The organism is Dolichospermum compactum NIES-806, assembly GCF_002368115.1.
In the GTDB taxonomy this organism is placed as follows: domain Bacteria; phylum Cyanobacteriota; class Cyanobacteriia; order Cyanobacteriales; family Nostocaceae; genus Dolichospermum; species Dolichospermum compactum.
The window spans coordinates 4,750,631-4,865,973 of sequence record NZ_AP018316.1 but is presented as its reverse complement, the minus strand read 5'-3'; the positions used below and the strand labels follow the sequence as shown (position 1 = coordinate 4,865,973).

The following is a 115,343-nucleotide window of genomic DNA, read 5'->3' as shown; positions in this document are numbered from 1 at the left end:
GGGGGGCGATTTCTAGTAATGCTTTTAGTGTTGCGGCGCGGTTGGGGTTAACGTGACCCAGAATCACATAATCGAGTTTTTTGACATCAAACCGCTGTTGTAAAGCTTGGAGATAAATTTCGGTAAAAGTTTCGCCAGGGGGGTCAAGCAGGGCATTTTTATCGCCTTGGATGAGATAAGAATTAGCCGTTGTTCCCTTAGCTAAAGCATATTCAATTTCAAATCTTAATCTTGCCCAACTGCGCGATCGCAATACTATGGTATCTGTACCAATGGGCAATATTTGCACGTCACGGGGTTTAGTTTCTGACATGATACTTTATCTCCTTGATTTCTGAACATAACTCCACTTCTCTCCTGTCCCCCTCCTCGCTTGCGGGGAGGGGCTAGGGGTGGGGTTTTATTACCCGCCCAATCTCCTCCAAAACCCCCTCTATCCTGAACAAAACATCCTCATTTTTAAATCTCACCACCCGCAAACCCAAAGACTCTAAAAACTCTTGTCGAATAGCATCTTCTACTTGCGTGTAATTGTGAATTTCTCCATCTACTTCAATTACTAATTTGACTTCGTGGCAATAAAAGTCAACTATAAATCTATCAATAACCTGCTGACGACGAAACTTCAAACCCAGCATTTGCTTATTTTTTAATCTTTGCCAAAGTTGCTTTTCTGCTAATGTGGCTTCTGTCCGCATTTGTCGGGCTAAAGGTTTAAGTTTTGACCAGATTTCCGGTGGACTTTGCCAAGAAACCCCACCCCCTAACCCCCTCCCCGCAAGCGAGGAGGGGGGACAAGAATTAAGGGAGGAGGGGGGACAAGAATTAAGCGGGGAAAGCGAGGAGGGGGGACAAGAATTAGGATTGGGTATGTGATAATTTTTCATCTTTTGGTATTACTATTTGACTGGTTTACAAGTACTATATGAGTAAGTACCGATTCGGTACATCTGAGGAAATTAAAAACGCAAGAAACAAAGTTTTGACCAGATTTCCGGTGGACTTTGCCAAGAAACCCCACCCCCTAACCCCCTCCCCGCAAGCGAGGAGGGGGGACAAGAATTAAGGGAGGAGGGGGGACAAGAATTAGGATTGGGTATGTGATAATTTTTCATCTTTTGGTATTACTATTTGACTGGTTTACAAGTACTATATGAGTAAGTACCGATTCGGTACATCTGAGGAAATTAAAAACATAAGAAACAAGGGACATCATGATCAGCACTAATGTTCAAAAAATGGGGGGGTAGTTGCTTCCCTGGTAAGCATTCTAGCCCTTTCTAGTGCGGCAGAGGCGATTACTTTCACCAGTCCAACTGGTTCTTACAATATTCCAGATAACAATGCAACTGGGGTAACAGCATCAATCAATATCTCTGGTCAACCCAATATCAGTAGCTTTAACTCCGTAACCATTTCTGGGCTTACCCATATTTGGTATGGCGATTTGAGAGCTTTTCTTTCTAATGGCACAACCACAGTGCAACTGTTGCGTACACGGTTGTCTCCCGATTACGCAGGATTTCCCAATGGCAGTGGTGCTGATTTGAATGGCAACTACACTTTCGCCACTACTGGGGCTAATTGGTACACTCAGGCTGCTGCTCTAGTGCCATCTAACACCACCTATGCTAGTTTTCAGCCATTGAGTGCTTTCAATGGCAGTCCACTCAATGGCACTTGGACATTAAATGTCCAAGACAGACTACAAAATGACACAGGCTCGTTTAGCAGTTTTTCAATTGATGCTACTCCTGTTCCCTTTGAGTCTAATGCCGCGCCAGCAGGTATGGCGATTGTCTTTGGTGCTTTGATGTTGCGGAGAAGGTTACAGCTGCACTCGGCTCGGAAGATGTTAGCAGAATCGGTTGATTCTGGATTGATTTGAGCCAACAGTTCAGTAAAATCAAAGATATCTGAACATAAATCTGTTTCTTTCTTGTCCCCCTCCTCGCTTGCGGGGAGGGGCTAGGGGTGAAGATGTTAGCAGAGTCGGTTGATTCTGGATTGATTCATGAGGCAACAGTTCAGTAAAATCAAAGATATCTGAACATAAATCTGTTTCTTTCTTGTCCCCCTCCTCGCTTGCGGGGAGGGGCTAGGGGTGAAGATGTTAGCAGAGTCGGTTGATTCTTGATTGATTTGAGCCAACAGTTCAGTAAAATCAAAGATATGTGAATAGAAATCTGTTTCTTTCTTGTCCCCCTCCTCGCTTGCGGGGAGGGGCTAGGGGTGAAGATGTTAGCAGAGTCGGTTGATTCTTGATTGATTTGAGCCAACAGTTCAGTAAAATCAAAGATATCTGAACATAAATCTGTTTCTTTCTTGTCCCCCTCCTCGCTTGCGGGGAGGGGCTAGGGGTGGGGTTTTAATAATGATTCCCGACTTTCCGGTGGTGTACTGCTGTCATGGCATCGGGATTTGATACTCTACCGGCGTAGGCTGTGCTGTATACTGCCCAATGATCACCACAATCCATGCGGCTGACTACTTCACATTCTACGTAAGCTAGGGCATCTGTAAGTATAGGTGCGCCATTTTCCGCAGGTTGGGTTTTCACTCCTTGAAAACGATCTGCACCGGGAGCAAATCTTTTTAAGAAATGTTTCATTAAGGGTTGATAGTTGCCTTCTTCGAGTATATTAAGGACGAAGCGATCGCCTACTTGCATGAGTGATTCTATCGCCCGATCTTTAGCAACGGCGATGGAAAAGCCCAAGGGTTTAAAGCTGGCTTGACTTACCCAGGAAGCTAACATGGCGCTGGATACGTCGTCTTTTTTGGCTGTGATAATATATAAACCGCCGCTAATTCGGCCTAAAGCTTTGTCTAAGTCAGCACCAAGGGATTTCATGGTTTTGATGCTTTTATCTCTTGTCACCCATTGTCCCAAGTCTGTCCCCGCTTCTTCACACTTTTTATAGGTGTTGGCTGTGGGTGTTTCCCGAATTTCAATGACGGGGAAAGCGATATTTAAGCCTAAAGCCCGGAATTTATTTAATATGGGATAGGTAGGTTCATCATCTCCTCCACCGGTTTCAAAAATGCCAATGGCTTGTTTTTCTTTGGCGGAACCTAAAACGGTGCTGAGGGCGGCTTGAATGTTAGAATTACCTGATGCTGGGGGCATTCCCACCACTAAACCTGTACAACGTCCTACCAGTTCCCGCAGTTCTTGTAATTCGTTAACGCTGGCTAAATCTACTATTTCGACAGCGACACCGGTTTTTGTAATCCCGTTAGCGATAGATTGGGCTATTTGCGTGCCAAAACCGTACTCGGAGACGTAAAATATCCCTACAGGGGTTTCTGCTTTGGTTTGTCCTTGACTCCAATGCCGATAGCGTCCTGTTAATTCTTCAACATTATGGTATAATAGGGGTCCATGACCAGTGGCAATCATGCGAATTGTTTTCAATTCTCCCATGCGCTTGATTGCGGACAGGACGGAACGGGCATTCGGACCCATTAAACAATCGTAGTAATATTGAAAATCGGCTTCTATTGCTGCTAAATCGTCATCAAAGGTACTTTCTGAGCAGTAATGTAACCCAAAAGCGTCGCAGGTGTAGAGAATTTGGGTTTTGTGGTCAAAGCTGAAAATGGTATCCGGCCAGTGTAAATTAGGAGCTATGACAAATTCAAATTCGTGTCCATTTCCTAAATCTAGGCGATCGCCATTTTTGACAATTTTCCGGTTAAATGGTTGATGTACCATATCTTCCAAAAACTGAATTGCCACTTTTGACGCAACTACGGTTATATGAGGCGCGAGTTGTAACAAGTCTTTCACTAAACCGCTGTGATCTGGTTCAGTGTGACTCACAATTAAATAATCAATATCTTGGGGATTAATTAAACCCGTGAGAGTATCAAAATAAAGTTGGCGAAACTTTTCATGGGAGGTATCAACCAGGGCGATTTTCTCACCACGAATCAGAAAAGAGTTGTATGTCGTGCCATTTTGTAAACCAAACTCAATATCAAAGCGATCGCGGTCCCAATCTAAAGACCGAATTGCGGTAGTATCTTCACTAATCTCTACAGTATTTATAGTCAGACGCTTTTCTAGTTTCTCGGTAAGCAATACCATAACGCCCCTCTTTAATAAATTGAGTATTTATGCCTTTCTCTTATTGTGGCACAGGTTGAATATTAATTTTTATTAAAAAACCTATAGCTAAGTTAAGAAAATTAAATTGGTAATTCCCAGCGCCAATGGGCATGATTCATAGATGAAACCCTATACTTAATGAATGGTAAAACTTATTTACGTATATTAGAGGAAATCACTGGGGGATTTTACAACAGATTGCATATTCAGGTACAGAATCTAAATTTAAAACCAGACACCAAGTTAATTTTCCTCGTGACTCCTGCTATCTATACTCAAAATGGCTAAGAATTGGACTTTTTTCTAATACAAATAACAAGTTCAAAGCCTCTCCCCGTTGCGGGGAGAGGTTTGGAGAGGGGTTTCATATTTGTTTAAACTATGAACCGTTTGCAGTATATATATTAAATCATTGGACAGCGATCGCCAAAATTCCCAAAATCTTACTGACATCATTTAAAAAATACTCAGCCAAATCAACCTGAACCCGTTCACCCGACAACTTTAAAAACTTCCAAATTTCCCCGGTAGTTACCACCCCATAAATTTCTGTAATTTCATTTCCTTCCCGTTGATTAAATAAAGTAGCTGCATACATTTCGGCTATACATTGTCCTAAACCTCCTTTAATATTTTCCTTTTTTGCTTCTACAATCACAATTACAGGTGTATTAATCAATAAAAATTCAGGAGAACGACTAATGAGAAAATCACAATTCCCCGTTAACCCCTGGCTAGGTTCAATATTAAATTCTACTCCAGAAAACAAACTAATTTGATGAGGAAACTTTTTAGTTAATTCTAATAAAATTGGTGCAATAATCATCTCCGAACGAGATTTTTCTGTATTACTAGCTAAAGCAAAAGGCACATTATAAACTAAAGTTTCCTGCAAATATTCAGTAACTGGTAATGGTGTAACTTCGGGAAAGATATTTTCTCTAGTAGAGATATTGAGATTCAATGTTTTTTTGACAGTTTCTAAAGTAAAATCACTGTAAGACATATTTTTATTCAAAAACCTATAATTAAGTTAAAAAATTAAACCTGTGAACAATCATCCCTCTATAGTCCTAATCATCGGTAATTCCCGCCTCCATTGGGCATTATTCATAGATAAAACCTTATACTCAACTGGAGACACATTTCATCTACCTGAATCTATTATCCAACAATTAGCTCAAAACCCAACTTTAGATAATTGGTTGACAGCTATTTCTTTACCTACCAATCTTTCCATTATCCCAGATTACCCCATTCCCCTGATTCTTGCTTCTGTCGTTCCCAGTCAAACCGCACTGTGGCAAATTTACCCCCATCTTCACATTATTACCTTAGAAGATGTACCATTACAGGGAATGTATCCCACGCTAGGAATTGATAGGGCTTTAGCGGTATGGGGTGCGGGAAAACTATTGGGATTTCCCACCTTAGTAATTGATGCTGGTACAGCATTGACTTTTACCGGTGCAGATGATAATCAATGCTTAGTTGGTGGGGCAATTTTGCCAGGATTAGGTTTACAACTTGCCAGTTTGGGACAAAAAACCGGACAATTACCATTATTAGAAACCAGTTTAATGACATCTTTACCACCACGTTTTGCCATGAATACATCAGAGGCAATTCAAAGTGGAGTAATTTACACTTTATTAAGTGGGATAAAAGATTTTATTGAAGCTTGGTGGCAATTATTTCCTAATAGTCAGATTGTGATGACTGGTGGTGATAGTAATTTATTGAAAAGCTATCTTCAACAACAATTTCCAGATATAGCAGAACGATTAATTGTAGATAATCATTTGATATTTCAGGGAGTTGGAAATATAGTGATTAGTTAATAAATCCCTAAAACTCTTATTGCTTGCGATTCATATTACTTGTAAATTCGGTAAATCATTGTACTGAAATTTAAACTCACAAGCACATAAATAATATTATTTGTATATTTGTAGGGGCAATTCATGAATTACCCCGACGGATGTTTTCACGGAACTTTGAGATTAAATCTTTTGGTTTTTCACCAGACAAAAGCAAACTTGCCAACAGAGTTAAATCTAAATCGGGTAAAAATTCACTTTTAGATATTTTCTCATACTTATCACCCCGCAGAAAATATAACGAAAATTGATGATTCTGCCAAAACCAAACTTCCGGTACACCCAAACCTTGATAAATTAATAAATCATCAATTCCCCCACTAGTAACAACCACCTCAATAGCCAAATCAGGAACAGATTTTTCAGAATCAAAACAATAACATTCATCTGGTTCAATACCTCTAGCGGACGCTTCCTTTCTAAAAGTAGTTGAACCTAAAGGATAAAAATCAATATCCTTTTCAATAAAATAAGTTTCTAATAATAAAGCAATTAGCTTTTTATCGAACTCATGACGACGACTAGGAGACATTATTTCTAAAGTACCTTCTAAATATTTAAACCGATAATGAGACGTATTTTCAAACCTCTGTAACAGTATCTCATATATATTCCAGTTAATCCCATTCATTAGTAAAATTTGGTCAGAATCAACATTATCTAATGCTGATTGACTTGTTAATTCTTCCCAGCAACTCAACTTTTCTAGTAAACCTAACATTGTCACTGCTCCAAAATTGCTTTAATCTCAGACATAATTTCAGCAACTCGCCGATCTTTCTCTAGGATATCAGTTACCAGTTGCTTTGTGGGTAAATGTTCAAAATCCGTCTGATTATTGGGATTTTTGCAGTAAAGATTATAAATTGCCCAGTAAATAGCATCACCTTAATAGTAAATTAATATTCGTAGTGTTCAGCAATTGTTATTCTATGCCCTGATTCAAGCAATTTATCTATTAGTTCGTGCAATTCACTTAGATTTTTTACACCCCTAGAACCTATTAATCCACTTTTAACTAATTCAATAAATAAAGTATTATTTAATCTATAAGGTATATCTTCTCTAATTAATTTCCCTCTATATTTTCCTAAACATTCATTCATACATATTTGTGCATATAAATATGGTAAATATAATCCTCCTATCATTTGCTGATTATAACTAATATTTTCAGGGTAGCAGATTTTAAAATAAAATGGATTTGGATCTATTCTATAAGAATTCACAGTATTTTTCATAAAAATATGTTGTCTGAAAAGAATTTTGTCGGCTGCTTTCATACTAATTATCTGTTTTTCATACCCATCATTATATCTATATATATATGTCCCAGATTCTTGTTTCCAAGTTTTATATTGAACCATAACAAATGACTCAAATCTCTGATTATAATAAATTAAATCTACTCCAAGAGTTGTTTCAGCGGTTTTGCGGTTAACGTTGGTTATTTTTAATCTATTTTTTCCTCTTTGAAAAGTTCTTTGTACTACATAAATTATGCTGAATAAAGTAAACTTTGCAATTGATTAACTGCTTCCCTCAATTCCTGAACACCCCCAAATCGTTCAGCAATTTCCACCACATTACCATAATTATTAAACTCCCGATTGGACAAGTCGTGGGAATGTTAAACTCCTCAACCCCGTTTTCAGCATACTTATCCAAAAGCATTTCTAAAATAGCCCTTGCTTCCTCCTGATATTGTTCAAAAAAGTCAGAGTTAGCACGACACAACCTTTCAGACCGTTGCTTGTCTTGTTATATTACTTAAAGCCGATGATGAGATTTGAACTCACGACCTACTGATTACGAATCAGTTGCTCTACCCCTGAGCCACATCGGCGTACACAGTCACACATTATAACATAATTTATTGATGATGGAACAAAATTCTCCAAAAAATCTCAACCCCCAACAATATGAACGCCTCAAAGCCGAAGTAGCCGCACCCTATCGGGGGTTAAGGCAATTTATCTATATTGGTGTCGGTGCTTCCGGTTTTATTGGTGCATTCGTCTTCTTCTTTCAACTCCTAGCAGGACGCGATATTGAACAAGCAGCGCCCAATTTCGCAATCCAGCTAGGAGTAATTGGGTTAATGGTACTCCTCTGGAAATGGGAAAACAGGAAGAATAGGCAAGAGGGAAAAGGCAAAAGGCAAGAGTAAATATTCCCCTGCCCCCTGCCCCCTACCTACTTACCAGTTACCAAATATGGAGAATTAATGGGTTGAACACGACCTGCATTAACCAGGGCTTGATACACAAAAGCCGCAATATCGGCTCTAGTTGCTTGACGTTTAGGTGCAAGCTCTTTAACAGTGGGATAATTAATTACTAATTGCCGTGAAGTTGCGGCTGCTACTGGACCAACTGCATAACTGGGAATTTGACTAGCATCAGTATAAAAGTTGATCACAGTCTGAGTATTCGCAGTTAAACCCAACCCATTAGCTAAAGCCACTATTGCTTGCACTCTAGGAATTTGTTGTTCCGGTTTAAAAGTTAAGTCAGGATAGCCAGACAGGAACGGACTGCTAGAAGCTGTTTGAATGGCGCTAAAAGCCCAATAATTGCTTTTTACGTCTTTAAAAGTGATTGCTGGGCGAGTTGATGAAGGTTTAAAAGCTTTGTTGATAATCGCTGCAAATTGAGCGCGAGTTACAGGTTCATTAGGTTTAAAACTCCCGTCTGGAAAACCAGCAATAATATTTTGAGAAGCTAAAGCTTCAATGTAAGCTTTTGCCCAGTAACCTGTTTGTACATCTTTAAAAGCAGTATTTCCAGTATTTCCAGTATTGTTATCGGGAGGTGTAGTCACCGTAGCCGCGACAAAATCCACAGCACCAAAAATCCGCTTCTCGTTGATATCGTTACCAATGGCGACAATTTTGCCAGTTTTAGTAGCATTGTTCACGTCATAACGGGCATTATCACGGATGAGATTACCACCAGGATTTTCACTCGTACCCAAGTTAGGAACAGCACCAATAGTAGCGACAATACCATCTCGTTTATTACCGCGAATGGCATTTTTACGGAGTATGGGTTTTGCAGTTTCCGAGATAAAAAGACCGTCTGTATTTTGGGTGATGTTGTTACTTTCTAATAAAGGTGTGGAACTACCACCAATCGCTACACCAAAACCAGTATCTTGAAATAAGTTGCCACGAATCACACCTTGAGCCGATTTGGCTACGGAAATTCCATTGCCCTTATTTTTCAAGAAGATGTTATTTTCAATTTGGGGATTTCCCGTACCTGTCACAAAAATCCCTTCTCTGACGCTGTTAATAAAGGTACTATTTTTGATGACAGGGTTACTGGATTCTACCCATACAGCCGTTCCCCGTGAATTCGGGTTGGTAAAAGTTAAACCTGTAATGATAGTGCCATTATTCGCTAACAGGGTAATATCCTGTCTAGCAAAAGTGCGACTGGTATAATAGCCACCACCGATAATGACGATTCCTTCACCTTTGTTGGATTCATTACCTTGAAGCGTCACTCCAGAATTGAGAACAAGGGGGAATGTTTCACCACTATCTTTACTATAGTTTCCAGGAGCAACCTGAACAACTGTCCCGGCTGTAGCTTTAGAAAGGGCAAAAGTGATAGTTTTATAGGGGGCTTCTGTAGTTCCATTACCGGCAGTATCTTTTCCAGTGGCAGAGTTAACGTAAATGATAGTCCCACTAGTTGGTACTTGGGCTGTTAAGGTTGGGGCAGCACCAGCTTGAAGTTGACTAGGTAGGAGGGTAGAAATACCAGCACTGAATAACAAAGCGGTGAGGCTGGTTTGTAAAGATAAACGAGAAATGTGAAAACCCTGATTTTTCATTTTTTTACTGAAGTATGTGCTTTTAATTATGGTACTTTCACAAGAGTGTAAGGTAACAGATATTCATCTGCAAAACTTATCACAAACTATACCTGATGATTAGCACTTATGCAGCTAAAATTATGATTAAAAAAATCAGGTAACTCAACATTTCAGTAGTTTTTACCCCCTATATAAAAATTGAGGATAAGATTTCTTATCCCCAACGTCCCAATACTGCTCGGTTAAGCCTGAAAAGTCACTATATGGTAGGTTGGGTTGTGGAACGTAAACGTTCGCCAAGCAGTCAGAATGAAACCCAACATTATCAAGGATTTTGTTGAGTTTCCTTATCGCTCAACCCAACCTACATTTCCTTAACCGACAAGTATTGCCCAATGTCCTTGTTCAAAGCAAGTGGTAAATATTTGTTTGTCAAAGGGTTAATAAGCTAAAGTTTCTAAAGTCTCTCTTAAATACATTTGTACTTGCTGATCTAGACGTAAACTTTGTAATTTAGCGTTACATTCTAATTGCCATCTTTGAAAACCGGAACTAGCAGAAATCACGTATTTCAGGTTATGCCAAAATTGAGTATTAGCAGACAGTTGATGATTCACAAGCTCAGCGCTGACATAGCCTTTGCTATCGGTACTATGAGCGTAGTTGCTAGAAGTTGGAAATTGAGCCATAATTCCTCATTCCTTGTTGTTCACTTCCAGGGTTAGACAATTTGGGATTTTAGATTTCAGATTGATAATTTATTTGACATTTCGGGGAAAGACGTAAATCCAGTCACCCAAGCCTAAAATTGAAAATTGTTGTTTAATCTGTTTTCAAGATAATGGTTTTATACCTGAAAATTCTGTCGCATTCATCACTAAATGCAGAATTTTCTGCGAGAAATTTCTAAAACAACTTGTTTCTAGTTAAACAGAGAATTTTTTTAAAATTTATAGCAACCCAGAAGGTTAAGACATGAATTGATAATAAAACTCCGACTAGCACAGGGTTTTACTTCTTCCTTCTTCCTTCTTCCTTCGTTTCTTCGTGGTTCATTCACTCTTGACTCCTGACTCCTAATTCCGTGACTCCTCTCGGACGGAGTGCTGAGTTTATATTATTTGAGTGTTGAACTCGAAACAGTCTCAATTCAACACTCATCAACTCAGCACTCAACGCTGGATGCACGTCACTACTTAGTCATAGTTAAAGTCCGACGTTTAGTTACCAATTGGTAGGATTCAATGATGTCATTTTCCACCCAGTCATGGAACTTATCAATGCCGATACCACATTCATAACCTGCGTTGACTTCACGGGCATCTTCTTTCATCCGTTTGAGGGAATCGAGGACACCTTCATAAACTACCTTATTGTGACGACGGACGCGCACTTTACAGTTGCGAACGAGTTTACCAGATTGCACGTAACAACCGGCAACTGCACCACGACCAACTGGGAAGACAGCACGAACTTCTGTTTGTCCTAAAGGTTCTTCCACCAATTCTGGTTCGAGTAGACCTTCTAAAGCTCCTTGGATATCTTCCAAGAGTTTGTAGATGATGTTATATTCTCGAACATCTACACCTGCTTCATCCGCAGCCTGTCTAGCTCCACTGGCGTAGGTGGTGTTGAAACCAATGATGACAGCGTTACTGGCAGCAGCTAAGTCTATGTCTGTTTCGGTGATTTCGCCAGCTGTAGCTAGGAGCATCCGAATTTGGACTTCGTTTTGGGGAATTTGCCGCAGAGAGCCGATAATGGCTTCTACAGAACCTTGTACGTCGCCTTTGAGGATGAGGTTGAGTTCTTTTAATTCGCCTTCTTGTGCTTGTGCTGACAGGGTGGTGAGGGTGACACGACCTTGTAACAATCGAGACTGACGTTGCTTGTCGGCGCGATCGCTGGCTATAGAACGAGCTTCTTTTTCGTTTTCATAAACCTCGAAATCATCACCAGCAGCAGGGACATCACTTAAACCCAATACTTCCACAGCAAAGGATGGACTAGCGATATCTACACGCTTACCGCGATCATTTACCATCGCTCGGACTTTACCGAAGGCTGAACCAGCGACCAGCATATCTCCAACGTGGAGAGTACCGTTTTGAATCAGCAAGGTAGCAACTGCACCTTTCGCCTTATCCAAATGAGCCTCAATGACTGTTCCTTTTGCGACCCGATCTGGATTAGCGGATAGTTCGGCTACTTCCGACACCAACATAATCATTTCTAGGAGGGTATCGAGATTTTCGCCCTTAATGGCACTAACGGGAACCATAATGGTTTCACCACCCCAATCTTCAGCGGTGAGACCGTAATTGGTGAGTTCCTGTTTAACCCGCTCTGGCTGTGCGCCTTCTTTATCAATCTTGTTGATAGCAACAACAATGGGAACATCAGCAGCTTTAGCGTGGCTAATAGCTTCGATGGTTTGGGGACGAACACCGTCATCAGCAGCTACGACTAAAACGGCAATATCTGTTACCCTAGCTCCTCTGGCACGCATCGCGGTGAAGGCTTCGTGACCAGGAGTATCGAGGAAAACAATCTGCTGTGGTTTACCTTCATGGACGATATCAACATGATATGCGCCGATATGTTGGGTAATACCGCCTGCTTCCCCAGAAGCAACTTTGGTTTTGCGAATTGAGTCGAGGAGAGTGGTTTTACCGTGGTCTACGTGACCCATGATGGTGACAACTGGAGGACGACGAATGAGATGATCCAAGTCAGCCACGTCAATCATTTCTGTGACTTTCCGGGCTTCAGCTTCTCGTTCGACGATTTCGACTTCTACTTCTAGTTCTTTGGCGACTAGGGTAATGGTCGGAATATCCAAATTTTGGGTGATACTGACAGCCATGCCTTTCATAAACAGGATTTTGACAATCTCTGTATCGGCAATTACTAAGGCATCAGCCAACTCTTGGACTGTTAATGGACCAGTGACAGCTAGTGTCGCTGGACGATCTGGTTTTTGCTCGACATTTTCTTGACGACGATTGTGGTCGCGGGAAGAACTAGATTTCTTACCTCTGGTGGTAGGAGCAGCTACAACAGCTACAGTTGGCGCACCAGCACGAGTCCCTTTAGGTTTGGGTGGACGGGCAATAGAGAGACTAGCTTGGACGGTTGTGGAAATTTCTAGACCGTTTTCATCTAAATCATCCTCATCGAGTAAATCATCTTCTAAGATTGGTTTGACCCGTTTGCCCTTAGGTCCCAACTTAGCCTTTTCTTTGATTTCGTCAATGATTTCTTCTTCTTGCCATTTCTTCCCACCTTTGTTTAAACGCGGGGGTGTAGGGCGTTTTAAATCAAGGAGATCGGGAACAATTGGTGTTTCATCCAATGATTCTTTTTTTGCGCTGCCGGCATTATGCCTGGGTGGAGTTGCCGTGGGAATGGCTGCTGGTTCACCGGGACGTGCGGGTCTAGGACGTTGAATATCACCGCCAACGGATGGCCTGCCACTGCGCTGTTCTGGTCTTGTCGGGGCTGCTGAATTAGCCCGACTAGGTTTAGGTGGTGCAGATGGTGAACTTTGGTCAGATGAGGGCTTATTAACCTTACTTCTAACTGGTTGCCTGTCTTCCTCGACCCGCTGGGTGCGATCGCGTTTGAGCAGAGGTTTTTCCGATGTTCCGACTACTGGTGTATCTGGCGATTTTGTGCCATCTACTCTGGCAGGGGGAGAAACCAATTGGGGTTTTTGCGGTTTCTCTGGTTTAGGTCTAGGAGTAGATATCTTCTCTGATTTTTCCCCTACTACCTTTTCCGCCACCGGTTGAGGATTAGATGCCTGTTCCGGTTGGGTAGGATTGGGTTTGAGCGGAGTCTCGGATTGATTCCGGGGAACTGGTCGAGTTGGTGCCGTCGGCTTCATAGATGAGACAGGTGTAGCGAAAGGCCGTGGAGGTGAAGGACTATTAGCCTCAGTAGCGTCAGTAGCAACTGAAGTATCTGGTGAGTTGGTGGTAGTGTTTCTCAATATTTTCGGTTTGCGAATTTCTAGAATTTGCTGTTTGTGATTGGCTCTGGGACGGTTTGGGGATGAATTTGGTTTATGGCCGTTTGTACCCTGTTCCTTTTTGGAGACTAAATTCGCGGCAGCCACTTTTTCGGCGGCGCTACGAATTTGTTCAGCTTCCGATTCGGAAATCGTACTGCTATGGCTTTTGACCGCAATATCGAGCTGATCGCAAATTGCTAGTAGCTCTTTATTGTCCAAATTCAATTCCTTTGATAGGTCATAGATTCTAACTTTTCCGTTGTTCATCCACTCTTTCCTCTTTAATTTACAGTTTTAATGGATGGTTGCCTGGTTTGTGACATCTCCACCCTTTGATCACTGTTTTTTCGGTTGCCCTTGGTGATATTGCCGGCGCCTCCAGTTAGGAAAGAGAGATGTTTCGGGTTAATACTGACATCTCCACCAAGAATGATGGTTGATGCAGAACTGCGATTTGACGCTACCAGGTTGCCATTTTTGGTTCTTTTGTTTTGCTGATTTGTGAGTCTTCCACAATACAATCAAAAAAAACTTTTTGGGAGTAATGCCTTGCGTCTTGTCCAAAAAAAGGAGATCGAGAAAGCTAGTTACATCCATTTACTATTTTGGCACTAACTTGAGCGATACTAAAGGTTATGATCAGAGCGCGAATAGTTCGGCTTTTGTCATAATATCTTTAGAGGTTATCGCAATTTTAGTTGTTACCATTAAATCTGATTTTGGCGATCGCCGTGATTTAGACGTTGCCACAATGCTTGATACACTGTGTCTGGCACTGTCCCATGCAGCGATCTTCCTAGTCTATTTTTTTTCTGAGCTACTTGCAGGCAACTCTCTTGCGGACAGATATAGGCAGAACGCCCCATGCCCTGATCTAATTGTACCTTTCCAGATGGAAAGACGCGGACAATCCGCCAAAACTCTTGTTTCAAGTTCACTTGACGACAACTAATACAACGCCGATAGTTCGGTTTCATCAGTCTTTTGCCAGATTCAGCTAGATATCTTCTGGATACTAAACAATGTATTTTTTAATGCCTGTTGGTCATTGGTCATTGGTCATTGGTGATTGGTCATTGGTTCAGATGCCCCCATTGCCTCTTCTGTTCTTAAATTAGTGCCGACAACTCTGGGAATTAATCTTCCTCGCTATTGTCGAATCTATCCTCATCCAATTCTAATTCTTCTGCCATTTGATCTTCTCGGTCAGACCTATCATCCTCATAATTTTGTGGTTGATTTTGCGCTCTCACCGCTGCAAATTTAATATCTTCGGCTTCCTGGTCATATTTAGCCTGATCTTTAATATCAATTTTCCAACCAGTGAGACGAGCTGCTAACCGCACATTTTGCCCTTCTTTACCAATAGCCAAACTCAGTTGATCTTCCGCCACCAAAACATGAGTTTGGCGACTTTCTGGGTCCATTAGTCTAACTTCATCTACCCGTGCTGGACTCAAAGCATTAGCAATATAGGTAGCTGGATCTGGAGACCAGCGAATCACATCTATTTTTTCACCACGTAATTCATTAACTACCACCTGGATTCGTGATCCCCTCGCCCCAATACAAGCGCCAACGGGGTCTACATCCCGATCTAAGGTATCAACAGCAATTTTTGTCCGGGGTCCCACATAACGAGAAGGAGGATTAGCTTCTCTGGCTACAGCCACAATTCGCACTACCTCATCTTCAATTTCTGGGACTTCATTGGCGAATAGATAAACTACTAAACCTGCATCAGCACGCGATACCATCAACTGTGGACCCCGTTGCTGTCCTTGGGAAACTTTTTTCAGATATACCTTAAAAGTTGCATTGGCACGATAGTTATCATTGGGTAACTGTTCTCGCTTGGGTAACTCCGCATCTACCTCCGATTGCCCAAATCCACTACTCACAGCCAAAACCACAGACTGACGTTCAAATCGCAACACTCTAGCTTGTAAAACCGTGCCTTCTAAGTCTTGAAACTCTTCTTGCACCATTTGACGTTGTTGATCTCGCAACTTTTGCGCCAATACTTGCTTAGTTTGCATAGCTGCCATGCGCCCAAATTCCCCCTGATCTGGGGTTACATCCAATACCACAGAATCTCCTAATTGAGCTTCAGGGGCTACTTGCTGTACCTCCTCTAAGGAAATTTGATGATCAGTATTACTAACTGCTTCAACAATAGTTTTGGTGGAAAGAACCCGAAATCCCTCACCCTCTATATCCAATTCCACTTCAAAATTATTAAAATACTCTTCATCAAATTGTCTGCGTTCTAAATTTTGGGCGCGACGATAACGTTCGTAACCCTTAATTAAGGCTTCTCTAATAGCCGCCTGTACAGCCAAACGCGGCAAATTTCGTTCTTTGCTAATACTTTCAATTAGCTCTTTTAATCCAGATAAAGTCACCATTGACATACGCAGTCTCCTAAAATTTTATGTAAGCGGTCAGCAAAATGAGATAAATAGTGAGAAGTAATTGCTTTTCTGTTCCCCAATTACTCCTTACCAATTACCAGTTACTAGTACAGCACGGCGTAAATAAAACAACCATTCTCAATCACCAAAAAGCTTACGCCATATTATTTTTGACTTTTGACTTTTGACTTTTGACGAACGCCTTGCGGTACTAGCACAGGTCGGCGGAAATAAACAGACTATTCCAAACTACTGGAAAGCTCATTGTATATTCGTTTTGATTTTTGACTTTTGACTTTTGACGAACGCCTTGCGGTACTAGTCCCTAATCCAAAGTCTAAAATCTAAAATTGATTAGCTACGCTCATCTATTTGTACTTTGGTAATGAGGTCACGCGGGATTTTGATTACACGACCTTTTTGATTAAGGTAAACTGTGGTTTCATCCCGACGCATCAATAGACCTATCCACTCTTGCTGTTGTTCGTAGGGTGGGGAAGTGGAAATAACTACAGGAAATCCTTTGAAGGAAATAAACTCCCTGTCTGTTACCAGTTGCCGCGAAATACCAGGACTGGATACTTCCAATACATAAGCGTCTGGAATGATCTCTCCCGCATCTAATGAGGCTTCTAAGGCACGGCTCATCCTTTCACAATCATCCAGGCCAATGTCCTGTAGAGGATTAAAGATATCTACTCGCAAGACTGGGGGGCTTTGGTTCGTATGGAAAACTATACTAACAACTTCCAATCCTAGTTCTGCGGCTACTGGTGTCGCCAAATCAATAATTTGTGGTATTAAAGGATGAGTCATGGGAGAATTCAATAAAAAAAGTGGGCTTCAACCCACTTCCTGCGATAGGGATATCTTCCAAGAAGTATTGTGACGAACTGCATTAGTTCGCCCCTAAAATGAGTGTAGCTTATTTCTTCAGTTAGTCATGACAGACTTGAAAAAATGGTCATTGGTCATTGGTCATTGGGAAAATCTTTTTCTTTCTGTATTTTGCTTTTTGCCTCCAAATGTCAGGCAAATATCGTAAAGCTCCCCAGTTTCATCAACCAGGGAGCTAAAATTTTTAGTTCACCACAACGCCGTTTTACCTAAGTTTATGACCTGGTTAAACCAGGTGGGAACTGAGGGTTCTCATTTAAAGTTTCCGGGTACAAGCCCGGTATACTGCCACGAGAATTGTTTAGCTCCCTTGTTGTTAAAGACATAGATCAAAAAACTTGATGGCAGTCACCAATCGTCGTAGTGCAACTAACTCATTATAGCTTTGAAAAATAGTTTGTGTATTTATTTAGGGAAAATTTTGGCAAGTTTTCGCTGGGGGATACCAGATAGATTCAATTTTGTGTACAATGTCTCTTGTTTGATTGAGAGGATCTTGGTCTAGTAGAACGGTGATATGCCCTAGTTTACGTCCTGGACGAGCTTCTGTTTTGCCGTACCAGTGGACAGTAGCTTGAGGAATAGATGCCAGTTGTTGCCGTTGTTTCTGGTAGTTGCAATGGCTGCTTTCATATCCTAGCAGGTTAACCATCATAGCACTAGCACAACGTAATCCAGTATTGGTTAATGGTAAACCACACACGGCTCTCAGATGTAGTTCAAATTGGGAAGTTTCACAAGCATCCAGGGAAAAATGTCCAGAGTTATGGGTGCGTGGTGCTATTTCATTAATTAGGATTTTACCTTCGGCGGTGAGAAATAGTTCAATGCCACAGACTCCTACATATTGGAGGCTAGTTAATAGTTTATGGGCGATCGCTTCAATTTCTAAATTTTGCTCTTGGGTGATTTCAGCTGGCGCAATTACCCACCGACAAACCTGTTCTTCTTGGTGAGTTTCTACCGCTGGATAGATGACAATGTCCCCATTTACAGAACAGGCTGCAATTATCGCCAGTTCTTTGGTAAAAGGCACAAATTCTTCGACTAAAAACTGGGTACGACTTTGATTAACTATTTTTGATAAGGTCGCGAAATCGTGAATGATAAAAGTTCCTTGACCATCATATCCATGTCTTCGCGCTTTGAGAACCACCGGAAATTCCAATTTTTCAATCTGAGATTCTAGCGCTTTTTCCCCTGATAATGCCAAAAAATGGGGAACTGGTAAACCTAAATCTCGTAAATAGCACCGTTGTTCATATTTGTCTAACAGAGGTGCTAAAGCTGCTAAGGTCGGACGAAAACAAACACCCTGTTTTTCTAGCAGTGATAAAGCAGCAATATCTACAAACTCGTTTTCAAAGGTAACGATATCACACTTTGTTGCTAAAATTTCTGTGGCTGCGGCATCATCAACTGCGGCAAAAATGCTATGTTGGGCAATAGACACGGCTGGATCATTTGCACTAGGAGTTTGGACTATTAATTCTACTCCCAGCTTGTTTGCTGCATCTTTCATCATCCAGGCCAGTTGTCCACCACCGATTATACCAAGTTTTATTGACATCCTAACGACTCACGAGTTTTTACACCAGTCTGAGAATTTACACCGCTGGCTTTTTGACATAGCTCTTTAATTTGCGCTTTATCTAAAATTGCGTCTGTAAAATCTGCACCTGTGATATTAACATCTGTAAAGACAGTGCGGAGTAAAAGAGCTTCGATTAAAACGGCATTACTTAAATCAGCACCCGTTAATTTTACCTCATTCATCATCGCATTGGTTAAATCTGCTCCATGTAAATTTGCCTTTGTCATGACTGAAGCACTGAAAACTGTTCCTCGCAAATCCGCACCTGTAAAGTTAGTCATTTCCAAGTTAGCGTTAGAAAATTCCGCAGCTTGTAAACTTTGTCCCGAAAAGTCTTGTCTTGACAATTCTGCGTTACTATATGATAAAGGATGAGTCCAATCTGCCAATGCTGTTTGTGGAATACACCAAAGCATAATTCCCAAAATCCATCCTAAGCCTTTTTGCCAAAACATAGTTGATGATTCCCAATTAGTGATTAATAGTTGACAGTTGATAATTAGGGCGTTGCATGAGCGTTAATATTTTGTAATCAAGTTTTTGGCAATTACTCCTTTTTCTCAAGTTTAACTGTTGCTGATTCTGGAAAAAGATGGCATTATCACCCAGGAAGGATTTTACTATTTACAATAATTCATTAAATTTGATGACAAGTAAAGTTTTTTATCTTTTAAGGTCTAGTAGTGAAAAAAACTGATAATGTATTACTCATAGGGATAGCCGTGGGGGCAGGGTTTTTGATACCTAAAAATACTTGATAAACATTTAAATGGTTGACATGAAATTGAATATCATCAGCAATGGTTATAGCGAGTATGTACTTAAAATAAGGTAGAAAGTTTATGTGGAAAATTATCCAGTAAAAGATTTTTACTATTGGCTGCTACTATATCTGACTAAGAATTTTGAAGTTATTAAAATTGACAGACAGCATACATCAATAATACAAAATTGGTATTTATATGATAAATCATTACTCTATTCAATGGATTGAAGCATGGTGCTTAGAAAACGGCTGGACAGATTTATTTGTTGAAAGACGTGGTAACTACTGGGCGTTTCCTCCGGGGGGAGTGATGCCAGAACCAATCCCAATGAATGTGTTAAGAGTAATTAAAGAAGAAAACGGCTTAACCAATCAGGAAATTTACTGGGCTTGTGCTGCCATATCTACCACTATTTTAGCAGTGATTTATACTTTTTTGTGGAAATGTCCGGTTCCTTTAGTGTTATCTTTTGCGTTTAATGCTGTTACAGTGGCACAATTTGAACCAGAGGATGTTTAGAGTTTTGCAGATGAAAATTAGGATATTAAGATTAATCCATTGACCTTAATGCTATTTTTATTTTGTAAGTTATATGATTAAAATACCATTAACAATGAAAATGAAATTCGCTGAATATGGATAACTTTTCTTTGTATAATCAAGACTTCTATGCTTGGACACAACAACAAGCAAAAGCTTTAGAACAAAAGCTAGTTGTAGAATTAGACTGGCAACATTTGCAAGATGAAATTCAATCTTTGGGAAGACATGAATATCGAGAATTGATAAGTCGTTTGGGTGTGTTAATTGGTCGTTTATTGAAATGGGAATATCAACCTGAACAACGTTCTCGTAGTTGGTTTCTCACAATTAGAGAACAACGTCGTGCTATTCAAAGACATCTCAGACAAAACCCTAGTTTAAAATCTCGGATAACAGAAGCTATGTTAGATGCTTTTGAAGCAGGAGTTGATTTAGCTTTACGAGAAACTAATTTACCATTAAGAACTTTTCCTGAAAATTGTCCCTATTTATTTGATGATATCATTGCTGATAATTTTATGTGTGATACTCTTCAAGATTGGGAAGGATAATTTTCGTACAGGTCAGAAGTTATCAGATTTGAGATTGTGAGTTTTTAATTGATTTTGTTTGATTCATATTATTAAAGTCCTTCACGCAAACCCATTGCTATTTTACTGTGTTTTTCGATTTGTCCCATCACCTGTTTTGCTCTTTGAATTACTACTGGGGGTAAACCTGCTAGTCTTCCGGCTTCTATTCCATAGGATTTATCAGCGCCACCGGGTTGAACTTGATGTAAAAAGATAATTTGGTCTGGTAATTCTTTAACTGTAACTTGATAGTTTGCCACATTAGAAATGATTGTAGCTAATTCATTTAATTCATGATAATGGGTGGCAAAAATTGTCCGAGATTTAATCTCAACAGCTAAATATTCCGCCACAGCCCAAGCAATTGATAACCCGTCAAATGTTGCTGTTCCCCGACCAATTTCATCTAATAAAACTAAAGATTTCGCAGTTGCGTGATTGAGAATATTTGCAGTTTCATTCATTTCTACCATAAAAGTAGATTGACCTGTGGCTAAATCATCTACAGCCCCAACACGAGTAAAAATGCGATCGCACACTCCCAATTTAGCAGACCGCGCCGGGACAAAACTCCCCACCTGCGCCATTAACTGAATCAAACCAACTTGACGCAAATAACAACTCTTGCCACTCGCATTCGGACCAGTCAAAATCACCAAATCAGGGGAAGATAAATTCTTCTTTTCCTCTTCCTTCGCTTCCTTCGCTCCTTCGTGGTTCATTTCCTTCCCCCCTAAGCAAGTCGAATTAGGGACAAAAAAACCAGCAGGTAAAGACTGTTCTACCACTGGGTGACGACCATCAATTACGTCAATTTCCCGACCTGTAACCATCTCAGGACGACAGTAACCTTGATGGACAGCTAATTCTGCCAAACCACATAATACATCCGACGCGGCTACTGCACGGGCAATATTCCGAATGATTTCATCTTGAGAACCCACTTCATTGCGTAATGCTTCAAAAATCTGATATTCCAACTGATTTAAATCATCTCGCGCTGTGAGGATGCGTGCTTCTCGTTCTTTTAAATCAGGAGTGATGTAACGTTCCTCATTTGTTAAAGTTTGTCTACGAATGTAATTATCGGGAACTTGGTCGGATTTACTGCGGGAAATACTGATATAATAGCCAAAGGTTTTATTAAATCCTACCTTCAAAGTGGGGATTCCTGTTCTGGCTCTTTCATCAACTTCTAAGTTGGCAATCCATTGTTGATCACTTTCCACAGTGGCTTTTCTTTCATCCAACAACGGATTGATACCCGCCCGAATTAAACCACCTTCTTTTAGATGAGTCGGTGGTGATTCTACGATGTGAGCGTGTAATTTTTCTGCTAGTTCTTCGAGGATGGGTGGGACTTTTTGCAAAGCTTTTAAGAACGGGGAACGGGCATCCGCAACTAAGCGAGATAATTCGGGTAAACGGGAGAAAGAATCAGCTAAGGCGACTAAATCCCTGGCATTTGCTCTACCAGAGGCGGCTCTGACTGTTAACCGTTCTAAATCATAAATTTGTCTTAATAACTGCCGCAGGTCTTGACGTAAGGGCGTATTTTCTACTAATTCTTGGATGGTATCTTGGCGGGATTTAATCCCTTTAATCTCCAGTAGCGGTTGTAACAACCATCTTCTTAAAGCTCGGCTACCCATTGCGGTGCTAGTTCTATCTAAAGCCCATAATAGAGAACCGTGAAATGTACCATCGCGGACGGTTTGGGTAATTTCTAGGTTACGACGGGTTTGATGATCGACGATTAAATAATCAGTTAAGGTATAGGTGCGTAATAATTGCAGGGAGACAGGATGGGCTTTCTGTGTGTCTTCGATGTATTCTAAAAGACCTCCTGCGGCGCGAACTGCGAGTGGTAAATGTTCACAACCCAAACCTTCGAGCGATCGCACGTTGAATTTCTGCAATAATTTACTTCTAGCTTCGGCTTGGGAAAAGGGGGCTTGCGATCGCAAACTATAGCAAAATGATAGTGGTAAACATTGGGGAAGAGAGGGGGAAGTTTCCCCAGGACGGAGTAAACTACCTAAATCGGGGGCGTTGGTGGGAAACAGGACTTCTGAAGGTTGCAACCGCATTAACTCTTGAGTCAGGTGTTCTAAATCACTACCTTGCGATGTAAGAAATTCCCCTGTTGATATATCTGCGTAGGCTAAACCCCAATGATTGACAGCAATTACCACAGCCGCTATGTAGTTATTCCGACTGGCTTTGAGCATCCCCTCTTCTAATAATGTCCCTGGAGTGAGAATGCGCGTTACTTCTCGCTTAACCAAACCAATCGCGTCCGCAGAGTCTTCTACTTGGTCGCAAATTACCACTGCATAGCCCTTTTCCACTAGTTGAGTTGTGTAGCGTTCCCAAGCATGATGAGGTACACCTGTCATGGCAACGCGACCGACTTCACCACCATGTTTACTGGTTAAAACTAATTCTAATTCCCTGGAGACGGTTACAGCGTCTTGAAAAAAAGTTTCAAAAAAATCACCAACTCTGTACAGCAGCAACGCATGAGGATATTTATCTTTCACTTCTACATAATGCTGATACATCTTACTCAGCTTACTGCGGTCTTCTACCAGATTTGTATCAGTAAGTGATGTGTTGGGTTGATTGGGTTCTGGTGTGGAAGTCGTCATGGTAGATGCTGAGAATTTATTGGCAACAGATTTTTGGCACTCTATTCGATCATAGCTTGATGTGGGGGATAGGGTGCGATCGCTTAAGGTTTATTTATTTTTAGTTAGGGTTACTGTTGATCCAGCCATTTTTGCCGTTATTGTGGTAAAAATGCGGTTCTTCCTTGCTTGTTATGCTAAACTGGTAAGTTGAGAAAAGGGAACAGGGGAAAATTTCAATTTTCTAGTTTTTAATAAGTAATTGGACAAAAATATTTACAGTCATTGCGAGCGAAGGGAAGCAATCACAACCCTGGCGATTGCTTCATTTCACTTCGTTCCATATGGCTAACGCCACGCTACGCTTACGCAATGACATTGTGTAATTAATTCTGTCTCACTACTTAAGACTAATAATCATTCTGCTTTCCTCTTTTAATAAACAATACTATTGCCAATTTTCCAAAATATGTCTGAAACCCAATAAAATCGTGACGATATCAATAGTGTTTCAGGGCTTTGGCAATAGTATTGATAAATTAAGAATCATTTCTATATCTTTTTCTGAGCATAATTCTACTCATTATTCCTTCGGAACGCTACTGCGAATGCGATCGCACACAATAATCAGGTTATCGAAATGCGATCGCACACAATAAAGGTCGGATCTTTTTGATAAGTAAATTTATGTAAACTTTTTAAATAAAAAAAGACTATACTCTGCAATGTATGCTGTAATAGGCTGCAATTTTTCTTTCTTAATTGTAGGATTTTTGAAGATAATGTTGTTTAATTCAAAGTATTTCAATAGTTCAATGAAATTTTCTATGTTATTCATGGTTTTATGTTTACCGTCAATGATGACTATAAGTTCATCTTTGGTATCAGTCCAAGCAATACCAAAAAATAGTTTATCAATTGCACAATTTCAATGTATCCAAGATTTTGACATGAATGTCGGAAGTCGTGGTTGGTTGTTTTCTGCAACCATTCCTTCTCAATGCTTAGATAGTATGTTACATACAAAAGAAATTTTAGCTAAAAATCAAGGACGACAAAAAGATACAGAGTTCAACAAGGTAGATATCAGTAATTTAAGAGGAAATTTTATAAATGGAGGATATAGAATAGAGGGTAATTGGAAAGTTTATCACCGAGAGTTAATTGCTAAAACTTTTGGGAAAAAACATTATACACCTTGGTCAGAAGATGATGGTAGTTTTTATCAAGATATTTTGTTAGGTATTGATAGTGGTAACTTAATTGTCAATCCTGGTAAAAATAATATAAGGCGTAATAGTCAGGGATTAATCAGAGATGCAATCGGAGATTTTATTATCTATGGAGAAGGCAATTTCAGAGACAAATTTGTTGATGAGATAAAAAACGAAATACAAAAATTAAATGGACAGAGTATAGCACAGATGTTAATTAACAAAAATGCACATCAATATATTTCTGAGCGAACAAAAATTAGTGAAAAATCTGCGATTGCTTTGATAAACAATGCCTCTGGGAGAATTAATGGTCAAATTAGTAATCAGGGACTACGAATTTCTCTACGTTTGAGATAAATATTTATTTTAAAAGAGCGATCGCTATTGCTATTCATAGAGATCGCTACTCCAGCGTTAGGTTGAGTTGTAGATTAACTAACCTGTTTTCAACCCCACTTATTTATATATTGCATCTCCTCTGGCACTAGATCGAATACCATTCCATAAGTCAGGACGACCACTATTCATAATTAACCACTCACAATGTTCGCCTACTCGCTTGTAGTAATAGTCACTACCTGTATTTCCCCCCGCATCACCCAGGGCTGATGCCTGTATTCCATTCCACCATTCTTTATGCTGATTATCTCCAGTACCATTGTTTAATAGCCATTCACAATGTTCAGCAATTCTTTTTCTGTAATATTGCTGATTTTGCTCTGGAATAGCTGTATTACTAAGCGCATTATTTACAATTTGCGACCAGAACTGTTTTTCTCCTTTTAAATTCCATTCGCAGTGGTTAAATACTCCTTGAAAATAACCTTCACTGTTGTCATTTCCAGCACCACCTGCTGCCGATCTGTAAATACCAAGCCACAATGATCTGCGTCCTGCTTCCAGAAGAGCATTTTGACAATACCTAGCCACATTCCGATTAAACTGATTTTTAGCTTGTTGGTCAGCTTGAGCTTTAAGATTATAAGAAAAACCAAAAAAAGCGATCGCCGTATAAAGTGCTATTCCAGCAGCAGATAAGCTTGCTGCAAAGGTTTTGTTACGCATGAAGAATCCTCCCTAAAAGTAATCAAAAATCAAATTTCCACAAAAACCGCAATCATCGCTAAAAATCAGGCTTGAATCCCTGAAAGCGATACCCCATATTTGGCATTTCCCGTTAATCCACTAAGTCCTAAAATCCTAATAATTGCTTATAAAGAGGATGATATAGCTTTGTATAAAAATTAAAGGTCGGAAAAGGTCAGATAAAAGGTCATATCTTTTTAATAAGTAAATTTACGTAAACTTTTTAGATACAAAAGCTTATATTCAGGTAAGCCATCCTAAATTAGTTATTAACAACAAGATCCCCGACTTCTCTAAGAAGTCGGGGATCTGACTCTTGCAAATTATACTCAAAACGCCTTAATCATTTACAACTGCAATACTTGATTCCATAAACAAAAGTTTTGTGATGGTTATAAACTATGGTTTTTCTGATAATTTCCTTAACCCTGTAAAAATTCATCAACCATACAAGAGAATGAGAATAAAATATTAACTTATCCCTATTAGTTATTTTTGGCAGATGTAATAAACTATTAAAAGTCAAAAAATCTAAATCCTGCATCATTTTAATCACAATTTCATTAATACTCATCGTATATATATTTTTTCCCCTAATTATCCCATCCTGACATGATTCATAAAATAACATTTTTCCCAAACCCATACCCCTATACTCTTCCATCACAAATAATGCAGCTATCTTATACCAATTTGCATCAAAATCATAATTTAAACAAGCTCCTACCATCTTACCATTTTCATCTTCCGCAACTATAATATATTCGGCTGACATCCATTCCGTTAATGAATAACCCATAATATTAGGTGTTAGTTTTATCTGTCTAATAAGTAACTCTGCTTCTGCTTTGGTAACTTTTCTTTTGGAGATTTTGAACATAAATCAAGGAGGTAGTGAAAAATTGGTATTGCTGAATTGAGAGGTTGTTTGAAAACTTTTTCGTGTGGGATCTGACACCCGCAGATCCCCCTAAATCCCCCTTGAAAAGGGGGACTTTGAGGAATTTAGGGGGGATCTCGATTAATTCTGATACTTTTCAAATATCCTCTGAGGTATGAAAATCAAAAATTCCCTTCCTGAAACTGTTAATCTTTGCGCCTTTGCGTGAGACTAATTCATAGTTTCATTCACCAACGCCGAAAAATTTCCTATTAGAACCACAAAATTCTATAGCAGTATCCACATGAGATATATTATAGCCCCCTCCTCGCTTGCGGGGAGGGGGTTGGGGGGTGGGGTTCTTGTATTTCACTCAACTAAGAGGGTGTTTGAAAAGTTATGGTTGATGTATCAAATATTTTTTACCCCTCCCTAACCCTCTCCTTATAAAGGGGAGGGAACTGGATTTTTATTGTTTCCCCCCTTTACAAGGGGAAAGGGGGGTAGCAATGTGATGAAAATTACGGAATACCACTTTTAAAACATCCTCTAAAAACCGCTGTATATATCAAATAGACCATTTAAAATAAGACGTAAGTAAATATAAAATAAACAATTTTCCAAATATATATTACGCAAATTATCCAAAAGAAAAAATTTGATACAAGAATTTTCTTTAATAAATTTAAAGGATTATACTTCTTTTCAATTTCACTGAAATCACAGTTTAAATTAAATAAAACTTCGTTAGTTTGATCTAATATTTTATTGTATCCTAATAATCCCCATAGAATTAGTGTACTTATAGGGGGAACTAAGCTAAATGTAAAAAATAATTGTGTCCATGTATAGGCACTTTTTGAAAAATTACTTGTATTCAATGTAGAAATAGCAATTTGAATCCCTAAAAATAGATTAAGATGCGGTTGAGTTTTTTGAATAAACTCTAAATATATTTGCTTTAATTGCTGAATAATTCTCTGATTAATCACAACAATATCCTCAGCAGTATATTTTCCTGAATCCTTACTAATTTCTCGCAGATAGGTTTTATATTCTTGCATTTTTAGACCAATCCACTTACAATCTTCTATCACAATATTTATACTCAAATTAGCTAAAACAGCACCTATACAAATAAAGTTAATTAAAGAATATGGCAAATAACATATATAGGGTAGTAGATAATGATAAAAATATTCATTGTTGCTAACTTGATTATTTCCCAATAATTCATGGGGACCGTACCACAAGTGGTGAAATAGCACAATGGTAAAAAATACCAAGGATATACAAAACATTACTTTGCGTCTGGAAACAAATTTTTGATCCAAAATCAAATGAATGGCATCTTGCTTAAATTCATAACCTACTAAATACACTTCTAACATTAATAAAAAACAGGTACGAATAAATTCATATATTACTCCCGTCCCATCTTTATTAAATGCAAGCTGCCAAGGTTTACTGTCAATTATAATATATGAAAAAGCTAGTGATGTTACACTAATTACGGATAAAATAATTGCTATAGTTGCTAATACACCATAACTTAAAAATTTGTTTAAAAATCTGATATTTTTTGAATTAGCATTTATCTCTGATGATGTGGATGTTGACCTGAAAAATAATTGTTTATCAATCCAATCTTCATTAAAAACTTTCTCATATATGGGGTTATAAATACTAATTTTCCCTTGCTGTTTCACTACCAATCCTGACAATCTTAATGCCATCTTTTCAGGGGTATCATCAGTATCTATACTGTGATTGCTCAATATTTGCCTATAAATTTCCAACCTTTTATAAATAAGTTCTTTCTCAGCAATCAGCCGATTTCTAATGGTTCTTAAATGTTCCGGTTCATCTTGATATTCCCAATTTTCAATAATATAATTTTGCACTAAATTATTAATATTAGGTTTTCGGGTTTCAGCTTTTTCAATAATTAACTTGCATAATTTTTGAGTCAGAAATGGTTGTCCCCCAGTCCAATATAATATCTGTTCTAAAACAATTTCAGGATCATCTACCTTCTCAAGCAATCCTTGAGATAAAGATGGGATCACTTCTTGTATTTTGAAACCAGTTAATTCAATTGTTCTACCAATATTAAATGGTGTACCTATTTTATCTTTTAAATCTGATGGTGTTACCACTCCCAGTAAACAAAAAGTAACGCGCTTGTATTCTAATTTTTCTGCCCGTTGATTATAGCAAGCACGAATAAATTCTAAAAATTCATCTTTAGTTTCTCTGTTAATTAGGTTATCAATTTCATCAATAAAAATAACAATATCTTGAGGTAATTTGGTTAATAAAACTTTGTCAATAAACTGACTTAATCGCTGCACTGGTGACAAAAATATATGGTTTTCCCACCATTGAGAAAAAGTAGATGAATCATCAAAAAAACCATTCCACAATTCAAAGGTTATACCCGCATAGAAATTTTCAGCAGTGGATTCACAACTACCTATACTTGTCATATCAATAGAAGTACATTTTATTCCTGTACATTCAAGTTTTTTTCTAGTTTGTACCCGCAAGCTAGATTTTCCCATTTGTCGGGAATTGAACACACAACAAAAATCTCCATTTTTTAAACCTTGATAAAGTTCTTCGTCTGCTTGTCGTTTTACATAGCTGGGAATGTCAGATGGTAAACTACCCCCAACTTTGTAATAATTAAAAGCTGACATAATTGATATGCCAGAGTTCATTTGTGTGGATAATAAAAATTAATTGTTACAACTTAGATGGGATTACTATATCATATTGAGGTAAGAATTCAGGTGGAGTGATAAGATCCCCGACTTCTTTTATTTAGAGAACTCCGCAAAAAGAAATGCCCAATGTCATTCTGTTCGCGCAGCGTGCCAGAGGCATTACGAAATGAAGTGTATACTCAAAACGGCTTAATTGTTTGATTCTAAAGGTAGGGGTAAAGCAAAAGCTTAATGGTGTCAACTTAAGCCCTGGCGAATGGAATTCACGGCTACACAAACAAAGTCGGCCTGCGCGGACTAAGGGAACACCAGAAAATAAATTACCCAATTTTGTGGGATGGGCATCCTGCCCGTCCTTGATGATTAGCGGGCAAGATGCCCGCACCACAAGAAATTTTTGGGTATTTTTTTAATTGGAAGTCCCTAAAGAAAAATCAAGGATTGAAACCCACGCAGGTGGGTTTTGCTTGTGTAGACGCGAAAATAAATTACCCAATTTTGTGGGATGGGCATCCTGCCCGTCCTTGATGATTAGCGGGCAAGATGCCCGCACCACGAGAAATTTTTGGGTATTTTTTTAATTGAAAGTCCCTTAAGTGGTGAGACAGAATTAATTACACAATGTCATTGCATAGGCGTTGCGTGGCGTTAGCCATATGGAACGAAATGAAATGAAGCAATCGCAAGGGTTGTGATTGCTTCCCTTCGCTCGCAATGACTGTAAATATTTTTGTCCAATTACTTATTGTGTCCACAAATTATAAATTGATGTCAGAAGTCGGGGATCTGGGTATAAACGAGTGCTATAGCTGAATACTTACACATTGAGACTGTCAATTTTCCAACCGTTCTCGAAAATACTGACGGTACAACTCACAGCGGGGTATAACTTGATTATTCTGCCATTTAATTAGTCCTATGCTGTACAATTGATATCCAAGTATGGAATCTAATTGTGCGGGTTCAGTAGCGCTAATCACCTTTGTGAATGCTGCTGCTAGTTTTGTATTTTCCCTGAGCATTCCCAAGAGTCGGCGTAAATGCTGAGTATAAATACCCGCATCTGTAGGAGCATCTCGCAATAACTGTTTGATATCTCCCCACTTTCCGGGAGCAGGTTGAGCGAGGTGATAAAATGCTACCCGAACTAAATATGGATGACCTCCTATCATAGCCATCAATTTTTGCACTAAACTATGATTCCAATTAAGTTGATGACGCTGTGCTAAATCTTGGACTTGTTCTGCGGTAAACTCCGTTAATTCTACTGGTTCTCCCACATTAAAAGGTGAATGGTTGATATCTAATAATCCATAATTTTCGGTGGAATGCACTACAACTAATCGCAGTTGTTTCCAAATATCTCGATTGTTAGCTTCTTCATGACAACTTCGCAATAGTCCAAAAAAGTCTTGAGAAATTTGAGGGTAGTTAAAAACTCGATCTACTTCATCACAAGCTAACACTAAAGGACTATTAATTTCTTTAAGAATGTAGTTTTGAAGATAGGTTTTACAACTAATTTTACTACCAATGGGCTGCTTCCAAAAATCATCAACACGATCTGTAATCCCTAATTCTAGGCTAATGTACGTACACAACCAACGTAAAAAATTATCTAGGTTGCTAAAGTTTGATTCATCTACATCTTGTAGATTTATGCGTACTGTTAGATAATCATATTTACGTGATTGAGCTAAAATTCTGTCAAGTAGTGAGGTTTTTCCCATCTGTCTTGGTGCTTTAATGCGGATAAGTGCAGCAGGTTGAGCGATCGCTTGATAACATAAAGACTCAATTGTATAATTTTGAGACTCAATGGAGTATCGCTCTATATAAAAAGGAGAATTTAGGGATACTGGGTTATGAGGAAGTTCCAGTCTGTTCATAGATAAAATTATTTGTGGTGTTTTTCGTTTTTCTCTTTCCCGATCAAGTGCTTGACGAAAATTATTTTTACTCACTGGTTCCCCTATAATATCTGTGAGTTTTTTCCATAATTTAGCACCAACATCATTTTGAATATATCCATGACTAAACTTTGTTTCTCTAGCAATATCTTCATACATTTTCCCTTCCCAACTTCCTTTGAGTATCTGTACTTCCACGTCCGTTAGATGTTTTTGAGTAAATTTCCAGACAATTTCATCAACAAATTCAAGAATTTGTTCCCAAGACATCTCTGCTTTGAGTGACATAATATACATAAAATCAATGTTTATTATTTTACCGTAATTTGATTATTGGATCAAGCAATTATCCTAATTTATGGGTCAGATCCCCGACTTCTTAAAGAAGTCGGGGATCTTGGGGATCTTGTTGTTCCACCTTACTTTTCCCTACTTTTTAACTAATAAATATAACTTCCACTTATTTTTTACTACTTATTTGAGTTTAAATTGCTGCTAAACCTAGATAAATATTCCCTATTTTTTAGTGTTTGAATTTTATCTAAATCCACGCATAATAAAAACATCAAATCAAAAGATATGAAACAAGAAACTTAAACAGCGAAATGGGTACCCTCGCTTCTTCTTGATTTATTCATCAATTAATCTCAATGGAGAAACGAGCCATGATATTTACATTATCAATGATAGGAAACATTATTAATGGTGATGATGAGGATGATGATCCAATCGTTCCTCCCAATTGATATTATATTCTTTCGTGACTTGTGCGTAAGTCATATTTATATCGCTGTTTCCATAATATTTCTCATAGCATCAAGTTTCCAAATTTCTAGTTCTGGTAAATGCCATTGAACACTTTTTAATTCTTGCTCTTGGGAATAAGATTCCAGGAATTTTCTCCAGAATACTAGAGAATTTTCTTTATCTCCTACTGCTGCTTGGACTTGTGCTAATAAGCAATAGGCTGGAGCATAATCATTTTCCAATTCTAAAGATATGAATAAATGCTGTTTTGCTTGTTCATAAGAATTTTGCTGAAAATAAGCCCAACCAAGGTTTTTATGTAATGCAGCTTTAACTGTATGATCTTTAACCTTTGATAAAATTGGCAAAATCATTTCTACAGCAGCAGCACTATTTCCTTGTAAAATTTCCAATCGAGCTAGATTATTAATTGCAGCTTCTCCAGCCCGATTTTGATATTGCATAGCAATTTTATAATGTTCACAAGCTTGAGTCCAATGATCTATTTTTTCGTAGGTTGCTCCTAAATTATAATGAGCCGCTGGTAAATCAGGTTTAAATTCAATTGCTAATTTTAAATAGGATAAAGCTGTGTTAAAATCACTATTCAAATAGTGTTGATATCCGGTTTTATTCAGAGATTTAGCAATTTGTTTCTTCTCCTGCTCATTGCAATTAAAACGCAGTATAAATTTCTTAAATTCTTCATTTATGGGTTGGTTGACTGATAGTAATTGTAATATAAATTCGCAGATATTATTGTCATCTTTATCTGTTATTTCTGCTACTTTATCTGTAAATTTAAGCTGATATTCAGTTAGTAAGTTAGGCTTATACTTAGCAACCAGTGTCACTAACTCTGAGCGTTTGTAGCGACGACTATCAGTATGTTCACTCCTCAGTCTAAATTTTTCACATATTCTTTCAATATGTTTTCTGACTGTAGGCTCTCCAATTTCCATAGCTGCTGCTATATCTGCATCTGTTTCACCTGCTAATATCCTTTGCAAGACTTCCTTTGGTCTGGTTGTCAGGTTTTCAAATATAAGTTCAAACTGTTGTTGGTTCATCTTTTGATTATACCAGGATTTTATTCACAGACGTGACTATTTTTATTAAAATTATTCCTAACTTCTATATAGGGTTTGCTGATAGCGTAGCGTAAGCCATAAAAGTTGTCTGTGAGGGCATTTTTTTTCTAAGAATGTTGACCTTTTTGCTGAAATATCCTCCACTGCTTAGAGAAGTCGGGGATCTGAAACTCTGGACCTATGGCTACACCACGCAAGCTATCAAAAATCAAATAGGATTCCTATATTTAAAATTTACTTTTATGCGTTGACAACGACAAAGTTTTTGTGTCACTATTGTGACTAGATATAATATGTCACAAAAACCAAATCATAATTACAAATGAACTAAATCACGCACTCCGTGTAATACAACAATCAACTCACCCTTGTAATACTAACTTTGCCAAAAGAGTAAATGACCCTTGAAGAAGTGATAATTACGGATAGAGAAGCTATTGTACTAGCCGAACAGTTATTAAAGCGGGGACGCTTAACAACAGTTCAAGAGATTGTATTCCGGCAATCTTGGAATGGACAGACGTACTTAGACATGGCTATAGACTTCGATTATGATCTTGGTTACATGAAAGACGTTGGCTCAGAACTATGGCGATCGCTCTCCCAAGCTTTAGGAGAAAAAGTCACCAAAAGCAACCTGCACAAAGTCTTGAAGCGAACTCTACAGGAACAAGAAATCAGCAATAGTAAACAACAATTTAATAGAGATATTAGCATTCTTAAGCCAATGGCTTTTAGTCCTGACGCTCAACTCCTTGCAAGTGGTAGCAATGACCATATAGTTAAAGTATGGCATCTAGCCACAGGAAAATGTGTGCAAACTCTAGAAGGACATAATGCTTGTGTATGGAGTGTTGCTTTTCATCCCACAGAGCAAATCTTAGCCACAGCAAGTGAAGATAACACAATCAAGTTGTGGAATCTGGAAACTGGATGCTGTGTACAAACTTTGAAAGTTTAAAGTTTGGCAAGTTTATCCCATCTCATTAAACGTATCTTTAAGCACAGAACGCGCTGCTAAATGATTGCGAGTAGAAGTCAAAATTTCCGCCTCTCGTTCTAAACGAGCAACTGTATCCTGGATTTCTAATAATGCTTGCTGTTCGGGAGCGACACCATAGAGATTACTCGCTATCCAATAAGATAGTTCTGTGGGTAAATCTGGTAAATCGTTTGGTAATTCAATTTCTTGTTCTGTTAACTTAGCGGAAAGACGAACCACATCGCGCAACAGTTGTTCTACCTCTGAAGCTAAAGGACGTAAATCCTTAGCCGGTGGTTGGTCTTCAATCCATTCTACCAAACCGACGCGATAGGGCTTTTCGCGGACATATTCTAACACCCGAAATCTTTGTTGTCCTAAAGCTAATAGCTTGATTCTGTCATCGGGTAGCCGCTGATAATGAAGAATTTCCGCACAACAACCAACATTAGCAATTGTCCCCTTGGTGGGATCAATCATCAATACCCCGAATCGGCGATCGCTCTCCAAAATCGTATTCATCATGATTCTGTAGCGAAATTCAAAGATATGTAGAGGTAATGGTCTAGTGGGAAATAGAACCACTTCGGGTAATGGGAATAGAGGTAGTTCACGCACTGCAATTTTAGAGGAAGATGTCATGGTTATTTGAGTATAAATTGTATTCTTAAAATATTATATTTTTCTCTAATTTACCCGCACTTTGTTTATATTTTATCATTAAGAAAACAAGAGATCCCCGAATTTTCTAAAAATTCGGGGATCTTATTTATTGACTAATGACCGAAAAATTTTAGATTTTGGATTTTAGATTTTGGATTGGGAATTTTCGGTACAAGTCCCGCCCCTTCAGGGCGGAATTAATCAAAAATACTCGCTGCGTACGCAACGCTTTCGCCAATCTAAAATCCTCAAGCTCCACACTTGTTTGTTGGAGTCAATCCAAAATCGTAAATCCAAAATTTGTTGACAAACTTACAATTTGACTTCAATATCTACACCAGAAGGTAAATCTAGCTTCATGAGTGCATCAATAGTTTTAGAAGAAGGCTGGTAAATGTCAATAATCCGGCGATGGGTGCGGGTTTCAAAGTGTTCGCGGGAGTCTTTATCTACGTGAGGCGATCGCAGTACGCAATATATCTTGCGTTTTGTGGGCAAAGGAATCGGTCCAATAGCTGTAGCGTTAGTCCGGTTAGCGGTGTCTACAATCTTCTCGCAAGATGTATCTAATAAACGTCGGTCAAATGCCTTCAAGCGAATTCTAATCTTCTGCTGCTGTAGAGTTGCCATGTTTAGTTTTCCAGGTTCGGTAAATTTTAGACTTTAGATTTTAGATTTTTAGATGTTAAATTTCATCCCCAATCCAAAATTTAAAATTGTTTATGGGAATACAAAGGAGCAGAGATTGTAGGATTTATCTCTACTCCTTTTAAATGAGAGCAAAAACGTGAGTGTTATTTCAAGATTTTAGCGACAACGCCAGCACCGATAGTCCGTCCACCTTCACGAATAGCGAAACGCATACCTTCTTCAATAGCGACTGGGTTGATCAATTCTACTGTCACCTTGATGCGATCGCCAGGCATAACCATTTCCACATCTTTACCCTCATCAGAGGTAAAGGCTTTGATTGTACCTGTTACATCAGTTGTCCGCACATAGAACTGAGGACGATAACCCGCGAAAAATGGTGTTTTCCGACCACCTTCTTTCTCAGTTAAAACGTAAACCTCGCCTTCAAACTGAGTGTGAGGTGTAATTGAGCCTGGTTTAGCAATTACCATACCGCGCTCAATGTCTTCTTTTTTCATACCGCGTAGTAGTACACCAGCGTTATCCCCAGCCATACCTTGATCAAGGCTCTTCTTGAACATTTCGATCCCAGTGACTGCGGTAGCCTTGGTATCTCTGATGCCAATTAGCTCAACTGGATCACCAACCTTAACGACACCGCGTTCAATCCGTCCAGTAGCCACAGTCCCACGACCTGTGATCGTGAACACATCTTCTACAGCCATCAAGAATGGTTTGTCTATAGCCCGCTCAGGAGTAGGGATATAAGCATCTACAGCATCCATCAACTCATAGATTTTATCTACCCACTTATTCTCACCGCGCTGAGTTTTGGGATTAGCGGTCATTGCTTGGAGAGCTTGTAGACCTGAACCTTTGATAATGGGAATATTGTCACCATCAAAATCATAGCTGGTCAGTAGTTCCCGCAATTCTAGTTCTACCAATTCCATCAATTCCTCGTCATCCATCATATCTTCTTTATTCAAGAAGACGACCAGACTAGGAACACCCACTTGTTTTGCCAAGAGGATGTGTTCACGGGTTTGGGGCATAGGACCATCTGTGGCTGCAACTACGAGGATGCCTCCATCCATTTGCGCCGCACCAGTGATCATGTTTTTCACATAGTCAGCGTGTCCAGGACAGTCTACGTGAGCATAGTGACGTTTTTCAGTTTCATACTCAACGTGGGCGGTGTTGATTGTAATACCCCGTGCCTTTTCTTCAGGTGCATTATCAATTTGGTCATAACCCTTAGCTACAGCTTGACCCATAGCGGCCAAGGTCATTGTAATAGCTGCTGTTAAAGTAGTTTTGCCGTGGTCAACGTGGCCAACAGTACCGATATTAACGTGAGGTTTCGTTCTTTCAAACTTTGCGCGTGCCATGAATAATCGTTTCCTTTTTTAATTAAGCGTTCCCTTTACTTTTTGAAATGATGCCCTCAGCCACGCTGCGAGGCACCTCTTCGTAGGTACTAAACTCCATTGTAAAGATACCTCTGCCTTGGGTTTTCGACCGAATATCAGTGGCATAACCAAACATAGTTGCCAATGGAACTTTCGATACCACCTTTGCCAGTCCCTGTTCAGTGCTTTGGCTTTCAATCTGTCCCCGACGGGAGATTAAATCACCAATCACGTTACCGATATAGTCTTCAGGTACTTCTACTTCAACTTTCATGATCGGCTCTAAGATCACAGGAGAGGCTTTTGAAGCTGCTTCCTTAATTGCCATAGAACCGGCAATTTTGAAAGCCATTTCTGAAGAGTCTACATCATGGTAAGAACCATGTATTAATGTGGCTTTGACATCAATGAGTGGATATCCAGCTAAAATACCAGATTCACAACATTCTTTCATTCCCTGTTCAGCCGGTCCTATGTACTCTTTCGGTACAATCCCACCGACAATTTTAGAAACAAAGACAAAACCTGTCCCTGGCTCACCTGGTTCTAAATTGATCACCACGTGACCGTACTGACCCTTACCACCACTCTGGCGGATAAATTTACCATCAATTTTCTCGACGGCTTTGCGAATGGTTTCGCGGTAAGCAACTTGGGGCGCACCAACGTTTGCTTCTACTTTAAATTCCCGTAACATCCGATCTACGAGAATTTCTAGGTGCAATTCTCCCATGCCCGCAATTACGGTTTGGTTGGTTTCTGGATCAACACGCACACGGAAGGTGGGGTCTTCTTCACTCAAAGATTGCAGAGCTTTGGAAAGCTTGTCCATGTCGTTCTTGGTTTTGGGTTCAACCGCTACCGAGATTACAGGCTCAGGAATAAATAGGGATTCCAAAATTACTGGTGAACCTTCATCACAAAGTGTATCACCTGTCAAGGTATCTTTTAATCCTAAAGCAGCACCCAAATCACCTGCCCGTAGTTCATCTACGTCTTGTCGGTCATCTGCTTTCATTAGCACTAACCGAGAAATTCGTTCTTTTTTATTCTTGCTGACGTTAAGAACGTAACTACCTTTCTTCAGCACACCAGAATAAACCCGAACGAAGGTAAGGCGACCATAAGGATCAGCCATAATCTTAAATGCCAAAGCTGATAATGGTTCTTCATCATCAGCATGACGTTCTACTGGATCACCGTTGAGTAATGTGCCTTGAATTGGTGGCACTTCCAGTGGTGATGGTAGGTAATCTATTACCGCATCCAACATCAATTGCACGCCTTTGTTCTTAAAGGCTGAACCACAAAGCACTGGTACGATTGTCCCAGCAATTGTTCCTTTGCGGAGCGCAGCACAGATTTCTGCTTCTGTCAGTTCTTCGCCCTCGAAGTACTTATTCATCAGCGTGTCATCAGTTTCTGAGACTGCTTCTACCAATTTGATACGGTATTGGGCTGCTTTTTCGGCTAGTTCTGCGGGAATTTCTGTGGTTTGGATATCAGTTCCTTGATCGTTTGTGTACATATATGCACACATTTTCACCAAGTCTATAATCCCTTTAAATTCAGTTTCACTACCGATAGGCAGTTGAATAGCAATGGCGTTAGCCCGCAAGCGATCAACCATCTGGTCATGCACTCTATAGAAGTTCGCACCAGTGCGATCCATCTTGTTAATAAAGGCAATGCGAGGTACTTTGTAGCGGTCTGCTTGTCGCCATACTGTTTCTGATTGTGGTTGGACACCACCTACGGAACAAAATACAGCGATTACACCATCTAATACTCGCATGGAACGTTCAACTTCAATTGTGAAGTCCACGTGACCGGGAGTATCAATAATGTTAATTTGATGATCATTCCAACTGGTACTAATCGCAGCAGCAGTGATGGTAATTCCCCGCTCCCGTTCTTGTTCCATCCAGTCTGTAACAGCAGTTCCTTCGTGAACTTCGCCAATTTTATGAATGATCCCAGAGTAAAATAATATTCTCTCTGTTGTCGTTGTTTTGCCCGCATCTATATGCGCCGCAATACCGATATTGCGTACTTTCTCTAGCGGGTTCGTGCGTGCCACAGTTACCTCCTAAGGTTGTCGCCTCATGATATCTCGTATATTACTCTTTGTTAAGATTCTATACTTTTACGGAAAACCGTCTTTTTTGTTAGCCTAGTACCGCAGAGCGGAAGTCAAAAGTCAAAAATCAAAAGTCAAAATTAAGACTGTATAGGCTTTTTGGCTTTTGGAAATGGCTGGTTTATTGACGCTGTGCTATATGTACTAGTCAGATACTTGCCAATCTTTTGGCATTAGCTATAAATTCTACGATATACCGCACATGAGAAGACGATATATCGTTTTTCTAGTTAGTAACGATAATGTGCAAATGCTTTGTTTGCTTCCGCCATCCGATGTGTTTCTTCGCGCTTACGAATAGCACTACCAGTTTCATTCGCAGCATCCATTAATTCATTAGCTAGTCTCCCAGCCATAGTTCTTCCTGGACGTTGGCGAGAATACTGCACCAACCACCGCAACGCTAAGGTAGTACCGCGATCTGTACGTACTTCCATTGGTACTTGGTAAGTTGCTCCACCAACTCGGCGAGCTTTAACCTCTACCAATGGTGTGGCATTACGCACTGCTTTTTCAAAAGTTTCTAATGGACTTCCACCAGTACGTTCTTCAATAGTTTTCAAAGCGTCATAAACTATTCTTGCGGCAATTGATTTTTTGCCATGACGCATTATTCGTCGCATCATCATGCTGATCAGGCGACTATTATACACTGAGTCAGGCGGAACTGCGCGCCTTTGACTAACACCACGACGAGACATACTTCATCCTTGAATACGGAATTTGGCCACGAAATTATATGCTATCAGAACACAGGAAACTAAAAGCGGTTTAATTCAGCCGCTAATTTTTCCTGAGTTTTTTATGGCTTGCGCTATACGCTAGCTATCAATTGCAAGGAGGCTGAATTAATTCACTTATTATCTGCTACCAGACACAGAAAACGACAACGCGATTAACTTTTAAATTTAGATTAAAGTGCTGTTATCGTTTACAAGATTCTCCTTTCCAAACTCATGCAACTTTTTTTTATACCAGATACAGTTTGATTTTCTTAAAAAAATTCGTTACTGCTGGTTTTTATGCAGTTTGCAGGTAGGACGATTAACCGTATTTGAAGCGATTAACCGCCGCTTACCTATTTTTTACCTGCTTTTGGGAGCTTTGTTCCATATTTGGAACGCCCTTGTTTCCGGTCTTTAACTCCGGCTGTATCTAATGTGCCACGAATAATGTGGTATCTAACTCCGGGCAAGTCTTTGACCCGACCACCACGAATCATAACTACGGAGTGTTCTTGTAAGTTATGACCGATACCTGGGATGTAAGCTGTTACTTCAAATCCAGAGGTAAGTCTTACCCTGGCTACCTTACGGAGTGCTGAGTTAGGCTTTTTAGGTGTAGTTGTGTATACTCTGGTGCAAACGCCTCGACGTTGCGGGCATTGCTTCAGAGCAGGGGACTTGGTTTTCTGACGCGCTAGTTCGCGTTCACTACGTATTAGCTGCTGTATTGTTGGCATGAGTTACAGCGCGTGAAGCTGCTTTATGATCTAAGTTTTAACAAATCCTGATTATATCTTTTTTTCTGATTTTCTGTCAATCATTTTTAGGAGGGAACAGGGAACAGGGTAAGTAGTACCGCAGGGCGTTCGTCAAAAGTCAAAAGTCAAAAGTCAAAAGGAATACAGTATAGGCTTTTTAACGATTTAGAATGGTTGGTTTATTTATGCCGTGTTGTACTAGGGTAAGTACGGGAAGTAGGGGAAGTAGGGGAAGTAGGGGGGGGAGAAAGAATTTTCCCAATGACCAATGACTACTGACTAATAGAGAAAGAATTGCCACAGCTACAGGTGGATATTGCTTGGGGATTATCAAAGCGAAAACTCCCACCCATCAAGTCTTCTGAGTAATCTATTAATAACCCATTGATGTAATTTAGGCTTTCTGGGTCTATAATTACGCGAAGATCATGCAACTCTAAAACCTGATCTTGAGATTGTACTGTTGCATCAAAAGCAAGATCATAAAACCAATCGGCACAGCCACCAGACTTCACTCGCAAGCGAAATAAGGTATCTGATGGTTGTTTAGATTTTAAACGCCCGATTTCACTAATGGCTGTTGGACTTAAATGAATCATGGAATTTTTTTATTAGTCAGTTGTCAATTGTCCGTTGTAAAAGAATATTTCTCTCCTCCTACTCCCCTGCTATTCTGTCTATTTTTCAGAACGGGCATAATCATCTTGATAGCGAATAATATCATCTTCTCCGAGATATTCGCCATTTTGGACTTCAATTAAAACCAAGGGAATCACACCGGGATTTTCTAACCGATGGGTTGTACATTGGGGGACATAGGTTGATTGATTATTGCTTAATAAGATTTCTTTGTCGCCACAAACTACTTTAGCTGTACCGGAAACAACAATCCAGTGTTCACTGCGGTGGTGGTGCATTTGTAAGCTTAGGCGATGTCCAGGTTTGACTTCAATTCGCTTAATTTTATATCCGCGTCCTTCTTCCAAGACTGTGAAAGAACCCCAAGGACGTAATTCACCAGCAGCAATACTTCTAGAATTAATTATTGGTTGCAGAGTGAGAGTATTTGGGGCTGTTTCTGATAATTTAGCCATAGTTACCTCAGATGAAGACATAACAAACTTGTTTGTAGTGGGAACAGTTGATGGAAAAGGCACAAGATTTAGCCACTCTGATAAAGATAGCAAAACTCACCATTAACTGGTAAGGTCTATTGCTTAAACCAATGTGTCTACACAAAGTCTTCATCAAAAAAATAATGGAGTCAGGAGTATGGCTAACGCCACGCTGCGCTATCAGGAGTTCAGGAGTTCAGGAGGAAGAAGAAAGAAGATAGGACTTACGCACGCTCACTAATTTACCATGATATGAATGAACGAAATTGCGTTGTTTTCGGCTTTGGGAATAACTTATTGATTAGGGTGCGTCAGATAGAGGGAATCTGTTTTTTTTGTCAAAATATCGTGTCTGACGCACCCTACAAGGGATAAAATTTACGTCACATATTTGGGGAATCTTGTCAATGCGTAAATCCTAGAAGAATAGTTTTCATCAGTTACCAATTACCAATTACCAATTACCTGTTCCCTTGCTATGACGACAATTTTCAACGCCAACCTACTTAGAAGTTTTTGGTGATATAAAAATCCCAATCCCGTTGTGAACACGGGCTGCTGTATTAGGGGAACGGTCAAGTAACTGACCGCCTAAATAGAGACTAGTAGAACTACCACCGTCTAAATTTAAAGCATTTATACAACCCATTGTTTGCATTAATTTTGCTTGTTCGGCTAAAGTTGGTCCACCACCACCAGCCCGATTATGTACAGCAGCAATCATAATATTACCTGTAGATTTGGTACAAATACTACTGCGAACTGCTTGACCTTTCATAAAAGCGGGGCTGAATGTTTCTGCTGGTCCATCCAGGACTATTTGCCGATTTACTACTAATAAAGGACCTGCACCAATAATGTGAGGGTAGCGACTAAATTCAGGTGTGGTAGTGGTGCTGGTAAGAGAAACTTTTGTCCCAATGGGTAATTGTGGTGTCTGATTGCGGAAGATGAGGAGATAACCATTTTCGGGAATGGGAATGGTAGTTATACCACTTTTACCTCCTGCTAACTGATTAGTTACTTGATTGTTTTCAACAACTACAATAGTTTCATTATCAGCTAAAGGTGTATAAGTATTTCCCCAGGCTGGAGTATAACGAGCAATACCGCGTTGGACATAACCAGTATTAAGTAAGGAAATGGGTAAACGTTGATTATTGTTGGTAATTAGGATTTCTGTGAGGGTGAGGCGACCAAAGTAAAATTGTCCGTTATTATTCCAAGCGATCGCTCCTCGGTTGAGAATTGGGCCGGATATCCATTGATTATCGCGCCGAATTGCCCCTAAAGGTAATTTATTGTTACGGTTAAAATAACCACCATTAATTGCGGCTATTGCTAAGTAATTTTGGGCAGTTTGGATTAAAGGGGCTGTACCAGTTAATGTTTGCGGATTAGTAATTATAGGCTTAATGCTTAATCCCACAGAACGTGGGTTAATATCTAACCAAACCACAGGAAAGCGGTCTGTTCCTAAAGTTACCAACTGCTGTCGCCATTGTAATCCTCGCGCCCAAGCGATAGTTTTTTCCACCATTGCATCAGGTTGAATATCAATAACTAAGCGATTTGGTTGGGGAATAGTGCTAACTTGTACAGACTGACCAAAGGGAACACTCAACCGGACAATTGTTTGATTATTCACTACTTCCACTTTTTGAATTATTAATGCGGGGGTTGGTGGTGTAGTCATTTGAAAGTTGTAGCGTTGTATTAAAGCCGGATCAGCAATACCATCGAGGGTGAGAGTCCATTCTCGATTGGGTGGTGTGGTAGATTTAGGGATAATCTCATCAGGATCTACTACTTTTTTGACTGGTAACTCCTGTCGAATTTGCCAAGGAGTAGCCATATCTAAATCTAGGACAACTCTATCTCCTTTTGGTTGTTTGCCCAGACGAATGTTTTTGAGTTGGGAAGGGGGAGTAGAAATTACCAAGGTGTTACTATTGGCTTGAATTTTCCATCTCTGTTTAAGTGCTAACTGAGTAACATCTAAATAGCGATATCCCCCGCTGAGATTGGTATTGAGAACGAAGGGATTTGTCAAGTTAGAAAACCACTGTACTGGTTGTTTGCCAGGATTACTGCTATTGAGTAAATTTATCCCCAGCAGTTGCTTGAGTGCGCCATCACTTAGATAAGTTTGTCCTTTGGCGGTTGCTGTTGGCTGTAACCATGCGCCTGGTAAGGTGCGGCCATTGAGAATAATTTGATTACCAGCGCTAACGGCAGTGGAAACGGGAGTTGGTAAAGTAGGAGTATCTTGAGCAAATGCCCCATAAGTAGCAGTCAAACACAGTGCTGTTGACAGTAGCGGTAATACATAATTTAGGATTTTCAAGATCATTGACTCAGTATTTTTGAAAGTTATCAATCAAAACCCAGCCTAACGAAAATTTATAGGGAAATTGAAAAAATAATTACCTTTTTTAGAAATAATCGTGATAGTATATATATTGGGTTTTTATCTCTTCTTAAGACTAGCGAACAATTATTATGCTAAAAATACTAGCCGTAATTGTTTTAAATCGTACAAACTGCTTGTAGACTTGAATGATAGTCTTAGGGATTAAAGCCAAAATTCGCAGAATCAACTTCTAGAATTTTAGATTTTAGATTAGGACTTGCATCTAAAATCTAGGGTTCGTTGGGTGGCTAATGAATAAGCAGCCACAATATAGGCAAAAACAGATATATTTTAGGAATTGTCAAATGGGCATATAGGGCAAATACGCTGATTTTGTAGCTGCATCAGGAAAATTGTGGCTTTTAGCACAGCGAAGTGTAAAGTTAAGATCGTGTTTCAGGTAAACCGAAAATGGGTAATGCCTAAAGCCATTGATCTATTATGCAATCAATAAAAGAATGCAGTAAACAAATAAACAATAGATAGGCATTGGTAACATAGCTTTGGCTGAATGTCAAGAAGACAGCTAAAATTGTTATCCATAAATTTTGGTAATTATGTATTTTTATCCAGTGCCAGTATGGCGTTAGCCATTATTGAGAAAATTTCCCTCTAGCAGTAATAACAACATCTGTAACTCAACATTTCAGGAATAGAGTATGAATCATCAACCATCAAATCAGGGTCAGCAAATTACAGTGTCAGATACTAATTTTTCAGATACATATCCAGGGCAAAAGTGGTTAGTAGAAGAAAGAGATGCTTGTGGAGTCGGGTTTATCACCCATCGTCAAAATATTGCCAGTCATGAAATTTTGGATAAAGCTTTAACTGCTTTAACTTGCTTAGAACATAGAGGGGGTTGTAGTGCTGACCAAGATTCTGGAGATGGTGCGGGGATATTAACAGCAATTCCTTGGGAATTATTGGCACAAGATAACAATAATGGCATTGATTTTTCTAGTCTAAGTAATATGGCTGTGGGGATGATATTTTTTCCCCAAGACGAAACAGCCGCCAAAGCTGCTAAAGCTGCATTTGAGCAAATAGCAGCAGAAGAAAAATTGACTGTACTGGGCTGGCGAGTAGTTCCAGTGCGTCCTGAAGTATTAGGGTTGCAAGCAAAAGAAAATCAACCCCAAATAGAACAGGTGGTAATTTCCTGTGCTGATAAGAGCGGTGATGAGCTAGAAAGAGAATTGTATATTGCCCGTCGTCGTATTATGCAAGCGGGCAGAAAAATTTCCGAAGATTTCTATGTTTGTTCCTTGTCTAGCCGCACAATTGTTTATAAAGGCATGGTGCGTTCTGCGGTCTTAGGGGATTTTTACGAAGATCTAAAAAATCCGGCTTTTAAAGTAGCATTTGCGGTATATCATCGCCGCTTTAGTACCAATACTATGCCCAAATGGCCTTTAGCCCAACCAATGCGGCTATTGGGTCACAATGGAGAAATTAACACCCTATTGGGGAATATTAATTGGATGATGGCACGGGAAGCTACCCTCAATCATCCAAGTTGGGAAGATCGTTTTGATGAACTTAAGCCTCTGGTAAAGATTGATAATAGCGATTCCGCTACTTTAGATAATGTACTAGAGTTGTTGGTGCGATCGGGACGCAGCCCTTTAGAAGGGTTAATGATGATGGTTCCTGAAGCCTACAAAAACCAACCTTCCTTAGCTGAATATCCCGAAATCGTGGATTTTTATGAATATTACAGCGGTTTGCAAGAATCATGGGATGGACCTGCACTGTTAGTATTTAGCGATGGTAAAAAAGTTGGAGCGACATTAGATCGTAATGGTTTAAGACCTGCTCGTTATGTCATTACCAAAGATGATTATATCGTTGTTGCCTCCGAAGCTGGAGTTGTGGATTTCCCAGAAGAGAATATTCTGGAAAAAGGTAGACTAGGACCTGGACAAATGATTGCGGTGGATTTAAACACCCAGGAAATTCTCAAAAACTGGGAGATTAAACAACGCATTGCTAAACAACATCCCTATGGGGAATGGTTGCAACAGCATCGCCAAGAATTGAGTGAGTTAGTTAAGGGTAAGTCTGTAGTTAATGGCAATGGTAACGGTAATGGGCATTTGTCAACGAACAACGGACAACTGACCACTGACAAAATTGATTCACAAGTCTTATTACAACAGCAGATTGCTTTTGGCTACACCATAGAAGATGTGGAAATGGTGATTCACCCTATGGCTAGTACGGGTGCAGAAGCGACTTTCTGTATGGGGGATGATATTCCTTTAGCGGTATTGTCAGAAAAATCCCATTTGCTGTATGACTATTTTAAACAGCGGTTTGCTCAAGTTACTAATCCAGCAATTGACCCTTTACGGGAAAAGTTGGTGATGTCTCTGACGGTGGAATTGGGTGAAAAGGGGAATTTATTAGAACCTAAACCGGAATACGCCCGCAGACTCAAGTTGGAGTCTCCTGTACTGACTCAGACAGAGTTAGAAACTATTAAGTTGTCAGGTTTTGCAACGGCTGAATTGTCAACTTTATTTCCCATAGCCACAGGACCAAATGGTTTAAAAACCGCTGTGGAATCTTTGCAGAAACAATCTGCTGAATCGGTGCGGGCTGGTGCGAAGATTCTCATATTAAGTGACAGAACAGGTACAGGAATTGCAGCAGAATATACGTATATTCCCCCTTTATTAGCCATTGGTGCGGTTCATCATCACTTAATCCGTGAAGGGTTACGGATGAAAACATCCTTAATTGTGGATACAGCCCAATGTTGGAGTACCCATCATTTCGCTTGTCTCTTAGGTTATGGTGCGGGGGCGGTTTGTGCCTATATGGCTTTAGATACTGTAACTGCTTGGTGGCATGAACCCAAAACTAAGCAGTTTATGACTAGGGGCAAAATTGCCACTTTGACTTTAGAACAAGCCATTGAAAATTATCGCAAAGCTGTAGAATCGGGTTTGCTGAAAATCCTCTCGAAGATGGGTATTTCTCTACTTTCCAGCTATCAAGCAGCCCAAATATTTGAAGCTATTGGGATTGGTCGTGATTTATTGGCTTTAGGTTTCCGGGGGACAACTTCCCGCATTGGTGGTCTCAGTGTGAGCGAATTAGCGCAAGAGGTGTTGTCTTTCCACAGTAAGGCTTTCCCTGAATTGACGGCGAAGAAGTTGGAAAACTTGGGTTTTGTTCAATACCGTCCTGGTGGTGAATACCACATGAATAGCCCAGAATTGGCTAAGTCGCTGCATAAGGCTGTCAATGGCAAGCAATATGACCATTATGAAGTTTATAAACAACATCTGCAAAATCGTCCGGTGACGGCGCTGCGTGATTTGCTAGATTTCCAAAGCGAGCGCTCACCGATTCCTTTAGAACAGGTAGAGTCAGTTAATGATATTGTTAAACGTTTCTGTACTGGTGGGATGTCTTTAGGGGCGTTATCACGAGAAGCACATGAAACTTTAGCGATCGCAATGAATCGCATTGGTGGTAGATCTAATTCTGGTGAAGGTGGCGAAGATCCGGTTCGTTACAATGTTTTGAGAGATGTAGATGCTAATGGTAAATCTCCTACTCTTCCTCATCTCAATGGGTTAAGAAATGGTGATACGGCTGCAAGTTCAATTAGACAAATTGCATCAGGACGGTTCGGTGTTACTCCCCAATACTTAGCCACAGCCCAACAACTAGAAATCAAAATTGCCCAAGGTGCAAAACCAGGAGAAGGTGGACAGCTACCAGGACCCAAAGTAAGCCCTTATATTGCCATGTTGCGGCGTTCTAAGCCGGGTGTAACTTTGATTTCCCCACCACCCCACCATGATATTTATTCGATTGAAGATTTAGCCCAGTTGATTTTTGACTTGCACCAAATTAACCCCACAGCCCAAGTTTCTGTGAAATTAGTCGCAGAAATTGGAATTGGGACAATTGCAGCAGGTGTGGCTAAAGCTAACGCTGATATTATCCAAATTTCGGGACATGATGGCGGTACAGGTGCATCACCCCTTTCTTCCATTAAACACGCTGGTAGTCCTTGGGAATTGGGTTTAACAGAAGTACATCGAGTATTGATGGAAAACAGTTTGCGCGATCGCGTCATCTTGCGTGTAGATGGTGGTCTCAAAAGCGGCTGGGATGTCCTAATTGGGGCATTAATGGGGGCGGAAGAGTTCGGCTTCGGTTCGATAGCGATGATTGCGGAAGGCTGCATTATGGCGCGGATTTGCCACACTAATAACTGTCCTGTGGGCATAGCTTCTCAGAAGGAAGAAATGCGGAAACGGTTTACAGGCATTCCCGAACACGTTGTCAATTTCTTCTACTTCATTGCGGAAGAGGTGCGGAGTCTGTTGGCTAAATTGGGATATCGTTCTTTATCAGAAGTAATTGGTCGCGCTGATTTATTGACGGTGCGTTCTGAAGTCAAACTGAATAAAACCCAAGCTTTGAATTTGGATTGTTTAACTAAGCTACCAGATACAAAAGTTAATCGCAGTTGGTTGGTGCATGAAAAAGTTCACAGCAATGGAGCAGTTTTAGATGATCAGTTACTAGCTGATGCAGATATTCAAGCCGCGATTCAGGATCAGGGTGAAGTTAGTAAAACCGTTACCGTCGTCAATACCGATAGAACAGTCGGAGCTAGGTTAACTGGGGCGATCGCTCATAAATACGGTGACAACGGCTTTACAGGGCAAATAAACCTGAATTTCCAAGGAAGTGTGGGGCAAAGCTTCGGCGCATTTAACCTGGATGGTGTGATTCTCAACTTAGTAGGGGAAGCAAACGACTATGTCGGTAAGGGCATGAACGGTGGGGAAATTATTATTAAGCCCCCAGCCAATGCCACCTATAACCCAGCAGAAAACGTGATTGTAGGGAATACCTGCCTTTATGGGGCGACTGGTGGGGTGTTATTTGCCAATGGTTTAGCTGGAGAACGGTTTGCGGTGCGGAACTCTAAAGGTACAGCCGTAATTGAAGGGGCTGGTGATCACTGCTGCGAGTATATGACTGGTGGGGTGATTGTTGTTCTGGGTAAAGCTGGCCGCAACGTGGGTGCAGGTATGACAGGCGGATTGGCTTATTTCCTTGATGAATCTGGTAATTTCCCAGACTTAGTTAATCACGCTATTGTCAATGTGCAACGGGTTGTGAGTGAAGCAGGTGCAAAACAATTATATGAGTTAATTCAAACTCATGCCCGGAAAACTGGTTCACCCAAGGCAGAGGAAATTATTGCTAATTGGGAAGCATACTTACCTAAATTCTGGCAGTTAGTTCCACCTTCTGAATCTGATAGTCCAGAAGCCAAAGTAGCAGAAAAACAATTGAGTTCTGTGTAATTTGTCTGAATCAGGATGTACAGGATTTGAGGATTTACAGGATTTAATTAAATACTTTATCCTGTTCATCCTTTAATCCTTTTTTGTCTGAATCAGGATGTCCAGGATTTGAGGATTTCCAGGATTTATTCACCTGTGCCTACTCCAGTAGGAGTTTGACTGATTTATTTCTCGCGTCAGGTTTGTGAGTGTTGGTGATAAGGAGGTTATTGGTTGAGGGAATTTTGGGGAGAATGGACTCCAACTGCAATAAAATTTCTTTTGAACAAACTCCCAGTAATGTGCTGTTGGTGTACTAATCTTCCTCCACTCCCAACTGGTGGTGTCATGATATGGGATAATGCTTGAGGAATGGTTTCTTTAGATTCTGGGGGGTATTCTGTATGGTTGAAGTTTGCCCATTGTTGATCTAGAGTGTGGGTTTTTAGTTGTTTGATGGTGCGAGTTAGAAAGAATTCGTTTTCACCAAAGTATAAGTATGTTGGCATGGTAGTACGGCAATTGTATTATCGTACATGAGCGTTAGCTCTAAATCTAATATAATTTTGTCTGCATCGAAAAGCAGTCATTCAACGAAATGGCATTTTTGTCTAAATTGTAAAAAGTAAGATAATTTACCCTAATTTTCGGGAATACTCAAAACGGAATAACAGAATATAGTATTATTAAGCAAGAATATCGTAATCTTTTATCAGACTGGGATTAATTGTAGATTATTAAAATCTAATACGCAAGAACAAAAGAAAAATGATGCTAGGTAAAATTGTTTGGTTTGGTGGGTTTAATAATCAAAAAAATAAAGTCAATAATTTTGGTTTTATTGCTCCTTTGGGGGAAGAAAATACAGGAGATATTCGTGTTGATCGAGATGATGTTCCATTAGATATACAAGAAATTATAGAGGGTGATAAAGGAAGGGGCGTATACGTTCAATTTGATATTGATGCAAGGCGTAATCGAGTAATCAACCTGAAAGTACCAACCTTTATTGGTGTTGTTAAGAAGTCTGAATTTTGGGGTAAATGGCAGATTACTTATAACGATAATTGTAAAATTTATTTCAGAAGAAGGACTCAGTACGAAAGCGAAAGCCTTGTTGCTTTCAGTATTAAGGAAACTAAGGATAGGGAAGCTATGGAAATGGCTGAAATATTCGGAGAGGACGAAGAAATAAAATATAAACTAGCACCATTCTTATTAAGGACAATTAATGATGTACGAGAAGTTGATAATGATGAAAGAATAGTTGAGAAGTATGCTAATAGTAATATATTTCCACTGTTTAAAAAATTTATTCTTGAATATTTATTATCTTTGCCATTGGAGATAGCCGAAACTTTCGTTATTAATAAGCTCAAAGATTTAGATGAAAATCAACAAGATTTTATCATTAAGGAAATCGCCGAAAAACTGCCAAATCTTCTAATTATTTCTGCGACATTGCGTTCGTACTTAAAATTTGATTCTTCTAGTCCAAATAGTTATATTGAATTCATAAATAGACATATTAATCTAGTAGAAGAACATTTAAGAAAAGAATTGATAGATGAACTAATTAAGAAAGTAGAGCAAGCGGAAGAAAATGCACTTAATATATATTGGCAAGAGGTTCAATATCTACAAGATAACTTAGCTTATAAAAATTTCCTCTGGCATATTGCACCAGCAGAAAGAAAAATTCCAATAATTGCTGAATACACACCATCTATAGCAAAAGATGTTGCTGAGAAAGTGGTTCTTGAACATCTTAACCAGTTTAATCAACAAGAACAAGATAAGTTGATTAATGAACTCATCAGAAATGCACCAAAAGTTATTTTGGCTTCTTCTAAGTTACGTTCTTATTTAAAATTTACAGTACAATTGACAGAATACTATTTCAAATTCCAAAGAACAGACAATAATTACGACATTTTTATTAACAAGTACCAGAAGTGTTGAATGTTAGGAAAAGATTAAAAAAAAGTACCATAATTTGATACAATCTAAAAAAATATAGATAAAGAATTATCAAATTATGCGCTTAAAGAATTTCCCAGAAGTGGTCAAAACAATATTGAAACCATTGCCCAAAAAAGATTATCCAGTTCTGGACACATTTTCATTTGTATCAGTGTGGTTACAGTATGTCATGGATAAAAGTATAGTGAGTATGAGAGATTTATTTCAAAGACTAAATAATCAAGGGATAGATTTAAAAATATCAAATTTTTCCAAGGCAAGTAAAAAGAGAGATACTCAAGTATTTTTGGAGATAATAACTGAATTAAACAATCAACTGAGAAAGAAAAAAGGAAAGGAAGAAACCCAAGCATTATTTCCTATAGATTCAACAATTATTACATTAACAAGTAAATTATTATGGAGTCAAGGATATCATCAAGTAAAACTATTTTGTGGGTTAGATAGTTTGACATCAGAAGTTGGTGGAATGGTGATTCATTTTGGGCAAGGACATGACCATAAATATGGACAAGAAACAGTAGAAGCAATTCCGTCAAAAGGAGTAGGGATAATGGATAGAGGATTTGCATCCTCCGAAAGAATATCTGAATTAAAACAACAAAAAAATAAAGCTTTTGTCTTAAGAATTAAAAATAATGTCACTTTAGAAATGCTAGAAAATGGTAATTGTAAAGTTGGCAAAGATGAAAGAGAAGTGGAAATTAGAGTAGTAGCATTTTGTGATATAGAAACTAAGAGTGAATTTCGTTTAGCAACAAACTTATTAAATGAAGGAGAAGAGCAAGTTAGTAATCAAGAGATTATGGAAATTTACATACAAAGATGGCAAATTGAATTGTTATGGAAATTCTTAAAAATGCACCTCAAGTTAGACAGACTTATGACAAAGAATGAGAATGGAATTAGAATTCAGATAATGTGCTGTTTAATCGCTTATTTGATATTGCAACTAATAGAAATACCGCAAGAATTTGGCAAAACTTTATTAGATAAACTCCGTTATCTTCAGTCCTATATGTGTCAGGAAATAAGTTATGTTCATTGGTTTAGAAAACTTATTTGGATAAGATGAAAAATAGCACTTATAGGCTAAGTTTATTTCAATATGTAAAGTTTTATTACGCTATTCAACATTTCTGGTACTTAGTATAGAATTTTTAGATTATTTTGATTTTGATAATATATATAAATATTTTGGAGAAGCTGATTACGAAACTGCATCTCAACAAGAATTTATAGTCAAGAATGGGCTTTATTTCTCTAAGGGAATAGATTTCCAAATTATATGTAGAAATACTCAAGATAGAGAAGCTTTAATTAACATGATAGGATCGGGTTCAGAGTATGTAAATAAAATAGTTATAGATAATTCATTTTATAACTGTGTCAATCCATTTGTACAAGTAAAAAAAACAGATACCTTTAAGTATTAAACAGTTAGAAAATAAAGTGATAACAGGGAAAATTCGTTTATTTTCATCTCAAGGATATCTATACTTAAAATCTATTTCCTCTACTACTCAAGATTTTATAGATATAAACCTAGATAAAAAATTAATTGTAGAGGTAAAAACTAATATTCGCTTAGAATTTGACCAGATTGAACCTTTTTATGTATATTTTGTGGAAGATGGAAAAGATTGGTTAATTTATCAATATGGTTCTTGAAATAATTAAGTTAACATTTTCAAATCTTAGTTTTCAATTCTAGCAAATACTATTAACTTTACTGGAGTGATGTTTGCTGGTCTTACCTTCATTCAAATAGCGACATAGTTATTTTGTAGACAATAGTTTAAAATCTAGAGAATAGGTTTGTTTGTACCTGAAACCTCCAAGAGTATAATTTAAAAGCACTAGATGTCTACACCGATTTATCACATCACCCACATTGATAACTTAACCTCCATAATCACCAGTGGGGGATTGATAGCAAACAGTAGACTTAAGATACAACAAACCAATTATCTTGACATCGCACACGGACACATTCAAGATAGACGTGCCACCACAAAAGTCCCATGTAGTGCTGGGGGATATTTACATGATTATGTCCCCTTTTATTTTGCTCCGCGTTCACCCATGCTCTATGCCATTCATAAACAAAACGTAGATAGTTATAGCGGTGGACAACAGCCAATTATCCATCTAGTTTCAGAAGCTTATACCATCAATTCTTTAAAACTAAAATTTGCTTTTACTGATGGACACGCTATCATGGCATATAGCGAATTTTATGATGATATGTCTGATTTACAATCAGTCATAGATTGGGAATTAATGAAATCAAAATATTGGGCTAATACTCCAGATGACCCCAACCGCAAGTGGAGAAGACAAGCAGAATTTTTAGTTTATGAAAATTGTCCTTGGAGTTTAATACAAGAAATAGGTGTAATCAATAAAACTATTGCTGAACAAGTACAACTAATACTTACCGCCTTTAATATCCAAATTCCAGTAAATATTTATCAAAATTGGTATTATTAAAATCATCAATCAATTAGCTAAATAATATTTCAAATCATTATTAATATTATTCAAAAATTCCATTAAGTAGTAAAATAATATTTAAAATCAGTTTCTAGTTTATCCAGTGATAGATAACACTAATTGATAATAATTGATTATCAATCAGCAACTACCACAGAGAATATAACAGTATAAACAGCGATTAAAATTATTTAATCCCTTAAAAACAATGATTGAAATTAAGCAAGGCAACTTATTAACAGAACCAGCACAAGCCCTAGTAAACACAGTGAATTGTGTCGGTGTCATGGGCAAAGGCATTGCTTTGCAATTTAAACAAGCCTATCCAGAAAATTTCCGCCAATACGAAAAAGCCTGTCGTGCTGGACAGGTGCAACCGGGGCAGGTGTTTACCGTCGCTACAGGTAACTTATTTAATCCCCTGTACATTATTAACTTCCCCACCAAACGCCACTGGAAGGGCAAATCTAAATTAGAAGATATCAAAACTGGACTGGTAGCATTAGTCGCCCAAGTACAGCAATTAAACATTACTTCCATTGCTATACCTCCATTGGGGTGCGGTAACGGTGGCTTAGACTGGAGTGAGGTTAAACCCTTAATAGAATCAGCTTTTGCTGCACTTCCAGATGTCCAAGTCATTATTTTTGAACCCAGTGGCGCACCTGCTGTGGAAACAATGCCCGTAGCCAGCAAAAAGCCAAATATGACTCGCGCCCGTGCCTTGTTTATTCGCTTACTGGAATTGTACGGTATTCCTGGTTATGAATTAACCAAACTAGAAATTCAAAAACTCGCCTATTTTTTACAAGTAGCAGGTGAACCCCTACGCCTTGAGTATGTAAAACACAAATATGGACCTTATGCCCATAATCTAAATCATGTTTTAAAACACATAGAAGGGCATTACATTCGCGGTTATGGGGATGGAACAGCCAAGGCAGAAAGCGCGGAAATTTACGTTTTACCCGCAGGTAGAGAAGCTGCACAGTCCTTTTTAGCCAATGACCCATCAGCACAGGAACGGTTAGAACGAGTTAGCAACCTCATAAATGGCTTTGAAACCCCTTATGGCATGGAATTATTGGCTACAGTTCATTGGGTAGGGACTCAAGAAACCAACCCAGTCCAAGATAGTGAACAGACCATAGAGTTAGTTTATTCCTGGAGCGATGGGCTGCGCCCCATCGTAGATGAACGCAAACGCACCATCTTTAAACCACAACATATACGTAAAGCTTGGCAGCGATTAGGACAGCAGAATTGGTTGGCTGCAAAATAAAAATATAAGGCGATCGCCCCTTCCATTACCATAGATGATCGCCCTCATCACCAGTATAATTCCCCACTCATTGCGTATTTGGAGATGTCTACTTTATCTGTATTTATCATGTTTATCCTTTCATCTTTTTTGTCTGAATCAGGATATCCAGGATTTAAGGATTTACAGGATTTAATTACGATTATGTGCATCTTTATCCAGAATTAGTATAAGCTGAGAAACATTTAATTTGCATAATTAAAACAGGCAGGATGCCTGTTCCACAAGAGTTTTAGTTGTGAGCAATATACAATCTAAATGTTCAACAGCTTATTCATCCTGTTAATCCTTTAATCCTGGTTATCCTGATAGCGCAGCGTGGCGTTAGCCATTTCAGACATTATTTATTTAAGGTTTCTTGGGTTTTTGAGGTTTTTGAGATTTTGTTTTATTCTGGGCAACTAACTGTGGATATTGATCTTGCATTTCTAAAAGTTCGGGAATAGTCACAAATTCATAACCCTGTTTACGGAACTTGCTAATGATTTCTGGTAAGGCTTTGACAGTGTGAGAGCGATCGCCACCACCGTCGTGCATTAACACAATACCACCTGGTTTAGCTTCCCTAAAGATGTTATTAATTAGTCTTGGCACACCCGGACGTGAATAGTCCATAGAATCAGACGACCACATAATAACAGCATACTTGTTACTTTTGGCGTAAGCTGCGACTCCATTCCTCATGTTTCCCCCCGGTGGACGAAACAGACTGGTTTTCACCCCTGTAGTTTGATAAATTATGTCTGTTGTATTAGCAACTTCATAAGCTGCCACCTGGGGATTCATCTGATGATACCAGTGATGCCAGGTATGATTAGCAATAGTATGACCATCTGTAACTACCCGTTTTGTTAAGTCGGGATAATTCTTGACATTTTGCCCAACTACAAAGAATGTACCTTTAATATTATTTTTCTTAAGAATATCTAATACTTTCGCGGTACTATTAGGCCAAGGTCCATCATCAAACGTTAAGGCAATAACTTTTTTTTCTGGAGGAAGTTTAGCTTCACTAATGACAATCCCTTGAAAGTTAGATGGTACATCAGTAGAAAACCCTTTGGCTTGTGCTTCTTGTTGCCAACTGGTCAGCATTTCTGTTTTAAATTCCTCTAACCGCTGCTGAGTTTTAACATTAGCAGCAATATCTTTATTTTTAACAATTACACCCTGACTTTGAGCATCAGAGGTTCTAGCTTTGAATAGAATCATCAAAGCAATACTTAAAGTGCCAGTTAGTCCAATTAATGCAATTAATATTCCCTGCGTTCCAAAAAAAGACTTATTATTTTCCACAGTGTAACTCCTTCAAGGGATGAGCAACCATTGATGACAGCGATCGCTCTGACGGTAGGTTATAACACATTTTCCTAAAAATTGAGATAGTTTGTCATACTGTAAAATATGAGTAGCTTGAACATTTATGTATATTTTACTGCTGAAGATCATGGGTTACTTTTGAAAAAATGATTTTTTCTGCAATGCCATTAGTAGTAGATGATAATTAACTGAAGATAGTTTCTCATTTATGAATGATATTTAGTAGTTACGTTGGCTACTTTTTTAATCTTGAGTAGACATATTTTTATCACGGATTGATAACTCTTCCATAATAGTGGATTTAACTGTTCTGTTAAGTTGATTTTTTCCAAATCACTAATATCACCCCAGAGACAATCAAACCTAGTCCAAAAACACGGGTTAGAGAAATAGGTTCTTTTAAAACAAAATAACCTAGTAATACAGAAAATATATAACCAATAGATACAGCAGGGGCAGCAACGCTGAGATTTACTTTGGTTAGGAGTAAGATATAGGCTACTGCACCAATACCATAACAGATTAATCCTAATAAAAGTTCTGGTATCGTGATCATGTTGAGAATCAGATTAATCATGTTTTCTCCATGAACTTTACCTAATTTAATTGCTCCCATTTTCAAAAAAAACTGTCCGGCTACACTAATAAGAACTGATATTAGTAGTAAACTAAATTCTGGTATTGACACTGACGTTACCTTGATTTTATTGATGACGGTGATTGGGGGGATGAAATACAATTGAGGGCGCAGAGCCTGCGCCCCTAAGTTTTTGAGATTTGAAAGTAGTAAATAGTTTAGTTTTTTGTAAAGCCTCCAGTTTCTTTTAATGTATAAAGAGGACGACCTTTTACTTCTTCATATATTCTGCCAATATATTCACCTAAAATACCAATACAAATTAATTGGACTGAACCCAAGAAAAACATAGAAATTGTAATTAATGTGTAACCAATTAAGTGAGAGACTGGGGCAAATATCCGCCAATAAAGCACTAATACTATCATAATCATCGCGATCGCCGCCGAGATAGTCCCTAAGTAGGTTGCCAGTCGTAAGGGAACTGTAGAAAAAGAGATAATACCATCAATTGCCAGGGATAAAGATTTACCAAAAGTATATTTTACATCTCCTGCAAACCGAGGGTTTCTTTCAAAAAGTACAGAAGTTTGTCGAAAACCTACCCAAGCACGTAAACCGCGAATATAACGGTTGCGTTCTGGCATAGAATTTAAGATATCTACTACTTGTCTATCCATTAAGCAAAAATCGCCTGTATCCACAGGAATATCAACTTTAGCCAAGCGTCGCAGAATGCGATAAAAAAGGTATGCTGTTAAGCGTTTTAGCCACCCTTCCTTTTGACGGGATATGCGTTGAGCGTATACTACTTGGTATTGCTGATGCCACTTTTCGATCATTGTTAAAATTAATTCTGGTGGATCTTGGAGATCGGCATCCATAACAATGATACATTGACCTTGGACAAAGTTCAAACCAGCAGTAACAGCGACTTGATGCCCAAAATTCCGGGCTAGACTGAGGTAATGGACTCGATTATCACGATGATGTAATTCGCGCATCATACTTAAAGAGCGATCGCGGCTACCATCATCTATTAAAATTAATTCCACATCACCGTCTAACTGTTCCATGACATCATGTAAACGGCGATACATCTCCATGATGTTTTCTTCTTCGTTATAAATGGGGATAACTAGGGAGTAGATGGGCTGATTCACGGTTATGATTGATTTGCTGTAAAGTTTATAATTAAGGTTTATTGAGTTGAAAAGTTAGGAATAATGATAGTTTACAGAAAATAAAGAAAATTAATTTAAAGTATCGTAAAATTAGAGTACAAGCTAAGGAATTGACATTGATTTTACCACTAATTAATGATAACAATGTATAATGCAGAACTTCCAGACAACTTAGGTGATTTTGGAGAATTACTCCGTCGAGTTTTGTCAGGAGAAGAAGTTATTCTTTCTCAAGCTGGTAATCCTGTTGCTCGTATCGTACCTTTTTCCCACCAGCCATTACCGCGAATACCGGGTTTAGATCGTGGTAAGGTGATCATTAGTCCTGACTTTAACTCACCTTTACCAGAAGATATTTTAAAAGATTTTCTTAATCCCCTAGACATTCAGAATGAAAGTATTACTTGATACCCACGCATTTATTTGGTGGGTTACAGATGATTCGCAACTTTCATCTATCGCTGACAAAATCATTACTGACCCTAGTAATGAGTTATTCTTAAGTTCTGCAAGTGCGTGGGAAATTGTGATTAAGGTACGTTTAGGAAAACTAAGTTTACCTGAACCTCCAGAAACATATATTCCCAGTCGATTAAAAATAAATCGTTTCCAGAGTTTACCAATTCAAATGGTTCATGCTTTACAAGTAGCAAATTTACCTGATTTACACCGTGATCCATTTGATAGTATTATTATTGCCCAGAGTCAGGTGGAAGAAATGGCAATTTTAACTGTAGATAGTCAAATTATTCAATATCCTGTTGATGTAATTTGGTAGTTATTGCATATTTGATCATTGAATTTAACCTAACCATTTATCCTGTCCATAATTAATCCATTGCTGTACTAACATCAACGCAGAAATAAAAGTCATAAATAATAAAGTTTGATATTTGATTTTACCAGGAATACAGCGATATAAATATCCTAAAGACACAAAAAAAAAAGAATGGAGTCGCAAATATATATCTACCCAAGCTAAGTAAACGATCATAGCTAAAAAACTGAATTAATGAATGAGAAGTCTCCACCTTTAGATTTAGTTTCCCAAATGTCACAATTAGCAGTAGACTTAAAACAGGGAAAATTAGATAATATCTTTGTGCAAATAGATAATTTTAATCAATATGATCCTACTCAATATTATTTAAAGCAAATTGAATTTGCCGCTAATTATTACCTAGAAAATGAACCAAATAATCTGAATTGGCGTTATACTTTGGTTTTATCACAACTTTTACAGCGCAAAGCACCGGAATTAATCCATAATTTAACAGAATTGACTAAATATGATCGTCAAAATCCCTATACTTGGCTTTATTTAGCATTTGTTTATTTGTACGACTTTCAACCCAAACAAGCCCAAAAGCAGTTGATAATAGCAGAAAAATTAAACCCAAACATACCAGAATTAAAGACTTTAAAAACAGTTACAAATATCATGAAATTTCTTCCATTAATTCATTTATAAAATATGAGTCATAAACAATGGTTTTTAGGTTTATTGGTAGCATCTTTGATTTTATGGTTGATAGGTTTGGGTAATTTACCTTTACGAGATTGGGATGAAGGTACTTATGCTATAGTCGCTAGAGAAATTTATCGTACTGGTAACTGGATTTATCCAACTATCCAAGGAGATCCTTTTTTATTAAAACCACCTTTGATGCAATGGTTAATTGCTGTTTGCTATCATATCTTCGGAGTGCAAGAATTTACTACCAGATTTCCGGGAGCATTTTTAACAGCTTTAGGAGTACCTTTACTTTATTTAATTGGACGTTTAGCTTTTAAAGAAAATTTACCAGCTTTATTTTCAGCTTTAGTTTATTTAACATTGTTGCCGGTAGTCCGTCATGGTAGATTGGCAATGTTAGATGGGATGACTATTTCCTTTTTTCTATTGTTGCTATTTTGTGTTCTTAAAGCCAGAGATAATAAAAAATATGCTTTGGGTATCGGTGTTTGTTTGGGTTTAATTACTTTAAGTAAGGGAATGTTAGTGGTAGTTTTAGGGGGAATAGTTTGTTTATTTATTATTGTTAATCAACAATTAGCTTTATTAAAAAATCCATTTCTCTGGATAGGAATGGTGTTAGGTAATTTCCCTGCTGTTGCTTGGTATTTTGCCCAATGGCAACATTATGGCAATATTTTCTTAGCAGTGCATTTTCAATCCCAAGCTTTTGATAGATTGGGAAAAGCTGTGGAAGGTAATACGGGTCCTGTTTGGTATTATTTACTGGAGATTCTCAAATATGGTTTTCCCTGGTTGTTGTTTTTGCCAGGTGGTTTATATTTAAGTTGGAAAAATCGTCATACTGATTGGGGTTGTTTAACTCTCATTGGTACAATTATTTATTTTGCAATAGTTTCTTTAATGAGTACCAAATTACCCTGGTATATTATGCCCATATATCCATTTTTAGCGTTAGCAATTGGGGCTAATTTAAGTGATATTTGGCAAAGTGGGAAGTTTAAAAGTAAATTCTTGACAGGATTTTTTGCATTTTTAGTAATTGTTGGTTTGGCAGGTTGTGTTTATTTCAGTATGTTTGATCAACAGCCATTGTTAATTGTGATGAGTGTGATTTTAGCCATAACTATGGGGATGACATCATGGTTAGTTAATCAGCATAATCGTCAATTTATTCCGGTTTTATTTACAGGAATGTATCTGGTTTTAGCCATGTTGATGAGTTCTCAATCATGGATTTGGGAGTTAAATGAAAAATACCCTGTTCTCCCAGTGGCAGCTTTAATTAAAGATAATGTGCCACCGGGAACACAAATATATACTTCTTTTCCTGATAGTCGTCCTAGTTTAGATTTTTATAGTGATTGTAAAGTTATTCCTAAATCTATGGCAGATTTACAAGATAAGTTTGCTGATAAATCTTATTTATTATTGGGTAAGGAGACTTTGCAGAAAATTAATTTAAATCAAAGTCAAGTTATGGGGGAGGCTAATGGTTTTAAACTGGTTGCCACAAATTAATGCTAATTGATATATAATATGGGCAACCACGGGGGGATTGCCCCTAGGAATTGATACCGGAAAATTTGATTCTGGAAAATGTAGTCTTCTAGAGGCTAAAATTGTTACGATAACTTCAGATTTGTTGTTGAAACCTTGATCCAATCTGAAACCTTAGAATTACTAGAGTGGCCCCGTCTGTGCCAGCACCTTTCCACCTTTGCGGCAACTAAGTTAGGGGCGATAGTTGCGCGTAACCTGCCGATTCCTGAAACTCAGGTAGAAAGTGAACAGTTATTAGCGCAAACCAAAGAAGTTTACGAACTGGAAAGTCGTTTACATCCAGGGTTGTCCTTTGAGGGAATACAGGATATTGGTGATTCTCTGGAACGGGCAATACTCCAAAGTATTTTACCTGGTGAGGAACTGTTAGCGATCGCTACTACCTTAGCAGGAACAAGAAATTTACGTCGTGTCATTGATAATCAAGAAAATGTCCCGGTTTTATCCGATTTAGTTTCCCAATTGCGGACTTACCCCGAATTAGAACAGGAAATCCACCGTTGTATTGATGAACGGGGACAAGTAACTGATCGTGCTAGTCAGAAAATGGGAGAAATTCGCATAGAATTACGGAAAATTCGCGGACAAATCACCCAAAAACTCCAAAATATTATTCAAGCTAAATCGGGGGCTGTTCAAGAACAGTTAATTACCCAAAGAAGCGATCGCTTTGTTATCCCCGTTAAAGCCCCCCAAAAGGACGCAATTCCCGGCATTGTACACGATACCTCTACCAGTGGCGCAACCCTCTATATAGAGCCTAATAGTGTCGTACCATTGGGTAATCAACTCCGGCAAGTGATCAGAAAAGAACAAACTGAAGCTGAAGTAATTCGCCGCACTTTAACGGAGAAAGTCGCCGCAGTTAGCCCAGACTTAGAAAGATTACTAGCTATTGTCACCACCTTAGATTTAGCAGTTGCCAAATCCCGTTACAGTCTGTGGATAGGTTCTAATCCCCCACATTTTGTGAATCGAGAAGACAATGAAATTATCACCTTGCGAAATCTGCGCCACCCCTTGTTAGTCTGGCAACAGCAGCATGAACAAGGAAATCCAGTCGTACCTGTAGATTTGTTGATTAGTCCCCAAATTCGCGTAGTTACAATTACCGGACCCAATACAGGGGGAAAAACTGTCACCTTAAAAACCTTGGGATTAGCCGCTATCATGTCCAAGGTGGGTTTATTTGTTCCCGCCCGTGAACCCGTAGAAATGCCTTGGTTTTCCCAAGTTTTAGCTGATATTGGTGATGAACAATCTTTACAACAGAGTTTATCCACATTTTCAGGGCATATTCGCCGCATTAGTCGAATATTAGAAGCATTAGAAGAAGGAGTCAGGAGTCAGGAGTCAGGAGTCAGGAGAAAGGAAGAAGAAGGAGAAGGAGAAGGAGAAGGAGAAGGAGGTAGGGGCGGGGTTTCCCCGCCCAAAATTCAGGAGAAAGACGAAGAAGAAGGAATAAAACTCCCAATCCCCAATCCCCAGTCCCCAGTCCCCAGTCCCCAGTCCCTCGTATTACTTGATGAAGTTGGTGCAGGTACAGATCCCGTTGAAGGAAGTGCATTAGCGATCGCTTTACTGAAATATCTCGCCAATCATACCCAGCTAACAATGGCTAGTACCCACTTTGGTGAACTCAAAGCCTTAAAATATGAAGATCCTCGGTTTGAAAATGCTTCCGTAGAATTTAACGAAACCACACTGTCACCCACTTACCGGCTATTGTGGGGGATTCCTGGACGTTCTAACGCCTTGAGTATCGCCTTGCGTTTAGGTTTAAAACCAGAGGTAGTCGCAGAAGCGAAAACTCAAGTAGGAGAAGCCACAGACGAAGTAAACCAAGTCATCGCCGGTTTAGAAGCCCAACGTCGCAACCAGGAAACCAAAGCCGCCGAAGCCCAAAAATTATTACGTCAAGCCGAACGATTATATAAAGAAGTTTCTGACAAAGCCGCGTCCTTAGAAGCCAGAGAAAAAGATTTGCGGGCTTCCCAAGAAATCGCCGTTCAACAAGCAATTACCCAAGCCAAAGGCGAAATTGCCCAAGTCATCCGCCGCTTGCAAAAAGGCACACCTAACGCCCAAGATGCCCAACAAGCCACCACCAACCTCAATCAAATTGCCCAAAAATACGAACCTGCACCCCCACCTAAACCTAAGCCTGGGTTTATGCCAAAAGTGGGCGATCGCGTACGAATTCCCAAATTAGGGCAAACTGCCGAAGTTTTAACAATTCCTGATGCTGACGGCAACTTTAACGTCCGGTTTGGCATCATGAAAATGACAGTCCAACTCCAAGATATAGAATCCTTAGATGGACAAAAACCCGAACCCATAGTTAAACCAAAACCAGCCCCAGCAGTAGTTACACCACCACCAGCCCCAGCCATTCGTACCTCCAAAAATACTGTGGATTTGCGCGGAAAACGAGTGGCCGATGCCGAATACATCTTAGACAAAGCTATTTCCGAAGCCGCTGGCCCCCTATGGATTATTCATGGACACGGTACTGGTAAACTTAAGCAAGGAGTCCACGCTTTCTTACAACAACACCCCAGAGTTACCCACTACGAACCAGCAGAACAAGCCGATGGTGGTACTGGTGTTACTATTGCCCATATCATATAGCAGGAGAGGCAGGGGAGGCAGGGGAGGTAGGGGAGGTAGGGGAAGTAGGGGAGGTAGGGGAGTTAGGGAGAAGATCAACAACTGACCAATGACCAATGACCAATGACTAACTCGTTTCCAAATAGGTAACAGTCACAGATTCTTTAAGCCTGATCATTTATGCTAAAAGTTATGCACTCAACCGCTAATCCGACTATACCAAAATCACCTTGGGAGGATTTAAATCAAATCCCAGTCCCAAACACAACTCAATGGGAAAATATTAAAACTCAGTTAGATTTAGTGCTATTAGCCCTAGAAACCTTAACTGGTATTGGTTCAGAAGCCATGCTGTCAGCAGCAGTTAGTCTGAACTTAGAATCCAAAGTACCAGATCGGGTGGCATTGTGGCGATTGCGGCAATCCAATCCCCTCCGCAAAAGTCAAGGGGGACGGAAAAAGTTAGATGTAGAAGAAGCGCGATCGCTAGTTCTCATTATCTGCCATCTCGCCAAACAACACCAAGAATTAATTCGGCGGGCTGTAGGTTTATTAGAACAATTGACAGCAAATAAGCAAAAACCTCATCAAGCCACCCTATTAGGAGACTACATAGACGCTTTTTGTAATACCTACCAAGAACGGATGGAAGAGGAAGAAGCAACTTCAACAGATTTGCTTACCAACCTCGCCCTCAAACTGTTAATAAATTTACTCTTTTATAGTGCATCTGGTGGACATCGGCGTTTGTGGTTAGCACTCATAGACCTTTCCACAAAATAATTAGCGATTTTTGATTTTCATTCCCTATCTAAAATCCAAAATACCTATTTTTTTTCTTGGCAATTGTTGTTATGTCTCCATCAAATTCTGTAATTCGTCGCTACACCCCCCCGACTTGTACATTAGAAATATCGGCGCAAAACTCCCCTTTGTCAAGGTGGACAGACAAAACTGTGATTAGTGATCTCAGTTTTAGCTTGCGATTTGATGATCCTCGACTACCAGAAGCAGATAAAATACTCGTTCAGGGCGATCGCCGACAACTAGAAATTTTATGTGATATCGTTACCACCTACGTTCAAACACTTCTGCAACAATCTGCGGAAGATTTTAGTATTACCTTATTAGGCAGTGATCATCCCCACGCAACATCAGAACCAGAAATAACAGACATTCCCCCATCTGTCCCTCCCACCCCAAATATCTCATCCTTTAAAACCCAAATTCCCCAAACAAAAATATATTTAGAACCCAGCCATAATTTAACTCATCAACTCTTTTTTGGTGATCTTGCCAACCAAACATCTGGACAAGTAATTGAACTGACTTTACTACAACTATTTGATTTAGCAACAGCTTTAGACGAATACTCATCTGATATGGTCGTCTTACCAACTACCAGCCATCAAATTATTAAACCGAGTCTACCTCAGTGGGCCCCCATTGCCGCAGTCTTAGTATTAGCAGCCGGTTTAACACCATTTACCTGGCAATATGCCAACAACATCCAGAAAAATCGTCAGAAAGTTGCCAACAACGTCCCCCATTCTCCCGAACCAGTCGCTATAGAACCTACTCAACAAGACCCTATCCCAACACCATCCCTGCCCTTAATTACCCCTCAACCCCAACTAACACCACCACTTCCTAACCTGAGTACCCCCGCACCCCCGCTTTCCTTTCCTAATGCAACCATCCCAGCTGCACCATCAAAAACATCTCAGCCGCCATTAACCATACCATCCGATACTTCCTCCTATCCTCTAACTTCACAAGTTCCCCTACCAGGGATCATTCCCAATGCCAACATCACACAAGTAACAAAAGCCATCCCCAATGCTTCAACTATTCCCAATAAAAAAGCAGTAAATCCCACGAAATCCAAGAATGTACCATCGGATATTACCCAACTATCTCCATCTATTGCCACCATCCCCAACAACAATTTAAGTAATATTTCCAACCTAATTCCTACCCCTGCCGCTGCGGAATTAGCACCAAGTGTTGCCAGTAATACTACCCCACAACAGCCATCTCCAATAGGAAATCAAGATAGTTTAGCAAGCAGATTAAGAACCGCAACCAAACCTACCTCAGATACCCAAACTACTGATAACAAAACCTTATTTGATACACCTCAAATAGCAGAAGCCAGAGAATACCTCAACAAGCGTTGGCAACCACCAACCGGACTTTCACAAACTCTAGAATATAGTTTAACATTGGGTATTGACGGCAAAATCGAAAGAATTTTACCATTAAATCAAGTCGCTAGAGAATACATTGATAGTAGTGGTATTCCCGAAATTGGCAAACCCTTTGTTTCTAGTAATAAAGCTGGGCAAAACTTGAGAATCCGAGTTATCCTCAGTCCTGATAGCAAAGTGCAAACATTTCCAGAAACACCATAATCATCCAAAATTTGATTTTGTCACTCTACAGTAGGGTGTGTTAGGGACAGCGTAACGCACCATTATCAATAATTTAAGCAGCGATCGCCTCTACAGTAGGGTGTGTTAGGGACAGCGTAACGCACCATTATCAATAATTTAAGCAGCGATCGCCGGACTTAGCATGCGTCGCCCTGGAGCGGATTACCTGCGAGATGGAATTTATGAATTGCGGGCAAAGCATATTCGTGTCCAGTACCGGATTTTGTACTTCTTTCATGGGCAAAACGTGGCGATTCTGGCACAAGCCATTACGAAAGAACAAGCAGCAGTACCAGCAATTGATATCGAACGAGCGATAGCGCGAAAGCGTTTATTTGAGGAAAGCCCAGAAGCGCACACTTACCACGAGGAGGAGGATGATGATGATGTCCAAGACTAAGGATGCGATTAAAATTATCGACAAGATGACTCGTACTGATCCTCAACTTGAGGCAATGGTAGCGGTATCTACCATTAATGCAGAAGTGGCACAGTTAATATATGAAGCCAGAACCAAAGCTGGGTTAACGCAGAAACAGTTGGCTGAACTGATTGGCACAAAACAACCAGTAATTGCACGGCTAGAAGATGCTGACTATGAAGGACATTCTCTTTCCATGCTGCAAAAAATCGCTCATGCTCTTAATCAGCGGTTAGTAATTCATCTGACTCCAATGGATGAGCAGCAAATTGCATACTGACTGGCACAGGGTAAGGTGAAGTAAAACTTTCAGCCTTTTTGGTATTGAGCCGAGATACGTGTAAGTGCGATTCGTTCTGGAGAAACCCATTTCTTGGGGGGATTCCAGGCTTTAGTCCTCTACTAATGAAAACTTGATATCCATGTATACTCAAAACGGTTGGGACATGGACTTTTGTAAAATCACGAAAAACCTAGATTTGTAGGGGTTTAGCAATGCTAAACCCCTACCCGCTTAAATCAAATAATTAAGCCGTGTTGAGTATAAGTGAGGTTCTCAAAGAACCCAAAGAACCAATTCTTACTGCCCTGGTGCGGGTTTGAAAGCACATAAACTACCAATAATGGTAGCCCCTAAGGAGAAGACTGACTATCAAATCTGTAAAGCGGGTTCTATTTGTGCATGAGGATTGAATTCAAGCAATATCAGCGATTACTTAATATTTGCAATACTTCATCGGCTGGAATTAACGCGACTTGACCTTTATCTATTACCTGTATGCGATTTGCAATTTCTTTTTCCCAAACAGTTTCAACTTCAGGATTAATTTCATCCAGACTTTTGAGAAGATGTTCAGCAAGCATCGCTCTGTAATTTGTTTAAATAGATTAAATTTTGTTTTTAAATCAATGCCACTATCAAAATAAGTTTTAATATCTTGACCATCTAAATACTCTAATACTAAATAAACCAGCTTATGACGGGTTTCATAACCTTGTTCAATAAATTTAACAATATTCGGATGATTAAAACGTTTTAAAGTCTCAGTTTCTCTTTCCAAAAGTTTAATTGCGTTATCTTCATCAGTAGAAAGAGTTTTAATAGCATAACGCTCATTAGTATCTAATTTTTTCGCTAAATAGACTACTCCACTACCACCTTGTCCCAGTTTGGTTTGGATATCGTACTTACCACCAATAATTTCACCGATTACATTAGACATACTGATTTTTTTATGATTTTAACAATGACGATGAGCCAATAAAGGATACGCTACAATATTATACTACAAGTATAATTTCGGGATACTGCCAACTCAACTAATTTCATTAAATCACAATTAGAAATAACCAATACGTTAAAATTACTTAAATTATTTTACATTTATATTGCAGTAAATTAAGAAAAATTACGCAAATATCACCCTGAAACCAAATTCCAGAGTGCATCAAATTTTATTAAAAATAAAATAGAAAATAGATCCCCGACTTCTCAAAGAAGTCGGGGATCTGAGTCTTACTTAATCACAAGTATTAAATTAAACAGCAGCCAATTCTGGAGTTGGACGCTTACTGTTACGGATATTGGTAATCGCCTCAGCATAATCAGGGGCATTGAATACAGCCGAACCCGCTACAATAGCATTAGCGCCAGCTTCCAAAACTTGCCAAGTATTATTAGCTTTTAGTCCCCCGTCAACTTCAATCCAAGGATCTAAACCGCGTTCATCGCACATTTGACGCAACTTGCGGATTTTAGGAACTACGCTAGGAATAAAGCTTTGACCACCGAAACCGGGGTTAACGCTCATAATTAGCACTAAATCGCACAATTCTAGAACATATTCAATTAACTCCAAAGGTGTACCCGGATTGAGTACAACTCCAGCTTTCTTACCGAGTTCTCTGATTTGTCCGAGAGTGCGGTGTAAGTGAGGTGAAGCGTTGTGTTCTGCGTGGACAGAAATAATATCAGCGCCAGCTTTAGCAAAACCTTCCACATACTTTTCTGGTTCCACAATCATCAAGTGGACATCCAGTGGTTTGGTGGTAACTGGACGAATCGCCTCCACAATCAGAGGACCTATTGTAATATTAGGGACAAAACGTCCATCCATTACATCAACGTGAATCCAATCTGCTCCGGCTTTGTCTACGGCGCGAATATCGTCACCCAGACGGCTAAAATCTGCTGATAGGATAGATGGAGCGATAACTATAGGCTTTTGAGATGAATTTTGGGTCATGGCTAGTGGGTTTTAAGCGTCTTCGTCTGTAGGCATTGTAACAAAATATGGAGAAATTATTAAAAATTAATTCAAAAATGAAAATTTTAAATAAAATTTCTCTCTCTTTTCTCCTTTCCCTCTGGAAGAATATGGATTAAATGAACCACGTTCGCGCAGCGTCCCGGAGGGATATAGGGACGAAGGACACGAAGAAAGGAAGGAAGGAAGAAGATAAATCTTGATTTGGGAAGGGAGTAACAAGCGGTTATGAATAAAAATTGGCTAATTTTTTGGAGTTTAGGTTTTTCTTGCTTGACTGTACCCGTCTTTGCTGGTGTCAAGTTTGCAAATTTTTTAGGCGCTAACGGTATTGATGCGCTGAAACTACATCAAGCCCCTTATAATTTGACTGGGCGGAAAATTGCCATTGGTCAAGTGGAAATTGGTCGTCCGGGGATGTTTGGCTGGGATAAAGCCGTATCTAAAAATCGGGCTGTATCTCCATTTGCAGTGTTTTCACGCAATGTTCCCGCTAAGTCGAATGTTGGTGTTGATCCTCATGCCTATAATGTTTCTGGTGTGATGGTGAGTCAAGATAAGGCTTTTCCCGGTGTTGCACCAAATGCGCGACTGTATTCTTCTGCTGTCGGATCTACAAAAAAAATTGGTCAACCGGAGGAGTGTTTATCAGCACAACATATTGCTTTACAAAATGGTGGTGATGTGCGGGCGATTAATTTTAGTTTTGGTGAACCTCTGGAACGTGATCCTCGACCAGAAGCTATGTTAGATGGTAATGCTTTACTAACATTATGTATTGACTGGTCTAGTCGGGTTCATGATGTTGTGTATACCATTGCTGGTAATCAAGGCAAAGGCGGGATTCCCATTCCTACAGACAATTTTAACGCAATTAATGTGGCTTTTTCTTCAGAACGCAAGGGAATTTTTAATAAAGTTCACGTTTCTAATTTGGCGAGTATTAATCAAGGTATAGAAAATCGTTTAGCCGGGAAGGAATTTAACGTTGGGGGGAGAATTGCAATTAGTTTGGTTGCTCCTGGGACGAATATTCCTTTACTTAATCCTGATGGTAAGTTAAATAAATCTACAGGTACGAGTTTTGCTGCACCGCAAGTTACGGCTACTGTGGCTTTATTACAGGAATTTGTGGATAGACAGTTACGAACTAAACAAGCAAATTGGACTATTGATGCTCGTCGTCATCAGATCATGAAAGCAATATTACTTAATTCTGCGGACAAGATTCAAGATGGTGGTGATGGTTTACGGTTGGGAATGACGAGGACTTTAATTGATAAACAAAATCAAGATTGGTTAGTTTCTAATGCTTACAAAAATTCCAAAATTCCCCTGGATGCTCAAATGGGAGCAGGTCATTTAAATGCTTTTCGAGCTTATCAACAGTTGAATGGTGGTGAATGGAAACCTACTGCACCAGTTCCGTCTATTGGTTGGGATTATGGCACTGTTAATGCTAATTCTTCTAGAGAATATACTTTGCAAAATGGTTTGAAACAAAATAGTTTTGTGGCTATTACTTTAATTTGGAATCGTTTGGTGGAGTTGAATGATAAAGATAATAATCAGGAATATGATATAGGGGAAACATTTATAGATAAAGGATTAAATAATCTTGATGTCTATTTAGTTAAGGAAAATGGGAAAAATAATGAAGTTGTGGTTTGTGATTCTGTGAGTGAAGTTGATAGTGTGGAACATATTTTTTGTCCAGTTCCTACTAATGGTAACTATAAGATTCGGGTGCAATTCAAGAAGCAGGTTAATGAAGCTACTCAACCTTATGCTTTAGCTTGGTGGACTGTAGGTGAAAGGTGATAGATACAACAAAGTTCAGCAGATTAGCGTTTAATTTGTTGAGGAAAGTCAGGAACTAACAAAGAGTTTTCTAATTCACCTTGTTGATTATAGAACCTGATTTCACCTTGTTCATTACATAACCATACTTCAATTGCTTGAGCTTCTAAATATAATTGTTTCTTAAATTCCATTTCATCAATAGTATTGCCCGTAGATTTAACTTCTATACAAATTTCTGGTGCTATGGAAGCTGATATTTCATCTTGAATTTGATCAAATCTTGTATCTGAACACCAAACGACATCAGCAACTTTAACGCCGTCTGATGTATTGATTGCACATTCTGGCATGACTTCGCCAGTTTTTAATAAAGATTCTAATAGTCGTTGGATTCTTCCTTGATGAAAAGAGTGTTTAATTTTTACAGGACTCATGACAATTTGTCCCCATTTATTTAATTCAATTTTGAAGGGTAAATCTTGTAATTGTTTATTTTCACAAACTTCTTCCCATCTCATAATCATTTACCTATAGGGACAATATCATTTTAGCTAATTGATTTTAAACTATGCAACTTTAAATGATCTTATTATACCATACAAGCGAGGAAATTACTATACAGTATTAATCCTGATTGCAAGTTTATTTATAACCTTTGTTCATTTACCAGTAGACTCTTGATATTCTTGAATTTTGGCATATAAACTATCAACTGTTTCTTCAGAAAATAGGCTTTCTTTAAGTTGTAAATAATCCCCTTCACCTATTTTACAAGCCGCCCAAAATTTCATTACTTTTGCTGGTTCTAGGTGAGCAAGCAAAACCTGCATCACTTCTTGTAAATTTTGTTGTTCGTTAATAACTTTAATAGTCATCTTCCATCTCCAAAATCAAATCTGTTGGGTTAATTACTTTGAGTAATAAATCTTGACAACGATTAATTAATCTTCTATCACAAGTGATAAAGTAATCACTTTGAGATGCTTCTGCACAAGCTACATGAAGTGCATCAATCGGTTTAATCCCTTGTTTTTCTAATTGCTTGGCTCATTATAAATACTGGTGTCTAGATAAGGGATCACCAAAAAATAAATTACCCAATTTTGTGGGATGGGCATCCTGCCTGTCCTTGGTAATTAGCGGGCAAGATGCCCGCACCACAAGAAACTTTTGGGGATTTTTTTAATTGGAAGTCCCTAAACCCTCAGGGGAAACGCATCTAAATTATCTTGACAGAATACTATATTAGTGCATCAATATGGGAAAATATCTAAAAAAATTAGATGCTTTTCATCCTCCTATAATTGCTCCTGTAGTGCTTCCTAACAAACCCACGCTGACTTGTCCTGTCAAAGAACCAGTTATACCAACCCCAAAAGTAAAAGCACCAACTATCATCCAGTCTGAGAACTGTCTCATCTCCACACCTTAACGATTTTTATACTAAGCTACTCGACTAATTTCATTAAATCACAATTAGAAACAATTAGAAATAAAAATATGTTAAAATTACTGAAATTACGTTACATTTATTTAGCAGTAAGCTGAAATTGAGCGCAGAAACCCGCCTATGGTGGGCAATGCCCCTACGTAAATTTCAAAATCAAATATGAGTTATATATATGACTATAATTATCACCAATGACGATGGTATTGATGCTCCGGGTATTGCAGCTTTAATGAAAGCAGTAAATGATAAGTCAATAATTATTGCTGCACCACAATCCCATCAATCAGGCTGTGGACATCAAGTTACTACTCATCAACCGATTAATCTGCAACGGCGTTCTGATTTTGAATATGCGATCGCCGGCACTCCTGCTGATTGTATCCGAGTTGCCGTTTCACATATTGCACCAAATGTAAAGTATGTGATTTCTGGTATTAATGCTGGTGGAAATTTAGGCGTTGATGCGTATATTTCTGGGACTGTGGCTGCTGTCAGAGAGGCTGCTATGCACGGGATTCCCGGAATTGCTGTTTCTCAATATCGTCAAGGTAAACGTGATTATGATTGGGATACGGCTGTTAAATGGACATCTGCATTATTAAAGGATTTGATGGAACTTCCTCTAGAACCTGGATGTTTTTGGAATGTTAATTTACCGCACCTGTTACCGCAACAAGCAGATCCAGAAGTGGTATTTTGTCAACCTTGTACGAAACCTTTACCTGTTAATTACCGAATGGAAGGTGATGATTTTTACTATACAGGAGAATATGGTAAACGAGAACGGACTCCTAATAGTGATGTTGATATATGTTTTTCTGGAAAAATCGCAGTGACAAAGTTAAGGGTTTAAGGTAATTAGGACTTACTAATTCAGGTGCTAAATTCTTCTTTCTTCTTCCTTCTTCCTTCTTCCTTCTTTCTTCCTGACCCCTGAACTCCTGAACTCCTTCCATCATTATTCATTTTGCAATAAGGATACAAGTCCATCCAATGTTTGTGACAATTGAGTGATTTGTTCCATAGAATCCTTCTGCGAGTCAGCCAAACTTTGCACAGCGTCACATAAAGCAAAAATCTGATAACCTTGCTGCTGTACTTGTTTTCCTTGGGCTTCTATTTGTAGACTCAGAGCATCAACTCTGTGAGCAAGACGTTCAATTGTCTCAGTTGTCGAGAGTACAGCGTCTCCAATCTGTTCAACAATAGATTCTAAGCGACTGATTCTTGTTTCTATTCCAGTTGCAATCATTTCTGGCCTGCTCCAATCTTGAGGAAAAATCATCACAGTAATATTCCTAAATATTCATTCAATAGTTTCATAATCAGCATTATTAATAAATAAAGTAACTTGTCATCGTTCCTCTTAGTTTTGACCCTTAACTTCCGCCAAGCGGTGCTAATCCCAATACCTATTCCCTAATTCCTAAGTTAAATTATTGAGTAGCCTAAAAATACGATACCAATTGCACAGAATACTAAACCAGCAAAACGGATGATTTTAGGTAAGATTTGATTAATTTCATTGATGCCAAAATTTACACCTATTTTTCTGGCACTCATGATAATTACTGTTTGAGTGAAGGCAACACTAATTACGAAGATAATCATAGTTAATGTTTCTGCACCGATGATGGATGTAGCATCGGAGTAACCTTGAAATATCCCAGCAGTAGCACTTAATAAAGCTATTGCTAACCAATGAATAGGAATTGGTGCAACTAACATTACTCCTAATGCAATGGTACAAATAGCAATAGCTATTGCTGGTGCAGGTAAGATCACTGGAGATAAATTAATCAATTGTCCACAGATAGCAGCAATAACAAAAGTGATATTTAGCCAATTACCACGGGTAAATTTAGCGGAAAATAAACCTAATGCTACAATCCCTGCAAAACGGTCTAAACTAATCACTGGATCGGCTATGCCCCAAATAAACCCTTCCCAGGTGGTGGAAACATTATGTTCAATGGGTGATCCACCGTCTGAAGTCAGTAAACTAATGATGACTAAAATGGCGATCGCGAAGCACTGCTGCAAGCAGTTCGCTCCTAAAAGACGCTGCTGTTTAGATGTTAATAAGTTACTGGACTCAGAAGCTACTAACTGTAAATTTTTAAACATCTTTAGATTATGCCGGTTGGTGATTAATACTACTGCTAACTATTACAAAAATTAATCCATTTTGGTTCAATGTAATAGTTCTTCTGCTTGATGTTGATTCCACAAATTTTGATAAAGTCCAGGCTGTTCTAGCAGTTCTGAGTGATTACCTGTTTGGACGATTTTCCCCTGTTCCATGACCAAAATTCGGTCAGATGTGGCAGCAGCAGAAAGTTGGTGGGTAATAAAAATTACGGTTTTTCTTTTTGTCCCTGTAGCCAGATTGGTGAGGATTTGTGTAGCGGTTTGATTGTCTACACTGGAAAGGGCATCATCTAATAGCAAGATGGGGGCATCAATTAACATTGCTCTTGCTAAAGCTGTGCGTTGTCTTTGTCCACCAGAAAGGGTAATTCCTCGCTCCCCCACTAGGGTTTCATACTGTTGGGGGAAATTCTGAATTTCTGCGTCAATTTGCGCCATTTTGGCGGCGTAAACTACGTCTGCTTCGGCGGAGACGGGATAACCATAACGGATATTATTTTTGACGGTGGTACTGAATAGAAAGCTATCTTGTGGTACGTAGGCGATCGCTCCCCGTAAATCACTCACAGCTAGTTTTGTAATATCCAACCCATCTAAAAACAACTGTCCTGGCTGAATATCCAATAATCTGGGGACAGCATTCGCTAAGGTGGATTTTCCTGAACCAATCGGACCAACAATAGCTACTAATTCCCCAGGTGCGATCTGAAAATTCAGGTGTTCTAGAACTGGGGTATTTACACCGGGGTAAGTGTAACTAAAGTTTACTGCTGTCAATTCTCCTTTAATTTGGCTGGGTTCTACATGAATAGCGTCTGGTGTGTCTTGAATTTTCGGAGTCACGCTGAGAATAGTTTCTAAGCGATTAATACTCACTTCACCCCGTTGGTAAGCAGTAATAGTGAATCCTAATAAAGCGGTAGGGAAAATTAATCGCTCTACATAAATTAGCAAAGCCAGAAAATCACCAATGGCAAGAGTTCCAGAGGATATTCTGGCTGTACCTAACCAAATAATAATCAAAGAACTCAGACTGGCTAATCCACCAATCAGCGGAAATAGGGTATTGCGAGTTTTAGCTAGTTTGAGGTTAGCGGTTAATAGCTGTTCATTTTTCCGGTTAAATGCTTGACGCTCATTGTCCTCTTGGGCGTAAATTTTAATCAGCGCCATACCGCTCATATCTTCCCGTACCAGTTCACTAATTTCTGCAAGTTCTTCCTGGACGGCGGTTTGTTCGTTACGCAGGCGATCGCTAAAAAAATGCACCATCAAAAACATGAACGGGTACACTGCTAATGATGCCAGTGTCAGTTCCACACTTAGGGATAACATGACGGGTAGTGTCAAAAGATAGGCAAAGAAAGTATTTGCCAAACTCAACACAGCAAACCCTACCAACCGTCTAATATTATCTACATCACTGGTAGCACGACTAATTAAATCCCCAGGAGTATTAACCGTAAAATAAGCAGGTTCTAATTTCAATAAGTGTTGAAAAATTCGCTGTTTCAAATCAAATTCTACCTGTCTTCCCACACCAAATATCCAAATGCGAGAAGCCATTCGCATCATCCACATGGCGGAACTAAGTAGGGCGATGAGAACTACATAATGGATGATTTGGGGAAAACTAAAACTCCGAGACAGAGTATCTACCCCTGAACGAATTAACAAAGGAATATATACACCCAGCCCATTGACAACTAATAAAGCAACAATACCGAAGACGGTTTCGCGCCAATAGGGGCGTAAATAAGCAGCGATTTTATCAAGTCTGTGAGATTTGGCCATGCCAACAATTATCTAACTTTTTTGTGTTGCGGGGGGAGGAGTCAAGGAGTCAGGAGTCAAGAAGAAGAAGAAAGAAGAAGAAAGAAGGAGGAATTTTCTCCCCTGCCCCCTGCCCCCTGCCTTTTCTACGTGCGACCACGCAAAAAAACATAAATCTGATTGAGATAACTTTCCCATACTTGGGTAGTAAGTTGCAGCGTTTCTGCATTAGGAACAAAGTCTTCTACCCGTAACCCACGGGTGCTGATTGCTTGAGGATTTTGTAGTAAATAGGAAGGGATATTCGCAGTCAGACTATTGAAGGCTATAGTTGGAGAATTTATCTCTACCATAGGTGGGATGATATTTTGCCCAATATCTGAGATTGTGAAATTAGGATTTGCCGGACTAAGGGCGACTAAAGTAGATGGGGCAGTTGGTCGATTGATATTCATCCCCTCAACTGTAGCAACTGGTGATCTGACTAGGAAGTAAGCGATCGCTGGTGTACTAGATAAAAGCAAAACCGTCAACGCCCATCCTAATAAAAAACCGCCCGGTTTATCAATGCCACCGCCTTTGATTTTTTGAGCAGCTAAAAACAACATTAAAACCGAAGCACCCAAAGGCTTGAGCGGGAAGGAGATAAACCGCCATAATGAAGCCACCGCTGGTTCACTAGGATTGAGAAATGCTAAAGCTAAAACAACAATGACCAATCCTAAAAGGAATTTACCGACAAAAGTTACTGATGGGTAGAATCTTTGAAACAAAGAGTAGGCTACAACACCAATTAAGAGCCATAGCAAAACCCGGCTTAACAACTGAAACATAAATTAACTCTCTAATTTTTTAGCGCAGTCAGCTTAAAGGCCGCAGGAAGTGGATTAATTTTATCGTCAAGCTGACTTAAAAATACCTCAAACCTCACACCCAAAGATTACCGCCGTAGTGATTTTAGTGCAATTTTTTGACACCGAGTGTATTATTTGCGATTTTCCCCAAGAGGAATTTTTAGATTATTCGGCTACAAACGAATTTATACACTTTTAAACCCACACAGATACTAACTTCTTCAAGAAGTTGGGGGTCTGAACTTTACCTACACAGTCACTCAATTAAGAATCTCTGTCTATTGACATACCAGCATAATCAACCCTTTGATGGACGGTCTTAATCATAAAAATAACTAATGTATACATATTAGAACTACAGAACAGAAAACCTAATAATCCAATTTTACCAGGTTCTAATGTTGAGAATAATTTGATATTTGATCACATCAACTGATGGTGGAACTGCAACAGGAGCAAAATTATCAACCTGTAATCTGTAACATCCGTAAAAAGTGGAGATGGAAATAGTATGCCTCTTTTAAAAATCAAAGAATTTGATCCAAATTATCGAGAAAGTTTTGAAGGCAAAGACATCAAAGGAATGGGTGTCTATGCAACCGCAGATGAAAAAATTGGCACAGTCAGCGATATTTTAGTAGATGAACAAGGACATTTTCGCTATTTTGTTGTTGATTTAGGTTTGTGGATTTTTGGGAAAAAAGTTTTGTTACCGGTTGGTCGTTCGCGCATTGATCATACCTCTGAACGGGTTTATACAGTAGGAATGACCAAACAACAAGCAGAGAATTTACCCGAATTTAACGAACACAAAGAAATTGATTATAACTATGAAGAACAAGTCAGGGGAGTATATCGTTCCGAAGCATTCTTAGAAAGTTCCGGTTCTGTAGATACAGCTAGTTCTCGACCTGCGGGAGCTACTATGGTAGCCCCTCCCATAGCTCCACCAAGAAAGTCCGGTAATGGCAATGCTGCCTATGACTATAAACAAGATCCGGCTCTATATGAGCTAAATGAGCAGGATCATCAAACTTTCAAACTATATCAAGAAAGATTAATTGCCAACAAAATTCGCGCTAAAACAGGAGAGGTGATTGTTGGCAAACATACAGAAACAGAGACGGCAAGGGTTTCAGTCCCACTAGATAAAGAACGGGTTGTTATTGAACGAATAACTCCGACAGAAGCTGGAGAAGCAGTTACACCAGATAGCGTTGACTTTGGCACATCTGAAGTGGCTCGGATAGATGTTTATGAAGAAACTGCCGACATTCATAAGGAAGCTTTCCTACGAGAAGAAGTCAGAGTTGATAAAGTTGTAGATCGCGAAACTATTGATGCTGAAGAAACTTTACGTCGAGAAGAACTGGATATTAACACCCAAGAGCATCCAAATGTGGAGAGAAGATAATTTATTTTGTTTTTTGGAGTTTCGTGAAGATCCACATTTCGCCTAAATTTTCTATCAGGAGCAGATTATGAGTACCAAAAATAGAGCCAAGGCAACTGCCAAAAACATTGAAGGTAAAGTTCAAGAAGCAGTAGGGGATGTAACCGGAGATCCAAAAACTCAAGCGGAAGGCAAAGACAAACAAGCGGAAGCCAAAGTTCGCCACGCCGTTGAAGATGTAAAAGATAGAGCCAAAGAAATTCTTGAGTAGATTAGACAGGCAGGGGCGGGGAAAATAAGGCTTTTTTGTCTTTTCTTGATTACCCTTGTTGCCTGCCATTTGTTCCCTTTGCAAGAGGATAAAAAAATGACTTTGATTAATAATAAACGAGCCGTAGGAGTGTTTTCTACTCGCCAGGAGTTAGAAAATGCTCTTAGTGAACTGCGACATAACAGATTCGATATGAATCATGTATCTGTGATTGCTAAAGACACGGAAGACTTGAATCAGCGATACAAAATTGGGGAAACACGAGTTGAAAACCCCACTGCCACAGCCCAGGAAACAAGGCATGACACAAAACATGACACAACCCGGGCTGAAGAAGGAGCAAAAACTGGAATAGGCGCAGGAGGAGCAGTTGGAGGGCTGACAGGCCTGCTGATCGGGCTAGGAACTCTAGCCATCCCTGGAGTAGGTCCAATTATGTTGGCAGGAGCAGCAGCTACAGCGATCGCCACAACTTTAGCCGGTGGGGCTATCGGAGCGGCAGTTGGCGGTTTGATTGGTGGACTGGTAGGTTTAGGAATTCCCGAACATCGGGCGCAAGTTTATCACGATTATGTAGTTGCCGGAGATTATCTGGTCATTGTAGATGGCACAGAGGCTGAAGTTCTTCGGGCTGAGAGGATACTCAAGAATAAAGGGATGCGTGAGTGGGAAGTTTACAATACCCCAGAAACTAGTCGTTATGAAAATCCTGCCGTTTCTCACTTGTGAGAAATTCGGGTAGACAGATATTTTTGTTGGTTAGGAAAAAACTAACTGACAAAACTATGATGCCAAAGGTCTATTGCCAAGGATTTAAACTATGAAAAAAATTACGCCTTTAGTCCTCAGCAGCATTTTATTGCTGGGAACAGTTGCCTGTGACAATAACGCTAAAACTAGCAGCAATGCACCCGATTCTACAGAACAGGCTGGTAAGGTTGTCACGGACAAAACAGTCCAAACTGATAAAAAAGATGCCACTAGCCAAGTTCGTCGAGATCAACTCAATGCAGATATTCGCGCCCGTGAACAACGCAATCTCACTCAGGGGGGAGGTACAGATCGTGCGAGTACGGATCTGGCTAGTGAAGTTCGCTCTAAACTGGAAGCCAATATTCCCACTGGTCAATTAACAGTTGCTGCCAAAGATGGGGCAATTGTCGTTGGTGGAACTGTACAAACTCAAGAGCAATTAAATAAAATTGATCCTCTTGCCAAACAAATTAAAGGTGTTAAGAGTGTGAAAGTTTTAGCCAAAGTTGCCCCAGCCGTACCAACTCAACAACGATAAACAATTGCATTTATCATTTATAAATTTATTACCCACCTATCGAGGAGCAAATTCTCATGATTTTACTGGAAAAATTTCGTAGGTTTTTTCTGACTATTGCTTTAATTTTATTACTAGGAAGTTTCACGGCTGTGACTGCTAAGGATAGTTTAGCTACAACTTTTTTGACCCAGCCAATTAATCAAGCCCCAACTCAAATTGCCACTATGAATAGAGTCGAGGCTATAGGCAAGGATATTGAAGGTAAAGCTCAAGAAACAATCGGTAAAATTACAGGCAATAAAGAAGATCAGATCATGGGAAAAGTCAAACAAGCGGAAAGCAAGGTTCAGAATACAATTGAAGATGTAAAAGGTGCTAGTCAGCAACAAAGATCAAAAATTGAAGCTCAAGCTCAAAAGTCTATGGATAATAGTATTTTCAAAGGTAAGGCTACAGAAAACCAATACCGTAAACTCTCAGATTGATGAGATCCATAAGACTTTTAAGTAGTGCTTAATTTAAGATGTGTAGGTTGGGTTAAGCGACAACCCAACCTATAGTTATTTTTAAATTAATTAATTGATGAATTCACAATTATCTAATTTTTGCAACTTACCTGGTACAACTTACTTGGTACAATCACTAAGTGGCACTGCTAAGGCTTTGGGGCAAGGGAACAGGGAACAGGAAGAGAGTTTTGAGTGATTTTACTTTTCTTCACATACCTTTAATTTTTTCTGTTCACCTACTTACCCGTCAATCTATTTTTCACAGTAAACCCAGTCCATACCTGTTTGGTGCGACAATGGGGATTCATGGGGATTCCAGACGCAAAGAGTAAGAGTTTGAGAAATGGAATTTTTGATTTTCATGCCTTAATATGGCTTCGCCACGCAGGCTATCAGCAACGCCCTAAATTAAATTCAAAGCCAGACAGCAAACCCTAATTATATAAAAGATTTAGATTTAATGTAGAGGTAGCGCCCCCGTGCCTACCCCGGTATTTGGAGCAATCACAGGGGGATTGCCCCTAGGCAACCACAGGGGGATTGCCCCTAGGCAACCACAGGGGGATTGCCCCTAGGCAACCACAGGGGGATTGCCCCTACTCCTCCTGAATTCTTTTAAAGTGCGCCCTGCTGGAATCGAACCAGCCTGAAGACGAATTATGAGTTCGTTGCCTCCCCAATCGGCCAAAGGCGCTTATTTACTTGGATTTCAACCTTGTAGTTTAAGTTTGGTCATTTATGTTATGACTTCACTTTAACCACAGTACACCATTATATCATAATTTGGCAACCTATAAACAATCATCAAGAACAATTCCTGATTTTTCTCCCTCTCAGGACTGTAGGGTGGTGAATTTTGCTAAGATCAAGAATGCCAAATTCAAAAATCCCCATTAGCATATATAGTAACTAAATCTAAATTTCTATTTCCTAATGAAAATAAATACTACTGTACTACTAACCTTAATTTTGTTAACTCTGATGTTGGGTGCCGGTTCTGCGAGTGGTTTTTTGGGCTTTACCTTGGGGAGTATGGCACTTAAAGGTGTGACTACGCCAGATGGTCGTCCTGTAACTAAACTTAACATCAACAAGGCTAATAATCCCCAGGAGGAAAGTGTAGCTTTTTTAAAAGAAGAAGATATTCTCAAAACCGTAAAATCACGAATTAACGACAAAAAAAAGGGTAATAAACCAGACAAATCCGAAGAAGAAGAAGAGATTAAAGTTACCAAGCCGCAACCAAAGGAAACACCTGTCGTTGAAGAGACTCCTCAACCAGGATTTCCTGTAACGGCTGAAAGTGAAGGTGTTACCATGTCTGTAAAATCTATTCGCTATTCCGGTGGTGATTTACTACTAAAAGTGAATATGCGGAATAAAGGTGGCGAGTCTGTGCGGTTTCTCTATAGCTTTTTAGATATTACTGATGATAAAGGCAGAACTTTGAGTGCAATTACTGAAGGTTTACCCGCAGAACTGCCCGCCAAAGGTGCAGAATTTAAAGGTACAATCAGCATTCCCACTGCTTTACTTGATGATGTCAAGCAGATATCTTTATCTTTAACTGATTATCCGGCTCAAAAACTCAAGTTACAATTGTCTGATATTCCTGTAGAGAAAGATAATTAGGGTTTGCTGAGAGCGTGGCGTATGATTCCTGCGTTGTTACGCAAGATATAGACATATAAGCCAAAAACTTAATAAATCAAGAGTTTTAGGGTTAAAAAGGTGAATTAGGTGCAAGGAATGAATAAGCGTTGAAACCGTTCATTTACTGGTTACTTTTCCAGATTTAATATTATTCTTGTCTTTCTCTCATTTTTCCTCCTGACTCCTGACTCCTGACTCCTCGCCCTAATTTAAGATTCGATTTAACCTGAGTTCGACATAAGATAATTTGTGGAAAACTGCCCCAACGAGGAGTCTCAAACCCTTATGATCTCGTTGAAAAAATTATAATTCCGTTCGCGTAGCGTCTCCGAACTCCTAACTCAGGTGATTTGGGATTTTTTTGCTCCAGTTGTCAAATTCTACACTATCTTAGACAGTGAGTGCTTTTTCTACCTTAAGTTGGACAGATACAGGACTGCGATTGTGTAGCGTGCTAGTGCTAATTGCTATCAATGCTTTTTTTGTGACGGCGGAGTTTTCAATGGTGACGGTGCGACGAACTCGGATTCAACAGTTGGTACAAGCTGGTGATATTCGAGCGATCGCAGTGGAAACATTACAACGTAGTATTGATAGACTACTATCTACAGCCCAATTAGGTATTACCCTTTCTAGTTTGGCGCTGGGTTGGATTGGCGAAAGTACAATTGCTGTATTGGTAGAAAAATGGCTCGATTCTTGGCCGTTAAGTGTGAGAATTAATTACTTACTCGCTCATTCTTTATCAGTCCCCATTGCCTTTTTTGCTATTGCTTACTTGCAAATTGTTTTAGGAGAATTGTGTCCAAAATCAGTAGCTATGTTATACTCAGAGCAACTAGCTAGATTTTTGGGACCATCAGTTAAATCTATAGTCCGGTTTTTCAGTCCCTTTATTTGGGTTCTTAATCAATCAACTCATTGGCTATTACGATTATTTGGGATTGAATACACGGGTCAAAGTTGGCGACCGCCTGTGACACCGGAAGAGTTACAATTAATTATCTCTACAGAACGAGAATCTACAGGTTTAGAGAATGCTGAACGAGAACTTTTAAATAACGTCTTTGAATTTGGGGATATTACCGCTGAAGACATCATGATTCCTCGCACTAGCATTATTGGTATCCCCATAACTGCCAGTTTTCAAACCTTACTTGAGGAAATAGCCGCCACTGGACACTCTCGCTATCCTATTATTGGCGAATCTTTGGACGATATTCGCGGTGTAGTTTACTTTCAAGATTTAGCACAACCTTTGGCGTTAGGGAAAATCACACCAGAAACACAAATCCAGCCTTGGATGCGCCCACCTAGATTTGTACCAGAACAAACTCTTTTAAGTGAACTTTTGCCAATGATGCAGCAAGAGAAGCCCGCTATGGTGATGGTAGTGAATGAATTTGGGGGAACTGTGGGACTGGTAACTATTCAAGATATTATTGCGGAAATTATTGGTCATGCTGGTGAACTTGACAGCACCAATGATTTACTGATTCAAATGGTAGACAAACAGACATTTTTGGTGCAAGCGCAAATTAATTTGGAAGAAGTTAATCAAATCTTACATCTTAATTTACCTTTAATTAGAGAATACCAAACTTTGGGCGGATTTTTGCTTTATCAATGCCAAAAAATCCCGCACAAAGGCGAAATTTTTCATTATGACAATCTTGAATTTACGGTTATCTCTGTGATTGGTCCCCGTCTTCACCAAATCCAAATTAGCATTTTAGATGGAAATGGATAGTAACTTTATCAAAATGGCGATTCCTGCGGAGCGCTTTGCGATCGCTCTACTTTGATATTATTGGATATTGGTTATAATATAGTATTAAGAATTATAAATATTCTTTGCTAATTAAAAACTACAGAGATGTTTATAATTGATACATTTGTCACAATTCAGAATGGTTGCCTCAACAAAAAACACAAGAGAAAAATATTTCTCCTGACTCCTGACTCCTGACTCCTTACTTTTAGCATTCCCTATGAATAATGATAAAGCAGTGATGAATTGGCAAGAACTCACCTCATCTAATGTAGTTGTGAATACAAACTCAAATTTCTTGGCAGAAATTGTTCAAGAAACTTTTGCTTTAACCCGTCGTCTATTTATTCAACTCCAACGTCGTCCCTCTAGCCTGATAGCCGGGATTATTCAGCCTGTTATGTGGTTGGTTTTGTTTGGGGCTTTATTCCAAAATGCGCCTACAGGCTTATTTGGTAGTACGACAAATTACGGACAATTTTTAGCAGCAGGTGTGATAGTATTTACTGCTTTTGCGGGGGCGTTAAATGCTGGCTTACCTGTGATGTTTGATAGAGAATTTGGCTTTTTAAACCGCTTGCTGGTTGCACCTCTAGCTTCGCGCTTTTCAATTGTTTTTGCTTCTGCTATTTTTATTATTAGCCAAAGTTTACTCCAAGCAGCGGTAATTGTGGCAGCAGCGGCATTTTTAGGGGCTGGTTTACCTGATATTACAGGATTATGTGCGATCGCTCTCATTGTCTTTCTCCTAGCTTTAGGTGTCACCGCTATTTCTTTAGGTTTAGCCTTTGCATTACCCGGACACATTGAACTTATCGCCGTGATTTTTGTCACTAACCTCCCGCTATTATTCGCCAGCACAGCCTTAGCACCTTTATCTTTCATGCCCGGTTGGTTGCAGGTTATCGCCACCCTCAACCCTCTCAGCTATGCAATTGAACCCATTCGCTATTTGTATTTACACAGCAGTTGGGGATTAAATGATATCGTTATGCACGCCTTTTGGGGTGATGTTACCTTTGGGGTAGCGTTGTTAGTATTACTCGGTTTTGCAATAGTGGCTTTATTGAGTATTCAACCTCAACTACGCCGCAGTCTTGCTTAAAAATATATAAGGGGCAATTTCATGAAAAGTCCATTTTTACCAGTTCGCAAAATTATTGTTGCCACTATCGCCGGCATGAGTTTCGCTTCTCTATTAGGAGTATCGCCCACCTTAGCTGATCCTAATCAACCTTTTGGGACTTTGGAAAGCGATCGCAATAGCAATACCTTATCTGGTAATGGCTCAGATTTCAACCCCCTCAGTCTCATGCACACATTGCAAATGAGCAAGACCCAATGGAATGCGGAACAACAAAATCAACAGTTAGATCCAGCCATAGCCGCATTTAAGGCAGAACAACAGAAACTACTTCAACCTCAACTACAACAAAATCCAGGCACCTCTGTCATTATCCCTGGACAAAATCTCTTTCCTTTACAGATTTCACCATCATCAGGTAAATAACACTTACAGCAAATTGTCATCAAACCTGGAACAAGAACCCCACCCCCAACCCCCTCATCGCTTGCGGGGAGGGGGCTAGGATGTACCTTAATATGATTGGAAATTGCTGTAAATGGGAAATAATGGGCGCAAAGTCTGCGCCCTCAAGAAGTTACTTGATGATTAAAGTCCCAGTTTTGCCAAAACATCACTGGCTTGGGTACTAGTGTTAACAGAAGCATCAACATCAATGATTTTGCCATCACCATCAATTATGTAGGTAACACGCTTGGCATAACCACCACCATCAACATCATAAGCAGCGATGATACTTTTGTTGGTATCAGCTAGTAAAGGGAAATTCAGATTATACTTCTGGGTAAATGCTTGGTGATCTGCCTCACCATCAGCACTCACACCTAACACAACAATACCTTTACTTGTATATTCTGACTGAGCATCGCGGAAACTGCAAGCTTGTTTAGTGCAGCCAGGTGTGTCATCTTTGGGATAAAAGTAGAGAACTACGGTTTTACCTTTAAAATCAGACAATGAAACTGTATTACCGTTAGTATCTGTAGTGGTAAATGCAGGTGCGTCTGTACCAACTGTTAGAGGCATAATTCACCTTATCCTGTTTAGAAAATATTCATGCAATCAAGATTTTACATTGACACTCTCCGGTCTAAAGACGCGGAGATTCTATAGAGAGTTTCAGTCTATATCCCTCAGTTATCCCAGTTTCAGGCACTGCCTTAAATATTTGGGTTCTTGCCCTGATTTCCTTGGACCTGGCGGGCGAAATCATATCTGACAAGCGTAACTTTCCGAGAGTCCCTCGGTAGCTTTTTACGTCTTTAGTGACAATATAGTTGTATCACGAATATGGATTAAAATCAATGCAGGATAAATCCTGCCTCTAGCCTTCATCCCTTGTCTAAAGCACAGATGTAGCTGACTTAGGAAGCTACATCTTCAAGGGTTTTCGGCATTTCCCTTATAACTTGCTTACCGAATATTCTGCCAAAGAGGTATTTATTTTCCAAGCATTGACAAAAAGCCTAACTTAGAGTAAGAAAAATGCCTACAGTGGATTCCTCCAACCTTAAACCCTTAGTTTATACTAGCAAAGCCCTAGAAAGAGCCGAGCGATCGCTAACCTGTTCACCCTTTAACCTGAATTTGTTTATAGCCATGACTAGCCAAAGTATCCAACTAGGTGCTATAGCAATGGAGAAAGGAACTCAGCAAAATTACACCAAGCAACCGTTATCAGAATTGACCTGTGAAAACGCTTTAGCCTGGTTGATTGATGTGGGAGTATTGCGGCGAGAAGTTGATGGACAAGGCATTACAGACAGTTTTCGCCTAACTCCCTTGGGTCATCAATTAATTGTCAAGTTAAAAGATCAGGAATTGCGTAATCCTTCCCTGAGCGATCGCTACAATGATTTTATAACTCGTTGGTTACGTTTACCCTTTTAACCGACATTAATTGCGCTGAAAACTTTGGTGGGGTGGGCATCTTGCCCGCCGTACTTATGCAAGTTTAAAAGAATATACTCAAAACGGTTAAAACTTGGACTTTCTCATAACACAAAGAACAAGTTCAAAGCCTCTCCAGTATTAAATGTTATTCCTTTTCCCTCTCCTAAGAGGAGAGGGTTAGGGAGAGGTGCAAAGGAGAGGTTTACCAGAGGGGTTCCATCTTTCTTTAAACTATGAACCGTTTGCAGTATAACAATTTATTCACCGATGCACTACTGAATCTCAACATACTAAATTATAGTTAAAAATGAAATCAATCATGGTAGTGGGAACAACATCCCACGCTGGGAAATCACTGATAACCACAGCTATTTGTCGGATTCTTTCCCGACGTGGCTGGCGAGTATCTCCCTTTAAAGGTCAAAATATGGCTTTAAACGCCTATGTTACCGCCAGTGGTGGTGAAATAGGCTATGCTCAAGCAGTGCAAGCTTGGGCGGCGGGAATAGCCCCCCTGGTAGAAATGAACCCAATTTTACTGAAACCTCAAGGGGATATGACATCGCAAATTATCCTCAAAGGTAAAGCCATAGGTAAAGTCAGCGCCACAGATTATTACGAACAATATTTTGAGATTGGTTGGCAGACCATCAAAGAATGTCTACAATACCTATCTACAGAGTTTGATGCCCTCGTTTGTGAAGGTGCTGGTAGTCCCGCCGAAATTAATCTCAAACACAAAGACCTAACGAATATGCGGGTGGCAAAACACTTAAATGCAACCACACTTTTAGTAGTTGATATTGATAGAGGTGGAGCATTTGCTCATGTTATTGGCACATTAGAACTATTAGATCCAGAGGAACGCGCCCTAATTAAAGGAGTCGTCATTAACAAATTTCGAGGACAGCGCTCAATTCTCGAACCCGGAATTAAATGGTTAGAAGAACGCACAGGGATACCAGTTGTCGGCGTGATTCCCTATTTAGAACAAGTTTTCCCAGCGGAAGACTCCCTAGATTTACTAGAACGCAAACCCACAAAAGCTAACTCTGAACTAAATATTGCTGTGATTCGTTTACCCAGAATTGCCAATTTCACAGATTTTGACCCCTTGGAATCAGAACCATCAGTCACAGTAAAATATTTACATCCTAAGCAAAGTTTAGGACATCCAGATGCAGTAATTATCCCAGGAACAAAAACCACCATTGCCGATTTAATTACCTTGCAAAAAAGCGGTATGGCGGAAGCAATTCAAAACTATGCGGCTTCTGGTGGCACGGTTTTAGGCATTTGTGGCGGGTTTCAAATGTTGGGACAATCTATAGCTGATCCAGAAGGCATGGAAGGACAAGTTGGTAAATATCCAGGGTTAAGTTTATTACCCATTAAAACAGTAATTACTGGTCAAAAAACTGCCCGTCAGCGTCAAGTTACCTCCAATTATCCCCAAGCGGGTTTACCTGTGACTGGGTTTGAAATTCACCAAGGAAGATCCAGGATAGAAAACCCAGCAGATCAAAAATCCTGTCAGCCTCTATTTGATGATGCTAATTTAGGGTTAGTAGATAGTTGTCAATCAGTTTGGGGAACTTATCTACATGGAATTTTTGATAATGGACCTTGGCGACGGGCTTGGGTAAATCGTCTCCGGCAACAACGGGGTTTGAAATCTTTACCCACAGGTGTAGCTAACTACAAAGAACAGCGAGAGCAAATGTTAGATTCTTTAGCTACTCAAATTGAAGAACATTTAGATTTAACACCATTTATATAGATTAAGATGCTTGTTAGTTCATCTGATTTGAGTTAGATAACTCCACAAAAAAGATGAACTGCTTGCCAATCTTGTGGGATGGGCATCCTGCCCGTCCTTGATGATTAGCAGGCAAGATGCCCGCACCACAAGAAATTTTTGGGTATTTTTTTAATGGGAAGTCTCTTAGGGAACAACAAAAAATAAATTATCCAATCTTGTGGGATGGGCATCCTGCCCGTCCTTGATGATTAGCAGGCAAGATGCCCGCACCACAAGAAATTTTTGGGTATTTTTTTAATGGGAAGTCTCTTAAATAAATAGGGTTTGGTGAATAAGTTGTCTGTGAAGGCAGAGATCTCTTAACTTCTCGGTTTAGCATAACAAGTACCGAAGAACCAAAACATCTTTTTCTTGACTGAACTTTAAACTCAGTAACTTTTGTTTCTTATCTGTTCCCTGTTCCCTATTCCCTTTTTTTGTAAACAAGTCCCTTCTCCTTCACAGTGAGAGTGGGGTAAAATGACAGGTGCTGCTGTTATTGTTCATAAAACAACTATCACGAAAATATATGACAACTAACCCACCAACTCTCACTTATACCCTGGAAGAAATATTATCTCGTTTAGATCAAAAGATAGAGAAGCAATTTACCGAAGTCAACCAAAAAATGGATCGGCAATTTGCTGAAGTCAATCAAAAAATGGAGAAGCAATTTGTTGAGGTCAATCAAAAACTAGAAACTATTGATAGTAGACTAAATAAACTGGAAATTGGTCAGGTAGAACTATCTGGGGAAATTAAAATTTTAGATAAAAAACTATCTGGGGAAATTAAAAGCCTAGATGAAAAACTATCAGGGGAAATTAAGACCCTAGAAGAAAAAGTTATTGGTATTGATAAAAGGCTAGATAACCAAGAATTTATTAATCGTGGAGTTCTAGTAGCAGTGATTATAGCCTTAATTAGTGGAGTAGTCAAACTATTCGGTTTCTTCCCCACCGGTAAAATCTGAAAACCTTAATTGATTCTATATAGGATCTTAGGGACTTCCAATTAAAAAAATACCCAAAAATTTCTTGTGGTGCAGTCCGAAAAGCCCGCTAATCATCAAAGACGGGCAGGATGCCCTGGATTTACCAGCGCCAATGCGAATATCAACCTCTTTGGTGGTAATTTCTTGTTCAATTAAAACGAACTTTAGCTAGAAGACAGGGAATCAATTCTCTGTCTTCCTGATTTACATCATCAGCCCATGATGTTTCGCTAAAAAACGCAAAAACGCCAACCGAAAAAAAGAGATTTATGGTATTGACAAACAAGTTTTAAAATGTTATCATAAAAGCGATAAGGAAGAACTATCTTGCAATAATAATAAAACGACAAGATCCCCGACTTCTTTAAGAAGTCGGGGATCTGATTGATTCAAAATCAACCCTTACAGCATGGGGGCAAACTGAGACTTATCAGGTACTTCCGCATACTCAGCCACAATTTGTCGAAGCTCGTCACCATTAATGGTTTCTTTCTCAATCAACAAATCAACCAAACGATCTGCGAGACTACGATGATCACGCATGATCTTCTTAGCGTTGCTATAGCATTCTTCCACAATCATTCTGACTTGACCATCAATACGACAAGCGATCGCTTCAGAATACTCAGAACGGGTTGTCCAGTCACGACCCAGGAACACTTCACCCTGTTGGCTTTCCAGAGATAAAGGACCTAAATCAGACATTCCAAACCGTGTTACCATTTGTCGTGCCATTCCTGACAACTGCTGCAAATCTCCACCCGCACCGGTGGTGACTTCCGCTGATCCAAAAACTACTTCTTCAGCAGCCCGACCACCCAAAGCCCCGGTAATTCTGGCTTTTAGCTGAGAACGGCTAATTAGACCTTGTTCCTCATTAGGTGTAAACCAAGTTAAACCCTGAGCTTGTCCTCTGGGAATCAGAGTCACTTTTTGCACGGGGTCATGGTCTTTGAGTAAAGTCCCGACCAAAGCATGGCCGATTTCATGGTAAGCAATCAACCGCTTACTCTTGCTGTCTATCAAGGGAGTACCTTCCATACCAGCAACTACCCGATCAACAGCATCATCAATTTCTAGTAAAGTGATCCCTTCTTTCCGTCTTCTCGCTGTGAGAATTGCCGCTTCGTTGAGCAGGTTAGCTAAATCTGCACCGGTAAATCCAGGAGTCCGGCGAGCGATCGCTTCCAAAGATACGCTAGGATCTAATTTCTTATTTCTAGCATGAACTTGTAATACTTCTAAACGACCTTTAATATCCGGTGCATCTACAGTTACTTGTCTATCGAAACGACCAGGACGCAACAAAGCCGCATCTAGGACATCAGGACGGTTAGTAGCAGCAATAATAATAATGCCCGTATTGCCTTCAAATCCATCCATTTCTGTTAATAGTTGGTTGAGGGTTTGTTCCCGTTCATCATTCCCACCACCGATACCAGCGCCCCGTTGACGACCAACAGCGTCAATTTCATCAATAAAGATGATACAAGGAGCATTATCTTTGGCTTTTTTAAACAAGTCACGGACACGGGAAGCACCCACACCCACAAACATTTCCACAAATTCCGAACCGGAGATAGAGAAGAAAGGTACACCAGCTTCACCAGCGATCGCTTTTGCCAGTAAAGTTTTACCAGTTCCGGGAGGTCCAACCAACAGCACACCCTTGGGAATGCGAGCGCCCACAGCAGTAAATTTCTCAGGTTGCTTGAGGAAAGTTACAACTTCTTGTAATTCTTCCTTCGCTTCTTCAATTCCCGCTACGTCATCAAACTTCACCCCAGTTTTTGCTTCCATTTGGAAACGAGCGCGGGATTTGCCGAAATTCATCGCTTGTCCAGGACCACCGGGAAGATTATTAGAACGACGGAACAAAAAGAACAAGCCAGTAATCAATAAAACAGGGAAAACTAAATTACCCAAAAGTCCCCAGATTGCCCCATCATTTCGCATCGGATGAGCGTCAAAACTGACTTGCTTCTCCCGCAGCTTTTGGATTAATTCAGGAGCATTCACAGGCAAATCTACCCGCCAGCGTTGAGTGCGGTTTTCGATGTCTTGGTCATTAGCTTCAATAATTGCTGTTCTACCACCATCGTATAGATCCACATTGGTAACACGATCTGCATCCAAGTATTCCAGAAAGCGCCCGTAGGTCATACGGGTGTTGGCAGCGTTTTTACTTGTATCCGCAGGAACGCCTGCAAAAGCACCTTGCCAGAAGAAAAAGCCGATTACCAAAGCCAACACTGACCAGAGTGCTACGACTCTCCAAGAGAATTTCATCTTTAATTTGCCTCTAAATGTCAATATGCTATACAACAGATATCCTAACTATGATTCACGTGATTAATCTGATTTAGATGATTAATTAATTTGTCACAGCAATTAATCATAAACATCATAAAAATTACAGTTTCAGCGGATGATGATTTGCGTGATTAATTTGATTTAGATGGTTAATTAATTTGCGAAAGCAATCAATTAATCACAAAAATCACAGAAATCATCAAAATCACAGTTCAGACAGTTTGAGAATGAGATGTTCTATGGCAGATCCACGATTTTTATCAAGAATCTTAATTAAACTTAACTTAATTCTAATACAAACTTAGCACACAAGCACAAGCTCAGGGTAAAAAGCTGATATAAAAACAGTCAGAACCCGCTCCTGATAAGATTTTGGATTGTTAAAGGCTTACTGTACAAGCTTTACATTATTAAAATTGGTATAGCGGCACTTGAATGAAGAGACAAAAGCCCATACACCACCCTTCTAACTCCGAACTCCGAACTCCTGCATTACTTACCTTCCGTGATTTTCAAGGTATAAGGTAGGGATTCATTGTCCTTATAAGAACCAATCCAAATTTGATAAGTACCTAGTAGCCATTCCCCAACAATACCAGGGTTTTTGCCGTCAAAGTCATCATTGCACCAAGTTCCACCAGGTCCTTTAATAATCATGGTTGTATCATTAGAACTAGGACTGTCAACAACTAATTTTAGGTATTCAAACTTACTCGTCAGTTTCAAAATATGGTCTGGAGTTTGATCCATAAATCCTTGACAGAGTCCAGTTGGTGGCGTTTCTGCTTTTCCTGCTATTTTACTTCCCGGTATTGCACCACCACTCATTCCCCTGACTGTCAAGGGATCTGGAGAAAATGGATGTTGAATAGTCACATCTCCAAAAATCGGCGCGGCTGTTTGAGCATGAGCCACTGGATTAAATCCGACTGTAACGCAGAGTACAACTATGATTCCTGTAGGAAAAGCTGTTTTTGACATTGCAATTATATAAAGAGTTCTAAATACCTTTGAAGACATGAATTTACGGTCTCAAGTTCCTTTAGAGAAAAGACTTGAGTACCGCAGGGAGAATTTAAAATTCCAGAAAATTCTGACCCAATACCCGGTAATTAATTATTGCTAATTGCTTGATTTAAGCGGGATTTATCTAAACCAATCTGATTAAGTAGTAACCAAGATTGAATTAAATCTGGTCCATGTACATCCCCTGTTAATGCTGCTCTGAGCGATCGCATGACTAAGCCTTTTTTCACCTTTTCTGATTTCACAACCTGCTTAATAATATCTTGGGCAATATCCGCTGATAACTCCGGCTGACTTTCTAAAGCTGTGATAATTGCTTGCAGTACAGTCTTCACCCCTGCTTGCTGTAATTGTTGGCTGCCTTCCTCAGTCAATTCTACCCCCTCAGTAAAAAATACTTTGGTCATCTCCACCGCATCCACCAACCGAGTCAAACTAGCAGCAATTAACCCCACTAGCTGCTCTAACCAAGGACGTTCTCTTCCTCCTGTAAATGCAAACCCAGTCTTTTCCCAGTAGGGGATAAGTAAATCTGTCAGCTTATCAACTGGCATACTGTGGAGATATTGGCTATTTAACCAATCCAACTTATCCCAGTCAAATTTAGCACCAGCTTTATTCACTCGCTCAAAGCCAAAATCCTTAGCTGCTGATTCTAAATTGAAAATTTCTTGGGTAGAATCCGCCGGCGACCAGCCCAGTAAAGTCATATAATTGACTAAACCTTCCGCCGTAAAGCCCATATTCTGAAAGTCGCAAATGGAAGTTACTCCATCCCGTTTCGATAATTTGCGCCCTTCTTGATTCAAAATTAAAGGTGTATGGGCAAATTCGGGAATCTTCGCCCCGAAAGCTTCATACAATAGGATTTGTTTAGCAGTATTGGCGATATGGTCTTCACCACGAATGACATGACTAATTTGCATATCAATGTCATCCACAACCACCACAAAATTATATAGTGGTTGACCAGTACCATCACTAGCAGCGCGAGCAATCACCATATCACCACCCAAATCGCTACCACGCCAACTCATTTTCCCCCGGACTAAATCATTCCAGACAATTTCTCGGCTATCGGCGATTTGGAAACGAATTACCGAAGAACGTCCTTGAGCTTCAAATTCTGCCCTTTGTTCTGGGGTGAGGTGACGGTGACGGTTATCATAGCGAGGTGCTTCCCCTCTAGCTTTTTGCCCTTCTCGCAGTGCATCTAATTCTTCAGATGTGGTGTAGCAGCGGTAAGCCAATCCTTGGTCTACTAATTTTTGAACGGCTTCTTTGTAAAGATGGAGGCGTTGAGATTGGAAAAATGGACCTTCATCCCAATTCAATCCTAACCAGCGTAGTCCATCCAGAATATTATCTGTGTATTCTGGACGCGATCGCTCCAAATCAGTATCTTCGATTCTTAAAATAAACTTGCCATCATGGTGACGAGCAAACAAATAGTTAAATACAGCGGTTCTCGCTGTACCAATATGTAGATTTCCGGTAGGACTCGGAGCTATGCGAACTCTGACAGTCACAGTTAATTCTCTCTTTTACAAATCATGATTACACATAACTGAAATTAAAACCTATGAGTTTCTTTGATGAACTCTTTATCTTATATTCAGTATTTTAGAACGGGACTGACGGGGCTCGAACCCGCAACTTCCGCCGTGACAGGGCGGTGCTCTAACCAATTGAACTACAGTCCCTTGCGTTTTTGCTTAACTTGCACTCTCACCATTATGCCCAGTCTTTTTATTTTTGTCAAGTAGTTTGAGAAAAATTTTTTTCAAAGGTAAGTTAGGGCTTACGCACCAACAAAATCTATTTCTTGTAGGGTGCCTCAGACCAGATAATTTGACCAAAAAGACGGGACACAAGCCCCGTCCTTCCAGGACGGCTTTATGCTAAAATTTGGTTATAGTCGCCATAGGGCATTGGGAGACTTTAAACGGACATGGAGGGACGATAAGACCACTTGTGGCGTGTTCTGGTGAAGTGTCAAGAATCACCGCACCTTCAGGTCGGTGAGTATGTCAATTTTAAAAGTTAGGTATTCTGAGGCGGCGTAATAATTTAGTTAGTGGAGATTCAATTTTCAGCTTAAAGGCTAAAATTTGGGTTTGTTGTAGTCCATTAAAATTATTATCGCTGATTAGAATTAGTGATGGTTGTCCGTCGGGGAGTTTTTCACCTAGAGTCAATCCCTCAATATTATCTAATGATACATCTAAAGTTCGTAGATCTAAGAGGAGTTTTTTTTCTGCTGGCTGGATTTTATCAGGGTCAATTTTGGTAATGCTGTCTAAGCTATGGATGTCTGTGGCGTTATTTAGGGAAACCTGAAACAGAAAAACTGTAAATCCCAAACCTGTGAAACTTCTTTCTATACCGAGAAAGTTTCCTGCATTATCTATCGCTACTAAATCAGGTAAGCCACCAGCAAATTTACCTATAGGATTAAACAACGGTGTCACTGGTTCTGTTTGGTAGAGAAATTCCTGTTCTAGCTGCTTGGTTAAGAGGTTATATTGCAAAATGCGGCAAGATGTACCAACACCTGATTGGGCTGCTGTACCATCTTGAATTAAGGCGTTTTCGGTGGCTGTAAATAGAAGTTTTTGATTAGGTGTAATGGTGAGACTTTCAAAGGCTAAGTTGTTGCGAATGCCTTTTTGCTTTTGAGAATCAGGCAAAAATTTATCCGGTATGGGTAGGGTATTCATTGTTTGTCCAGAAGCCAGTGCAAATTCTTTAATAAAGGGATTGATGAGTCTGTCTACATCACCTTCGGAGGAAACAAATATGGTATCTTGATTAGTTATGGCAATCCCTTCTGTATCAGTGGTATTGGGGAGAAATGGTTGATTATTCGTATTTAATAAGTTTGTGACACTTACGGGAATAACATTGTTATTGGTTAATTTACTTTTGCTGAGGTCAATTGTTAAAGTATAAAAACGAGGTGGTGCTTTTTGCCCACGATCATCTGATATTGCATAATATAGGTTATTTTTGGCATCGTAAGTTATTCCCGATAACCCGCCAATTTCGGTTTTTTGGAAAGTTAAACCTGTGGGTAAGGTGGCTTGACCAATAAATTCTATGCTGTTGATAATTAAAGAAGCGGAAGCGAAATTATTAAACAGAAAGCTAATAAAAATTAAGGAAATGGTAAAGATGAGAATCAGGAATGGTTTCCGAAATTTTGGAAGATGCAACATAGAATAATAAGAGTCAGAAGTCAGGAAAAAGAGGGAAGGAAGAAGTAAGAAGGAAAAAGAAAGAAGTTTTATGTAGTTGTGAAAAAACTGACTAGCCAATCTTTGACAGTACGGGTGGCGCGACAGTCATCTTCGTTGTAGTCTTGAATGAGTGCTAATAAAGTGCGATCGCCTGTTTCTAACCACTTATCATACCAGTAAATACATTTAGCACCATTGGCTTCTTGTTCACGCCATTCAAACCCCACCCAGCGGGCAATAGTTTTTAACGCATAACTATCTATTGGTAAAGCCACACTTTGAATTAATTGTTCATAAATATCAACAAACCGATTCAGGAGAGGATGAATTTGAGCATGAGGTGTGCGGTACAGTTTTCCCAGGCGTTTGACTGTATCCACTTCATAAGGACAAAAATGATAAATTGGTGCTTGGGGATATTGATTCACTAAATTTAAAAATTGTTGCCAAATTAGAGGTTCTTGTTCTGGTTGTTCCGCCAAAAAAGCATAAAACTGTTCAGTATTAGCAACTCTATCCACAACTAAAACACCTAAAAGATAATTTAAATTTAAATCTGGCTGGGCTTCAATATCAAAATAAAGTTCAATCGGGGCTGTAAAAGTCAGATATTCTAAAGAAAAGGAATCAGCAAGAATCAAGGGTTGTTTGGTGAATACAGATTGGGCTTGGACAACTAATTTAGCTGCCACATTACTATCAAATCCTGTTAAGTTTTCTAAGGTGCTAGGATGGGTATGTGCCAGTGCTTCTAAAGTAGTGATGTCCAAATTTTGCAGTTGAGCGTAGCGAATCGGTGTTACACCTGGCAACAGAGACAGATGTTCTTGACATCTCGCTTTCGCATAACAATAATTATACCAGGGACAAAGATTACATTTCTGCCGAGAAATAAAAATTTCCGGCGCTTCCACCGACTCAATAACTTGAATATATTCCTCTAAAATATCCAGCATTTGTGGTGTCCATTTGTCCAAATCCACCACATAAGTTTTATCTTTATCTCGCAATATCAGCCCAGCCTTACTCAGAATCACATCCTGAACCATAGCTAAAACTTGGGCGTGAAAAGCAATAACTACCTGATATTCTTGCTTAGGACGCTTACCCAATTCAATATTAACCGGGACATAGTTCCAATTTCCAAAACAGGATTTCCCCGGCTGTTTCACAAGCAAATCTGGGCGACTCAGCAAAGTATATTTTTCACAATAGGTAGTTAATATTACACCACTACGAATATAACTCACTCCTTGCTGCATCAGTGCTAGAGTTGATGCTGCTCCTGCTTGCCAATCACTCGCAACATAATCCGGTTCGGAATAACTTAACTTTCTGACTATCCGCTGATGATGAAGGCTTTTGTCCTTCTGCACCTTCAGCATTAACTCATTGGGAATCTCTCGCTGAAGATAATCACCATGAACATCTAAAAAAGGTCGTCGCTGACAGCGTTGAAATTGTAGTAAAAGTTGAGCATTGATTAACATCCTTTTAAGCTAACAATAATTCAGAAATTACAGGACAGTTAAGAATTGCATTGTTCAGCCAAATACTGTAGTTCTGGTTTTTCATGAGTGTCAACACAAACACATTATGTCCCACCGGAGTAACCAGCACAGAAGGTTCGACATTATAGTATAAAACATCACTGCTGGCGATATTTTTCAGCACCATATTACCAGCCCAATTAATAATGCCTTGTATTTTCCCAGCTTACATGATTTTCCTCGGTTTTGGCTAATTTAACCTTCCTGTCCTCAAAGGCGACATTAAACCCATCATTCCTATTGCCACCAGAATAAACTGTAAATCGTTTTTTGTGGATTTTTGCAACTCTTAATCATTTATCTGCTCATTTCTGGGCTAGATATTGCTACACTGAATTTCATACAAAATCATAATTGTTGTCCCTTGCACCTTGTGAGAGCATAAGGATCAGCTTTCTGGTGTAATCAAGAACAGAAAGATAAAAGAGCAAATCAAAACATGGTAGACTCCCTCAAAAAACCAGGCTTTGACGAAATCCGTTCTGGAATTAAGTCCCCTGCTAAAGAAACCCTTTTAACACCAAGGTTTTACACAACCGATTTCGATGAAATGGCGCAGATGGATCTTTCCGTCAATGAAGAGGAATTAGAAGCTATTATTGCAGAATTCCGCATTGACTACAACCGCCATCACTTTGTTCGGGATGCTCAGTTTGAAAAATCTTGGGACTCTATTGACGGAGAAACTCGCAAATTGTTCGTTGAATTTCTCGAACGTTCTTGTACAGCAGAATTTTCCGGCTTCTTGCTATACAAAGAACTCGGCCGTCGCTTGAAGGATAAAAGCCCTCTTTTAGCTGAAGGCTTTAACCTGATGTCACGGGATGAAGCCCGTCATGCTGGGTTCTTGAACAAAGCTATGTCAGACTTTAATCTTTCTTTAGATTTAGGATTTTTGACTAAGAGCCGTAGTTATACGTTCTTTAAGCCCAAATTCATCTTCTACGCTACCTATCTTTCTGAAAAGATTGGTTATTGGCGCTATATCACCATTTATCGTCATTTAGAAGCCCATCCTGAAGATCAAATTTATCCAATTTTCAACTTTTTTGAGAACTGGTGTCAGGATGAAAACCGTCACGGTGATTTCTTTGATGCGGTTATGAGAGCGCAGCCACAAATGTTGAATGACTGGAGAGCAAAACTATGGAGTCGCTTCTTCTTGTTGTCAGTGTTTGCAACTATGTATCTCAATGATATTCAACGCAAAGATTTCTATGCTTCCTTGGGCTTGGATGCGCGTGATTATGATATTCATGTAATCAAGAAGACTAATGAAACTGCTGGTAGAGTCTTCCCAGTTATTTTGGATGTTGAGAACCCAGCGTTTTATCAGCGTTTAGATGTTTGCGTCAAAAATAACGAAAAATTGGCAGCAATTTCTAGCTCTAATACTCCTAAATTCCTGCAATTCTTCCAAAAATTCCCAATCTATGTATCCCATGGTTGGCAGTTATTACAATTATATCTGATGAAGCCCATTGATGCGGCTTCTGCTCACGGACAAGCTCGTTAACTTGAGTTTACTTTTTGAGGAGGTGGTTTTGTCTTGAACAAAACTACCTTTTTTTATCATTGATTTTTGGAAGTAGGGGCAAACCCCCCGTGGTTGCCCAAGAATCAGGGTAGGGGCAAACCCCCCGTGGTTGCCCAAGAATCAGGGTAGGGGCAAACCCCCCGTGGTTGCCCAAGAATCAGGGTAGGGGTAAACCCCCCGTGGTTGCCCAAGAATCAAGGTAGGGGCAAACCCCCCGTGGTTGCCCAAGAATCAGGGTAGGGGCAACCCCCCGTGGTTGCCCAAGAATCAGGGTAGGGGCAAACCCCCCGTGGTTGCCCAACCCCCCGTGGTTGCCCAACCCCCCGTGGTTGCCCAACCCCCCGTGGTTGCCCAAGAATCAGGGTAGGGGCAAACCCCCCGTGGTTGCCCAAGAATCAGGGTAGGGGCAAAATCTTTGCTGGCGATTGGTTCTGTAATTGCTGATGAATATCGAGAGTTTGAACGGCGTTTGGACGGAAGTTTTAAATTAGTTCGTCCAGAAAAAAATGCTATTAACAATTTTGCTAATCAATCTGTTAAATTAACTTTAAATGATAATCAAGAAATAGATATTGCTTTTCCTGAAAATCTCTGGGTTGATGGTAATATAAACGTTAATCAGGTTCATATCCCCGACTTCTCAAAGAAGTCGGGTATCTTTCTGTGCATAATTATTTTCCCATGTTGCGTTTGAGTTTTTCTAATTCGTCTTCAGTTTCCCAACGGCGAAATGTGTCTTCTAAGTCGTCAAAATTACTGTTATAATTAGTAGCTGTATTCCAGCCATGAGTTTCGGTTTCTAATCTTTGTTGGGTTTGTGCTTTGGTTCTTGCTGTTTGTAATTCGGTTGCTTTGGTTTGGACTTCTTGACGACGTTGTTGAATTTTGCGAAGTAGTTCTTGGGATTGGTTAATGCGTTCTTTCAAACCTTGCATTTGTCCCCACATTTGATTTCCTTCCCGCAGTAGCGCTGCTTCTCGTTCTTGGGCTGGGGTGGCTAAGTCTTGTCTACCTGCGGCTTGGGCTTTTTGAATACGGATATGCCATTTTTGAATTTCTTGGGCTGTGGAGAGGATTTCATCTTGCGATCGCTTCTCTTGCAATTGTAACTCGGCAATTAATTTTAATGTATCTTCTTCTTGTTCCCGCAGTTGTTCTAATAGTGCTTCTAACTCTAAATGAGGATTATTTCGCAAGAATTCTTCTAAACGACTTTCTAAAAACCGACTTAAATCATCAAATAAACTCATTGTTAATACTCCAAATATTTAGATATATGTTTATTTATAACAGGGAACAGGGAACAAGGAGGAGGGAACAAGGAACAGGGGGCAGGGGCAGCTGACAAGGGTAGGTTTTTAATATTGTCTGTGAAGGCAAGACTGGGAAGACTTGGAGGGAAAGTAGACAAGGAAGATTTTATCCGCACAATAGTCTTTTAACGGTGTGTTATTGTTGCCAAAAAACATCATCCTGTAGGGTTTTCCTCCCTTGTCATCTTGTCCACCTTGTCGCCCAAGTCTTGCCCTCACCAGAATGTAAAAAACCTACACCTTGTAAGGGCAGGGGCAGGGGGATAAATTAATTAATTTACTTCTTCCTTCTTCTTCATACTGACTCCTGACTCCTGACTCCTGTTAAATGGGTGTTACCCAATATTTAATTCCTTGGACAATTTTTTGTTGTAATCCAAATTTGGGTAAATCATCTTCACTCCAGCCTAAATAAGTCCAATGGGGAAGATCACTAACTACAGTTTGAAACCAGCCATTTTCATTTAAAGCCTGTCTTTGGGCTGATGTTGATACTTGTAAATCAATTGCTAATCCCCAAAGATGTTGTGATGTGCCAGGGGGGGCAACTAAGCCGAGAATTTTTGTTTCTTTTCCGGCTTTTACTTGTGTTAATGTTTCGCTATTTGCGTATTTGTTCCAAAATCTTAAATTGGTGGCAAAATCGCGAAGACAATCTCCAGCGTAACCTGATTTTAAAGGAATGGTTGCTAAACTTTTGGCTTGATTTAAAGCGGTAGCGGCTGTTTTTTGTAAATAACATTCTTGTGTGTCATTTACTAAAGCTATACTAATTGCATCCTGAAAAGATTGGGTTGCTGATTCGTTATCTAAAATCACTTTTTCTGGTAGGTTAATTCCTGGCTTTTGATTAATAAATACTGTCCCATAAGTACGCAGTAAAGTATATTCAAAAGTATCAATTTGGGGAATTGTGGGGATTTTTTTGGCGATTACTGCTAAGAAACGCTCTTGATCATCTAATTGCTGATTGGGAATAAATTGTGTATTTACAGATGTTGTTGAGCTATGACAAGGTACGTTGGGGTTAGTTATACAGTCTGCCGTGATTTGAGGGGTTTGTGTTGGCTGACTTTGGGAAATTTTGTGAATAGAGACTAAGCTAACACTAACAAAAATAATTATGGTAACAAATGCCGCTATTTTCAGAACTAGTTTCATGAAAATATTACTTGTTTTGAAAATTTCGATTTCATCATATCGCAAAATTTAGTTATTTTTTTGTATTATTAGGTTAATTACTTTCGTGTTTAATCATTTTTATCAAGATAATGACTCTTAAAAACTCTCGCATTCAAACCTTAGCTATTTATGGCATACTAGGAGCGATCGCTCTGGTGATGCTATTTCCATTATTATGGTTGATCAGTACAGCCTTAAAATCACCAACGGAAAATATCTGGCAGTCACCACCCCAATTATTACCCAATCAACCAACATTAGAAAACTTCTCCAGAGTTTGGCAATCTCTACCTTTTGGAACTTATTTATACAATAGTATATTAGTATCAGTATTAACAGTTGGTTTAAATTTGTTATTTTGTTCCTTAGCGGCTTACCCCTTGGCTAGACTATCATTTGTGGGCAGAAATGGGATTTTTATTGCCATTGTGTCCACAATTATGATTCCCTTCCAAATTGTCATGATTCCTTTATATATTTTAACAGTGCAACTAGGATTGCGAAATAGTTACTTAGGTATAATTTTTCCGAGTTTAGCATCTGCTTTTGGTATATTTTTACTCCGACAAGCTTTGATAAGTGTGCCAAAAGAAATTGAGGAAGCGGCTCGCTTAGATGGCAGTTCTGAGTTAGGATTATGGTGGTGCGTAATGCTACCTGCCATTCGCCCAGCCTTAATTACTTTGGCTATCTTTGTCTTTATTGGTGCTTGGAGTGACTTCTTGTGGCCTTTAATTGTCATTCAGGATGAAAGTTTATATACTCTACCATTGGGGGTAGCTAAGTTAGCGGGAACATTTTCCTTAGATTGGCGGTTAGTGGCTGCTGGTTCAGTAATTTCTATTACTCCAGTGTTAGTATTATTTTTGTTTTTACAAAAATACATTGTCCCTACTGATACGGGGAGTGGAGTCAAGGGTTAAAAATGCAGATAAAAAAATCATCAAGCTTCTGAACCCCGGATATGGCAATCCGGGGAATATGCAAAAGCCATTCTCAACAATTCCACCCCTGACTCCTAGTATTTAGAAAAATGATCAATTCTCCATTACAGTTATTAGTTTTAAGCAATGGTCATGGGGAAGATATGATTGCTGTGCGGATTATCCAGGCTTTACAACAATTATCTTCTCCACCAGATATTTTTGCTTTACCAATAGTGGGTGAAGGACGTGCTTATCAAAAAATAGATATTCCTCTGATTGGTAAGGTGCGAACTATGCCTTCTGGTGGTTTTATTTATATGGATAGCCGTGAATTAATGCGTGATGTTGGCGGTGGTTTGGTGCAGTTGACTCTTAATCAAATTCAATCTATCCGCCGTTGGGTAAGTTCACAAACTAAGTTAGGTAATCAAAAGGCTGTTCTCGCTGTAGGGGATATTGTTCCTTTGCTGTTTGCAGTGATTAGTGGTGCTGATTATGCTTTTGTGGGGACGGCTAAATCAGAATATTATGTCCGCGACGAAATGGGATTGTTACCGAGGAAATCAAGGTCCGCATGGTGGGAAAATTTTTCTGGTTCGATTTACCATCCTTGGGAAAGGTGGTTGATGAGTCGTGGTCGTTGTCGGGCGGTGTTTCCTAGAGATTCTCTGACTACGGAAATTCTCAAAAAATGGTCAATTCCCGCTGTAGATGTGGGGAATCCCATGATGGATGGGTTACAGACGAGTTTAACTGCACAACAGTTATATCCTCCTGATGCTGAACTCGAAGAGGTGATTCGGCCTTTTGTTGTGACTCTGTTGCCCGGTTCTCGTGCGCCGGAAGCTTACAATAATTGGGAAATCATCATGATTGCTGTATCAGCACTGATGGCTGGTTTACGACGACCAGATTCTTTTTTTGGGGCTGCGGGGACGATGATTTTTTTAGGGGCGATCGCTCCTGGTTTAGATTGTAGTATTTTATCACAAAGTTTACATATCCAAGGTTGGCGACGGTGTGAGCAATCTCCTTTACCAATTTCTGACCCCGACAGTTTGACTTTTCAACAAAAAAATTCTTACTTCATCTTGACCCAACAAGCCTATAATGACTGCTTGTATTTAGGTGATGTGGCGATCGCTATGGCTGGAACAGCAACGGAACAATTCATCGGTTTGGGAAAACCTGCGATCGCTATCCCTGGTAATGGTCCTCAATATAACCCCGGTTTTGCAGAAGCCCAAAGTCGGCTTTTAGGCATATCCCTCACCCTTGTCAACCAACCATCACAAGTTCTCCCAGCCATCCAATCTCTCCTCAAAAATCCTGACATCCTCCATGCGATCGCTGAAAACGGCATTCAACGCATGGGACGTGCAGGTGCAGCACAACGGATTGCAGAATGTTTACAAGAAAGGGTCATTGGTCATTAGTCATTGGTCATTGGTCAATTGGTAATTTTTTTATTCATTCTCCCTTCTTTATCCTGACTCCTGACTCCTGACTCCTTCCCTAAACCACCAAACCGGAACGTAAAGCCCGAACTGCTGCTTGGGTACGATCATCAGCACAGAGTTTATTTAAAATATTGCGAACATGAGTTTTGACCGTACCTACAGTAATATATAACTTCTCGGCTATTTGTCCATTGCTGCAACCAGCCACAATCAATGCCAGAATTTCCAGTTCCCGTTGGGTGAGGGGGTAAGTTTCTAAAACTTGTTCATATTCTGTTTCTAGGGCTTCAATTTTGACAGTTTTCGGCTTATCAAATGATTGATGATCACCGGGGACACCTTGACGCATTTTCCGTAATACTATACTAGCGATCGCCGGATCAATCCAAGAGTTACCATGAAACGTTGCTTGTACAGCCTCAATGAATTTATTAACACTTGTATCCTTCATATAATAAGAATCTGCGCCGGCGGCAAAGGCTGCCAAAACCACATTTTCTGAATTATTCATCGTCAAAATCAATATTTTGGTCTGCGATTGTCCTGTTTCCGCCTGATAACGTCTAAACTTGCGCGTCAGTTCAATCCCATCCATATCGGGTAAACCGACATCTATCACAGCCACATCCGGTTTAGTTGTTTCTAGCAGTTTTAGTCCCAGATTCCCACTGGACGCCTCACCCACCACCTTAAAACCGCCATGCAACTGCAATTCAGTTTTGAGTCCCATGCGCGTTAAATCATGATCTTCAATTAATAGAATGCTAATGTCACTCATTATTTATTACACCCGTGATAATCAGATGACTTCTGAAGGAAGTATTACCAATAGCAAAAAGTAGGAGAAAAAGCTGATTTTTAAGAATTTAGGATTTACGCATTGACAAGATTCCCCAAATATGTGAGGTAAATTTTATCCCTTGTAGGGTGCGTCAGACACGATATTTTGACAAAAAAACAGATTCCCTCTATCTGACGCACCCTACTCAATAAGTTATTCCCAAAGCCGAAAACGACGCAATTTTGTTTATTCATATCATGGTAAATTAATGAGCGTGCGTAAGTCCTAGAATTGTATTTAATTTATCCATTCCTCAGCATATATGATCTGTGAAACAATAGACATCTACCAATAGGAATAATAAGTAATTGATTTTTGAATATCCATAGCTGTAAAATCTAGCTAAAGATATATAGATATTTCTCCCAAAACAAATGAAATTATTGAGACCAATCAGAAAAATTACAGTTATGGTACTATCATGAAATTTACTATGGATTCAACACAGCAGTTAGGGAATATGCGAGTATTACTATTATCACAGTATGCTATCAGACACCAAAAAAACTTCTAATCCTGATATCTAGGCTAAAAACCTATTTATATGTGTGACGCAAATAATTTTTTACATGACAATTATTACCAATATTTAAATAAAAACACTTAAGCCAATGGTAGATAATGTTTCCATGCAACTCTCACTAATGGGTGAGGACAGTTAATGAATTACTAATTTACAATGTTTTTAAGTGGATAAAGTATTTCTTTTACCTGGAAATAAATCTGCTCATTCACCAGAAAATTATGTTCATTATTTGTATAATCTAGAAACTGTAAAAATAGTAATGCTGAATATAAATCTGTATTTGACAGCCAGAAGAAAAACCGATGGAAGAGAATCTGAAGATCTTAGTTGTAGACGATGATCAGACTAATGGCTCAATAGTAAGTCTAGCTCTGACCCAAACAGCTATTAGCATGGAAATTGATGAAGTTAAAGATGGGAATCATGCCTTTTTTGCCCTCATCAATAATCACTATGATTGCGTATTTTTTAACTATCACTTACCAAATCAAGATAGTTTCACATTAATCCATAAATTACAATCTTCAGGGATTAAAGTTCCGCTAGTAATTCTCATAGATTCAGACAATGAACAAATAGCCAGAGAGTTGCTAAAATTAGGTGCTAGTGAGTATTTTGTTAAGTCTACATTATCACCAGAAACCATAGCTCAAATTTTACGCATTACCATCCGTATACATCATGCTGAAATGCGGCTAGATTTAGCAAACCAACAGCTTAAAGAAAGTCGTGAACAGCTAGTTTTACAGCAAAAAGAATTAACAGCACAACAGCAACATATTAAATACCAAAACTTTAAACTATTAGAAATATCTAGCTTCAAATCACTATTTTTAGCCACCATATCCCATGAACTAAGAACTCCCATGAATGCAATTATTGGGTTTTCACAGATTCTCTTACGTCCCAAATTTGGTCAGTTGACAAATCAACAACTAGACATGGTAGAGAAAATTCTCAATAATGGCAAAGATTTACTGCTAAAAATTAATGAAATTCTGGATTTTTCTCAACTAGAATCCGGGAAATTAGAACTAAAGCCAGAAATATTGGATTTATCAAAAGTTGTGAGTCATGCGGTTACAAAAATTCGTCCCTTAGCTGAGTCCAAAAATTTATCTTTGCTAGTTAAAATAGACCTAGAAAATACATTAGTATTTAATGATGCAGTACGGTTACAACAAATTGTCATCAATTTACTTTCCAATGCTGTAAAATTTACAGAGTCTGGGAGTATTTGGGTAGAAATCCAAGAAACAACTCAAAATCAAGTTATAATAACCGTGAAAGATACAGGAATTGGCATTGCTTCTCAAGATATTCAAAAAATTTTTGGAGCATTTCACCAAATTGATCAAGGTATTGGCCGTAAATATTCAGGTACAGGGTTGGGTTTAGCTATTATTGATTCACTGGTAGACATGATGGGAGGAAAAATAGATATCGAAAGTCAGTTAGGGGTAGGTTCAATATTTAAAATAAAATTACCACGAAAAATAAATTTAGCACCAGATTTAGAGAGTGTGGTTTTTAGTCCTCATCAAAATCCTTTTCATTCTGTATATTCTCCTCATAAAGCGTCAATCAATTATCCCCACTTAAAATTCTAGATTAATAGGATTTACGCATTGACAAGATTCCCCAAATATGTGAGGTAAATTTTATCCCTTGTAGGGTGCGTCGGACACGATATTTTGACAAAAAAACAGATTCCCTCTATCTGACGTGGTTGGTGAGCTTGCCGAACCACACCCTACTCAATAAGTTATTCCCAAAGCCGAAAACGACGCAATTTCCTTCATTCATATCATGGTAAATTAGTGAGCGTGCGTAAGTCCTAATTAAGTAGGTGAACCGAAAAATTTAAAGGTATGTGAAGAAAGGTAAAATCGCCCAAAACTCTCTTCCTGTCCCCAGTTAAGAGTTCCCTGTTCCCTTGCCCCAACAACAATTTTTAACGCCAATCTACTTACCAAGAACTTAAATATGTCTAACTTGAAAAAATTCCGAATTTTGTCCGTTGATGATGTGCCAGATAATCTGACTTTAATGCGGACAATCTTAGAAGGTGAAGGCTATGAAATTGATTCAGCAATGGATGGTAAAACAGCTTTAGAAAAAGTCAGAAAGTCACCACCAGATTTGATTATCTTAGATGTGATGATGCCAGGAATAAATGGTTATGAAGTTACACAACAGATTCGGAATAATCCTGAAATCAACTATATTCCGATTTTACTACTGACAGCCCGTATTGAAGCCAGCGTGGTTGACGGTTTAGATATCGGTGCTGATGATTTTCTTCGCAAACCCTTTGAAATCGAAGAATTATTAGCCAGAGTGCGATCGCTCTTAAGATTAAAGCACAGTATTGACGAACAACGCAAAATGACCCTCCAGCGAGAAGACTTTGTTTCTCGTCTTACCCATGATTTACGTACTCCCCTAGTAGCTGCTAATCGAGTGCTGAATTTATTTCTGCAAGAAGTCTTTGGACAAATTCCTTCAGAAATGAAACAACCCATTAGTATCATGATTCGCAGCAATCAAAATCTCCTGGAAATGGTAAATACATTACTAGAAGTTTACCGCTTTGAAGCTGGACAAAAAAATCTCTACTTTGAATCATGCAACTTAACCGCAATTGCTACTGAGGTCATAAGTGAATTAAATACCTTAGCACTGGAGAAAAACTTAACTTTGAAATTAGATACCCATGAATTAAGTCCAACAGGCAATAATGGCGGCATAGTTAAAGGCGATCGCTTAGAATTAAGACGAGTATTCCATAACTTAATTGGTAATGCCATCAAATTCACAGATACAGGCAGTATAGAAATCCGCATTTCTGAAACCTTATCCCCAGCTAATCATTGCAGTAGTACCATCATCATTGAAGTTCAAGACACAGGTTATGGCATTGCACCAGAAGATCAAGAAACTATTTTTGAGCGCTTTCGTCAAGGTAAAAACAAAAGATCAGGTAGTGGTTTAGGACTACATCTTTGCAGCCGCATTATTGAAGCACACGGAGGTAAAATAGAACTTTCCTCAGCAATCGGTAAAGGCAGCATATTCACAGTCAAACTCCCTAAAATTGCTGCATGATTATTAATGAATCCGTTGCACTTCTAAAACCGAGCATAGCTCAAATTTCGTCCCTAGAAATCGGTAGATAATTGCAGCTAACTCCTCAATCATATAAGGTTTAACAATGTAATCATCAAAACCAGCTTCAAGCATCTTTTTATTATATTCACCATCAGTTAAAACCGTCATAGCCACCACAGGAATATGACAAGTTAACGGTTCTTGCTTAAGATATCGAATAAAATCTAGTCCATTCACCCCGGGTAAAAAAATATTCAATAAAATTAAATCAGGTTGATGTTCTTTAGCCATAAATACTGTTGTTGAACTTTCTTTTTGACAAATAGACTGACAACCAAGTAACTCAAGTGTATAACTCATCAGCAGTAGACCATCATCATGATTTTCTACCACTAAAATCAAAGGCTGTTGATGTTGTTGATGTTGTTGCCGTTTCTCATCACTCATGAATGAATGCGCTAGATACATCTCGTCTCCAGAATCCTTAATGGGGAGTAGTCTTCTTTTTAGGCATAATCGGCTTACTCGTAAATCCTCATTGGTTGTTTACAGCGATTTCCAATCATATAAGGTACATCTTAGCCCCCTCATTGCACCCCCCTAAATCCCCCCGCAGCGGGGGGAAGAAAAGGATAAGCTTTTGATACTGGAGGGGGTTGGGGTTGGGGTTCTTGTTCCGGGTTTGATGACAATTTGCTGTATCTCAACCAATGTCAACAGGAAATAAAAATCCAGCTTTAATACCTTTAGCAGATATATTTTGATTATATGCAAAATCGTCAATAAAGTTATTTAGAAAAATCAATAAATTCATAACCTCTCACTTCTATCAAAACTAGAGATTATTGTTACCCTGATTATCAGTATTTTGACCAATAACTACCAAATAAACTTGAAACTTAGAGGATTAATTCGGCTACCAGAAAAAATAAGTAGAAAGACATGGTAAAGTAGAAGTCATGGAAAAAATTAGCCTCATCTGCCACACCTATAAAACGAATTTAAATAGATTACAAAAGAAGGGAACAGGGAACAGGGAACAGGTAACAGCTAACAAATAAAAACTTTAGTTCTGAGTTTAAAGCTCAGTCAAAAAAAGGATGTTTTTACAAGATGCGTAGTACGAAAAAAACAGTGTCACTATTTCAATTTCATGTTTAAAAACATGAGTTTTTTCTGTTCCCTGTTGCCCGTTCCCTGTTCCCTCTGAACAATTATCAATTCATAAACTCCCTAAAACGTCCAATTGCTCCCGCCAATTTTTATCATAGCGCAGAGTTAATATATGATACCCTGCGTTGTATCTCAGATTATCTCTCTCAATTTGGTCTTGCTTTTTCTGTTCAGGACTATCATGTACTGAACCATCACAGAAAATAGCAGTTTTTTCATCTTTATAAATAAAATCTGGTTTACAATTGGCTTCGGTAATTAATTCCTGGGCTGTATCAGGTAGTTTATAACCCCGTTGGTAAATCTCTTGTAAAACTTCTCGTTCAAAATCGGAATTTGGGTCTGTTTGTGCGAATAGTTTTTGATATTGTTCATCTCGGAATACACCGGATATCTCTACTGTACTTGCTTGCAGATCATCGAGTAAAGGTTTAATCAAATGACGATTAATTAACGGATGATCAAATTGATTCCTGTAGGAAAGTAAGCATTCATAGCAAGCTTGCACACAACTATCCTTTGGTGTTTGAAAATGACAAATATCTAAAGCAGAATTGGCGATTTTCTGAAAAGCATCTGTTTGTTGGAGTAGCTGAGATAAAACTCCTGCACCACCTTCTGATGCTTCCCAAAATAGCAAATATTTTCCTTCTCCTAATCTTTCTGAATCCAGTTCATCTGGTTCTAACTTATAAACTGCTTGAATTGCTGTTTCTAGGATATATTGGAGAGTAGCAATAAACGCTTCTTTGTTATCTTGGGGAACATTCAAGGGTTCGATGACAAGAATATTGCAAGTGTCATCTACCATTAAATTTACTTCCGTGTGTAAGGTTTCTGGAGGTAAATTTGTTGTTGGTGAGTTGGTTTGGAAATTATTTTTTGTATCTCCCCAATTACCTGTTTTAGTATCTAATTTAAACCCTCTTTCTTCGGTGTTTTTCTTCAGTCCTCTATTGATACGCCAGATGGTAGCTGTAGCCCCATAGGTTAATTTGAATAATGGTGTATTATCTGCTGCTAAAACAGTGGCAGATTCTTGTTTTTGAGGTGCATAACGGAAATGGGTAGTAATGTTATAACCATATTTCAATCTTTCTTCTTCATCGCAGGTAATACGTTCTCTTCTGCGAGTAAATACTGTGTCCATTGATAATACACGATTTAATTTAGCTAGGTTTTGAGAACTATCAGGTTTAATTTTTGCACCGCAGTTTTCGCAGGTATCACGCGCATCATCTGGATGGAAATAACCACAGTTAAAACAACAGCTTACTCGTTGATATTGACTTTCAATGCCACCTACAGGTACTTTGGTTTTTGACACCATAAATTTACTACCTTCATAGTAAATGATGTTGTTGGGTGCAAATTCCCTTAAAGCGACAACACGGGGACGAGAAATAAACTCACCTCCATCATTGGTGGGGATAAATGCTCTCACAGGTAAACGGGGGAAATTAAACCCTGGTAAAAATCCTTCAGCAGCAAAGTAGCGGTAGGGATAAAATTCAAATTCGCTATTACTTTTACCTTGGTTATGCCCTACCAATAAATCTATTTGTCGTTGCGCTTCTCTTGCTTGAGCTTCAGCGTTTTTTCGTTCTTCATCTGTAACATAACCAGCAGCAGAACGACTAATTATGATGTTAGCCTGATCTCTTTGTTTAACTGCACTATCATAAAGTTTACGCCAGCGATCGCATTTTCTATTGAATGTATTCAGTGCATTCTCTATGGTAAATTGTAGCCAATGTACAGAATACCAAGAGGCTTTTTGTAAATCACTTTGACAGAAGGTATCTGCAAGTATTGACTGAGTAGCTTGCAGACATTCAGCTAATTTCCCAGAACTAAGTATTAATTGTTCACGTACACTATCTTTCAGGGGATAATCAGTAATATGTAAATCCAGAATTTTGTTCATGGAGTCATCTAAATAAACTCCTGTATGTGCTAACCAAATTGAATACACATGAGATTGAACTAAATCTTGATTGGCTAATTCTAGTTTGGGTGGTGCAACAGCCCCAGCTACCATCTGTTCTTGACGTTGAAAGAAATATTGATCATGACCGCTACCAATAGCTGCATAGGTAATAACTAATGCTTCCTGTCCACTGCGTCCAGCGCGTCCACTACGTTGGGCATAGTTAGCCGGACTGGGGGGAACGTTCCGCAAATGGACAACGCTGAGGTCAGAAATATCAATTCCTAATTCCATTGTCGGGGAACAGAACAAACTGGCTAATTCTCCCTTTCTAAACATCTCTTCTCTTTCTTGACGTTTTTTGGTTTTGACTTGTCCTGTATGTTCTCGCCCTTCCATTGTTTGAATTTTTTGGGCATTGCTTTGATAAAATTCTTGAAAGAAGCTGTTAACAGGTCTTTTTGCGTCTTCCTGCCCCTGTAACCGCTTAGATGAAAGAGGATCAGAGGGAATTTCAGTTAATGTTGTAAACTTCCATACCAAGGAATTGATTTTTAATTGAATGCCATTTTTCGTAGTTAAAAACCCAGCATCAGCTAAAGCCGCAACGAAGGTACTAATTAAACTATTGTACTCTGTTTCTGTTAACAATTCACTGCGTAATGACCAAGCTTTAGGAGAGCGTAAAAATCTGCCAATTTTACTTCTAATTGTTAATTTTACCTTAGCTTTTTTGTCCGTATTACTGTCAATAGTTGCGAACTCTGCAAAATTCAACTTTTCTTTTTCATCAAATACCCAAGGTTCTTTAATGGCTTGAAAAACATCTCGAAATAAAGAGTCTCTATTATCATATTGGAGTAATTTAGTATCAATAGCTAATTCCCGACGGAGATGATTTAATAAAGCTTGAGCAGCAATAAATTTTTCTTCAGGGATAGCTTGTAATAAAACCGGATGACGATGTTTATTCCAAATAGCCTTATCTGCACAGATATCTTTTAAACCATTATATTCAATTACCAAAAGTCCGCACTGTTCTAAATTAGGTTGAACAATGCGCCATCCTCTGCGTAAGTCTTCGTAAAGACGATATTCAATTAATTCTTGAAAAGCTTTTTCGTTGGATTGTTTACCTGGATTAAATTCTGCCACTTCTTTGGCGTAAGCTGCTTGTTTTAGTCCCATTTGTTTGATAACTTCGCTGACTAACTCGCTGTGGGTGAGTTGTCCTTTATTTTGTAATGCACCTAATAAAGCAGCACGTAAAAAACTGGTTTGCACAAAATCATTAAAATGCCCCGCTTGTAATGAGGCATCTTGGCGATTATCGGTAAAACTGAGAATTTTGGCGGCTTGGGCTTTTTCGCCTGTGAAAACTTGTTTGAGACGGCTGACAGTGGATAAACAGAGGAGGGTGGTAGCGGTACTGCGTCCTTCACTACTCAAGCGCGAAAGTTTGGTAAATTCGTTTTTATTTCCATCATGAAGCACACCACAATTTAAACACACGCGAAATGGTCTAGGAACAAACCAACAAGTTGTTCCCTGTAATGGGGAAGTTGTAACTTTTCCGTTGGGGAGAATTTGTAATTTTTGGGGAATGAATTTAGCATAATCTTTTTTAGGAACTCGTCCTTTCTTTTTGGTTTCGGTAAACCAGGAGTCAGGAAGTCTTTCTTCATCTTTATAAGCATCCCAAAGTCCGGGTTCATCTAAGGTAAGATAACCAGCTTGGATATCAGTATATTCGGGACTCATATCTAATGCTGTGGGAAGTTGGGGAAGGACTATTTGTTTGTCGTTATTGTAGTTGATGACATAATAATCATGTCCACATTCCCGACAAAAGACGAGGGGATAAAGTAAACGTTCTTCTGTGGTGGTATATTGTCCTTCTAGGGTGAGAAAACGTTTTTGGGAACTTTCAATGGTAGAGTAAACGCTACCACCTTGAGAGATAAATTGATGGAGTCGAAATGCTAAACCTTTAACTTTACTTCCCCATAAAAACATCTGTTTAAGGATATCTAAACATAGTTCATAAATACGATTTTCTCCAGGTTCGTAGTTGGGATTTATCGCATTTTCTGATATTGTAAGTTCGTAGTTGGGATTTATGGCATTTTCTGAATTATTAATTTGATTTATGGCATTTTCAGAATTTTGTGCTAAAGCACAACTACGAACATAAATTTCAGCTAATTTTTCTGCACCACTTTCTAAACTTATGGGTGTTCTTCTCACAAGATGACCTTGTTTATCTTCTAAACCAAAGGTCATTTCTATCCAATGACTTAAAGGATGGTTTTGGAAATTCTCTAATGTTTGTTCTGCTTCTGGTGGTAAACCTTGATCTATGCTTTCTCGCAGTTCTGTAATGGTAGGTTTAGGACTTTTGATAGAACGTTCTAAGGTTTCATCTATGACGTTATCAGGTTTAATTTCCACACCAAATAATTTACTCGCTACATTTGCAACTACTTGACGACGTTGTGCGCGTGTTCCTTCTGTGGACATGGTAGCACTTGTGCCAACACATAATAATTCGTAATTCGTAATTCGTAATTCGTAATTGTTGTTTCCTGCGGAAATGTTGCGTGGAGGTAATTCGTAATTGTTATTTCCTGCGGAAATATTATTTCCTGCGGAAATGTTATTTCCCAATTGGCTATTACCCTTTCCGCAACGTTGGCGGAGTTTTCTAATTAAGATGGCTACGTCTGCACCTTGTCTACCGCGATAGGTATGGAGTTCATCTAATACTAAAAATTTTAATTCTGGAGAAGCAACGAGTTTTTCTTCGTGGGTGCGGGAAAGCATTAATTCCAGCATCACGTAGTTAGTTAATAATATGTGAGGTGGGTTATTTTGAATTTCGGTTTTTGTGCTTAAACTTTCTTGTCCGGTGTATTTAGCAACGCGAATATGGGTGTTAGGAACGTTATTGAGAAATTTCTTTAATTCTTCTTCTTGGGAGTTAATTAGGGCGTTCATGGGATATACTAATATTGCCCTGACTCCTTGAATTTCTGGATGTCGCAGTAAGTCATCAAAAATGGGGACAACATAGGTCATGCTTTTTCCTGAACCTGTACCTGTTGTTAATACATAAGGTTCTTGTTTTTGGGCAGTTTCAAATGCTTGTTTTTGGTGATAATGGAAATTAAAAGGTTGACCATTTTTAGAGAAGTATTGTGTACAGTCAGGATGGAGAATACCGTTTTTAACTAATTCTGTGACTGTTGCACCAGGGCGATATTTGGGGTTAAGTTGGACGAGGGGATTTGTCCACAGTTGTCCTTTTTCAAGTTCTTGATTGACGAATTCTCTAACTTTAGTATCACGGATTTTTAAGAAGCTTTCTATATAGCGGCGATAGTCGCCGATAATTTGATTACGGAAGTTGAATATATCGAGATAATTCGTAATTGGTAATATTTCCTTCGGAAACGCTGCGCGAACGTAATTCGTAATTAAAGAGGGTTGGGGGGTGCGTCCTAAACGATGATCTATATATTCACAAAGTTGGATAGCAAAGGTTTCTGTGAGGGTGTCAGAATTAAAGATTTCTGTTAGTTCTTGATAATCCCATGTTGGGGGAATATGGGTGAAAATTAGGTTTAGTTGTTCGGGGGTGAGTTCAGCAATATTTGTACAGTCTACTAATGCTAATTTTTGTCCTATGAGGGTACTAATTGGTAGAATTGCTGCTTCTGGTTGTGGGATGAGTTCTTGGAGTTTGACTGGGATTTTCATAATTCGTAATTCGTAATTTGTAATTCGTAATTCGTAATTCGTAATTTGTAATTT

General features: G+C 39.2%; 96 protein-coding genes, 3 tRNA genes, 1 other RNA gene and 3 pseudogenes (1 of these 103 cut by a window edge). 43 read left to right on the top strand and 60 right to left on the bottom strand.

The window, feature by feature from the left end:
* Positions 1-313 carry the beginning of a diflavin flavoprotein gene (locus tag CA730_RS22660; protein WP_096670755.1) on the bottom strand. It extends 1,397 nt beyond the left edge of the window, so only the first 313 of its 1,710 coding nucleotides appear in the window; it begins with the start codon at positions 311-313; its stop codon lies off the left edge, out of view.
* A 73-nt stretch (positions 314-386) separates the two neighbouring features.
* Entirely contained in the window at positions 387-698 is a 312-nt protein-coding gene (locus tag CA730_RS26520; RefSeq protein ID WP_231939917.1) for an endonuclease domain-containing protein, read from the bottom strand.
* A 782-nt stretch (positions 699-1,480) separates the two neighbouring features.
* Here CA730_RS26520 and CA730_RS22650 point away from each other — a divergent pair.
* Entirely contained in the window at positions 1,481-1,888 is a 408-nt protein-coding gene (locus CA730_RS22650; protein WP_157750045.1) for a proprotein convertase P-domain-containing protein, read from the top strand.
* 480 nt (positions 1,889-2,368) lie between these two features.
* On the opposite strand, the gene CA730_RS22645 is transcribed toward CA730_RS22650, so the two are convergent.
* Together CA730_RS22645 and CA730_RS22640 are read right to left on the bottom strand one after the other, a co-directional pair.
* Entirely contained in the window at positions 2,369-4,093 is a 1,725-nt protein-coding gene (locus tag CA730_RS22645) for a diflavin flavoprotein (RefSeq protein WP_096670749.1), read from the bottom strand.
* A gap of 430 nt (positions 4,094-4,523) precedes the next feature.
* Positions 4,524-5,120, bottom strand: coding sequence for a hypothetical protein (locus tag CA730_RS22640; RefSeq protein WP_096670747.1), 597 nt, complete (start codon positions 5,118-5,120; stop codon positions 4,524-4,526).
* A gap of 43 nt (positions 5,121-5,163) precedes the next feature.
* Here CA730_RS22640 and CA730_RS22635 point away from each other — a divergent pair, with 43 nt between their 5' ends.
* Positions 5,164-5,955 (top strand): pantothenate kinase, encoded by a 792-nt coding sequence (locus tag CA730_RS22635; RefSeq protein WP_231939916.1) that lies wholly within the window; start codon positions 5,164-5,166, stop codon positions 5,953-5,955.
* 121 nt (positions 5,956-6,076) lie between these two features.
* Here the strand turns inward: CA730_RS22635 and CA730_RS22630 are convergent, their stop codons facing one another.
* The 4 genes and pseudogenes from CA730_RS22630 to CA730_RS22615 form a co-directional block, all read right to left on the bottom strand.
* On the bottom strand, positions 6,077-6,715 hold the full coding sequence (locus CA730_RS22630; protein ID WP_015083455.1) for a Uma2 family endonuclease: 639 nt from the start codon (positions 6,713-6,715) through the stop codon (positions 6,077-6,079).
* A gap of 178 nt (positions 6,716-6,893) precedes the next feature.
* Complete coding sequence (locus CA730_RS22625; protein ID WP_096670745.1) at positions 6,894-7,361, bottom strand: hypothetical protein; 468 nt, start codon at positions 7,359-7,361, stop codon at positions 6,894-6,896.
* Positions 7,362-7,492: 131 nt separating this feature from the next.
* A pseudogene (locus CA730_RS26290) lies at positions 7,493-7,749 on the bottom strand (type I restriction-modification enzyme R subunit C-terminal domain-containing protein); the annotation flags it as partial.
* A 19-nt stretch (positions 7,750-7,768) separates the two neighbouring features.
* Positions 7,769-7,840, bottom strand: a tRNA-Thr gene (locus CA730_RS22615).
* Positions 7,841-7,873: 33 nt separating this feature from the next.
* On the opposite strand from CA730_RS22615, the gene CA730_RS22610 reads away from it, so the two are divergent.
* Entirely contained in the window at positions 7,874-8,164 is a 291-nt protein-coding gene (locus CA730_RS22610) for a DUF3493 domain-containing protein (RefSeq protein WP_096670743.1), read from the top strand.
* A 26-nt stretch (positions 8,165-8,190) separates the two neighbouring features.
* Here the strand turns inward: CA730_RS22610 and CA730_RS22605 are convergent, their stop codons facing one another.
* The 9 genes from CA730_RS22605 to CA730_RS22560 form a co-directional block, all read right to left on the bottom strand.
* The gene (locus CA730_RS22605; RefSeq protein WP_096670741.1) at positions 8,191-9,837 is read right to left on the bottom strand and encodes a DUF1565 domain-containing protein; all 1,647 of its coding nucleotides are present in this window, start codon (positions 9,835-9,837) and stop codon (positions 8,191-8,193) included.
* A gap of 422 nt (positions 9,838-10,259) precedes the next feature.
* Positions 10,260-10,508: a hypothetical protein gene (locus CA730_RS22600; protein WP_096670739.1), complete on the bottom strand. Its 249-nt coding sequence runs from the start codon at positions 10,506-10,508 to the stop codon at positions 10,260-10,262.
* 503 nt (positions 10,509-11,011) lie between these two features.
* A complete protein-coding gene (infB, locus tag CA730_RS22595) occupies positions 11,012-14,101 on the bottom strand; it encodes a translation initiation factor IF-2 (protein ID WP_096671742.1) in 3,090 nt (1,029 codons plus the stop codon).
* Positions 14,102-14,541: 440 nt separating this feature from the next.
* Positions 14,542-14,811 (bottom strand): YlxR family protein, encoded by a 270-nt coding sequence (locus CA730_RS22585; RefSeq protein ID WP_096670737.1) that lies wholly within the window; start codon positions 14,809-14,811, stop codon positions 14,542-14,544.
* 159 nt (positions 14,812-14,970) lie between these two features.
* Entirely contained in the window at positions 14,971-16,248 is a 1,278-nt protein-coding gene (nusA, locus tag CA730_RS22580) for a transcription termination factor NusA (RefSeq protein WP_172891233.1), read from the bottom strand.
* Between the two features lie 354 nt (positions 16,249-16,602).
* Positions 16,603-17,064, bottom strand: a complete 462-nt coding sequence (gene rimP / locus CA730_RS22575; RefSeq protein WP_096670733.1) for a ribosome maturation factor RimP — start codon at positions 17,062-17,064, stop codon at positions 16,603-16,605.
* A 266-nt stretch (positions 17,065-17,330) separates the two neighbouring features.
* A non-coding RNA gene (gene ssrS, locus CA730_RS22570) (6S RNA) lies at positions 17,331-17,515 on the bottom strand.
* Between the two features lie 39 nt (positions 17,516-17,554).
* The gene (locus CA730_RS22565) at positions 17,555-18,715 is read right to left on the bottom strand and encodes a 5-(carboxyamino)imidazole ribonucleotide synthase (RefSeq protein WP_096670731.1); all 1,161 of its coding nucleotides are present in this window, start codon (positions 18,713-18,715) and stop codon (positions 17,555-17,557) included.
* The gene (locus tag CA730_RS22560) at positions 18,706-19,194 is read right to left on the bottom strand and encodes a pentapeptide repeat-containing protein (protein WP_096670729.1); all 489 of its coding nucleotides are present in this window, start codon (positions 19,192-19,194) and stop codon (positions 18,706-18,708) included. The genes CA730_RS22565 and CA730_RS22560 overlap by 10 nt, the downstream gene beginning before the upstream one ends.
* A gap of 507 nt (positions 19,195-19,701) precedes the next feature.
* Between CA730_RS22560 and CA730_RS22555 the strand changes: the two genes are divergently transcribed.
* Together CA730_RS22555 and CA730_RS22550 are read left to right on the top strand one after the other, a co-directional pair.
* On the top strand, positions 19,702-20,025 hold the full coding sequence (locus CA730_RS22555; protein WP_096670727.1) for a slr1957 family protein: 324 nt from the start codon (positions 19,702-19,704) through the stop codon (positions 20,023-20,025).
* 116 nt (positions 20,026-20,141) lie between these two features.
* On the top strand, positions 20,142-20,600 hold the full coding sequence (locus tag CA730_RS22550; RefSeq protein WP_096670725.1) for a DUF29 domain-containing protein: 459 nt from the start codon (positions 20,142-20,144) through the stop codon (positions 20,598-20,600).
* 71 nt (positions 20,601-20,671) lie between these two features.
* Here the strand turns inward: CA730_RS22550 and mutS are convergent, their stop codons facing one another.
* Positions 20,672-23,272, bottom strand: a complete 2,601-nt coding sequence (mutS, locus tag CA730_RS22545) for a DNA mismatch repair protein MutS (RefSeq protein ID WP_096670723.1) — start codon at positions 23,270-23,272, stop codon at positions 20,672-20,674.
* Between the two features lie 470 nt (positions 23,273-23,742).
* Here mutS and CA730_RS24740 point away from each other — a divergent pair, with 470 nt between their 5' ends.
* Complete coding sequence (locus CA730_RS24740; protein WP_157750044.1) at positions 23,743-23,910, top strand: hypothetical protein; 168 nt, start codon at positions 23,743-23,745, stop codon at positions 23,908-23,910.
* Positions 23,911-24,066: 156 nt separating this feature from the next.
* The gene (locus CA730_RS22540) at positions 24,067-24,825 is read left to right on the top strand and encodes a hypothetical protein (RefSeq protein WP_157750043.1); all 759 of its coding nucleotides are present in this window, start codon (positions 24,067-24,069) and stop codon (positions 24,823-24,825) included.
* A gap of 99 nt (positions 24,826-24,924) precedes the next feature.
* On the opposite strand, the gene CA730_RS22535 is transcribed toward CA730_RS22540, so the two are convergent.
* The 5 genes from CA730_RS22535 to CA730_RS22515 form a co-directional block, all read right to left on the bottom strand.
* Positions 24,925-25,533, bottom strand: coding sequence for a hypothetical protein (locus CA730_RS22535; RefSeq protein WP_096670719.1), 609 nt, complete (start codon positions 25,531-25,533; stop codon positions 24,925-24,927).
* Positions 25,534-25,897: 364 nt separating this feature from the next.
* The gene (locus CA730_RS22530) at positions 25,898-26,434 is read right to left on the bottom strand and encodes a GNAT family N-acetyltransferase (RefSeq protein WP_096670717.1); all 537 of its coding nucleotides are present in this window, start codon (positions 26,432-26,434) and stop codon (positions 25,898-25,900) included.
* 581 nt (positions 26,435-27,015) lie between these two features.
* Positions 27,016-29,136, bottom strand: a complete 2,121-nt coding sequence (locus CA730_RS22525; RefSeq protein ID WP_157750042.1) for an AAA-like domain-containing protein — start codon at positions 29,134-29,136, stop codon at positions 27,016-27,018.
* 860 nt (positions 29,137-29,996) lie between these two features.
* Positions 29,997-31,361, bottom strand: coding sequence for an AAA-like domain-containing protein (locus CA730_RS22520; RefSeq protein ID WP_172891231.1), 1,365 nt, complete (start codon positions 31,359-31,361; stop codon positions 29,997-29,999).
* Positions 31,362-31,855: 494 nt separating this feature from the next.
* Complete coding sequence (locus tag CA730_RS22515; protein WP_096670713.1) at positions 31,856-32,890, bottom strand: LuxR C-terminal-related transcriptional regulator; 1,035 nt, start codon at positions 32,888-32,890, stop codon at positions 31,856-31,858.
* Between the two features lie 418 nt (positions 32,891-33,308).
* Between CA730_RS22515 and CA730_RS25835 the strand changes: the two genes are divergently transcribed.
* Entirely contained in the window at positions 33,309-33,872 is a 564-nt protein-coding gene (locus CA730_RS25835; RefSeq protein ID WP_096670711.1) for a WD40 repeat domain-containing protein, read from the top strand.
* A gap of 12 nt (positions 33,873-33,884) precedes the next feature.
* Here CA730_RS25835 and CA730_RS22505 read toward each other — a convergent pair whose 3' ends face one another.
* The 9 genes from CA730_RS22505 to CA730_RS22465 all read right to left on the bottom strand — a co-directional run bounded on the left by CA730_RS22505 (position 33,885) and on the right by CA730_RS22465 (position 43,692).
* Positions 33,885-34,535 carry an LON peptidase substrate-binding domain-containing protein gene (locus tag CA730_RS22505; protein WP_096670709.1) on the bottom strand — a complete coding sequence of 217 codons (651 nt, stop codon included), beginning with the start codon at positions 34,533-34,535 and terminating at the stop codon, positions 33,885-33,887.
* Between the two features lie 333 nt (positions 34,536-34,868).
* Entirely contained in the window at positions 34,869-35,186 is a 318-nt protein-coding gene (gene rpsJ / locus CA730_RS22500; RefSeq protein ID WP_015113498.1) for a 30S ribosomal protein S10, read from the bottom strand.
* A gap of 164 nt (positions 35,187-35,350) precedes the next feature.
* On the bottom strand, positions 35,351-36,580 hold the full coding sequence (gene tuf, locus CA730_RS22495; RefSeq protein ID WP_096670707.1) for an elongation factor Tu: 1,230 nt from the start codon (positions 36,578-36,580) through the stop codon (positions 35,351-35,353).
* 22 nt (positions 36,581-36,602) lie between these two features.
* Positions 36,603-38,681: an elongation factor G gene (gene fusA, locus CA730_RS22490; RefSeq protein ID WP_096670705.1), complete on the bottom strand. Its 2,079-nt coding sequence runs from the start codon at positions 38,679-38,681 to the stop codon at positions 36,603-36,605.
* 290 nt (positions 38,682-38,971) lie between these two features.
* Positions 38,972-39,442 (bottom strand): 30S ribosomal protein S7, encoded by a 471-nt coding sequence (gene rpsG / locus CA730_RS22485; protein WP_027402058.1) that lies wholly within the window; start codon positions 39,440-39,442, stop codon positions 38,972-38,974.
* A gap of 377 nt (positions 39,443-39,819) precedes the next feature.
* Positions 39,820-40,203, bottom strand: coding sequence for a 30S ribosomal protein S12 (gene rpsL, locus CA730_RS22480; RefSeq protein WP_015078104.1), 384 nt, complete (start codon positions 40,201-40,203; stop codon positions 39,820-39,822).
* Between the two features lie 293 nt (positions 40,204-40,496).
* Complete coding sequence (locus tag CA730_RS22475) at positions 40,497-40,823, bottom strand: HesB/IscA family protein (protein ID WP_096670703.1); 327 nt, start codon at positions 40,821-40,823, stop codon at positions 40,497-40,499.
* Between the two features lie 78 nt (positions 40,824-40,901).
* Positions 40,902-41,318: a phosphomannose isomerase type II C-terminal cupin domain gene (locus CA730_RS22470; protein ID WP_096670701.1), complete on the bottom strand. Its 417-nt coding sequence runs from the start codon at positions 41,316-41,318 to the stop codon at positions 40,902-40,904.
* A gap of 523 nt (positions 41,319-41,841) precedes the next feature.
* The gene (locus CA730_RS22465; protein ID WP_096670699.1) at positions 41,842-43,692 is read right to left on the bottom strand and encodes a phosphodiester glycosidase family protein; all 1,851 of its coding nucleotides are present in this window, start codon (positions 43,690-43,692) and stop codon (positions 41,842-41,844) included.
* Positions 43,693-44,411: 719 nt separating this feature from the next.
* On the opposite strand from CA730_RS22465, the gene CA730_RS22460 reads away from it, so the two are divergent.
* The gene (locus tag CA730_RS22460; protein ID WP_096670697.1) at positions 44,412-49,097 is read left to right on the top strand and encodes a glutamate synthase-related protein; all 4,686 of its coding nucleotides are present in this window, start codon (positions 44,412-44,414) and stop codon (positions 49,095-49,097) included.
* 206 nt (positions 49,098-49,303) lie between these two features.
* Here the strand turns inward: CA730_RS22460 and CA730_RS22455 are convergent, their stop codons facing one another.
* Complete coding sequence (locus CA730_RS22455) at positions 49,304-49,585, bottom strand: hypothetical protein (protein ID WP_231939915.1); 282 nt, start codon at positions 49,583-49,585, stop codon at positions 49,304-49,306.
* Positions 49,586-49,844: 259 nt separating this feature from the next.
* On the opposite strand from CA730_RS22455, the gene CA730_RS22450 reads away from it, so the two are divergent.
* The 5 genes from CA730_RS22450 to darG all read left to right on the top strand — a co-directional run bounded on the left by CA730_RS22450 (position 49,845) and on the right by darG (position 54,837).
* A complete protein-coding gene (locus CA730_RS22450; RefSeq protein ID WP_096670695.1) occupies positions 49,845-51,038 on the top strand; it encodes a hypothetical protein in 1,194 nt (397 codons plus the stop codon).
* Positions 51,039-51,114: 76 nt separating this feature from the next.
* Positions 51,115-52,134 carry a transposase gene (locus CA730_RS22445; RefSeq protein ID WP_053537527.1) on the top strand — a complete coding sequence of 340 codons (1,020 nt, stop codon included), beginning with the start codon at positions 51,115-51,117 and terminating at the stop codon, positions 52,132-52,134.
* Positions 52,135-52,511: 377 nt separating this feature from the next.
* The gene (locus tag CA730_RS22440) at positions 52,512-52,730 is read left to right on the top strand and encodes a hypothetical protein (RefSeq protein WP_096670693.1); all 219 of its coding nucleotides are present in this window, start codon (positions 52,512-52,514) and stop codon (positions 52,728-52,730) included.
* 192 nt (positions 52,731-52,922) lie between these two features.
* The gene (darT, locus tag CA730_RS22435) at positions 52,923-53,552 is read left to right on the top strand and encodes a type II toxin-antitoxin system toxin DNA ADP-ribosyl transferase DarT (protein ID WP_096670691.1); all 630 of its coding nucleotides are present in this window, start codon (positions 52,923-52,925) and stop codon (positions 53,550-53,552) included.
* A gap of 211 nt (positions 53,553-53,763) precedes the next feature.
* Positions 53,764-54,837 carry a type II toxin-antitoxin system antitoxin DNA ADP-ribosyl glycohydrolase DarG gene (darG, locus tag CA730_RS22430; RefSeq protein WP_096670689.1) on the top strand — a complete coding sequence of 358 codons (1,074 nt, stop codon included), beginning with the start codon at positions 53,764-53,766 and terminating at the stop codon, positions 54,835-54,837.
* 387 nt (positions 54,838-55,224) lie between these two features.
* Here darG and CA730_RS22425 read toward each other — a convergent pair whose 3' ends face one another.
* The 3 genes from CA730_RS22425 to CA730_RS22415 all read right to left on the bottom strand — a co-directional run bounded on the left by CA730_RS22425 (position 55,225) and on the right by CA730_RS22415 (position 57,936).
* Positions 55,225-56,172, bottom strand: coding sequence for a polysaccharide deacetylase family protein (locus tag CA730_RS22425; RefSeq protein ID WP_096670687.1), 948 nt, complete (start codon positions 56,170-56,172; stop codon positions 55,225-55,227).
* Positions 56,173-56,509: 337 nt separating this feature from the next.
* A complete protein-coding gene (locus CA730_RS22420) occupies positions 56,510-56,884 on the bottom strand; it encodes an EamA family transporter (RefSeq protein WP_096670685.1) in 375 nt (124 codons plus the stop codon).
* A 107-nt stretch (positions 56,885-56,991) separates the two neighbouring features.
* A complete protein-coding gene (locus tag CA730_RS22415; RefSeq protein ID WP_096670683.1) occupies positions 56,992-57,936 on the bottom strand; it encodes a glycosyltransferase family 2 protein in 945 nt (314 codons plus the stop codon).
* Positions 57,937-58,101: 165 nt separating this feature from the next.
* Between CA730_RS22415 and CA730_RS22410 the strand changes: the two genes are divergently transcribed.
* Together CA730_RS22410 and CA730_RS22405 are read left to right on the top strand one after the other, a co-directional pair.
* The gene (locus tag CA730_RS22410; protein ID WP_096670681.1) at positions 58,102-58,365 is read left to right on the top strand and encodes a type II toxin-antitoxin system Phd/YefM family antitoxin; all 264 of its coding nucleotides are present in this window, start codon (positions 58,102-58,104) and stop codon (positions 58,363-58,365) included.
* Positions 58,349-58,735, top strand: a complete 387-nt coding sequence (locus tag CA730_RS22405) for a type II toxin-antitoxin system VapC family toxin (protein WP_096670679.1) — start codon at positions 58,349-58,351, stop codon at positions 58,733-58,735. The genes CA730_RS22410 and CA730_RS22405 overlap by 17 nt, the downstream gene beginning before the upstream one ends.
* Positions 58,736-58,759: 24 nt before the next feature.
* On the opposite strand, the gene CA730_RS22400 is transcribed toward CA730_RS22405, so the two are convergent.
* On the bottom strand, positions 58,760-58,951 hold the full coding sequence (locus tag CA730_RS22400) for a hypothetical protein (RefSeq protein ID WP_197705475.1): 192 nt from the start codon (positions 58,949-58,951) through the stop codon (positions 58,760-58,762).
* Positions 58,952-58,975: 24 nt separating this feature from the next.
* On the opposite strand from CA730_RS22400, the pseudogene CA730_RS22395 reads away from it, so the two are divergent.
* From CA730_RS22395 to CA730_RS22365, 7 genes and pseudogenes are all read left to right on the top strand, one after another.
* A pseudogene (locus CA730_RS22395) lies at positions 58,976-59,428 on the top strand (hypothetical protein); the annotation flags it as partial.
* A 3-nt stretch (positions 59,429-59,431) separates the two neighbouring features.
* Positions 59,432-60,955: an ArnT family glycosyltransferase gene (locus tag CA730_RS22390; RefSeq protein ID WP_096670677.1), complete on the top strand. Its 1,524-nt coding sequence runs from the start codon at positions 59,432-59,434 to the stop codon at positions 60,953-60,955.
* A gap of 135 nt (positions 60,956-61,090) precedes the next feature.
* The gene (locus CA730_RS22385) at positions 61,091-63,628 is read left to right on the top strand and encodes an endonuclease MutS2 (protein ID WP_096670675.1); all 2,538 of its coding nucleotides are present in this window, start codon (positions 61,091-61,093) and stop codon (positions 63,626-63,628) included.
* A 159-nt stretch (positions 63,629-63,787) separates the two neighbouring features.
* A complete protein-coding gene (locus CA730_RS22380) occupies positions 63,788-64,390 on the top strand; it encodes a DUF3038 domain-containing protein (RefSeq protein ID WP_096670673.1) in 603 nt (200 codons plus the stop codon).
* Between the two features lie 71 nt (positions 64,391-64,461).
* Positions 64,462-66,021, top strand: coding sequence for a DUF4335 domain-containing protein (locus tag CA730_RS22375; RefSeq protein WP_096670672.1), 1,560 nt, complete (start codon positions 64,462-64,464; stop codon positions 66,019-66,021).
* 163 nt (positions 66,022-66,184) lie between these two features.
* On the top strand, positions 66,185-66,442 hold the full coding sequence (locus CA730_RS22370; RefSeq protein WP_231939914.1) for a type II toxin-antitoxin system RelE/ParE family toxin: 258 nt from the start codon (positions 66,185-66,187) through the stop codon (positions 66,440-66,442).
* Positions 66,429-66,743 carry a helix-turn-helix domain-containing protein gene (locus CA730_RS22365; protein WP_096670670.1) on the top strand — a complete coding sequence of 105 codons (315 nt, stop codon included), beginning with the start codon at positions 66,429-66,431 and terminating at the stop codon, positions 66,741-66,743. Before CA730_RS22370 ends, CA730_RS22365 begins: the two co-directional genes overlap by 14 nt.
* A gap of 425 nt (positions 66,744-67,168) precedes the next feature.
* Here CA730_RS22365 and CA730_RS22360 read toward each other — a convergent pair whose 3' ends face one another.
* The 3 genes from CA730_RS22360 to rpe all read right to left on the bottom strand — a co-directional run bounded on the left by CA730_RS22360 (position 67,169) and on the right by rpe (position 68,709).
* The gene (locus tag CA730_RS22360; RefSeq protein ID WP_231940152.1) at positions 67,169-67,291 is read right to left on the bottom strand and encodes an addiction module protein; all 123 of its coding nucleotides are present in this window, start codon (positions 67,289-67,291) and stop codon (positions 67,169-67,171) included.
* Positions 67,234-67,686, bottom strand: coding sequence for a protein kinase domain-containing protein (locus CA730_RS25830; RefSeq protein WP_231939913.1), 453 nt, complete (start codon positions 67,684-67,686; stop codon positions 67,234-67,236). The genes CA730_RS22360 and CA730_RS25830 overlap by 58 nt, the downstream gene beginning before the upstream one ends.
* Positions 67,687-68,001: 315 nt before the next feature.
* Complete coding sequence (gene rpe / locus CA730_RS22350; RefSeq protein WP_096670666.1) at positions 68,002-68,709, bottom strand: ribulose-phosphate 3-epimerase; 708 nt, start codon at positions 68,707-68,709, stop codon at positions 68,002-68,004.
* Between the two features lie 249 nt (positions 68,710-68,958).
* Here rpe and CA730_RS22345 point away from each other — a divergent pair, with 249 nt between their 5' ends.
* On the top strand, positions 68,959-70,551 hold the full coding sequence (locus tag CA730_RS22345; RefSeq protein ID WP_096670664.1) for a S8 family serine peptidase: 1,593 nt from the start codon (positions 68,959-68,961) through the stop codon (positions 70,549-70,551).
* A 23-nt stretch (positions 70,552-70,574) separates the two neighbouring features.
* Here CA730_RS22345 and CA730_RS22340 read toward each other — a convergent pair whose 3' ends face one another.
* From CA730_RS22340 to CA730_RS26175, 3 genes are all read right to left on the bottom strand, one after another.
* Entirely contained in the window at positions 70,575-71,051 is a 477-nt protein-coding gene (locus CA730_RS22340; RefSeq protein ID WP_096670662.1) for a Uma2 family endonuclease, read from the bottom strand.
* A gap of 141 nt (positions 71,052-71,192) precedes the next feature.
* On the bottom strand, positions 71,193-71,408 hold the full coding sequence (locus CA730_RS22335; RefSeq protein ID WP_096670660.1) for a hypothetical protein: 216 nt from the start codon (positions 71,406-71,408) through the stop codon (positions 71,193-71,195).
* Between the two features lie 415 nt (positions 71,409-71,823).
* Positions 71,824-71,952, bottom strand: coding sequence for a hypothetical protein (locus CA730_RS26175; protein ID WP_269076487.1), 129 nt, complete (start codon positions 71,950-71,952; stop codon positions 71,824-71,826).
* Positions 71,953-72,155: 203 nt separating this feature from the next.
* On the opposite strand from CA730_RS26175, the gene surE reads away from it, so the two are divergent.
* Positions 72,156-72,836: a 5'/3'-nucleotidase SurE gene (gene surE / locus CA730_RS22325; protein ID WP_096670658.1), complete on the top strand. Its 681-nt coding sequence runs from the start codon at positions 72,156-72,158 to the stop codon at positions 72,834-72,836.
* A gap of 105 nt (positions 72,837-72,941) precedes the next feature.
* Here surE and CA730_RS22320 read toward each other — a convergent pair whose 3' ends face one another.
* From CA730_RS22320 to CA730_RS22305, 4 genes are all read right to left on the bottom strand, one after another.
* Positions 72,942-73,235, bottom strand: coding sequence for a hypothetical protein (locus CA730_RS22320; protein ID WP_172891230.1), 294 nt, complete (start codon positions 73,233-73,235; stop codon positions 72,942-72,944).
* 179 nt (positions 73,236-73,414) lie between these two features.
* Complete coding sequence (locus CA730_RS22315; RefSeq protein ID WP_231939912.1) at positions 73,415-74,026, bottom strand: HupE/UreJ family protein; 612 nt, start codon at positions 74,024-74,026, stop codon at positions 73,415-73,417.
* Positions 74,027-74,176: 150 nt separating this feature from the next.
* The gene (locus CA730_RS22310) at positions 74,177-75,928 is read right to left on the bottom strand and encodes an ABC transporter ATP-binding protein (RefSeq protein WP_096670654.1); all 1,752 of its coding nucleotides are present in this window, start codon (positions 75,926-75,928) and stop codon (positions 74,177-74,179) included.
* Positions 75,929-76,053: 125 nt separating this feature from the next.
* Complete coding sequence (locus tag CA730_RS22305; protein WP_096670652.1) at positions 76,054-76,740, bottom strand: hypothetical protein; 687 nt, start codon at positions 76,738-76,740, stop codon at positions 76,054-76,056.
* A 532-nt stretch (positions 76,741-77,272) separates the two neighbouring features.
* On the opposite strand from CA730_RS22305, the gene CA730_RS22300 reads away from it, so the two are divergent.
* The 5 genes and pseudogenes from CA730_RS22300 to CA730_RS26280 all read left to right on the top strand — a co-directional run.
* Positions 77,273-78,175 carry a DUF2382 domain-containing protein gene (locus tag CA730_RS22300; RefSeq protein WP_096670650.1) on the top strand — a complete coding sequence of 301 codons (903 nt, stop codon included), beginning with the start codon at positions 77,273-77,275 and terminating at the stop codon, positions 78,173-78,175.
* 67 nt (positions 78,176-78,242) lie between these two features.
* Positions 78,243-78,425 (top strand): CsbD family protein, encoded by a 183-nt coding sequence (locus CA730_RS22295; RefSeq protein ID WP_096670648.1) that lies wholly within the window; start codon positions 78,243-78,245, stop codon positions 78,423-78,425.
* A gap of 96 nt (positions 78,426-78,521) precedes the next feature.
* Complete coding sequence (locus CA730_RS22290; RefSeq protein WP_096670646.1) at positions 78,522-79,154, top strand: signal transduction histidine kinase (STHK), LytS; 633 nt, start codon at positions 78,522-78,524, stop codon at positions 79,152-79,154.
* A gap of 91 nt (positions 79,155-79,245) precedes the next feature.
* Positions 79,246-79,716, top strand: a complete 471-nt coding sequence (locus tag CA730_RS22285) for a BON domain-containing protein (RefSeq protein ID WP_096670644.1) — start codon at positions 79,246-79,248, stop codon at positions 79,714-79,716.
* A 206-nt stretch (positions 79,717-79,922) separates the two neighbouring features.
* Positions 79,923-80,069: pseudogene (locus CA730_RS26280) on the top strand (CsbD family protein); the annotation flags it as partial.
* A gap of 759 nt (positions 80,070-80,828) precedes the next feature.
* On the opposite strand, the gene CA730_RS22275 reads toward CA730_RS26280, so the two are convergent.
* Positions 80,829-80,901: transfer RNA gene (locus CA730_RS22275), tRNA-Ile, on the bottom strand.
* A gap of 239 nt (positions 80,902-81,140) precedes the next feature.
* Between CA730_RS22275 and CA730_RS22270 the strand changes: the two genes are divergently transcribed.
* The 4 genes from CA730_RS22270 to CA730_RS22255 all read left to right on the top strand — a co-directional run bounded on the left by CA730_RS22270 (position 81,141) and on the right by CA730_RS22255 (position 85,141).
* Complete coding sequence (locus CA730_RS22270) at positions 81,141-81,839, top strand: hypothetical protein (RefSeq protein ID WP_096670640.1); 699 nt, start codon at positions 81,141-81,143, stop codon at positions 81,837-81,839.
* A 418-nt stretch (positions 81,840-82,257) separates the two neighbouring features.
* Entirely contained in the window at positions 82,258-83,610 is a 1,353-nt protein-coding gene (locus CA730_RS22265; protein WP_096670638.1) for a hemolysin family protein, read from the top strand.
* A 241-nt stretch (positions 83,611-83,851) separates the two neighbouring features.
* Positions 83,852-84,736: an ABC transporter permease gene (locus tag CA730_RS22260; RefSeq protein WP_096670636.1), complete on the top strand. Its 885-nt coding sequence runs from the start codon at positions 83,852-83,854 to the stop codon at positions 84,734-84,736.
* A gap of 21 nt (positions 84,737-84,757) precedes the next feature.
* Entirely contained in the window at positions 84,758-85,141 is a 384-nt protein-coding gene (locus CA730_RS22255) for a hypothetical protein (RefSeq protein WP_096670634.1), read from the top strand.
* Between the two features lie 162 nt (positions 85,142-85,303).
* Here CA730_RS22255 and CA730_RS22250 read toward each other — a convergent pair whose 3' ends face one another.
* Positions 85,304-85,741 (bottom strand): peroxiredoxin, encoded by a 438-nt coding sequence (locus tag CA730_RS22250; protein WP_096670632.1) that lies wholly within the window; start codon positions 85,739-85,741, stop codon positions 85,304-85,306.
* Between the two features lie 459 nt (positions 85,742-86,200).
* Here CA730_RS22250 and CA730_RS22245 point away from each other — a divergent pair, with 459 nt between their 5' ends.
* The 3 genes from CA730_RS22245 to CA730_RS22235 all read left to right on the top strand — a co-directional run bounded on the left by CA730_RS22245 (position 86,201) and on the right by CA730_RS22235 (position 89,382).
* Positions 86,201-86,605, top strand: coding sequence for an Npun_F0494 family protein (locus CA730_RS22245; RefSeq protein ID WP_096670630.1), 405 nt, complete (start codon positions 86,201-86,203; stop codon positions 86,603-86,605).
* A gap of 310 nt (positions 86,606-86,915) precedes the next feature.
* On the top strand, positions 86,916-88,388 hold the full coding sequence (cobQ, locus tag CA730_RS22240; RefSeq protein WP_096670628.1) for a cobyric acid synthase CobQ: 1,473 nt from the start codon (positions 86,916-86,918) through the stop codon (positions 88,386-88,388).
* Positions 88,389-88,938: 550 nt separating this feature from the next.
* Complete coding sequence (locus CA730_RS22235) at positions 88,939-89,382, top strand: DUF4164 domain-containing protein (protein WP_096670626.1); 444 nt, start codon at positions 88,939-88,941, stop codon at positions 89,380-89,382.
* 423 nt (positions 89,383-89,805) lie between these two features.
* Here the strand turns inward: CA730_RS22235 and ftsH2 are convergent, their stop codons facing one another.
* From ftsH2 to CA730_RS22205, 6 genes are all read right to left on the bottom strand, one after another.
* Positions 89,806-91,692, bottom strand: a complete 1,887-nt coding sequence (gene ftsH2 / locus CA730_RS22230; RefSeq protein WP_096670624.1) for an ATP-dependent zinc metalloprotease FtsH2 — start codon at positions 91,690-91,692, stop codon at positions 89,806-89,808.
* Between the two features lie 516 nt (positions 91,693-92,208).
* On the bottom strand, positions 92,209-92,697 hold the full coding sequence (locus CA730_RS22225; RefSeq protein ID WP_172891229.1) for a hypothetical protein: 489 nt from the start codon (positions 92,695-92,697) through the stop codon (positions 92,209-92,211).
* Positions 92,698-92,828: 131 nt separating this feature from the next.
* Positions 92,829-94,271 (bottom strand): glutamate--tRNA ligase, encoded by a 1,443-nt coding sequence (gene gltX, locus CA730_RS22220; RefSeq protein WP_096670622.1) that lies wholly within the window; start codon positions 94,269-94,271, stop codon positions 92,829-92,831.
* A gap of 100 nt (positions 94,272-94,371) precedes the next feature.
* Positions 94,372-94,445, bottom strand: a tRNA-Asp gene (locus CA730_RS22215).
* Positions 94,446-94,778: 333 nt separating this feature from the next.
* A complete protein-coding gene (locus CA730_RS22210; RefSeq protein ID WP_096670620.1) occupies positions 94,779-95,960 on the bottom strand; it encodes an esterase-like activity of phytase family protein in 1,182 nt (393 codons plus the stop codon).
* A gap of 68 nt (positions 95,961-96,028) precedes the next feature.
* Entirely contained in the window at positions 96,029-97,471 is a 1,443-nt protein-coding gene (locus CA730_RS22205; protein ID WP_096670618.1) for a TM0106 family RecB-like putative nuclease, read from the bottom strand.
* 499 nt (positions 97,472-97,970) lie between these two features.
* Between CA730_RS22205 and acsF the strand changes: the two genes are divergently transcribed.
* Positions 97,971-99,047, top strand: coding sequence for a magnesium-protoporphyrin IX monomethyl ester (oxidative) cyclase (gene acsF, locus CA730_RS22195; RefSeq protein ID WP_096670616.1), 1,077 nt, complete (start codon positions 97,971-97,973; stop codon positions 99,045-99,047).
* A gap of 436 nt (positions 99,048-99,483) precedes the next feature.
* A complete protein-coding gene (locus tag CA730_RS22185; protein ID WP_096670612.1) occupies positions 99,484-99,762 on the top strand; it encodes a hypothetical protein in 279 nt (92 codons plus the stop codon).
* On the opposite strand, the gene CA730_RS22180 is transcribed toward CA730_RS22185, so the two are convergent.
* Together CA730_RS22180 and CA730_RS22175 are read right to left on the bottom strand one after the other, a co-directional pair.
* The gene (locus CA730_RS22180) at positions 99,740-100,318 is read right to left on the bottom strand and encodes a TIGR04376 family protein (RefSeq protein ID WP_096670610.1); all 579 of its coding nucleotides are present in this window, start codon (positions 100,316-100,318) and stop codon (positions 99,740-99,742) included. The genes CA730_RS22185 and CA730_RS22180 overlap by 23 nt on opposite strands.
* A gap of 387 nt (positions 100,319-100,705) precedes the next feature.
* Complete coding sequence (locus CA730_RS22175; protein WP_172891228.1) at positions 100,706-101,542, bottom strand: D-alanyl-D-alanine carboxypeptidase family protein; 837 nt, start codon at positions 101,540-101,542, stop codon at positions 100,706-100,708.
* A 110-nt stretch (positions 101,543-101,652) separates the two neighbouring features.
* Between CA730_RS22175 and CA730_RS22170 the strand changes: the two genes are divergently transcribed.
* Both CA730_RS22170 and CA730_RS22165 read left to right on the top strand, forming a co-directional pair.
* The gene (locus tag CA730_RS22170) at positions 101,653-102,486 is read left to right on the top strand and encodes a carbohydrate ABC transporter permease (protein WP_172891227.1); all 834 of its coding nucleotides are present in this window, start codon (positions 101,653-101,655) and stop codon (positions 102,484-102,486) included.
* Positions 102,487-102,596: 110 nt separating this feature from the next.
* Positions 102,597-103,925 (top strand): lipid-A-disaccharide synthase-related protein, encoded by a 1,329-nt coding sequence (locus CA730_RS22165; RefSeq protein WP_096670604.1) that lies wholly within the window; start codon positions 102,597-102,599, stop codon positions 103,923-103,925.
* A 79-nt stretch (positions 103,926-104,004) separates the two neighbouring features.
* On the opposite strand, the gene CA730_RS22160 is transcribed toward CA730_RS22165, so the two are convergent.
* Entirely contained in the window at positions 104,005-104,727 is a 723-nt protein-coding gene (locus CA730_RS22160; RefSeq protein ID WP_096670602.1) for a response regulator, read from the bottom strand.
* Positions 104,728-105,618: 891 nt separating this feature from the next.
* On the opposite strand from CA730_RS22160, the gene CA730_RS22155 reads away from it, so the two are divergent.
* The gene (locus CA730_RS22155; protein WP_096670600.1) at positions 105,619-106,926 is read left to right on the top strand and encodes an ATP-binding response regulator; all 1,308 of its coding nucleotides are present in this window, start codon (positions 105,619-105,621) and stop codon (positions 106,924-106,926) included.
* Positions 106,927-107,302: 376 nt separating this feature from the next.
* Positions 107,303-108,424: a hybrid sensor histidine kinase/response regulator gene (locus CA730_RS22150; protein WP_096670598.1), complete on the top strand. Its 1,122-nt coding sequence runs from the start codon at positions 107,303-107,305 to the stop codon at positions 108,422-108,424.
* Positions 108,425-108,427: 3 nt separating this feature from the next.
* Here CA730_RS22150 and CA730_RS22145 read toward each other — a convergent pair whose 3' ends face one another.
* Both CA730_RS22145 and CA730_RS22140 read right to left on the bottom strand, forming a co-directional pair.
* Positions 108,428-108,895 carry a response regulator gene (locus CA730_RS22145; RefSeq protein WP_096670596.1) on the bottom strand — a complete coding sequence of 156 codons (468 nt, stop codon included), beginning with the start codon at positions 108,893-108,895 and terminating at the stop codon, positions 108,428-108,430.
* 754 nt (positions 108,896-109,649) lie between these two features.
* Positions 109,650-115,289 carry a DEAD/DEAH box helicase gene (locus CA730_RS22140; protein ID WP_096671736.1) on the bottom strand — a complete coding sequence of 1,880 codons (5,640 nt, stop codon included), beginning with the start codon at positions 115,287-115,289 and terminating at the stop codon, positions 109,650-109,652.
* Positions 115,290-115,343 lie beyond the last annotated feature (54 nt).

Coding starts and splice junctions, on each gene's coding strand:
- tuf (WP_096670707.1), bottom strand. CDS start 36,580: ATGGCACGCGCAAAGTTTGAAAGAACGAAACCTCACGTTAATATCGGT.
- infB (WP_096671742.1), bottom strand. CDS start 14,101: ATGAACAACGGAAAAGTTAGAATCTATGACCTATCAAAGGAATTGAAT.
- CA730_RS22525 (WP_157750042.1), bottom strand. CDS start 29,136: ATGTCAGCTTTTAATTATTACAAAGTTGGGGGTAGTTTACCATCTGAC.
- CA730_RS22555 (WP_096670727.1), top strand. CDS start 19,702: ATGATAAATCATTACTCTATTCAATGGATTGAAGCATGGTGCTTAGAA.
- CA730_RS22335 (WP_096670660.1), bottom strand. CDS start 71,408: ATGACTATTAAAGTTATTAACGAACAACAAAATTTACAAGAAGTGATG.
- rimP (WP_096670733.1), bottom strand. CDS start 17,064: ATGACTCATCCTTTAATACCACAAATTATTGATTTGGCGACACCAGTA.
- CA730_RS22270 (WP_096670640.1), top strand. CDS start 81,141: ATGAAAATAAATACTACTGTACTACTAACCTTAATTTTGTTAACTCTG.
- CA730_RS22235 (WP_096670626.1), top strand. CDS start 88,939: ATGACAACTAACCCACCAACTCTCACTTATACCCTGGAAGAAATATTA.
- CA730_RS22455 (WP_231939915.1), bottom strand. CDS start 49,585: ATGCCAACATACTTATACTTTGGTGAAAACGAATTCTTTCTAACTCGC.
- CA730_RS22205 (WP_096670618.1), bottom strand. CDS start 97,471: ATGTTAATCAATGCTCAACTTTTACTACAATTTCAACGCTGTCAGCGA.
- CA730_RS22540 (WP_157750043.1), top strand. CDS start 24,067: ATGAAATTTTCTATGTTATTCATGGTTTTATGTTTACCGTCAATGATG.
- CA730_RS22165 (WP_096670604.1), top strand. CDS start 102,597: ATGATCAATTCTCCATTACAGTTATTAGTTTTAAGCAATGGTCATGGG.
- CA730_RS22170 (WP_172891227.1), top strand. CDS start 101,653: ATGACTCTTAAAAACTCTCGCATTCAAACCTTAGCTATTTATGGCATA.
- CA730_RS22645 (WP_096670749.1), bottom strand. CDS start 4,093: ATGGTATTGCTTACCGAGAAACTAGAAAAGCGTCTGACTATAAATACT.
- CA730_RS22245 (WP_096670630.1), top strand. CDS start 86,201: ATGCCTACAGTGGATTCCTCCAACCTTAAACCCTTAGTTTATACTAGC.
- CA730_RS22140 (WP_096671736.1), bottom strand. CDS start 115,289: ATGAAAATCCCAGTCAAACTCCAAGAACTCATCCCACAACCAGAAGCA.
- acsF (WP_096670616.1), top strand. CDS start 97,971: ATGGTAGACTCCCTCAAAAAACCAGGCTTTGACGAAATCCGTTCTGGA.
- CA730_RS22145 (WP_096670596.1), bottom strand. CDS start 108,895: ATGTATCTAGCGCATTCATTCATGAGTGATGAGAAACGGCAACAACAT.
- CA730_RS22600 (WP_096670739.1), bottom strand. CDS start 10,508: ATGGCTCAATTTCCAACTTCTAGCAACTACGCTCATAGTACCGATAGC.
- CA730_RS22640 (WP_096670747.1), bottom strand. CDS start 5,120: ATGTCTTACAGTGATTTTACTTTAGAAACTGTCAAAAAAACATTGAAT.
- CA730_RS22300 (WP_096670650.1), top strand. CDS start 77,273: ATGCCTCTTTTAAAAATCAAAGAATTTGATCCAAATTATCGAGAAAGT.
- rpsJ (WP_015113498.1), bottom strand. CDS start 35,186: ATGGCAACTCTACAGCAGCAGAAGATTAGAATTCGCTTGAAGGCATTT.
- CA730_RS22380 (WP_096670673.1), top strand. CDS start 63,788: ATGCTAAAAGTTATGCACTCAACCGCTAATCCGACTATACCAAAATCA.
- CA730_RS22370 (WP_231939914.1), top strand. CDS start 66,185: ATGCGTCGCCCTGGAGCGGATTACCTGCGAGATGGAATTTATGAATTG.
- CA730_RS22345 (WP_096670664.1), top strand. CDS start 68,959: ATGAATAAAAATTGGCTAATTTTTTGGAGTTTAGGTTTTTCTTGCTTG.
- CA730_RS22410 (WP_096670681.1), top strand. CDS start 58,102: ATGTATAATGCAGAACTTCCAGACAACTTAGGTGATTTTGGAGAATTA.
- CA730_RS22255 (WP_096670634.1), top strand. CDS start 84,758: ATGAAAAGTCCATTTTTACCAGTTCGCAAAATTATTGTTGCCACTATC.
- CA730_RS22260 (WP_096670636.1), top strand. CDS start 83,852: ATGAATAATGATAAAGCAGTGATGAATTGGCAAGAACTCACCTCATCT.
- CA730_RS22250 (WP_096670632.1), bottom strand. CDS start 85,741: ATGCCTCTAACAGTTGGTACAGACGCACCTGCATTTACCACTACAGAT.
- CA730_RS22625 (WP_096670745.1), bottom strand. CDS start 7,361: ATGGTTCAATATAAAACTTGGAAACAAGAATCTGGGACATATATATAT.
- CA730_RS22515 (WP_096670713.1), bottom strand. CDS start 32,890: ATGAACCAACAACAGTTTGAACTTATATTTGAAAACCTGACAACCAGA.
- CA730_RS22225 (WP_172891229.1), bottom strand. CDS start 92,697: ATGTCAAAAACAGCTTTTCCTACAGGAATCATAGTTGTACTCTGCGTT.
- CA730_RS22605 (WP_096670741.1), bottom strand. CDS start 9,837: ATGAAAAATCAGGGTTTTCACATTTCTCGTTTATCTTTACAAACCAGC.
- CA730_RS22450 (WP_096670695.1), top strand. CDS start 49,845: ATGATGCTAGGTAAAATTGTTTGGTTTGGTGGGTTTAATAATCAAAAA.
- CA730_RS22610 (WP_096670743.1), top strand. CDS start 7,874: ATGATGGAACAAAATTCTCCAAAAAATCTCAACCCCCAACAATATGAA.
- darT (WP_096670691.1), top strand. CDS start 52,923: ATGTCTACACCGATTTATCACATCACCCACATTGATAACTTAACCTCC.
- CA730_RS22585 (WP_096670737.1), bottom strand. CDS start 14,811: ATGAAACCGAACTATCGGCGTTGTATTAGTTGTCGTCAAGTGAACTTG.
- CA730_RS25835 (WP_096670711.1), top strand. CDS start 33,309: ATGACCCTTGAAGAAGTGATAATTACGGATAGAGAAGCTATTGTACTA.
- CA730_RS26175 (WP_269076487.1), bottom strand. CDS start 71,952: ATGAGACAGTTCTCAGACTGGATGATAGTTGGTGCTTTTACTTTTGGG.
- mutS (WP_096670723.1), bottom strand. CDS start 23,272: ATGACGACTTCCACACCAGAACCCAATCAACCCAACACATCACTTACT.
- CA730_RS22535 (WP_096670719.1), bottom strand. CDS start 25,533: ATGCGTAACAAAACCTTTGCAGCAAGCTTATCTGCTGCTGGAATAGCA.
- CA730_RS22295 (WP_096670648.1), top strand. CDS start 78,243: ATGAGTACCAAAAATAGAGCCAAGGCAACTGCCAAAAACATTGAAGGT.
- CA730_RS22630 (WP_015083455.1), bottom strand. CDS start 6,715: ATGTTAGGTTTACTAGAAAAGTTGAGTTGCTGGGAAGAATTAACAAGT.
- darG (WP_096670689.1), top strand. CDS start 53,764: ATGATTGAAATTAAGCAAGGCAACTTATTAACAGAACCAGCACAAGCC.
- CA730_RS22550 (WP_096670725.1), top strand. CDS start 20,142: ATGGATAACTTTTCTTTGTATAATCAAGACTTCTATGCTTGGACACAA.
- CA730_RS22160 (WP_096670602.1), bottom strand. CDS start 104,727: ATGAGTGACATTAGCATTCTATTAATTGAAGATCATGATTTAACGCGC.
- CA730_RS22465 (WP_096670699.1), bottom strand. CDS start 43,692: ATGATCTTGAAAATCCTAAATTATGTATTACCGCTACTGTCAACAGCA.
- CA730_RS22445 (WP_053537527.1), top strand. CDS start 51,115: ATGCGCTTAAAGAATTTCCCAGAAGTGGTCAAAACAATATTGAAACCA.
- CA730_RS22505 (WP_096670709.1), bottom strand. CDS start 34,535: ATGACATCTTCCTCTAAAATTGCAGTGCGTGAACTACCTCTATTCCCA.
- CA730_RS26520 (WP_231939917.1), bottom strand. CDS start 698: ATGCGGACAGAAGCCACATTAGCAGAAAAGCAACTTTGGCAAAGATTA.
- CA730_RS22340 (WP_096670662.1), bottom strand. CDS start 71,051: ATGAGATGGGAAGAAGTTTGTGAAAATAAACAATTACAAGATTTACCC.
- CA730_RS22310 (WP_096670654.1), bottom strand. CDS start 75,928: ATGGCCAAATCTCACAGACTTGATAAAATCGCTGCTTATTTACGCCCC.
- CA730_RS22405 (WP_096670679.1), top strand. CDS start 58,349: ATGAAAGTATTACTTGATACCCACGCATTTATTTGGTGGGTTACAGAT.
- ftsH2 (WP_096670624.1), bottom strand. CDS start 91,692: ATGAAATTCTCTTGGAGAGTCGTAGCACTCTGGTCAGTGTTGGCTTTG.
- rpsG (WP_027402058.1), bottom strand. CDS start 39,442: ATGTCTCGTCGTGGTGTTAGTCAAAGGCGCGCAGTTCCGCCTGACTCA.
- CA730_RS22180 (WP_096670610.1), bottom strand. CDS start 100,318: ATGAGTTTATTTGATGATTTAAGTCGGTTTTTAGAAAGTCGTTTAGAA.
- surE (WP_096670658.1), top strand. CDS start 72,156: ATGACTATAATTATCACCAATGACGATGGTATTGATGCTCCGGGTATT.
- CA730_RS22390 (WP_096670677.1), top strand. CDS start 59,432: ATGAGTCATAAACAATGGTTTTTAGGTTTATTGGTAGCATCTTTGATT.
- CA730_RS22530 (WP_096670717.1), bottom strand. CDS start 26,434: ATGTTCAAAATCTCCAAAAGAAAAGTTACCAAAGCAGAAGCAGAGTTA.
- CA730_RS22460 (WP_096670697.1), top strand. CDS start 44,412: ATGAATCATCAACCATCAAATCAGGGTCAGCAAATTACAGTGTCAGAT.
- CA730_RS22520 (WP_172891231.1), bottom strand. CDS start 31,361: ATGTCACTCAAAGCAGAGATGTCTTGGGAACAAATTCTTGAATTTGTT.
- rpe (WP_096670666.1), bottom strand. CDS start 68,709: ATGACCCAAAATTCATCTCAAAAGCCTATAGTTATCGCTCCATCTATC.
- CA730_RS22305 (WP_096670652.1), bottom strand. CDS start 76,740: ATGTTTCAGTTGTTAAGCCGGGTTTTGCTATGGCTCTTAATTGGTGTT.
- CA730_RS22150 (WP_096670598.1), top strand. CDS start 107,303: ATGTCTAACTTGAAAAAATTCCGAATTTTGTCCGTTGATGATGTGCCA.
- CA730_RS22470 (WP_096670701.1), bottom strand. CDS start 41,318: ATGGCTAAATTATCAGAAACAGCCCCAAATACTCTCACTCTGCAACCA.
- CA730_RS22375 (WP_096670672.1), top strand. CDS start 64,462: ATGTCTCCATCAAATTCTGTAATTCGTCGCTACACCCCCCCGACTTGT.
- CA730_RS22560 (WP_096670729.1), bottom strand. CDS start 19,194: ATGTTTTGGCAAAAAGGCTTAGGATGGATTTTGGGAATTATGCTTTGG.
- nusA (WP_172891233.1), bottom strand. CDS start 16,248: ATGTCAATGGTGACTTTATCTGGATTAAAAGAGCTAATTGAAAGTATT.
- CA730_RS22290 (WP_096670646.1), top strand. CDS start 78,522: ATGACTTTGATTAATAATAAACGAGCCGTAGGAGTGTTTTCTACTCGC.
- CA730_RS22155 (WP_096670600.1), top strand. CDS start 105,619: ATGGAAGAGAATCTGAAGATCTTAGTTGTAGACGATGATCAGACTAAT.
- CA730_RS22475 (WP_096670703.1), bottom strand. CDS start 40,823: ATGATTCATTTAAGTCCAACAGCCATTAGTGAAATCGGGCGTTTAAAA.
- CA730_RS22285 (WP_096670644.1), top strand. CDS start 79,246: ATGAAAAAAATTACGCCTTTAGTCCTCAGCAGCATTTTATTGCTGGGA.
- CA730_RS25830 (WP_231939913.1), bottom strand. CDS start 67,686: ATGTCTAATGTAATCGGTGAAATTATTGGTGGTAAGTACGATATCCAA.
- CA730_RS22320 (WP_172891230.1), bottom strand. CDS start 73,235: ATGATTGCAACTGGAATAGAAACAAGAATCAGTCGCTTAGAATCTATT.
- cobQ (WP_096670628.1), top strand. CDS start 86,916: ATGAAATCAATCATGGTAGTGGGAACAACATCCCACGCTGGGAAATCA.
- CA730_RS22175 (WP_172891228.1), bottom strand. CDS start 101,542: ATGAAACTAGTTCTGAAAATAGCGGCATTTGTTACCATAATTATTTTT.
- CA730_RS22565 (WP_096670731.1), bottom strand. CDS start 18,715: ATGTCAATAAAACTTGGTATAATCGGTGGTGGACAACTGGCCTGGATG.
- rpsL (WP_015078104.1), bottom strand. CDS start 40,203: ATGCCAACAATACAGCAGCTAATACGTAGTGAACGCGAACTAGCGCGT.
- CA730_RS22210 (WP_096670620.1), bottom strand. CDS start 95,960: ATGTTGCATCTTCCAAAATTTCGGAAACCATTCCTGATTCTCATCTTT.
- CA730_RS22365 (WP_096670670.1), top strand. CDS start 66,429: ATGTCCAAGACTAAGGATGCGATTAAAATTATCGACAAGATGACTCGT.
- CA730_RS22400 (WP_197705475.1), bottom strand. CDS start 58,951: ATGATCGTTTACTTAGCTTGGGTAGATATATATTTGCGACTCCATTCT.